Source organism: Geomonas silvestris (genome assembly GCF_014193515.1).
GTDB classification, from domain to species: domain Bacteria; phylum Desulfobacterota; class Desulfuromonadia; order Geobacterales; family Geobacteraceae; genus Geomonas; species Geomonas silvestris.
This window is the reverse complement of sequence record NZ_BLXX01000006.1, coordinates 1-115,343: the sequence shown is the minus strand read 5'-3', so window position 1 is coordinate 115,343 and position 115,343 is coordinate 1. Positions and strand designations below refer to the sequence as shown.

81 protein-coding genes and 2 pseudogenes (1 of these 83 running past the window's edge) are annotated in these 115,343 nt (G+C 63.3%); 43 read left to right on the top strand and 40 right to left on the bottom strand.

What is annotated here, in order from left to right; genetic code table 11:
* The 11 genes from GMST_RS11460 to GMST_RS11410 all read left to right on the top strand — a co-directional run.
* On the top strand, nt 1-285 hold the 3' end of the coding sequence (locus GMST_RS11460) for an ABC transporter ATP-binding protein (protein ID WP_183354795.1). It extends 396 nt beyond the left edge of the window; only the last 285 of its 681 coding nucleotides appear in the window; its start codon lies off the left edge, out of view; its stop codon occupies nt 283-285.
* A complete protein-coding gene (locus tag GMST_RS11455; protein WP_183354794.1) occupies nt 278-2,773 on the top strand; it encodes an ABC transporter permease in 2,496 nt (831 codons plus the stop codon). Before GMST_RS11460 ends, GMST_RS11455 begins: the two co-directional genes overlap by 8 nt.
* Nucleotides 2,774-3,031: 258 nt before the next feature.
* A complete protein-coding gene (locus GMST_RS11450; RefSeq protein WP_183354793.1) occupies nt 3,032-3,694 on the top strand; it encodes an arylesterase in 663 nt (220 codons plus the stop codon).
* A gap of 253 nt (nt 3,695-3,947) precedes the next feature.
* Nucleotides 3,948-5,612 carry a PfaD family polyunsaturated fatty acid/polyketide biosynthesis protein gene (locus tag GMST_RS11445; RefSeq protein ID WP_246399433.1) on the top strand — a complete coding sequence of 555 codons (1,665 nt, stop codon included), beginning with the start codon at nt 3,948-3,950 and terminating at the stop codon, nt 5,610-5,612.
* Entirely contained in the window at nt 5,609-12,928 is a 7,320-nt protein-coding gene (locus GMST_RS11440; protein WP_183354792.1) for a type I polyketide synthase, read from the top strand. Before GMST_RS11445 ends, GMST_RS11440 begins: the two co-directional genes overlap by 4 nt.
* A gap of 2 nt (nt 12,929-12,930) precedes the next feature.
* Nucleotides 12,931-20,193 (top strand): polyketide synthase, encoded by a 7,263-nt coding sequence (locus GMST_RS11435; RefSeq protein WP_246399431.1) that lies wholly within the window; start codon nt 12,931-12,933, stop codon nt 20,191-20,193.
* A gap of 65 nt (nt 20,194-20,258) precedes the next feature.
* Nucleotides 20,259-21,302, top strand: a complete 1,044-nt coding sequence (locus GMST_RS11430; protein WP_183354791.1) for a 3-oxoacyl-ACP synthase III — start codon at nt 20,259-20,261, stop codon at nt 21,300-21,302.
* The gene (locus GMST_RS11425; protein WP_183354790.1) at nt 21,302-22,216 is read left to right on the top strand and encodes an alpha/beta fold hydrolase; all 915 of its coding nucleotides are present in this window, start codon (nt 21,302-21,304) and stop codon (nt 22,214-22,216) included. The genes GMST_RS11430 and GMST_RS11425 overlap by 1 nt, the downstream gene beginning before the upstream one ends.
* Nucleotides 22,210-23,850 (top strand): fatty acid CoA ligase family protein, encoded by a 1,641-nt coding sequence (locus GMST_RS11420; RefSeq protein WP_183354789.1) that lies wholly within the window; start codon nt 22,210-22,212, stop codon nt 23,848-23,850. Before GMST_RS11425 ends, GMST_RS11420 begins: the two co-directional genes overlap by 7 nt.
* Nucleotides 23,847-24,842 (top strand): NAD-dependent epimerase/dehydratase family protein, encoded by a 996-nt coding sequence (locus GMST_RS11415; RefSeq protein WP_183354788.1) that lies wholly within the window; start codon nt 23,847-23,849, stop codon nt 24,840-24,842. Before GMST_RS11420 ends, GMST_RS11415 begins: the two co-directional genes overlap by 4 nt.
* Nucleotides 24,839-25,588: a 4'-phosphopantetheinyl transferase family protein gene (locus GMST_RS11410; protein ID WP_246399429.1), complete on the top strand. Its 750-nt coding sequence runs from the start codon at nt 24,839-24,841 to the stop codon at nt 25,586-25,588. Before GMST_RS11415 ends, GMST_RS11410 begins: the two co-directional genes overlap by 4 nt.
* A gap of 42 nt (nt 25,589-25,630) precedes the next feature.
* On the opposite strand, the gene GMST_RS22220 is transcribed toward GMST_RS11410, so the two are convergent.
* From GMST_RS22220 to GMST_RS11395, 3 genes are read right to left on the bottom strand one after another with little or no spacing between them, the layout of a single operon-like run.
* Nucleotides 25,631-26,962, bottom strand: a complete 1,332-nt coding sequence (locus GMST_RS22220; protein WP_246399420.1) for a type II toxin-antitoxin system YhaV family toxin — start codon at nt 26,960-26,962, stop codon at nt 25,631-25,633.
* 18 nt (nt 26,963-26,980) lie between these two features.
* Nucleotides 26,981-27,247, bottom strand: coding sequence for a hypothetical protein (locus GMST_RS11400; RefSeq protein ID WP_183354787.1), 267 nt, complete (start codon nt 27,245-27,247; stop codon nt 26,981-26,983).
* A gap of 34 nt (nt 27,248-27,281) precedes the next feature.
* Nucleotides 27,282-27,572 (bottom strand): hypothetical protein, encoded by a 291-nt coding sequence (locus tag GMST_RS11395; RefSeq protein ID WP_183354786.1) that lies wholly within the window; start codon nt 27,570-27,572, stop codon nt 27,282-27,284.
* Nucleotides 27,573-27,808: 236 nt separating this feature from the next.
* Between GMST_RS11395 and GMST_RS11390 the strand changes: the two genes are divergently transcribed.
* The 4 genes from GMST_RS11390 (at nt 27,809) to GMST_RS11375 (ending at nt 32,433) form a co-directional block, all read left to right on the top strand.
* A complete protein-coding gene (locus GMST_RS11390) occupies nt 27,809-28,483 on the top strand; it encodes an OmpH/Skp family outer membrane protein (RefSeq protein ID WP_183354785.1) in 675 nt (224 codons plus the stop codon).
* Nucleotides 28,484-28,805: 322 nt separating this feature from the next.
* Entirely contained in the window at nt 28,806-29,270 is a 465-nt protein-coding gene (locus GMST_RS11385; protein WP_183354784.1) for a DUF2844 domain-containing protein, read from the top strand.
* Entirely contained in the window at nt 29,257-30,723 is a 1,467-nt protein-coding gene (locus GMST_RS11380) for a DUF3443 family protein (protein ID WP_183354783.1), read from the top strand. The genes GMST_RS11385 and GMST_RS11380 overlap by 14 nt, the downstream gene beginning before the upstream one ends.
* A gap of 177 nt (nt 30,724-30,900) precedes the next feature.
* Entirely contained in the window at nt 30,901-32,433 is a 1,533-nt protein-coding gene (locus GMST_RS11375) for a S10 family peptidase (protein WP_183354782.1), read from the top strand.
* A gap of 90 nt (nt 32,434-32,523) precedes the next feature.
* Here GMST_RS11375 and GMST_RS11370 read toward each other — a convergent pair whose 3' ends face one another.
* From GMST_RS11370 to GMST_RS11345, 6 genes are all read right to left on the bottom strand, one after another.
* A complete protein-coding gene (locus tag GMST_RS11370; protein WP_183354781.1) occupies nt 32,524-33,321 on the bottom strand; it encodes a DNA/RNA non-specific endonuclease in 798 nt (265 codons plus the stop codon).
* Nucleotides 33,322-33,504: 183 nt separating this feature from the next.
* Nucleotides 33,505-35,469 (bottom strand): heterodisulfide reductase-related iron-sulfur binding cluster, encoded by a 1,965-nt coding sequence (locus GMST_RS11365; RefSeq protein WP_183354780.1) that lies wholly within the window; start codon nt 35,467-35,469, stop codon nt 33,505-33,507.
* Nucleotides 35,470-35,663: 194 nt separating this feature from the next.
* Nucleotides 35,664-36,974 carry an electron transfer flavoprotein subunit alpha gene (locus tag GMST_RS11360; RefSeq protein ID WP_183354779.1) on the bottom strand — a complete coding sequence of 437 codons (1,311 nt, stop codon included), beginning with the start codon at nt 36,972-36,974 and terminating at the stop codon, nt 35,664-35,666.
* 91 nt (nt 36,975-37,065) lie between these two features.
* Entirely contained in the window at nt 37,066-37,878 is an 813-nt protein-coding gene (locus GMST_RS11355) for an electron transfer flavoprotein subunit beta/FixA family protein (RefSeq protein ID WP_183354778.1), read from the bottom strand.
* A 112-nt stretch (nt 37,879-37,990) separates the two neighbouring features.
* Nucleotides 37,991-38,797, bottom strand: coding sequence for a GNAT family N-acetyltransferase (locus GMST_RS11350; RefSeq protein WP_183354777.1), 807 nt, complete (start codon nt 38,795-38,797; stop codon nt 37,991-37,993).
* Entirely contained in the window at nt 38,794-39,648 is an 855-nt protein-coding gene (locus tag GMST_RS11345) for a radical SAM protein (RefSeq protein WP_183354776.1), read from the bottom strand. Before GMST_RS11345 ends, GMST_RS11350 begins: the two co-directional genes overlap by 4 nt.
* A gap of 512 nt (nt 39,649-40,160) precedes the next feature.
* Between GMST_RS11345 and draG the strand changes: the two genes are divergently transcribed.
* Both draG and GMST_RS11335 read left to right on the top strand, forming a co-directional pair.
* Nucleotides 40,161-41,075: an ADP-ribosyl-[dinitrogen reductase] hydrolase gene (draG, locus tag GMST_RS11340; RefSeq protein WP_183354775.1), complete on the top strand. Its 915-nt coding sequence runs from the start codon at nt 40,161-40,163 to the stop codon at nt 41,073-41,075.
* A 687-nt stretch (nt 41,076-41,762) separates the two neighbouring features.
* Nucleotides 41,763-42,287, top strand: coding sequence for an SH3 domain-containing protein (locus GMST_RS11335; protein WP_183354774.1), 525 nt, complete (start codon nt 41,763-41,765; stop codon nt 42,285-42,287).
* A gap of 108 nt (nt 42,288-42,395) precedes the next feature.
* On the opposite strand, the gene GMST_RS11330 is transcribed toward GMST_RS11335, so the two are convergent.
* The 14 genes from GMST_RS11330 to GMST_RS11265 all read right to left on the bottom strand — a co-directional run bounded on the left by GMST_RS11330 (nt 42,396) and on the right by GMST_RS11265 (nt 58,040).
* Nucleotides 42,396-43,187 carry an NAD(+)--dinitrogen-reductase ADP-D-ribosyltransferase gene (locus GMST_RS11330; protein ID WP_183354773.1) on the bottom strand — a complete coding sequence of 264 codons (792 nt, stop codon included), beginning with the start codon at nt 43,185-43,187 and terminating at the stop codon, nt 42,396-42,398.
* A 67-nt stretch (nt 43,188-43,254) separates the two neighbouring features.
* Nucleotides 43,255-43,584: a NifB/NifX family molybdenum-iron cluster-binding protein gene (locus GMST_RS11325; protein ID WP_183354772.1), complete on the bottom strand. Its 330-nt coding sequence runs from the start codon at nt 43,582-43,584 to the stop codon at nt 43,255-43,257.
* Between the two features lie 164 nt (nt 43,585-43,748).
* On the bottom strand, nt 43,749-44,012 hold the full coding sequence (gene fdxB, locus GMST_RS11320) for a ferredoxin III, nif-specific (protein ID WP_183354771.1): 264 nt from the start codon (nt 44,010-44,012) through the stop codon (nt 43,749-43,751).
* Between the two features lie 264 nt (nt 44,013-44,276).
* Nucleotides 44,277-44,666 carry a nitrogen fixation protein NifX gene (nifX, locus tag GMST_RS11315; protein ID WP_183354770.1) on the bottom strand — a complete coding sequence of 130 codons (390 nt, stop codon included), beginning with the start codon at nt 44,664-44,666 and terminating at the stop codon, nt 44,277-44,279.
* A 259-nt stretch (nt 44,667-44,925) separates the two neighbouring features.
* Nucleotides 44,926-47,682 (bottom strand): bifunctional nitrogenase iron-molybdenum cofactor biosynthesis protein NifEN, encoded by a 2,757-nt coding sequence (locus GMST_RS11310; RefSeq protein WP_183354769.1) that lies wholly within the window; start codon nt 47,680-47,682, stop codon nt 44,926-44,928.
* Nucleotides 47,683-47,816: 134 nt separating this feature from the next.
* On the bottom strand, nt 47,817-49,280 hold the full coding sequence (nifK, locus tag GMST_RS11305) for a nitrogenase molybdenum-iron protein subunit beta (protein WP_183354768.1): 1,464 nt from the start codon (nt 49,278-49,280) through the stop codon (nt 47,817-47,819).
* A gap of 214 nt (nt 49,281-49,494) precedes the next feature.
* Nucleotides 49,495-50,934 (bottom strand): nitrogenase molybdenum-iron protein alpha chain, encoded by a 1,440-nt coding sequence (gene nifD, locus GMST_RS11300; protein WP_183354767.1) that lies wholly within the window; start codon nt 50,932-50,934, stop codon nt 49,495-49,497.
* A 70-nt stretch (nt 50,935-51,004) separates the two neighbouring features.
* Entirely contained in the window at nt 51,005-51,874 is an 870-nt protein-coding gene (gene nifH / locus GMST_RS11295; RefSeq protein WP_183354766.1) for a nitrogenase iron protein, read from the bottom strand.
* Nucleotides 51,875-52,257: 383 nt separating this feature from the next.
* Nucleotides 52,258-53,421, bottom strand: a complete 1,164-nt coding sequence (gene nifV, locus GMST_RS11290) for a homocitrate synthase (RefSeq protein WP_183354765.1) — start codon at nt 53,419-53,421, stop codon at nt 52,258-52,260.
* Between the two features lie 308 nt (nt 53,422-53,729).
* Nucleotides 53,730-53,999, bottom strand: a complete 270-nt coding sequence (locus GMST_RS11285) for a cytochrome C (protein ID WP_183354764.1) — start codon at nt 53,997-53,999, stop codon at nt 53,730-53,732.
* 30 nt (nt 54,000-54,029) lie between these two features.
* On the bottom strand, nt 54,030-54,785 hold the full coding sequence (locus GMST_RS11280; RefSeq protein WP_183354763.1) for a DUF1499 domain-containing protein: 756 nt from the start codon (nt 54,783-54,785) through the stop codon (nt 54,030-54,032).
* A 27-nt stretch (nt 54,786-54,812) separates the two neighbouring features.
* Nucleotides 54,813-55,820 carry a methyltransferase gene (locus GMST_RS11275; RefSeq protein WP_183354762.1) on the bottom strand — a complete coding sequence of 336 codons (1,008 nt, stop codon included), beginning with the start codon at nt 55,818-55,820 and terminating at the stop codon, nt 54,813-54,815.
* A 75-nt stretch (nt 55,821-55,895) separates the two neighbouring features.
* Nucleotides 55,896-56,372, bottom strand: coding sequence for a desulfoferrodoxin family protein (locus GMST_RS11270; protein WP_183354761.1), 477 nt, complete (start codon nt 56,370-56,372; stop codon nt 55,896-55,898).
* 216 nt (nt 56,373-56,588) lie between these two features.
* Nucleotides 56,589-58,040: an ammonia-forming cytochrome c nitrite reductase subunit c552 gene (locus GMST_RS11265; RefSeq protein ID WP_183354760.1), complete on the bottom strand. Its 1,452-nt coding sequence runs from the start codon at nt 58,038-58,040 to the stop codon at nt 56,589-56,591.
* A 581-nt stretch (nt 58,041-58,621) separates the two neighbouring features.
* Here GMST_RS11265 and GMST_RS11260 point away from each other — a divergent pair.
* Nucleotides 58,622-60,178: a bacteriohemerythrin gene (locus GMST_RS11260; protein WP_183354759.1), complete on the top strand. Its 1,557-nt coding sequence runs from the start codon at nt 58,622-58,624 to the stop codon at nt 60,176-60,178.
* Nucleotides 60,179-60,305: 127 nt separating this feature from the next.
* Here the strand turns inward: GMST_RS11260 and GMST_RS11255 are convergent, their stop codons facing one another.
* The 6 genes from GMST_RS11255 to GMST_RS11230 form a co-directional block, all read right to left on the bottom strand.
* On the bottom strand, nt 60,306-61,208 hold the full coding sequence (locus GMST_RS11255; protein WP_183354758.1) for a Ppx/GppA phosphatase family protein: 903 nt from the start codon (nt 61,206-61,208) through the stop codon (nt 60,306-60,308).
* Nucleotides 61,183-62,868 carry a Na/Pi cotransporter family protein gene (locus tag GMST_RS11250; RefSeq protein ID WP_183354757.1) on the bottom strand — a complete coding sequence of 562 codons (1,686 nt, stop codon included), beginning with the start codon at nt 62,866-62,868 and terminating at the stop codon, nt 61,183-61,185. Before GMST_RS11250 ends, GMST_RS11255 begins: the two co-directional genes overlap by 26 nt.
* Before the next feature lie 134 nt (nt 62,869-63,002).
* Nucleotides 63,003-63,278, bottom strand: a complete 276-nt coding sequence (locus GMST_RS11245) for an HU family DNA-binding protein (protein ID WP_183354756.1) — start codon at nt 63,276-63,278, stop codon at nt 63,003-63,005.
* Between the two features lie 25 nt (nt 63,279-63,303).
* Entirely contained in the window at nt 63,304-64,350 is a 1,047-nt protein-coding gene (locus GMST_RS11240; RefSeq protein WP_183354755.1) for a tetratricopeptide repeat protein, read from the bottom strand.
* 39 nt (nt 64,351-64,389) lie between these two features.
* Nucleotides 64,390-65,706: a 23S rRNA (uracil(1939)-C(5))-methyltransferase RlmD gene (rlmD, locus tag GMST_RS11235; protein WP_183354754.1), complete on the bottom strand. Its 1,317-nt coding sequence runs from the start codon at nt 65,704-65,706 to the stop codon at nt 64,390-64,392.
* A complete protein-coding gene (locus GMST_RS11230; RefSeq protein ID WP_183354753.1) occupies nt 65,699-66,094 on the bottom strand; it encodes a hypothetical protein in 396 nt (131 codons plus the stop codon). Before GMST_RS11230 ends, rlmD begins: the two co-directional genes overlap by 8 nt.
* Before the next feature lie 184 nt (nt 66,095-66,278).
* On the opposite strand from GMST_RS11230, the gene infA reads away from it, so the two are divergent.
* From infA to GMST_RS11185, 9 genes are all read left to right on the top strand, one after another.
* Complete coding sequence (gene infA, locus GMST_RS11225; RefSeq protein ID WP_012530490.1) at nt 66,279-66,497, top strand: translation initiation factor IF-1; 219 nt, start codon at nt 66,279-66,281, stop codon at nt 66,495-66,497.
* Between the two features lie 154 nt (nt 66,498-66,651).
* Nucleotides 66,652-67,215, top strand: coding sequence for an elongation factor P (gene efp / locus GMST_RS11220; RefSeq protein WP_183354752.1), 564 nt, complete (start codon nt 66,652-66,654; stop codon nt 67,213-67,215).
* A gap of 2 nt (nt 67,216-67,217) precedes the next feature.
* The gene (gene epmA, locus GMST_RS11215) at nt 67,218-68,129 is read left to right on the top strand and encodes an EF-P lysine aminoacylase EpmA (RefSeq protein ID WP_183354751.1); all 912 of its coding nucleotides are present in this window, start codon (nt 67,218-67,220) and stop codon (nt 68,127-68,129) included.
* A 145-nt stretch (nt 68,130-68,274) separates the two neighbouring features.
* Entirely contained in the window at nt 68,275-71,919 is a 3,645-nt protein-coding gene (locus GMST_RS11210) for a PAS domain S-box protein (RefSeq protein WP_183354750.1), read from the top strand.
* A 147-nt stretch (nt 71,920-72,066) separates the two neighbouring features.
* Nucleotides 72,067-73,053, top strand: coding sequence for a biotin synthase BioB (gene bioB / locus GMST_RS11205; protein ID WP_183354749.1), 987 nt, complete (start codon nt 72,067-72,069; stop codon nt 73,051-73,053).
* 48 nt (nt 73,054-73,101) lie between these two features.
* Nucleotides 73,102-73,818, top strand: a complete 717-nt coding sequence (gene bioD, locus GMST_RS11200; protein WP_183354748.1) for a dethiobiotin synthase — start codon at nt 73,102-73,104, stop codon at nt 73,816-73,818.
* Between the two features lie 119 nt (nt 73,819-73,937).
* Nucleotides 73,938-75,305 carry an adenosylmethionine--8-amino-7-oxononanoate transaminase gene (bioA, locus tag GMST_RS11195; RefSeq protein WP_183354747.1) on the top strand — a complete coding sequence of 456 codons (1,368 nt, stop codon included), beginning with the start codon at nt 73,938-73,940 and terminating at the stop codon, nt 75,303-75,305.
* 495 nt (nt 75,306-75,800) lie between these two features.
* On the top strand, nt 75,801-77,177 hold the full coding sequence (locus GMST_RS11190; RefSeq protein WP_183354746.1) for a TatD family hydrolase: 1,377 nt from the start codon (nt 75,801-75,803) through the stop codon (nt 77,175-77,177).
* Nucleotides 77,178-77,247: 70 nt separating this feature from the next.
* The gene (locus GMST_RS11185) at nt 77,248-80,916 is read left to right on the top strand and encodes a DUF748 domain-containing protein (protein WP_183354745.1); all 3,669 of its coding nucleotides are present in this window, start codon (nt 77,248-77,250) and stop codon (nt 80,914-80,916) included.
* Between the two features lie 6 nt (nt 80,917-80,922).
* Here the strand turns inward: GMST_RS11185 and GMST_RS11180 are convergent, their stop codons facing one another.
* Nucleotides 80,923-82,896: a sensor histidine kinase gene (locus tag GMST_RS11180; RefSeq protein ID WP_246399417.1), complete on the bottom strand. Its 1,974-nt coding sequence runs from the start codon at nt 82,894-82,896 to the stop codon at nt 80,923-80,925.
* A 489-nt stretch (nt 82,897-83,385) separates the two neighbouring features.
* Between GMST_RS11180 and GMST_RS11175 the strand changes: the two genes are divergently transcribed.
* The 3 genes from GMST_RS11175 (at nt 83,386) to GMST_RS11165 (ending at nt 89,980) form a co-directional block, all read left to right on the top strand.
* Nucleotides 83,386-85,563, top strand: a complete 2,178-nt coding sequence (locus GMST_RS11175; RefSeq protein ID WP_183354743.1) for a sensor domain-containing diguanylate cyclase — start codon at nt 83,386-83,388, stop codon at nt 85,561-85,563.
* 362 nt (nt 85,564-85,925) lie between these two features.
* Nucleotides 85,926-87,971: a PilZ domain-containing protein gene (locus GMST_RS11170; protein ID WP_183354742.1), complete on the top strand. Its 2,046-nt coding sequence runs from the start codon at nt 85,926-85,928 to the stop codon at nt 87,969-87,971.
* Between the two features lie 26 nt (nt 87,972-87,997).
* Complete coding sequence (locus GMST_RS11165) at nt 87,998-89,980, top strand: HD domain-containing phosphohydrolase (RefSeq protein ID WP_183354741.1); 1,983 nt, start codon at nt 87,998-88,000, stop codon at nt 89,978-89,980.
* Here GMST_RS11165 and GMST_RS11160 read toward each other — a convergent pair.
* Nucleotides 89,935-90,741, bottom strand: a complete 807-nt coding sequence (locus tag GMST_RS11160) for a class I SAM-dependent methyltransferase (protein ID WP_183354740.1) — start codon at nt 90,739-90,741, stop codon at nt 89,935-89,937. The genes GMST_RS11165 and GMST_RS11160 overlap by 46 nt on opposite strands.
* 337 nt (nt 90,742-91,078) lie before the next feature.
* Between GMST_RS11160 and GMST_RS11155 the strand changes: the two genes are divergently transcribed.
* Nucleotides 91,079-92,341 (top strand): OmpP1/FadL family transporter, encoded by a 1,263-nt coding sequence (locus GMST_RS11155; protein ID WP_183354739.1) that lies wholly within the window; start codon nt 91,079-91,081, stop codon nt 92,339-92,341.
* Nucleotides 92,342-92,430: 89 nt separating this feature from the next.
* Here the strand turns inward: GMST_RS11155 and GMST_RS11150 are convergent, their stop codons facing one another.
* The 3 genes from GMST_RS11150 to GMST_RS11140 all read right to left on the bottom strand — a co-directional run bounded on the left by GMST_RS11150 (nt 92,431) and on the right by GMST_RS11140 (nt 95,731).
* Nucleotides 92,431-93,318: an ATP-binding protein gene (locus GMST_RS11150; protein ID WP_183354738.1), complete on the bottom strand. Its 888-nt coding sequence runs from the start codon at nt 93,316-93,318 to the stop codon at nt 92,431-92,433.
* A gap of 223 nt (nt 93,319-93,541) precedes the next feature.
* Nucleotides 93,542-94,474 carry a hypothetical protein gene (locus tag GMST_RS11145; protein ID WP_246399414.1) on the bottom strand — a complete coding sequence of 311 codons (933 nt, stop codon included), beginning with the start codon at nt 94,472-94,474 and terminating at the stop codon, nt 93,542-93,544.
* A 249-nt stretch (nt 94,475-94,723) separates the two neighbouring features.
* Nucleotides 94,724-95,731 (bottom strand): transglutaminase-like domain-containing protein, encoded by a 1,008-nt coding sequence (locus GMST_RS11140; RefSeq protein ID WP_183354737.1) that lies wholly within the window; start codon nt 95,729-95,731, stop codon nt 94,724-94,726.
* A 302-nt stretch (nt 95,732-96,033) separates the two neighbouring features.
* Here GMST_RS11140 and GMST_RS11135 point away from each other — a divergent pair, with 302 nt between their 5' ends.
* Nucleotides 96,034-96,939, top strand: a complete 906-nt coding sequence (locus GMST_RS11135) for a selenium metabolism-associated LysR family transcriptional regulator (RefSeq protein WP_183354736.1) — start codon at nt 96,034-96,036, stop codon at nt 96,937-96,939.
* 9 nt (nt 96,940-96,948) lie between these two features.
* Here the strand turns inward: GMST_RS11135 and GMST_RS11130 are convergent.
* A pseudogene (locus GMST_RS11130) lies at nt 96,949-97,266 on the bottom strand (peptide chain release factor-like protein); the annotation flags it as partial.
* A 230-nt stretch (nt 97,267-97,496) separates the two neighbouring features.
* Between GMST_RS11130 and GMST_RS11125 the strand changes: the two are divergent.
* Nucleotides 97,497-97,733: a hypothetical protein gene (locus tag GMST_RS11125; RefSeq protein WP_183354734.1), complete on the top strand. Its 237-nt coding sequence runs from the start codon at nt 97,497-97,499 to the stop codon at nt 97,731-97,733.
* 517 nt (nt 97,734-98,250) lie between these two features.
* Here GMST_RS11125 and GMST_RS22495 read toward each other — a convergent pair.
* The 3 genes from GMST_RS22495 to GMST_RS11105 are packed head-to-tail and all read right to left on the bottom strand — an operon-like array spanning nt 98,251 to nt 100,519.
* On the bottom strand, nt 98,251-99,096 hold the full coding sequence (locus tag GMST_RS22495) for a glycine/sarcosine/betaine reductase selenoprotein B family protein (RefSeq protein ID WP_308936492.1): 846 nt from the start codon (nt 99,094-99,096) through the stop codon (nt 98,251-98,253).
* Nucleotides 99,097-99,117: 21 nt separating this feature from the next.
* Complete coding sequence (locus GMST_RS11110; protein ID WP_183354731.1) at nt 99,118-99,996, bottom strand: GerMN domain-containing protein; 879 nt, start codon at nt 99,994-99,996, stop codon at nt 99,118-99,120.
* A 58-nt stretch (nt 99,997-100,054) separates the two neighbouring features.
* A complete protein-coding gene (locus GMST_RS11105; protein ID WP_183354730.1) occupies nt 100,055-100,519 on the bottom strand; it encodes a hypothetical protein in 465 nt (154 codons plus the stop codon).
* A 425-nt stretch (nt 100,520-100,944) separates the two neighbouring features.
* On the opposite strand from GMST_RS11105, the gene GMST_RS11100 reads away from it, so the two are divergent.
* Genes GMST_RS11100 through GMST_RS11085 form a run of 4 tightly spaced genes read left to right on the top strand, consistent with a single transcriptional unit; the run spans nt 100,945 to nt 108,241 of the window.
* Nucleotides 100,945-103,110 carry a putative bifunctional diguanylate cyclase/phosphodiesterase gene (locus tag GMST_RS11100; RefSeq protein WP_183354729.1) on the top strand — a complete coding sequence of 722 codons (2,166 nt, stop codon included), beginning with the start codon at nt 100,945-100,947 and terminating at the stop codon, nt 103,108-103,110.
* On the top strand, nt 103,107-105,158 hold the full coding sequence (locus tag GMST_RS11095; protein WP_183354728.1) for a TonB-dependent receptor plug domain-containing protein: 2,052 nt from the start codon (nt 103,107-103,109) through the stop codon (nt 105,156-105,158). The genes GMST_RS11100 and GMST_RS11095 overlap by 4 nt, the downstream gene beginning before the upstream one ends.
* 29 nt (nt 105,159-105,187) lie before the next feature.
* The gene (locus GMST_RS11090) at nt 105,188-105,733 is read left to right on the top strand and encodes a TOL_0243 family YfiR-like periplasmic protein (RefSeq protein WP_183354727.1); all 546 of its coding nucleotides are present in this window, start codon (nt 105,188-105,190) and stop codon (nt 105,731-105,733) included.
* A 36-nt stretch (nt 105,734-105,769) separates the two neighbouring features.
* Entirely contained in the window at nt 105,770-108,241 is a 2,472-nt protein-coding gene (locus tag GMST_RS11085; protein ID WP_183354726.1) for an ATP-binding protein, read from the top strand.
* On the opposite strand, the gene GMST_RS11080 is transcribed toward GMST_RS11085, so the two are convergent.
* Nucleotides 108,238-108,501 (bottom strand): hypothetical protein, encoded by a 264-nt coding sequence (locus GMST_RS11080; RefSeq protein WP_183354725.1) that lies wholly within the window; start codon nt 108,499-108,501, stop codon nt 108,238-108,240. The genes GMST_RS11085 and GMST_RS11080 overlap by 4 nt on opposite strands.
* Before the next feature lie 556 nt (nt 108,502-109,057).
* Here GMST_RS11080 and GMST_RS11075 point away from each other — a divergent pair.
* The 6 genes and pseudogenes from GMST_RS11075 (at nt 109,058) to GMST_RS11050 (ending at nt 115,031) form a co-directional block, all read left to right on the top strand.
* Nucleotides 109,058-109,528, top strand: a complete 471-nt coding sequence (locus GMST_RS11075) for a (2Fe-2S)-binding protein (RefSeq protein ID WP_183354724.1) — start codon at nt 109,058-109,060, stop codon at nt 109,526-109,528.
* Nucleotides 109,521-111,689 carry a xanthine dehydrogenase family protein molybdopterin-binding subunit gene (locus GMST_RS11070; protein ID WP_183354723.1) on the top strand — a complete coding sequence of 723 codons (2,169 nt, stop codon included), beginning with the start codon at nt 109,521-109,523 and terminating at the stop codon, nt 111,687-111,689. The genes GMST_RS11075 and GMST_RS11070 overlap by 8 nt, the downstream gene beginning before the upstream one ends.
* Before the next feature lie 17 nt (nt 111,690-111,706).
* Nucleotides 111,707-112,477, top strand: coding sequence for an XdhC family protein (locus tag GMST_RS11065; RefSeq protein WP_183354722.1), 771 nt, complete (start codon nt 111,707-111,709; stop codon nt 112,475-112,477).
* On the top strand, nt 112,467-113,042 hold the full coding sequence (locus GMST_RS11060; protein ID WP_183354721.1) for a nucleotidyltransferase family protein: 576 nt from the start codon (nt 112,467-112,469) through the stop codon (nt 113,040-113,042). The genes GMST_RS11065 and GMST_RS11060 overlap by 11 nt, the downstream gene beginning before the upstream one ends.
* A gap of 360 nt (nt 113,043-113,402) precedes the next feature.
* A pseudogene (locus GMST_RS22215) lies at nt 113,403-113,936 on the top strand (MCP four helix bundle domain-containing protein); the annotation flags it as partial.
* Between the two features lie 108 nt (nt 113,937-114,044).
* On the top strand, nt 114,045-115,031 hold the full coding sequence (locus GMST_RS11050) for a methyl-accepting chemotaxis protein (protein ID WP_246399505.1): 987 nt from the start codon (nt 114,045-114,047) through the stop codon (nt 115,029-115,031).
* A gap of 123 nt (nt 115,032-115,154) precedes the next feature.
* Here GMST_RS11050 and GMST_RS22090 read toward each other — a convergent pair.
* Nucleotides 115,155-115,343: hypothetical protein (locus GMST_RS22090; RefSeq protein WP_209011238.1), on the bottom strand; the 189-nt coding region annotated here is incomplete at its 5' end.

Genomic DNA, 115,343 nt, shown 5'->3' with positions numbered 1-115,343 from the left:
GAGCGCCTCACCAGCTTCCCGAACCAGCTCTCCGGCGGGGAGAAGCAGCGCTGCGCCATCTGCCGCGCCCTCATCAACACCCCCCGCATCGTTTTTGCCGACGAACCTACCGGTAACCTCGACTCGGTGAACGGCACGGCGGTACTCGACCTCTTGCTCGAACTGCACCGCGAGCGCGGCACGACGCTGCTCATGGTGACCCACAGTCCGGAGATTGCCGGGCGCGCCGATCGAGTCATCACCCTTAAAGACGGCAGGATCGTTTCGGAACAAAACCGTGTCTAGCCTTTGGTTCGTCATCCGCCAGATCGCCGGCGCCCGTCGGCAGGCCGCCATCTTCGTCATGTGCGTGGCGCTCTCCATGGTCTCGCTGGTCTCGCTCGGGAGTTTCAGCCGCAGCGTCAAGGCCTCTTTGTTACGTGATGCCCGGGCGCTCCATGCCGGCGACCTCATCGTACACGCCCACGCCCCGCTCCCCGCCTCCCTGCAAAAGAGCCTGGACGAACTTACCCGGCAGGGACGCATCGCCACTGCCCGTTACTACGATTTCTACTCGGTGGTCCGCACCGTCACCGGCAACAGGTCGCTTCTGTGCGACCTGAAGGTCGTCGAGCCGGAATACCCCTTCTACGGCAAGGTAATTCTCGCTTCGGGACGCGACTTCCGGGAGGTGCTCACCCCGGGAAGTCTCGTCGTAGAGCAGGGGCTGTTGGACCGACTGCAGGTCCGGGTCGGTGACCGGCTCTCGGTCGGCAATGCTACCCTCACCATAAAAGATGTGGTGCTGCAGGAGCCCGACCGGCCGGTGAACCTCTTCGCGCTGGGCCCCAGGGTCTTCGTCCCCTCAGCCGACCTCGAATCACTGGGTCTTATCGGTTTTGCCAGCCGCGTCGAATACATAACCCTTGCGAAGGTGCTGCACCCCGGCGAGCTGAACACTCTACTCACCCAGTTGCGCGCCCAGACATCCGAGAGCCGCATCCGCATCGACAGCTACCAAAGCGCCGACTCGCGGGTGAAGCGCTTCTTCGACAACCTCCTATTCTTCCTCGATTTAAGCGGCATTTTCACGTTGCTGCTGGCCGGTTTCGGCATTCAAAGCACCCTCTTTGCGCTCTTGAAACAGCAGGAGAAGACCATCGCCGTCATGAAAGCGGTCGGTGCCCGCAGCCGCTACATCACCGGCCACTTCTGCGCGCTCACCCTGGTCCTGGGCCTCGTGGGAACCGTGGTCGGGCTGGCGGCAAGCCTGCTTCTTCAGGAATTTCTGCCGGCGCTTTTCCGGGGGCTGGTCCCGGCACGGGTGGAACTGACCTTGTCCCCCTGGGCCATCGGCGAAGGGATGCTGATCGGCCTGGTGGTGGTGCTGCTCTTCACCGCCCTTCCCCTGTACCGCTTGAAGGAAGTGAAGCCGCGCGCCATCTTCGGCAAGGAGGAATCCCCAGGCTTCTCGAACCGCTCCACCTGGGTGATCACCGCCCTCGGTACGGTGTTCTTCCTGTCGCTGGTCCTTTTGCGGATCAGGGAACTGAAGACCGGGCTCTACTTCATCCTCTCCCTGGCCGGACTCATCCTGGTCGCCTTCCTGCTCAGTTCCGGGGTGTTGCGGCTTTTGAAACGACAGGTACCGCGCACCCTGGCGCTGCGCCAGGCGATCAAGGGGCTTTTTCGCCCCCGTAGCGCCACCCGTTCCATCATGGTCACCCTCTCCGCGGCCCTCGCGGTCATCTTCACGATAAGCCTGGTGGAGCGCAACCTGGACGCTTCGTTCATCGACTCCTACCCGCCGGACGCCCCGAACCTCTTCCTGGTGGATATCCAGCCCGACCAGAAAGCCGCCATGGCGGGCCTGGTGGGAAGCGGAGCGCGCTTCTACCCGATAATCAGGGGCACGGTGACCGCTATTAACGACAGCCCCATCGACCCCGAGCAGGAGCGCCGCTCCCGGGGCGACAACCTGGGACGCGAGTTCAACCTCACGTACTACGAGCGGCTGCTCAGCGACGAGAAGATCAGCCAGGGAGGGAGCCTGTTTCGCGCGGACTGGACGGAACCGCAGGTATCGGTGCTCGACATCGTGGTGAAGATGCATGAGATGCGTGTGGGGGACCGGATCAGCTTCAAGATCCAGGGGATGCCCATTACCGCGCGTATCGCCAGCATCCGGACCCGGACCGGCAGCGGGCTTACCCCGTTTTTCTATTTCGTCTTCCCGCCAGCGCTCCTCTCGGATGCGCCACAGAGTCTGTTCTGTGCGGTGCGGGTTCCCAAGGGACGGATCCCGGATCTCCAGAACCGACTGGTGGCCCGCTACCCGAACGTCAGCGTGATCAACATGGAAGAGACGGTCTCGGTATTCGGCCACCTGATGGGGAGGCTCTCGATGATCGTGCGCTTTTTCACCTCGTTCAGCATCGTAGCCGGCATCCTCATCATCGTCAGCTCGATCTTCGCGACGAGGTACGCCCGCATCCAGGAGGCGGTCTACTTCACCATCCTCGGGGCCCGCAGACGCTTCGTGGCAACGGTTTTTGCGGCGGAAAGTCTTATCTTGGGGCTGGCCAGCGGCAGCATCGCGCTCCTGATCGCGCAGGTGGGTAGTTGGACAATTTGCAGCAAGGGGCTCGACCTCGATTATCACCCCTACCCCGGCACGAGCCTCGGCCTTCTCGCAGCCACGGCAGCACTGGTCCTGGTGGTCGGGCTTGGCGCCTCGCTGCCGGTTCTCAGGCACAAGCCGGCTGGATTTTTGCGCGAGCAGAGCGACGAGTGACCACGAAGCGGGGCATCCCCAGCCGAAGCCAACAGTCCTCTCTTCTGCAAGGTGATTCAGGAATCCGGGGAGGCACGACCTTTAGTCGGCAACATGGCTGGTGCGCTCCCCCCCTTTTGCAAAGTGGGGAACGTGATGCCAGCCGTAGCGCTTCTTGAAAAAGAATTTGAGCGTTCCGGTCTTTCCCGGATGAAACCTCTCGCAAAGGGAACAACTCGTCACACCAATGGGCGATAAACGCCTTTCAGGAGTCATCTCATGAAACTCAGCAACCTCGTTGCCGCACTGGTTTCCCTTGCCGTTGGCCATTTCTGCTTCTTCCTGGTCGAACCTGCCCAGGCAGCACCGTTCGAGGGGACCATCGTGGCGGCCGGTGACAGCCTCACCGCAGGTTACGGTCTGCCGGAGCGGGATGCCTACCCGGCGCAACTTGAGCGGAAGCTCAACCAAAACGGCTACCGCTGGAAGGTGGTCAACGCGGGGATCAGCGGCGAGACCAGCAGCGGGCTCTTGTCCCGGGTCGACTGGATCCTCAAGCTCAAGCCGGATATCGTCATCCTGGAGACCGGCGCCAATGACGGGTTGCGCGGGGTCGATCCGAAAGTCACCAGGGCCAACCTCGACAAGACGGTCACCCGGTTGCAGGAGAAAGGGGTGACGGTCGTGCTGGCCGGGATGCGCATGGTGACCAACATGGGCCCCACCTTCACCAGGGATTTCGCCGCCAATTACACTGCCATTGCCAAGAAGCACCACCTCATCCTCATTCCCTTCTTCCTGGAAGGAGTAGCCGGGGACCCCGCACTGAACCAGCAAGACGGCATCCATCCCGTTACCAGAGGCTACCAGATCATCACGAACCGGGTGTATCCCTATGTGACAAAGGCGATCGATCTTAAGAGAAAAACGCGAATACCCTAACCGCGAAGCATCATTCAGAGATCGAAAAAAAGAGCGCTTAAGCTGCGTCTTTGCTTGCCTTTTGGTGCGATTTAATATAAAAATGCTCTGTTTATAGTGGGCGGCACCTTCATGGTCAAAAGGTCAGGCAGTACTGCAAAGCGAAGCGCACCTTCCTGCTCCGAGCCACTTCACACCCCGAACTCTGTCCCTTAAGAGTCGCCGTAAAATCAAACGCGTCCGTTCAGATTCGCTGGCAACAGGAGAAGCATCTTTGAACCGTTTTTCGCCCTGGTGTGACACCTCCGAGCACGCTGACAGAAAAGAGCGTCTCGGATCCTGGTCTGCCCCTGCCGATTCCCCCGGCACCGGCCAGTTAAGCCTGAAGGAGGCACTGCGCCACGTGCGCCGCCCCCTGTACCTCGTCGAGCAGAAAGGGACCGTCACCGCCGAGTTGGGCGGCGTCGGCCACTTCGGAACCGGCCTGGAAAACGGTCACACGCTGGCCGGCTTCGCCCCGCCCTGCCTGCCGGAGCACCTGGGCGATCCCAGCTTCTGCCGCGAGATCGGCATCCGCTACCCCTACATCGCAGGCTCCATGGCGAAGGGGATCAGCTCCGCCGCCATCGCCGAGGAACTCGGTCGCGCCGGGATGCTCGGGTTCTTCGGTGCCGCAGGGCTGCCGCTCTCCCAGGTCGAGGCCGCAGCAGACCGCCTGCACGCCTCCCTGGGCGATATTCCCTACGGTTTCAACCTGATCCACTCGCCGCACGAGCCCGACCTCGAGCGCGAGCTTGCCGAACTCTTCATCCGCAAAGGTGTGCGCATCGTCGAGGCCTCGGCCTTCCTGGCGCTTACCCTCCCCCTGGTGCGCTACCGGCTGCACGGCATCAGGCGCGCCCCGGACGGCCGCATCATCACCCCGAACCGGATCATCGCCAAGGTCTCCCGAGAGGAGTTGGCGGCCAAGTTTTTCTCGCCGGCACCGGAAAAATTGCTGCGCCAGCTGGTAGCGAGCGGCTCGCTCACCGCCGAGCAGGCTGAGCTCGCCGCACAGGTGCCGCTGGCCCAGGACGTCACCGCCGAGGCAGACTCCGGCGGCCACACCGACAACCGCCCGGCCATCGCGCTCTTCCCGACCATCCTTTCGCTCGCCAACAAGCTGGAGCGCCAATACGGCTACGACTGCAAGCTGAGGGTCGGCCTGGCTGGCGGCATCTCCACTCCGGCCTCCGCCTCGGCCGCCTTTGCCATGGGCGCCGCATACATCATGACCGGATCGGTGAACCAAGCCTGCGTCGAATCCGGCACCTCCGACCTGGTGCGCACCATGCTCGCCGAAACCCGCCAGGCCGACGTCACCATGGCTCCCGCAGCGGACATGTTCGAGATGGGGGTCACGGTGCAGGTTTTAAAGCGCGGCACCATGTTCCCGATGCGCGCCCAGAAGCTCTACGAGGTCTACCGCGGCTACAGGAGCCTGGACGAGATCCCGGCCGCCGAGCGCGAGAAACTGGAGAAGACCTTCTTCCAGGCATCTTTTGACGACATCTGGCGCGACACCCGCGCCTACTTCCTGAAACGCGATCCCGCGCAGGTCGAGCGCAGCGAGCGGGATCCCAAACACCAGATGGCGCTGGTGTTCCGCTGGTACCTGGGGATGGCTGCACACTGGGCCAAGGACGGCAAGAGCGAGCGCCGCATGGACTACCAGGTCTGGTGCGGCCCTTCCATGGGCGCGTTCAACGAGTGGACCGCCGAGACCTTCCTGGCGGCACCGGAACAGCGCAAGGTGGTCACCGTGGCACTCAACATCCTGCACGGAGCCGCCGGGCTGAACCGCGCCAACTTCCTGCGCAGCCAGGGGATCGCCCTGCCGCAGGAGGCCCTCGACCAGCACCCCCTCGAAATCGCACAGATCAAGGAGTACCTTTGTTGAAAACTGACGAGACGAAAACCGGCACCAGCAACGGCACTCACCTGGCAATCATCGGCATCGGCTGCCTCTTCCCGCAGGCGGAGGACCGGCAGGCCTACTGGACCAACATCATGGAGGGAGTGGATGCCATCACCGAGATCCCGCCGACCCACTGGTCCGTCGACGCCTACTTTAATAAAGACCAGAAGACCCCCGACCACACCTACGGCCACCGTGGCGGCTTCCTCACCCCGGTCGACTTCAACCCGATGGAGTTCAACATCCCGCCCAACATCATGGAGGCGATCGACACCTCGCAGCTTTTGGGACTGGTAGCGGCCGGCCAGGCGCTCAAGGACGCGGGTTACGGGCCGGGGAGCACCTTCGACAAGGCCCGCGCCTCCGTCATTTTGGGCGTAACCGGCACCCTCGAGCTGGTCATCCCCCTGGGCGCGCGCCTTGGGCACCCGATCTGGCGCTCGGCGCTGAAAGACGCCGGCGTCGAGGACGCGGTCGCCGAGGACGTGGTTGAGCGCATCGCCGACTCCTATGTCCCCTGGCAGGAGAACTCCTTCCCCGGCCTTTTGGGGAACGTGGTAGCCGGCCGGATCAGCAAGCAGTACGACCTGGGAGGAACCAACTGCGTCGTGGACGCGGCCTGCGCCAGCTCCTTCAGCGCACTGCACCTGGCCTCCATGGAGCTCGCCTCGGGTAAGGCCGACATCGTGGTGACCGGCGGCATCGACACCTTCAACGACATCTTCATGTACATGTGCTTCAGCAAGACTCCGGCACTCTCCCCGACCGGCAACGCGAAGCCCTTCGACGTCTCCGCGGACGGCACCATCCTCGGTGAAGGTCTGGGGATCGTGGTCCTGAAGCGGCTGGCCGACGCCGAGCGCGACGGCGACAGGATCTACGCGGTAGTCCGCGGGGTCGGCTCCTCCAGCGATGGCAAAGGAGACGCCATCTACGCCCCGAGTGCCTCCGGGCAGAAAAACGCCCTCCTGAACGCCTACCGTAACGCCGAGGTTACCCCGCAGAGCATCGGGCTTCTGGAAGCTCACGGCACCGGCACCAAGGTGGGCGACGCGGTCGAGATAAGTGCGCTGCGCGAGGTGTACGGCGAGGCCGAGCATCCCTGGTGTTGCCTGGGCTCGGTAAAGTCGCAGATCGGCCACACCAAGGCTGCAGCCGGCTCCGCAGGGCTCATCAAGGCCGCCCTGGCGCTGTACCACAAAGTGATTCCGCCAACTATAAAGGTGCAGACCCCGCAAAAAGAGGTGGTTTCTGCCAGTTCCCCCTTCTATCTCGCGACCGAGAAACGTCCCTGGCTGAACCACGCCGAAACCCCGCGCCGCGCGGCGGTGAGCGCCTTCGGCTTCGGCGGATCGAACTTCCACGTGGTCCTCGAGGAATACGGCTCCCGTAGAAGCGCCACCGACTGGGACGGCAACACCCAGATCATCGCCCTCTCCGGTGCCGACGCGGCTGCCCTTGCCGGGAAGCTCGGCGAGATCCCAGCCGAGGCGAACTGGACCGCGTTGCGCACCCTGGCGGCAGCCTCGCGCGCCTCTTTCGACGCCAACGGTGCCTGCCGGCTCACCCTTGTGGTTGAGCGCAAGAAGACCAACCTCGCGTCCCTGGTGAAAAACGCCCAGGCAATGCTCGCGAAAAATCCCCAAGGTTCCTGGCAGACCCCCGACGGCGCCTTTTACGCCTGCGCAGCCGAGGCGGGCCAGCTTGGGGTGCTTTTCCCGGGCCAGGGTTCTCAGTACACCGGGATGCTCAACGATCTGGCCTGCCGGTTCCCGCAGCTGATCGACGCGCTCACCGAGGCCAACGAAGGTTTCCTCGCCGAGCGCGGCGAGCTCCTCTCCGACCTCATCTACCCCGCATCAGCCTTTGACGCAGAGACCAAGAGCGCCCAGGAAGCCGCGCTGCGTGCCACCCAGGCCGCACAGCCCGCGATCGGCGCCACCAGCCTCGGCGCCCTCGAGATCTTGCGCACCTTCGGGCTTGCCCCGGACGCCGTCGCCGGCCACAGCTACGGCGAGTTGACCGCGCTGTGCGCCGCCGGCGTACTCGCGCCGGCCGACCTGCACACCCTTTCCCGGCTGCGCGGACGCCTGATGGGCGACGGCAGCGGCGACAAGGGGAGCATGCTCGCGGTCTCCGCGCCGCTTGCCAAAGTGAGCGAGGTCCTCGAGCAGGAAAAGCTCGACCTGGTTATCGCCAATCGCAACGCCCCGACGCAGTGCGTCCTTTCGGGCAAGAGCACCGAAATCGCCCGCGCCGCTGCCGTCTTCAGCGCGCGCTCCATCACAAACAAGCAGCTTCCGGTAGCCGCCGCTTTCCACAGCAGCCTGGTCGCCGATGCGGCCCAGCCGTTCCTGGCAGCCCTGAAAGAACTTGACTGGCAGCCGGCACATACTGCGGTGTACGCCAACACCAGCGCCGATCTCTACCCCAGCGACGCCGCAAAGGCCAAAGAACTTCTGGCCCACCAACTGGCCAAGCCGGTCGAATTCGTAGCCGAGATCGAGGCGATGTACGCAGCCGGCATCCGCACCTTCGTCGAAGTGGGCCCCGGCAGCCGGTTGACCGGTCTGGTCCAGGCGATCCTGGGCGAGCGGCCGCACCAGGCCCTGGCTCTGGACGCCTCCTCCGGCAAACGCTCCGGCGTCCTCGACCTGGCCCGGACCTTGGCCCAGCTTGCCACCCTCGGCTACCCGGTGCGGTTGGGCGCCTGGGACGGCGACTACCGGCCGGTTCAGCCCTCCGGCAAAAAGCCCGCGCTCACCATCCCGCTAAGCGGCGCCAACTACGTCAAGCCGAAGCCGAAGAAGGCACCGGCTGCACCCAAGCCGATAATGGCAGCGCCAGCTGCAGATGTGGCTCCCCCGGCACCCGCTGTTCAGGCGGCCCAGGTTGCTTCGGTGGCCCCCCAGGCCACTCCTCGCCCGGCACCGGCAGCAAGCGCGCCCCAGTACGTCCAGGCGCCTGTTGCGGCACCGGCTGCCTCCACAACTGCGCTTTCCGAATCGCTGCGCGTCACCCGCGACAGCATGGCGCTCTTGCAGAAGATGCAGGAGGAAACCGCGCAGTTGCACCGCCGGTTCCTCGAGGGCCAGGAGCAAGCCGCGAAGACCTTCCAGACGCTTCTGGAACAGCAGCACCAGTTGCTGATGGGCACCGCTTCCGGTCTCCCCGTTGCAATCCAGCCGGCCGCCGCTATTCCTGCTCAGCCCGTCGCACCGATGGCAACTGCTACCGCTCCGACAGCTTTCACCGCACCGGTTTACGCCCCGGCTGCAAGCACCGTGATACCGACTGCTGCGCCTGTACCGGTTGCCGCCCCCGTTGCAGCTGCGGCGCCTGCACCGGCACGCCCGGTTGCCGCTCCGGCCGCTCCGGCGGCAACTTCCGGCCAGGTCACCGAGACACTGCTCGCTGTAATCAGTGAGAAGACCGGCTATCCGATTGAGATGCTGGAGCTCGACATGGGGATGGATTCCGACCTGGGCATCGACTCCATCAAGCGCGTCGAGATCCTCTCAACTTTGCAGGAACGCCTCCCCGCCTCCCCGGTCATCGGTCCCGAGCACCTGGGCACCCTGCGTACCTTGGGCGAGATTGCTGCGCACCTCTGCGCAGGTGCCGCCACGACCGCAACCGCGTCGGCTGCCGCACCCGTGGCGGCTGTGCAGCCTGCACCCGCGGCCGCAGCCGCGCCTGCGTTCCCCGTTACCGAGACCCTTTTAGCCGTCATCAGCGAAAAGACCGGCTATCCCATCGAGATGCTGGAACTCGACATGGGTATGGATTCCGACCTGGGCATCGACTCCATCAAGCGCGTCGAGATCCTCTCAACTTTGCAGGAGCGCCTCCCCGGCTCCCCGGTCATCGGCCCCGAGCACCTGGGTACCTTGCGCACCCTGGGCGAGATCGCCGCACACCTTTCGGCCGGCGCCGTCGCCGCTGCACCTGCCGCACCTGCTGCGGCGCAGGTGGCAACCGCCAGCGCTGCCGCGCCCACGCTCCCCATCACCGAGACCCTTTTGGCGGTCATCAGCGAGAAGACCGGCTATCCGGTCGAGATGCTGGAGCTCGACATGGGGATGGACTCGGACCTGGGGATCGACTCCATCAAGCGCGTCGAGATCCTTTCCACCCTGCAGGAGCGCCTGCCGGGCTCTCCGGTCATCGGCCCCGAGCACCTGGGGACCCTGCGCACCCTGGGCGACATCGCTGGCCATCTGGCCGCCGGTCTCCCCGTCGCTGCCGCCGTACCGGCCTCGGCTCCGGTTTCTGCTCCGGTTGCCGCTCAGACCGGCAGCGACCTTGATACTGTCACCGCGACGCTCCTCGAAGTGGTGAGTGAGAAGACCGGCTACCCGCAGGAGATGCTCGAGCTCGAGATGGGGATGGATTCCGATCTCGGCATCGATTCCATCAAGCGGGTCGAGATCCTCTCCACGCTCCAGGAGCGGCTCCCCGGTTCCCCGGCGATCGGCCCGGAGCACCTGGGAACCCTGCGCACCTTGGGCGAAATTGCTCGCCACCTGGCAACCGGGTCTGCGCCTCAGGCGGCTGTTGTCGCTCCTGCCGCTGCCACGACGAGTGGTGCAGAAGTGACCGGCGTGCTTCTCGAGGTGGTCAGCGAAAAAACCGGTTACCCAGTCGACATGTTGGAGCTGGAAATGGGGATGGATTCGGATCTCGGGATCGACTCCATCAAGCGGGTCGAGATCCTCTCCACCCTGCAGGAGCGCCTGCCTGGAGCACCGGTCATCGGACCTGAGCACCTGGGGACCTTGCGCACCTTGGGGGACATCGCAGCCTTTTTGACCGCCGCACCGGCAAGCACACCCGAAATCGCCGTAGCGCCGGCGGCAGCACCGGTTACCCCCCCTGTAGCTCCGGCGCCGGTCCAGGCCGAACTCCCGGATCTGGAGCGGAGCGCCGTGGTGCCGGTCCTGCTCGATGAGGAAGCGAACCAGGAGGCGGTGATCCTCGCCAACGACGGGGAGATCTGGGTCACCAACGACGACTCCGCCTTCACCGCCGAGCTCTGCAGCATCCTTTTGGACCACGGCTGCACGGTCCGCAAGATCGACGCGCACAACGTCACACAGATTGTCCCGACCGGGAAGCTCTCCGGCCTGGTGATCTGCGCGCCGGTCACCGGCACCGACGACGAATTCCTGAAAAACGCCTTCCAGCTCTTCAAGAACGCTGCCAAGGCCCTGAACCAGTCTGCCGAGTCCGACGGCGCCGTGTGCGTCACGGCATCCCGCTTGGACGGCACCTTCGGTTTCACCCAAGGAAGCAAGCTGAAGGATCCGCTTTCCGGTGGTCTGGCCGGCCTCGCCAAGACGGCGGCCCGCGAGTGGCCCGCGGTGTGCTGCAAGGCGATCGACCTGGGCGAGTTCCCCAACGCCCCACAAGCTGCCGGCGCGGTTGCCGTGGAGCTGTTCCGCCGCGGACCGGTTGAGGTCGGGCTCCTTCCTGCCGGCCGTTACGCGCTGAATCAGACCGTGCTGCCGGCTGCCCCTGTTGCCGCCACCGCGCCGGTCAAAGAGGGCGAGGTCGTCGTCATTACCGGCGGCGGTCGCGGGGTCACCGCGGAAGCCGCACTGGCACTTGCCGAGGCCTATCGCCCCTACCTGGTCCTTTTAGGCCGCAGCCCGGAACCGGCGGAGGAGCCGCAGTGGCTTTCCGGCCTCGCCGAGGAAGCCGAGATCAAGCGCGCCATCCTGCAAAACGCCCCCGGAAAGCTGCATCCGCGCGAGATAGAGGAGCGCTACCGCGCCATCCTGGCCGCCCGCGAACTGCGCTCCACCTTGTCCAGAATCGCCAAGGCAGGCGCCAAGGCGAGCTACCGGTCGGTCGACATCCGCGACGAAGGCGCCATGGAACTCCTGCTTAACGACGTGCGCCGCAGCCACGGACCGATCCGCGGCATCGTACACGGCGCCGGTGTCCTCGCCGACCGCCTCATCGTGGACAAGACTCCCGAGCAGTTCGAGCAGGTCTACAGCACCAAAGTGGACGGCCTGCGCACCCTGCTCAACGTGACCCACCACGACGACCTGCGCTTCATCGCCCTCTTCTCCTCCAGCACCGGCCGCTACGGTCGCGTGGGGCAGGTCGACTATGCGGTCGCCAACGAGGTCCTGAACAAGCTGGCCCAGGCCGAGGCGCGCCGCCGCGAGAACTGCCGCGCGGTCAGCATCAACTGGGGTCCCTGGGACGGCGGGATGGTCAATGCCGCCCTGAAGAAGGTGTTCGCCGAGGAAGGGATCGGCGTCATCGGCCTGCAGCAAGGGGGTGCCTTCCTGGCCCGCGAGATTGCCGCCGCCGACGCCCCGGTGGAGATCGTCTGCCTCGCTACCCTGGGCACTCCCGACCTGTCCGCTCCGGCACCGACCCCGGCCAAGCAGCAGACCCTCCAGGAGGCCTTCTCGCTCACCCTGAAGATCTCCGACTACCCGTTCCTGCGCTCGCACGTCCTGGACGGCAAGGCGGTGCTCCCCATGGCGGTCATCGTCGAGTGGCTGGCCCACGGCGCGCTGCACGGCAACCCCGGGTTCCGCTTCCACGGTTTCAACGACCTGCGCATCTGCAAAGGGGTCGTCTTCGAAGGAAACAGCAGCATCACCCTGAACGTGATGGCCGGCCGCGCGGTAAAACGCGAGTCGTCCTACCTGGTTCCGGTGGAGCTCTCCAGCCGCGGCGCCAACGACCGGTTCCTTTTGCACGCGAAGGCCGAGATCGTTTTGGCGACCCGCCTCCCGGAGGGGATCCGCTCCATCACCGAGCTCCCCAGCACGCCGTACCTCCCGGAAAACGGGGTGATCTACAACCGCGAGCGCCTGTTCCACGGCCCGGACCTGCACGGCATCGAGCAGGTAGACGGCTGCTCCGCCAAGGGGATCGCCGCGTTCGTCAAAGGGGCACCCGCCCCTGGTTCCTGGATCAAGCAGCCGCTGAGAAGCGCCTGGCTCACCGATCCCTTGGTCATCGACAGCGCCTTCCAGATGATGATCCTCTGGAGCTTCGAGCGCTTCGGCGCCGGTTCCCTCCCCTGCTTCGCCGGCCGTTACCGCCAGTTCCAGGAGGCGTTCCCGCGCGAAGGGGTGCAGGTCGTGATCCGGGTCACCTCGGAGAGCGCCCACGGCGCCGCTGCCGACATGGAGTTTTTGGACCGCAACACCGGCAAACTGGTGGCGCGCCTCGAAGGGTACGAGTGCGTCATCGATCCGTCGCTTAAGCAGGCCTTCCAGCGTAACCAGCTGCCGCGCCCCGTGTCCGTCAACTTGGGGGCAGCCTGATCATGCAGTCCCCATCCGTTGCGATCGTCGGCATCGGCGGGATCTTTCCCGACGCGCCCGAACTCAGTACGTTCTGGGATAACATCAGTAACGCCAGAAGCGCCACCCGGGTAGTTCCTCCGGGACGCTGGCAGCTCCCCGCAGAACAGGCCTTCCATCCGGAGCCGGGCAAGGCGGACCACGTCTACTCCCGGCACGGCTGTTTCATCGACAACCTCCCTTCGGCATCCGAACTTTCCGGGCTGCAGCTGGATCCGGCATTTCTTAAGGGGCTGGACCCGCTCTTCCACCTCCTTTTGCACGCGGGCTCCCGGGCCTTCGGCTCCGCGGTGACGAGCGGCCTGGACCGCTCCCGGGTCGGCGTCATCATCGGCAACCTCGCCCTTCCCAGCGAAAAATCGGCAGAGCTCTCCCGCCTGTTCCTGGGGCGCACCTTCGAGGAAAAACTCCTGGGGCGCGCCCTCCCTGCGGCTGCGGTCGACCCCTTAAACCGTTACGTAGCCGGGCTTCCCGCCGGGATCCTCTCCGCCGCGCTCGGGCTGGGGGGCGGTTGCTGCACCCTGGACGCCGCCTGCGCCTCCTCGCTTTACGCCATCAAGCTCGCCGCCGAGGAACTCCTCTCCGGCCGCGCCGACGCCATGCTGACCGGCGGCGTGTCGCGCCCCGACCCGCTCTACACCCAGATGGGCTTCTCCCAGCTGCGCGCCCTCTCCAAGCGCGGCATCTGCTCGCCGTTCGACGCGGCCGGCGACGGCCTGGTGGTCGGCGAAGGGGCCGGCATCTTCCTCTTGAAGCGGACCGAGGACGCCATCGCCCAAGGCGATCACATCTACGGAATCATCCGGGGGATCGGCCTCTCCAACGACGTGGGAGGAAGCCTTCTCGCTCCGATGTCGGAGGGGCAGCTGCGCGCGATGCGGGCGGCCTACGCGCAGGCAGGGTGGCGCCCCGAAGATGTCGACCTCATCGAGTGCCACGCGACGGGCACCCCGGTGGGCGACGCGACCGAGGTGGCAAGCCTGAAGGAACTCTGGAAAGAGGCCGAGGGTGGCGGAAGCTGCGTCATCGGCTCGGTGAAGTCCAACATCGGGCACCTCCTGACGGCTGCCGGCGGCGCCGCGCTTACCAAGGTGCTCCTCGCCATGGCTCAGGAAAGCCTGCCCCCAACCGCCGGATTCCAGGCGGCACCTGCCGGCTTCGGGCTGGAGCAGAGCCCCTTCCGGGTGTTGCAGAAGACTGAGCCCTGGAAACGCCGCTCCGCGACGGCCCCGCGCCGGGCCGGGGTGAGCGCCTTTGGTTTTGGTGGCATTAACGCCCACCTGTTGATCGAGGAGTGGCTGCCGCAGAGCGCGCCGCAGGAAAGCGCCGCTTCGGAGACCATCGAGATTCGCGAGGATTCTGAGCTCGAGCTGGTGGCCGTGGTCGGCATGGATGCGCGGTTTGGCTCCTGGCAGTCCTTGAGCGCCTTCCAGCGCCGGGTCCTCGGCGGCGACAGCTCCGTTGCGGCATCCAAACCGAAGGACTGGTGGGGCGCGGAAAAAAGCGACTGGTTCGCCGAGGAACAGCTGAAGGGGACGCCGTTTTCCGGTTACTACCTGGACGAGTTCGAACTCCCCCCCACCGCGTTTAGGATCCCGCCGCGCGAGATGGAGGAGATGCTGCCGCAGCAGCTCCTCATGCTGCAGTCGGCTGCTGCTGCCATGGCCGACGCCGGAATGGACCGCTCCGACAACCTGCGAGCCGGCGTTTTCATCGGCATCGCCCTGGACCTCAACTCGACCAACTTCGCCTTCCGCTGGTCGATCGCCGAAAAGGCAAAAGTTTGGGCCAAGGAGCTGGGGCTTACTCTCGACGAGCAGGGTTTTGCCCGGTGGGTGGACCAGTTGCGCGAGCAAAGCGGTCCGGCCCTTACCGCGAACCGCACCATGGGTGCCTTGGGGAGCGTGGTTGCGAGCCGGGTGGCCCGCGAATTCAAGGTGGGCGGCCCCAGTTTCACCGTTTCCAGCGAAGAAAGCTCGGGGCTTCGTGCCCTGGAGATCGCGGTGCGCCAGCTGCAGGCCGGAGAGATCGACCGCGCCCTGACCGGTGCCGTTGACCTTGCGGGTGACCTGCGCGCTGCACTCGGCCACCACCTCGGGCGCCCCTACTCGCCCAGCGGTGCCGCAACGCCGTTCGACGATCGCGCCGACGGCAGCACCGTCGGTGAAGGTGCGGCCTGCCTGGTATTGAAACGGCTCAGCGACGCCCAACGTGACGGCGACCGGATCTACGCGGTCATCAAGGGGATCGGCTCGACCAGCGGCAACGCGATGCTCCCGGGAGCGGAAGCCTACGGTGAAGCGCTGAAACGTGCTTACCGCGAGGCAGGCGTCCAGCCGGCCCAGGTCGGCTACCTCGAGGCGCACGGCAGCGGCAACGCAGCCGAGGACCGCATGGAAGCGGCAGCTCTGTCGGCATTCTTCGACCAGAGAGGCCAGACCCCGGCCTGCGACGCAGGCAGCGATGATCAGGCGGCTCAACCGGCGATGCAGCGCAGCATTGCAGTCGGGAGCGTGAAATCGGAGATCGGCCACACCGGTGCGGCCTCTGGCCTCGCGGCGTTCGTGCGCGGCTGCCTCGCGCTGTACCAGGAGATCATCCCGGCGCCTCACAAGGCGGTCGCCAGGCCGCTTCCCAAGGTCTCGGGAGACGGCGCGCTTTTCCTCCCCTCCGGGTCGCGTTACTGGCTCAGAAACCGCGCCGAGGGAACCCGCCACGCCGGGGTCTCCGTCTTCGGCGTGGACGGCAGCTGCAGCCATGTGGTGCTGGAAGGATGCGATGCGGCACCCCTCCCCGCGGCTCCGGACCGGGTCGCCCCGCTGGGCCCGCTGAAGGAATGCCTCTTCTGCATCACCGGCTCGGACCAGAAAGAGCTGGAGAAAGGGCTCGCCGAACTGCGCCGCCAGGCAGCAGCCTCTACCGGCGCCGACCTTTACAACCTGGCCGCCAGCTGGCAACAGAGCCGACAGGATGCCCAGCATCCCCTGGCGGTCTCGTTGGTGGCACGCAACCACGAGGAACTCTCCGCCCTCATCTCGCAGGGCGAGCGCCTCTTGAACGCAACCGCAGCCCAGGCCGAAGCGTTGATCCCTCCGGCGCTGCGCGACCGGGTCTTCTTCAGCGCGAACCCGATAGGGGCGTCCGGCAAAATAGGCTTTATTTTCCCGGGATCCGGCAACCACTTCGCCGGCATGGGGATGGAGCTCTCGGCGCGCTGGCCGGAGATTTTCCGCCGCCAGGACGCCGAGAACCTCTACCTGAGGGAACAGTTCCAGCCGGAGCAGTTCTGGAACGGCACTCCGATCGAGTCGGTGCACGAGAACCACCTGGCGGTGATCTTCGGGCAGGTAGCCACCGGTTGCGCCGTCAGCGACCTGGTGCGCAGCTTCGGCATCGCCCCCGGCTCCATCATCGGCTACAGCCTTGGGGAATCGGCAGGCCTCTTCGCCTCGCGGACCTGGCAGGAGCGCGACCTGATGCTGGCCCGCATGCGCGCTTCCTCGCTCTTCACCCACGACCTGGCCGGCGAATGCCGTGCGGCACGCAGGGCCTGGGGCGAGGCGGCCGGCAAGGAGATCAGCTGGAGCATCGGCGTGGTCGACGCTTCGGCACGCGAAGTGCGCCGTGCCCTGAAGAAGACCTCGCGGGTCTATCTCCTCATCGTGAACACCCCGGAGGAGTGCGTGATCGGCGGCGACACCAAGTGGGTGAAGCACCTGGTCGCCATGCTCGACTGCCGGTTCTTCCCGCTGCAGGGTGTAACCACCGTGCACTGCGAGGTGGCGCGCGAGGTGGCGCAGGCCTACCACGACCTGCACCTGTTCACCACGCAGCCTGCCCCCGCCCTCACCTTCTACAGCGGTGCCGCTGGGAGCGCCTACCAGGTGAACCGCCGCAGTGCCGCCGAGTCGATCCTGAACCAGGCGATAGACGGTATCGACTACCCGAAGGTGATCGAGGCGGCATACCAGGAAGGGGTCCGCTATTTCCTCGAGATGGGCCCCGGCGGATCCTGCAGCAGGATGATCGGCCGGATCCTGGCCGGTCGGCCCCATGTGGCGCGTTCTGCGTGCCTCCCCGGCGTGGAACCGGTCTCGGCCATCATGCGCCTGTTGGCCCACCTGGTGACCGAGCGGGTCCCGGTAAACCTCGAGCCGCTCTTTGCAACGGCTCCCCTGACACTCGGGATGAGCAGCACTGCCGGCCAGGGGAACAGCCTCAGGTTCGGCACCGGCGGCGCACCGTTCTCCCCGACGCTTCCTGCCGGCCAAACATCCGGAATGGGCGACATGGTGTCGGCCGAGCCGTCGGACAGAATTGTCACCACCGTAACCGCAACAAGGATGGAAATACCGGTGAATCAAGCACCGACACGACACCCTACGCCGGTACCCGTCACAGCCGGGAAGGCTCCTGCTGCTCCTGCGGCTGTTGCGACCCAAGCAGGTCCTTCCATTGCACCTGCCGCGGTCCAGCTTCAGACAGCAGCTCGGCCAGAGGCAGCTATCGCTCCTACTCAACCCTTACAGCTTCATCCGGCCGCTGGCCTAACCGGTGGCGAAACCACCTCGGCGCCCGGTTCTGCTTCGGCAGGTTCCCTGGCTCCGCTTCTGGCCGAGTTTGCCGCAGCGCAGGAAGCGCGCCTCAAGGCGCACGAGGCCTACCTGAAGGTTGCCGAAAACCTAGCAGATTCGATGGCTCACGCACTAAAGCTGCAGGTTCTGCTTCAGGAGCAGCTTCTGGCGACCGGTGGCCCTGCAGTCCTGGCCGCAGCCGCGAGCGAGCCTGCCGCCGCGGTTGCGAATACTGCTGCCAGCGCGGCCGCCGCAGCGCAGCTTTTCGCCGCACCGACTCCGCCCCAGCCAGCCAAACCGGCGCCGGCGTTTGATCGCGACATGTGCTTCGAGTTCGCCCGCGGTTCGGTCGGCAAGATGCTCGGGCCGGCCTTCGCCGAGGCGGACAGCTTCCCGACCAGGGTGCGCCTCCCCGACGAGCCGCTCATGCTGGTGGACCGGATCATGACCGTGGAGGGCGAGCCGAAGTCGATGACCAGCGGCCGCGTGGTCACCGAGCACGACGTGCTCCCCGGCGCCTGGTACCTGGACGGCGGCCGCATCCCGACCTGCATCGCGGTCGAGGCAGGACAGGCCGACCTCTTCCTCTCCGGGTACCTCGGCATCGACTTCATCACCCGCGGTCTCGCCGTCTATCGGCTTCTTGACGCAGTGGTAACCTTCCACCGGGACCTCCCCGGACCGGGAGAGACCATCCACTACGACATCCGTATCGAGCGCTTCTTCCGCCAGGGCGAGACCTACCTGTTCCGTTTCCACTTCGAGGCGACGGTGAACGGCGAGCCGCTCATGTCGATGCGCAACGGTTGCGCAGGCTTCTTCAGCGCGGAAGAGCTCGCTGCGGGGAAAGGGATCGTGCGCGGGGCGCTCGACCTGAGGCCCCGTAACGGCAAGCGCCCGACGGACTGGACCGACCTGGTGCCGATGTCCCGGGAGCGCTACAGCGCGGCCCAGCTCGACCAGCTGCGCCGGGGAGACCTGGCCGGCTGCTTCGGCGCTGCCTTTGCCGGCATCTCGATCAGTAGGCCTCTCACCATCCCCGGCGGCGCCATGAAGCTGGTGCACCGCGTGGTAGAGCTCGACCCGCAAGGTGGGCGCTACCAGATGGGCTTCATCCAGGCCGAGGCGGATATCCATCCCCAGGACTGGTTCATCACCTGCCACTTCGTCGACGACAAGGTCATGCCGGGCACCCTCATGTACGAGTGCTGCATGCACACCCTGCGCATCCTGCTGTTGCGGATGGGATGGGTGGCGGAGGCACAGGGTGCCACCTGGCAGCCGGTCCCCGGTGTCGCCAGCCAGCTCTGCTGCCGCGGGCAGGTGCTGGAAAGCACCAAGGTGGTGCGCTACGAAGTGACCGTGCGGGAGTTGGGCTACCGCCCCGAGCCCTACGCCATCGTGGACGCGCTGATGTACGCCGACGGCAAGCCGATCGTCGAGATCACCAACATGTCGGCGCGACTCTCGGGCACCAATAAAGAGATGCTGCTTAACCTCTGGAAGAAACAGGGAGCTGTAGCGGCACAGCCCGTTGCCAGCGACCCGGCCAGCCTTTACCAGCACAAACCGGCGCTCTACACCAAGGAGCAGATCCTCGCCTACAGTAACGGCAAACCGTCGGAAGGCTTCGGTGAGCGTTACCGGATTTTCGATAACGAGCGCAAGATCGCCCGCCTCCCCGGCCCGCCGTTCCAGTTCATGGACCGGGTCACGGCGCTCAAGGGTGAGCCGTGGCAGATGGTGGCGGGCGCCATGGCCGAGGCGCAGTACGACATCCCGGTCGACGAGTGGTACTTCGCCGTCGAGCGCCAGCCGCGCATGCCCTTCTCGGTCCTTTTGGAGGCCGCCCTGCAGCCCTGCGGCTGGTTGGCCGCCTATGTCGGCTCGGCGCTGAACAGCCCGACGGACATCTCCTTTAGAAACCTGGGAGGGAACGCGGTCCAGCACCGCCCGGTCACCCCGCAAAGCGGCACCCTGACCGCGACGGCAACCCTCACCAAGGTCGCCACCAGCGGCGGGATGATCATCCAGGAGTTCGATTTCAGCGTGGCCGACCGCCAGGGGATCCTCTACGAGGGCGAGACCATGTTCGGCTTCTTCGCCAAGGAAGCGCTGGCGAACCAAGTAGGCATCCGCGAGGCGGCACCGTACCAGCCCACGGCGGAGGAAGTCGCGAGGAGCGTGAGCCTCCCCTACCCGGTCGAGACTCCCTTCCCGGAGCAGATGCTGCGCATGATCGACCGGATCGACCAGTACGTGCCGGACGGCGGTCCTGCCGGGCTTGGCTATGTGAAGGGGATCAAGGTGGTGAACCCGGAGGAGTGGTTCTTCAAGGCCCATTTCTACGAGGATCCGGTTACCCCGGGATCGCTGGGGCTCGAGTCGTTCCAGCAGCTCATGAAGTTTGCGGCGGTTCAGCGCTGGGGCTGGCAGGAGGGGGACCAGTTCGCCTCCGTGGCGCTTGAGAAGCGTCATCGCTGGCTCTACCGCGGCCAGGTGGTGCCGACCAACAAGGAGGTGACCGTGGTCTGCTGGATCACCGGGGCCGACGACGGGAAGCGTCTTTTGACCGCTGCCGGGTTCCTTTTGGTGGACGGCCGGGCGATTTACCAGATGAACGATTTCACCGTGCAGGTGGTGCGGGGGTAAGGTGGAACCTCTGGCAGCAGCTAGGTGAATTACTGAAATAACCAACACAGCAGTTAAGGTGCTCAATGAAGTATTCCAAGGTATATATCGAGTCTTTCGGCTATGAGCTTGCCCCGGTGGTGGTCACCTCGGCGGAGCTCGAGTCGCGGCTGGAGCCGCTTTACAAGGCGCTCCACTTCGCACCGGGGCAGCTGCAGGCGCTCACCGGCATCCGCGAACGGCGCTGGTGGGAGCCGGGCTTCCCGCTCTCCAAAGGCGCCGCAGCTGCCGGCAAGAAGGCGCTCGCCGCAGCCGGCATCGCCGCTTCGGAACTGGGCGCCCTAGTCTACACCGGGGTCTGCCGGGAACAGTTCGAACCGGCAACGGCCTGCCGGGTCGCCGCCAAGCTCGGGGTTTCGGGCGCCGCCGCGGTCTTCGACCTCTCCAACGCCTGCCTTGGCGTCCTGAACGGGATCCTCGAGGTGGCAAACCGCATCGAACTGGGCCAGATCCGCGCAGGGCTCGTGGTCTCCTGCGAAAGCGCCCGCGACATCAACGACATCATGATCGCCCGCATGCTGGCCGACCAGCGCATGGAAAACTTCGCCTCCTCGCTTGCCACCTTGACCGGCGGCTCCGGCGCGGTGGCGGTCCTGCTCACCGACGGCTCCTTCTCCGGATCGCAGCGTCGCAAGTTGCGCGGCGGCATGACGCTGGCGGCTCCGGAACACCACGCCCTGTGCCTCTGGGGGGTCGCTCCCGACGGCAAGGGGGGCTTCGTGCAGTCGATGAGCACCGACGCGGTGAACGTGATGAACTACGGCGTGGAACTCGGCATGCGCACCTGGGAGCGCTTCCTCCCGGAGATGGGGTGGCAGAGTTCGGAGGTGGACCGCGTGGTCTGCCACCAGGTCGGGAGCGCGCACCAAAGCGCCATCCTGAAGACGCTGGGGATCCCGCTGGACAAGGATTTCACCACCTACGAGTTCCTGGGGAACATGGGAACGGTATCCCTGCCTTTGACCGCGGCCTTGGCCGACGAGCGCGAGATCCTGGAAAAGGGCGACCGGGTCGCCATGCTGGGGATCGGCAGCGGGCTTAACTGCATGATGTTAGGGGTGGATTGGTGATGACTGCGGAGCTTAAAAACTACTACACCTTCACCGGCAAACGGCTCGACCTCGACGGACTCTCCTACCACTACTTGGACGAGGGGGCCGGCGACCCGATAGTCATGGTGCACGGCAATCCGTCCTGGTCTTTCTACTACCGCAACCTGGTCCTGGCCCTGCGCGACCGATACCGGTGCATCGTGCCGGACCACATCGGCTGCGGCTTCTCGGACAAGCCCGGCGACGAGCGCTACGACTACACCCTCCCCCGCCGGGTCGACGACCTGGAACGCCTGATCGACCACCTGGGGATCACCGAGAAGATTACCCTGGTCCTGCACGACTGGGGCGGCATGATCGGCATGGCCTACGCGGCCCGGCACCCGGAGCGGATCGGGCGCCTGGTGCTCCTTAACACCGCAGCCTTCCACCTCCCCAAGGAGAAGAAGTTCCCCCTGGGGCTCAAGATCTGCCGCGACACCGCGCTGGGGGCGCTCCTGGTGCGCGGTTTCAACGCCTTCAGCGTTGGCGCCTCCATCGTCGGCTGCAAGAAGAACCCGATGCCCCGCGACCTGCAGCAGGCCTACCGCTCGCCCTACGATTCCTGGAAAAACCGGATCGCAACCCTGCGTTTTGTGCAGGATATCCCGCTTTTCCCGGGGGACCGCAACTTCGACCTGGTGAGCCAGGTGGCAGATAGTCTGGTAAAATTCCGCGGTCTCCCCATCTCCATCTACTGGGGGGAGCTGGACTTCGTTTTCGACCCCACCTTCCTGAAAGAGTGGATCCAACGCTTCCCGGAGGCCCAGGTGCACCGCTACCCGGACGCCGGACACTACGTTTTGGAAGACATGAAGGACGACGTGGTCCCGCTTATCGAAAACTTCCTGGACACCACCTCCCCGGTGCCCGCCAGCGAGAGCCGATGCTGAACGAAACCCTGGTCAATATCGCCGCCCACCTCCCCGAGATGGCGCGCCGCCAGCCGGATACCACCGCGATCATCTTTCCCAAGCAGGGACGCCGGCTGAGCTTTGCCGAGCTGAACCAGATGAGCGACCGGATCGCCCGCAACCTCCTGAGCGTCGGCATCTGCCGCGGCATCCGCACGGTGCTCATGGTGACCCCGAGCCCGGAGTTCTTCGCCCTCACCTTCGCCCTCTTCAAGGCCGGCGCGGTGCCGGTGCTCATCGATCCGGGGCTGGGGATCAAGAACCTGAAGATGTGCTTCGCCGAGGCCGAGCCGCACGCCTTCATCGGCATCCCCAAGGCGCACCTGGCCCGGCTCATCTTCGGCTGGGGCAAGGGGTCGATCCGGACCCTGGTGACGGTGGGGCCGCGGCTTTTCTGGGGCGGCTGCACGCTGAACGACCTAATCAACCGCGACGCCTCGCACGAGCCGTTCATCCCGGCACCGACCCGCCACGACGACGTGGCAGCCATCCTCTTCACCAGCGGCTCGACGGGGGCGCCGAAGGGGGCGGTGTACAGCCACGGCAACTTCGCGGCCCAGGTCGAGGCGCTGCGCCAGGTCTACGGGATCCAGCCCGGCGAGGTCGACCTCCCCACCTTCCCGCTCTTCGCCCTCTTCGCGCCGGCGCTGGGGATGACGGCGGTGATCCCCGAGATGGATTTCACCCGCCCCGGTTCGGTCAACCCGCGCAGCATCATCGACGCCATCACCGGTTACGGCGTCACCACCATGTTCGGCTCCCCCGCGCTCATCAACCGGGTGAGCCGCTACGGCGTGAAGCACGGCGTGAAGCTCCCGACCTTGAAGCGCGCCATCTCCGCCGGCGCCCCGGTCCCCGCCGCGGTCCTCGAGCGATTCACCTCGCTGCTCGCCCCGGGAACCGAGGTCTTCACCCCCTACGGCGCCACCGAGGCGTTGCCGGTCTGCTCCATAGGAAGTGGCGAGATCCTCGGGAGCACCCGCGGCATCACCGACGCCGGCGGCGGGGTGTGCATCGGGAGGCCGGTCGAGGGGGTCCGCCTCGAGGTGATCGAGATAACGGACGATCCCATCTTCTACTGGGACGAATCGCTGCGCGTCCCCACCGGAAAGATCGGCGAGATCGTCGTCCAGGGACCGCAGGTGACCCGCGGCTACTACAACCGCCCGGACGCCGACCACCTCTCGAAGATCGCCGACCCGGAAACCGGATCGTTCTTCCACCGCATGGGAGACCTGGGCGGGCGCGACGAGGATGGGCGGGTATGGTTCTGCGGCCGCAAGTCGCACCGTCTGGAAACCGCCTCCGGCACCCTGTTCACCATCCCCTGCGAGGCGGTCTTCAACACGCACCCGGCGGTGTTCCGCACCGCGCTGGTCGGCGTGGGCCCGCGCGGCGAGCAGCGCCCGGTGCTCTGCGTCGAGCTGGAAAAAGGGATCAAGGTGGACCAGGAAGCGGTACGCTCGGAACTTCTGGCCATCGCCCGCGACCACATCCATACCCACAGCATAGAAACCATACTGTTTCACCCGGCATTTCCGGTCGACATCCGGCACAACGCCAAGATCTTCCGCGAGAAGCTGGCGGTCTGGGCGGCGAGGAGGCTCCAATGAGGGCTTTGGTCACCGGTGGCGGCGGTTTTCTGGGAAGCGCCATCGTGCGCCAGCTGCGCGAGCGCGGCGACGAGGTGCGCAGCTTCGCCCGGGGGAAGTACCCCCACCTCTCCTTCCTGGGTGTCGAGCAGTTCCCTGGAGACCTGGCGAACCCGGCTGCCGTGCACGAGGCGGCCGAGGGGTGCGACGTCGTGTTCCACGTTGCGGCAAAGGCCGGGATCTGGGGAGACTACAAGGAGTTCTACCGGGCGAACGTGCTGGGGACGCAGAACGTGGTGGAGGCCTGCCGCTCACTTAAGATCAAGCGGCTCATCTACACCAGTTCGCCAAGCGTCGTCTTTGACGGCTCCGACATCGAAGGGGGCACGGAAAAGCTGCGCTACCCGGCCAGCTACGAGGCGCACTACCCGCACACCAAGGCGATCGCCGAACAGCTCGTGCTCGAGGCAAACTCTTCGTTCCTGGCCACGGTTGCGCTACGGCCGCACCTCATCTGGGGCCCCGGCGACAACCACCTGGTGCCGCGCATCGTGGCCAAGGGGAAGGCCGGCAAGCTGCGCCGCATCGGCAAGCGCCCCTGCCTCGTCGACACGGTGTACGTGGACAACGCGGCCCAGGCGCACCTGAACGCCGCCGATCGGCTGGAACCCGGCTCTCCCATCGCCGGGAAGGCCTACTTCATCTCCAACGGCGAGCCGGTGCCCCTGTGGGAGATGGTGAACCGGATCCTCGATGCCGCCGGCGTTGCGCCGGTCACCGGCAGCATCCCGCCGGCCCTGGCCCACGCCATCGGCACGTTTTGCGAGGTGGCCTGGAAGACCCTGCGCCTCTCCGGCGAGCCCCCGATGACCCGCTTCGTCGCCAGCGAACTCTCGACCGCCCACTGGTTCGATATCAGCGCCGCCCGCGAAGAACTCGGTTACCAGCCGCGCATCTCCATCGAGGAAGGGCTCAAGCTTCTCAAGGCGAGCTTCCGTTCGGAGGGGCCTTGATCCGGCCGGCCACGCCCTTGGCCCAACACCTCCCCGCACTCCCCCGCGCGAATCAGGTTCACCTGCACCTGCTGCCGCTCGACTGCACCGACCAGGAACTCGAGAGCTTAAAAGACGTTATCACCCCGGCTGAGCTGGCCCGCAGTGAGCGTTTGCTCGACCCGCCCAAGCGACGCCAGGCGATCGTCAGTCGGGGTCTTTTGCGTCAACTGTTGGGAAGCTATCTGGGGGAAGCGCCAGGGAGGGTACTGCTTTCGGAGGGGGAGTTCGGCAAGTTGCACCTGTCGGAGCACCTGGAGCCGGATGCACTCTGCTTCAACCTGTCACACGCCGGCAGCTACCTGCTCATCGCCACCGCGGCAGGTTGCGAAGTGGGGGTAGATCTTGAGGAAATCCGCGAGGACCTCGAGTACCGTCCCATGGCGGAGCGCTACTTCGCGCCGGCGGAGCAGCAGCAACTCTTCGCCCTGGATCCGGCTGGCCAACGAAGCGCCTTCTACCGCTGCTGGACCCGCAAGGAAGCCTACCTGAAAGGGACCGGCGCCGGGTTCTCCCAGCCCGCCAACCTTTTCCAGGTCTCCCTCGCCCCCGATGCCCCGGCCGCCCTTATCGCCCACCAGGGCTATCCCGAGGCACCCCGGCACTGGAGCCTGCGCGACGTGCCGGCCCCGGCAGGGTACTGCGCCGCTGTTGCGGTGCAGGTCGAGCGCCCCGAGCTGAAGCTCTTCGGCTTCCAGCCGGTTTAGCAGCACCTTCAACCGTTTACCTTTCAACATCTCGACGACTACCTACAAAAACAGGTCCACTTTTTGGGGCTCCAGCGCAGGGACGCTTTCCGGCGCGGGGCGCGGCTCTAGGGTGATCCCCTGCCTGACGGCGCGGTGGGTGTTCATTTGGCTGCGGTACTTGGCGGCCGAAATTTCGCTGGTGATCCAGGTGAAGACCACCAGGTCCTCTTCCTTCAAGTGCTTGAAGAAGAGCCGGTACTTGTCGCAAGGCTTGGCGCGCTTCCAGTACTGGTAGCTGTGCCCCTCGCTGCGCCCCTGGTAGTAGCTCGCGTGTTGCGGGTCGCCGGGGATCTCCTGCCGTAGGGCGCGGTAGATCCGGGCCAGCAGCCTGGTCTGGGGCGACTTCCGGTAGTTTCCCGGGTCGCGCTGCTTTTCCTTGGCGACAACGGCCACCAGCTCGTCGAGCACCATCTCGAAAACGGCGTGGAAGCGCAACCGGCTCAGTTTCGGTTCGGCACCGGTCACAGCGCCGCCCCCCGCCACCAACTCCTCGATGAGCTGAAGTTTTTCCGGGTCCGGAACGCGCAACTCCTCGCCGACCAGGGCAAGTTCCTGCTCCATGCTGGCGTACAGTTCGTAGACGGCCGCATTCTCGAAACTGAAGGAGAAGGCATCGGTCAGACGCGGGTGGTAGAAGGTCCGCGCGAGGTGAGCGTCGACCGCGTCCTCGTAAGAAGCGACAGCCAGGTCATCGGGAACGATGAAGCGGAAGTGCAAAAACGGAGCCTGACGCGGGCGGGTGACGATCTCGTAGCGGAAGTTATCCAGAACGAGGTTGCTCTCGGAAAGGGCGGCGCCGAGAGCGTCGAGCATCTCCTTCAGGTCGCGCTCCTTCAGTTCGTGGCGGGTCAGGAGTTCGAGCATGATCACCGCGTCGAGGTGACAGGTGTGGGGAACGCCGCAGTTGGCGGTTTGCCACTGGGCTAAAAGGCGCTGGTAGAGTGTGATCCGGCCGCTTAACGGCACCAGCTTCAGGATGGCTTCGAAGATCTTCCCATTGTGCGGGTCGTAGTCGAGGGCGATGAGGCCGTAGCGGATCGCCTCGCTCCAAAGGCAGGATTTTTCCAGGGAAACCGCGTAGTAGATGAGGGAGAAGCAGGACTCTTCCAGCTCGAGCGCCCTTTTGTGGTGCTCGTGCATGGCCGGGATGTCGCGCTCCAGGCAGGCCAGCAGCCCCAGCAGGGTGTAACCGCACATCTCGTCCCGGCGCAAAAGACTCTGCGCCAGGTTCCGGTACTTGGAGAGCTTCATCCGCTGGCTCGGTTCGCGGCGGGAGAACCGGTTCAACTCAGCGAACGCTTGCAGGAACTCGATCTGGGTCTGGGAGATCATCGGGGCGACTCGAAGCGGTTAGAGGGGTAGCTCGCTTTGGCAGTACTTGCAGACGCTCTCCCGCCACTTACTGTAACCGTGACAGGACGGGCACTGCCGATAATGTCCCGGGACGGCGCGTGTCGGTCCCTGGAAGATGGTGACCATCAGGGTGGGCGCGAACAGGCCGTTCAGCACCAGCCACAAAAGCGGGTTGCGTCCCTTGGTCCAGGCGATGCGCGCGCCGACCACACCTGGAATCGCGAAAAAGACAAGGTAAAAGGCGATCTCTTGCACTAGCTGCATTATCGGGGCCTCCATTGCCCAGCCCGGCACCTGCTCAGGTCTTGGGTTCGGTGCGGGTGAGGGTGCTGCGGACATCGAGTCCCAAAAGGTCGGCGGCTTCGTGCATCAGGCGCTGGTACCGCTCCTGGAATGCGGGGAAATTCTCGGTCGGAGTGCCATCCGCATCCCAGGGGATGCTGGTGCGCACCAGCATGATGAGGATCTCCTCGAGAGCGTCGCTGCGCTCCTTGAGCTCCCGGATCTCGCGCGCCGCCTCGTCGAGCAGTCCCGGTTCACAGGTCCCGGTGGGAAGGCACCCCTGCAGTTTTTTTAGAATGTCAGTCATGCTGGCTCCTTTCGTGGCGGGCATGGTAACAGCGGCGCAGGGGGGAGTCAATACGGATGTTCTTCGGCAGCAGCGCTGAAAGGTTGAGGCATAAAAGCGCCGGCAGCGCCACGGCCTTGGATAAACCGGAACTATCCCAGTATTTCCTTTATTCTTTAATTGCCAAAATACCGCAAAGGATTTATCCTCATTCGGTTCATCTAATCCGCACATCAAACGACCAGAGAGGATACATCATGAAGAAGTTCGCTGCTCTTGTTTTGGGTTCCGCCGTCACTGCCCTGGTGGCAGGCACCGCGCTGGCTGCCCCTGCCGAGACCACCGCCGCTCCCAACGCGCCGGCGGCTGTTGCAGCACCGGCAGTTACTCCGGCTCCGGCTCCGGCTCCGGCTCCGGCAACGCCGGCAGTCAGCACCGCACCGGCCACCCAGGCTCCGGAGGTCAAGGAGCACGGCTTGAAGCTGGGATACGTCGACATGTCCCAGATCGCCTCGGAAAGTGACCGTGGCAAAGCCGCCACCAAGTCCCTGAAAAGCAGGTCCGAGAAGCTCTCCGCCAAGATCCAGGCGAAGCAGAAACAGCTGGAGAAGCAGAAAAACGCCATAGAGGCGAAACTGGAAACCCTCTCGCCGAAAGAGCGGGTCGCCAAGCAGAAAGAATTCCAGAAAAAGGTGGAAGAGTACCAGAAGCTGCTGCGCTCCAGCGATCAGGAGATGCAGGAGATGCAGGAGAAAGAAACCGAGGCGATCCTCAAGCAGATCAAGAAGGTTGCCGCGGAGTACGCCAAGGCTAACGGCTACGCAGCTATCCTCACCAAAAAAGAGCTGCTCTACAGCGCCGACATCCCTGCGCCTAAAGATGTGACGGACGAGATCATCTCGCTGCTTAACAAGGAAACCGGCAGCAAATAAGAGATAACAGCCGCACCGGCGCCACCCCGAAATCCCCCTTCAACGCAGGGGGATTTTTTTTTGCCCGCCCCCTCCCCTTTTCCCTCCGGTCCCGTCCCCCCCATTGGCGCGGAAACCATCGAAACTGTCCCGCAATAAAACCTCTACCGATTTCAACCCAAAACCGGCGCCCCGCGCTCCCTGCAGCGCCTCAAAATTTAATTTTTTATTGGTTAGTTTTTTCTAAGGTTTTAAATGCGGCTGCCGAAACTACCTGTAATGCAGCAACAACCAGGTCAGCCCAAAGCGCCGGATGCGAGAGGCCGGCAAAGGAACGTGCGCCATGAAAAGAACCTCGTCAGTACTTTTGTTGGCCTGCATCACCGCATTTCTTGCAGGCACAGGACCAGCCCTGGCCACCCTTGGCCAGAAGTACGATTCGGTGGCCAGGGACCGCCGAGCGCTGGCTGCCACCCAGAAAAGCGTTTCGAAGACCGCAGCCTACACCATCCAGGAACTCTCTCTCGAATCGACCACGGTGCGGGAGTACATCAACGCCTCGGGGATCGTGTTTGCCATCGCCTGGAACGGAATGATCCACCCGGATTTCGACACGATTCTGGGTGCCTACGCCAATGAATACTGGACCGCAAAACGAGCGGCCGAACGCAGGCACGGCCGCAAGAGCCTGCGCATCGTGACCCAGCGCATGGTCGTGGAGACCTGGGGCCACATGCGCGACCTGCAGGGACGGGCCTATCTGCCCGCAATGTTGCCGGAGGGGGTGAATATCGATGAGATACGTTAGTCTGATAGCCAAGCTGGTACTTCTTGTAACGCTCCCCTTGCTCCCTGTGGCCTGTGGCGGCGGTGGCGGCGGCAGGCCGGCAGGCCCGACGCTCTCCTCTATCACGGTATCCCCGGCGAATACCACGGTGACCGCAGGAGGAACCCAGCAGTTCACCGCAACAGGAACCTTCTCGGACAGCAGCACCCAGGACCTTACCAGCCAGGTGACCTGGTCAGCCTCCTCCGGAGTGGTGATCATCGCCTCGGGTACCGGGCTGGCGACAGCCGGCAACACCTCCGGGGTCTCCACCGTTACCGCCACCCTCGGCGCGGTTGCCGGCTCCACGCTCATCACGGTAACCGGCGGCACCGGCGCCGGCGCAAACGTCATGCGCGTCGCGGTGAACGGGTCACTCTGTTCCGACGCCACCTCTGGCGGCTATTTCAACAAGCCGTGCGTCGCCGTCACCATCTGCAACCCCGACAACTCCGTGTGCCGCACGGTAAGCGACATCCTGTTGGACACGGGGAGCTACGGTCTGCGTATCTTCCGCCAGGCCATCCCCGGACTGAGCCTCCCCCAGGTCGCCGCAGGCTCAGGAGCCCTCGCCGAATGCATCCAGTTTGCCGACCAGTCCACCATCTGGGGGCCGGTACAGCTCGCCAACGTACAGCTGGGAGCCGAGCAACCGGTGACGGTTCCGGTCCAGGTGATCGATGCCGGGTTCGCAACACCCACCTCCTGCGGGACGCCGGACTCCACCCCCGCCATCGCCGGCTACACCGGGATCCTCGGGGTAGGCCCGCTGGCCGAGGACTGCGGACCGAGTTGCGCCAACAGCGCCCGGAGCGGGGTCTATTTCAGCTGCGTCGGCTCGAGTTGCTCGGGTACCGCGGTTGGTCTCACGAACCAGGTGCGCAACCCGGTGGTCAGCCTCCCCCAGGATAGAAACGGCGTCGTGGTGCAGCTTCCCGGCGTTTCCTTAGGCGGGCTCGCCTCACTGGACGGATCACTGCTCTTGGGGATCGGTACCGGGACCAACAACGCCCCGTCCGGTGTGACGACCTTTCCGACTGACCAGGCAGGCGAGTTCACGACGATCTTCAACGGTGTCCAGAACCTGGCCTTCGTGGATACCGGTTCCAACGCGCTCTACTTCCCGAGCAGCCTGCCGCTTTGCTCCAACGACCCCAACGATGTCTTCTCAAACTGGTACTGCCCGCCGAGCACCCTTACCCTCTCGGCGACCGACGTCGGCATCAACGGCACGCCTACCCTGCCGGTCACCTTCAACATAGGCAACTTCAGGGGACTTTTCACCTCGACCAACAACAGCGTCTACGTCGAGGTAGGCGGTCCCTCCAACTTCGGCTTTGACTGGGGTCTGCCGTTTTTCATGGGGCGCAACGTGTACATCGGCATAAGCGGACAGAGTTCCTCGCTGGGAACCGGTCCTTACGTGGCCTTCTAGAACTGCGGCTACGCAGCCTCGGGGGTACCCAAAGCTCTCTCATCCGGATTCCGGATCAGGGAGCTATTTTTTTACTGCGATAGCGCTGGATATTTCCACGGTTAGTTGTTATTACTGCCGGGATAGAAATACCCTTGACTGAACCTGGAGGTGACGGCCTTGTCGAGATTACGGTTAGTGACAGTTTTTCTGCTCATCTTTGTCTCAGCGGCTGTTCCCCAGCTTCAGGCGGCCCAGGCACATCCGTTATCCGAGACCAAGGCCGCGGATAAAGAGGGGGAGCCGGGCAAGACCCTACCCATCACCGCCAAGACCGCGGTTACCCGGCATAAGGTGAGCATTGGGGGGAAAGAGTACAGCTACACGGCGACGGCGAGCTTCCTGCCGCTGACCAGCGAGGCCGGCGAGCCCGAGGCTGAAATCTTTTCCACCAGTTACACCATCGATACCCCTCAAGGTGCCCCAAAGCGCCCGATTATGTTCGTGTTCAACGGCGGCCCCGGCGCGGCATCGGCCTGGCTCCACCTGGGCGCGCTCGGTCCGCGCCGGGTCGAGATGCTCCCCGACGGCAACCTGCCGGCGCCCCCGTTCCGCCTGGTGGACAACGGCTCCTCCTGGCTCGACCTGGGCGACCTGGTGTTCGTGGACCCGGTCGGAACCGGCTACTCGCGCGCCGGCAAGCCCGACCTCGCCAAGGGGTACGCGTCGGTGCGCGGGGATATCGAGTCGCTGCTCAAGTTCGTGAGGCTCTACCTGACCCGCAACGAGCGCTGGAGTTCTCCGGTCTACCTGGTCGGAGAAAGCTACGGTACCTTCCGCTGCGCCGGGATGGCGGATCAACTTGCCGAACACGGCGTGGCGCTGAACGGCATCATCCTGATCTCCTCGGTGCTCAACTTCCAGACCATCTCCTTCGATAACGGCAACGACCTTCCCTACCAGCTCTTTCTGCCGAGCTATACGGCGACCGCGTGGTACCACAAGAAACTGGCACCGGAGCTGATGCAGGACCTGGAGCGGACAGTGACCGAGGCGGAAAATTGGGCGGGGTCCGAGTACCAGTTGGCGCTCAACAAGGGGGATCGGCTCACCCCCGGCGAGCGCCGCGAGGTGGTCGCCAAGCTCTCCCGCTACACCGGGCTCTCGCCCGCCATGGTAGACAACCTCAACCTCAGGATCGACGGCCGCACCTTCGTGCGCGAACTGCTGCGCGACCAGCGCCGCACCGTCGGGTACATGGACAGCCGCTTCAACGCAGCCAACGTAGATCCCGCTGCGTCCTCCGGTTTCGACCCCACCGTGACCACCATCCGCCCACCCTACACCTCACTCGTTAACAACTACCTGCGCGAAGAGTTGGGATTCAAATCCGACCTCGAGTACTACACCCTGGGCGGCGGCATCGGGCACTGGGATTGGGAGACCAAGAACGGCTATGCGGACACCAGCGACAACCTGCGCAACACCATGGCGAAGAACCCGTACATGAAGGTCTTCGTCGCCTCAGGTTTGTTCGACCTGGCGACGCCGCACTTCGCCACGGACTATACCCTTGCCCACCTGGGGCTTACCCCACCCCTGCGCCAGAACATCACCACGCACCGCTACCGCTCGGGACACATGATGTACCTGGAAAAGGAGTCGCTGGCACAACTCAAGAGGGACGTGGCTGATTTCATCGCAGCGTCGTCTAAGGCAGCAAACCAGTAAAATTTCAGGTTCTGTTGGACCAGTAGTCAGGGCGGCGCTTCTGGTGCACCACCGCCAGAATGACGACAACCTCGGGATCTATTCGATTTTCTACTGCCATCCTTCACCAAGGCTCTGGTTGATCCTCCAGAGTCTTGCAGCCGGTGTTGCTTCCAGGCGCTCCTGGTCCTGCGCAGGAAGAACTGAGAAGAAGTCGAGACCGGTCTCTCGCTCAACCTCGCGGACGCTCACCAGGTATTTCGGCAAGTCCTCGGTTCGCAGTTTCCGGTTGGGGAGAATGACGGCGAGCGCTTCTTTCTTCCCGGGATCCAGCACGACCTTGTAGAGGCGACCGGGTACGGCTACGCGGTTGTTACCGATAGTCTCCAGGTCCTCGGCACGATAGATAGGGCCGCTGAACACGAATAACTCACCCCGCTCCACTCCCCAGCTGCGCACCTTCTTCTCCAACTCCATCCAGATGCCGCGATTGTTGCCGGCGCCGACCTGCGGCACCATGTTGGAAAGATAAAAGCTCTCCGACATCGCCTGCTCATCCCAGGACAGATCGCCCGCAGGTGCCATGTGCCCGCGGTCGTAGCCCGAGCCGCGGTAATCGGAGAGTTCGGCACGTCTCCCCTCGGCGAGATCGTCGTCAGGCCGAAAGTCGTCGGAACGCCCGGTGATCTTGCGCTTCAGCTTTTCCCGGGTCAGGTGCTCGACCACCCAAATCGGGGTCTTCTTGTCGGGGTCGTGGGCCAGCAGGTACCCTTTCCGGCACAAGAGGTCTCCGGAGTGGCCGGGAACCCCGAATGAGGTGAACTCTCGGCAATCTTCGAGGGGACCCGCTAAAACAACCTGAACCGAAAAGATGAAAACGGCAAACGAACTCAAGAGATAACGACGCATCGCCCTACCCGTCTTGCGAGGGATTTCCGCATGAGACACTTTCAGGAATCGCGTTCATGAGGATTTTTCCGCCGGATGGTACGACGGCTACCGCCGAAGCACAAGGGCAAAAAAAAGGGCGAACCATATTTGGCCCACCCCTTTTTCCCTTCAGGTCGTCGCCGCGCTAACCGGTGTCCGGCGTCAGGCTTTTGCACCCTCGAGACCAAGGGCCACGATCTCCGCAATATCCTTTACCTGCGCCGTAGCGTCGGCGTGGTCCTTCAATCCGTCTTCGAACATGGTCATGCAGAACGGACAGGCCACGCAGATGGTGTCGGGATCTTTTGCCAGTGCCTCCTGGACGCGGTTCTTGTTGATCGGGGTCCCTTCGTGCTCCTCGAGCCACATACGGCCGCCGCCGGCGCCACAGCAGAAAGCGTTTTCACGGTTGCGCTCCAACTCGCGGACGGGCGCTCCGGTTAGCTGCAAAACGGTAGCGCGCGGGGCTTCGTACACGCCGTTGTGGCGCCCGAGGTAGCAGGAATCGTGCAGCACCACGTCGCCCAATTCCTGCACCCCACGCACCTGCAGCGCCTTTCGGTCCAGCAATTCCTTGATGAGCTCGCTGTGGTGGACGACCTCGACAGACAGCCCATAGTCCCGGAAGTCGTTTTTGAGCGTGTTGTAGCAGTGCGGGCACTGGGTGATCACCTTGGTCACCCCCTTGGAGCGGAACTGCTCGACGCTCTGCAGGGCCATCATCTCAAAGAGGTACTCGTTTCCCAGGCGCCGCACGCTCTCCCCGCAGCACTTCTCTTCCTTCCCGAGAATTCCGTAGGATACGCCTGCCGCGTCGAGAACTTTGGTGAGCGCAACAGTCACCTGCTTGTTGCGGGCATCAAAGGCACCCGAGCAGCCGACAAACAACAGGTATTCGGTGCTACCCGCCACAAAGGCGGGAATTTCCAGCTGGGAGGCCCACTTCACCCGCTCGGAGGGGGCCATCCCCCACGGGTTGGAGCGCTGCTCGATGTTTTCGAAGAAGTTGAGCAGTTCCTCCGGAAATTCCGCCTCCATCTGCACCAGGTGGCGGCGCATCTTTACCACCTTGGGCAGGTGCTCGATGAAGACCGGGCAGGCCTCCATGCAGGCGCCGCAGGAAGTGCAGCTCCAAAGGGAAGCCGCGGCACTCTGTCCCCTCCCCTCGCCGATCAAGGCCGCGGGTTGTCCGGCGCTCCCCGGCCAACGACGCTCCAGCAGGTTCTCTTTAAGAGCATGCACCACCAGTCGCGGGTTGAGACTTTTGCCGGTGCTGGCGGCAGGACAGACCTTCTGGCAGCGGCCGCACTCGGTGCAGGAGAAGGAGTCCAAAAGGTCCTTCCAGCTCATCTGGTCGGCGCTGTTGGCGCCGTAGCTGTTTCCGTCGGCGAACACTTCACGCTGTTGGGAATTTGGGCGATCGAGGTTACGCAGGAAGACGTTGGGGATGGCGGTCAGGATATGCAGATGTTTGCTGAACGGCAAGAAGTTGAGAAACCCCAGCAGCACGAGGGCGTGGATCCACCAGAAGGTCTCCGGCAAGGCGGGGAGGGCTCCGGCAAGCGGAGTCGAGACTAAGACCCGGGCAAGAAGCCCGGAAATGGGGAATGCCGAACCTGCCGGCAGCTGCCCGAGTGCGATCTCGGCGGCGTGCATCCCGAAGTAGGCGAGCATGAGGAGCGCGATCATGGCGAGGATAAAGAACGCCTCGAAGGTCCGGGCCTCGGCGTACGGCGGGTTCACGATGCGGCGCACCGCGGCCAGGACCACGGCGATGAGCGTGGCCAGCGAGCAGATATCGAAGGCGAAGTACAGGGTGTTTCGCAACGGCTCCGGCAGATGGGCGAAGGAGAGTCCCGGGAATACCCCCGACACCAGGAACTCCGCGTTTGCCAGTGCCAGCACCAAAAATCCCCAGAAGATTACGCCATGGTTAACGCCGAACGCCGTGCGCACCACGCGCCGCTGCCCAATGGCGTAGACCAGCATCTCTTTCAGGCGGCTCAGCGGCTGATCAAAGCGGTCGATTTCGCTCCCGACGCTGACCAGGGAGAGTCGCCGGTAACAGCTGAAACAGAAAAGAGTAAAAGAAGCGATGAGAAGAGCGGTAAAGAGTGGCTGTTGCATGGTTTCCCCGCCTTTGAATAGTGTCGCTGCGTGTAACATGAATAGGAAGAGTTCATGGCGCCCTGTGGCACCGCCCTCACCCTGGCCATCTCCCAAAGGGCAAGGGATATCGGACTCGATTTGGGTTCAATGGCTTGCCTTCGTTCAAGGTTTTTGACCCTAGGTTCGAGGTTTTTGCCTTTGCCTTCGAGGTCCTATGCCCTCGCCTGCTTCAACTCCCTGATGCGCATCGTCAGTGCGGGAACCACATCGAACAGATCCCCCACGATCCCGAAGGTGGCTACCTCAAAAATTGGGGCTTCCGGATCGCGGTTGATGGCTATGATGACGTCCGAGTCCTGCATCCCGACCAGGTGCTGGATCGCACCAGAAATGCCGCAGGCGATGTAGATCTTCGGGCGCACGGTCTTCCCGGTCTGCCCTACCTGGCGGTCCGGCGGCAGCCAGCCGGCATCGACCGCACTGCGCGAGCCGCCGACCACCGCACCGAGCTCACCGGCCAGCTCCTCGAGGATGGCGAAGTTCTCCTTTGCCATGAGCCCGCGGCCGCCTGAGACGATGAATTCAGCGCCCGCCACATCGACACGGTCCTTGCCGCTTTTGTCGGTGATCACCTCGAGCACCCGGCTGAAGATGGCGGCCTCGGAGATGTCGAAACCTTCCGGAAGCACCAGGCCGGTTGCGGCGGGATTGCGCTCGGGAAGCGGCATAACGTGCGGGCGCACGGTGGCCATCTGGGGGCGGAACTTGTCGCACATGATGGTGGCCATGATGTTGCCGCCGAAGGCCGGCCGGGTCTGCATCAGATTGCGCTTGTCATCGATGCCCAGCCCGGTGCAGTCCGCGGTGAGCCCGGTTTTCACCCGGGTGGCTACCGCTCCGGCCAGGTCGCGCCCCATGCCGGTCGCGCCCATCAGCACCACCTCAGGCTTGTACTTGTCGACCAGGTAGCACATGGCCTCCAGGTAGGGCTCGGTGCGGTAGCGGGCGAAGACCGGCTGATCCAGAACGTAGGCGCAGTCGGCACCGTAACAGAAGGCCTCCTGTGCCAGGTGCCCCACGTTCGAGCCGATGATGACCGCGAAGAGCTCCACGTCCAGGCTGTCGGCCAGTTGGCGGCCGGAACCCATCAACTCCCAGGAAACGCGCGCGGGTTCCCCGTCGTTCTGCTCCACGAAAACCCAGACCCCGCGATAGGGATCGATCCTCCTGCGCCGCTCCAGCTCCTCCTCGTCCACCTCGGGGAGCGCAGTCCCCGCCAGCTGGGCCAGGATCTTTTCCTCCTCGGGGGTGAAAAACATCTCCAATGCCCCGGCGGGACAGACCTTGACGCACTTAAGACAGCCGATGCACTTGTCCGCAGTTACCAGCGGTTCGCCCGCGTCGGTCATCTCGATGCAGTCGACCGGACAGGCGCTCTGGCAGCGGGCACCGCAGGCGGCGCACTTGCCGGCTACCACCCGGGCGCGGCCGCGGGGTCTCTTCGGTTTAACGGGTTCACTCATGATTGGACAGCTCCTCGCCCTGACCGCCAGAGGCGGGCAAAGCACGGTTGGTAGGATGTTCGGGTCGAGGCAAGGACAGCACCCGGCTTTGTCAGACCGCCAGCAGGTCCTCTTCCAGCAGGCGGTCCACCAAGAGGAGGGCCGCCCCTACGGGATCGCGCATGCCATCGCCCAGGATCTCCCCTTCGGTGCGCTGCGGGGAGAAGATCCGGCTCACCCAGGTTGGCGAGCCCTTGAGGCCCACACTGTTCACGTCCAGCTTCAGCACCTCGTTGTTCCAGACCTCCACCTGGGCCTTGGCCGAGGCCAGCCGCATGGGGACGGTCGGGTAACGGGGACGGTTCAGCTCGCGGACCACGGTGATCATGGCGGGCAGTCGCGCCTCGACGATCTCGTAGCGCCCCTCCAGCTTGCGACGCACGGTGACGGTTTTCTTGGCGAGGTCGAGTTTCTCGATACGGTCCACCAGGGTCAACTGGGTGAAGCCGAGCCGCACCGCGATGCCGGGACCGACCTGGGCGGTGTCGCCATCGATGGTCTGCTTGCCGCAGAAAACAATGCCGATCTCGTCCTGCTCGGCAAGACGCTGGATCGCGGCGGCAAGCACGTTGGAGGTGGAAAGTGTGTCGGCCCCGCCGAAGACCCGGTCGGAAAGCAGGATGCTGCGATCGACGCCCAGGGCCAGGGCCTTACGCAAGGTGGCCTCCGCGTTGGGCGGCCCCATGGAAAGCGCAACCGCGGTGAAGCCGTTGCTGTCCTTAAGCCTAAGCGACTCCTCAAGCGCGTGGCTGTCATAGGGGTTGACGATGAAAGGGATCCCGTCCCTGATCAGCGTATTGGTCACCGGGTCTATCTGAACCTGTGTCGTATCTGGAACCTGCTTGATACAGGCGACTACAAGCATTGCGCACCTCCTGACAGTATCTGCACCGATACATACCGGCTGTTTTGCTTATCCGCGTATCCGTCGGGCAATATGATTGATCGATGACATAAAAAAGCCGCCGGAGTGTTCACTAGCCCATGCTCCCCATACTGGCAAGGGCGAAGATATTCCCGGGCTGGTAGAGCGGATGATGACCGAGATACATAAGCTGTGCGGAGCCTTTGACTGAAAAGCCCCTGCTGGAGAGGATCTCCCGTGCCGCAAAGTTTCCCGCCGGCACATCGAGGAAGATCTTCCGGTCTCCTGGAACCAGCATCCGGTCCCAGAGTTGCAGCGCCTGGGAGGCGATCACACAGTTCCAGGGACCGACCTGCAGGGCGTCGCCCCAATCCTGGCAGCAGATGAATCCGCCGGAACTGGCGTGCAGCCTGCCGCGGCAGCAGGTAAGCTGCAGCAGCGTTTCCCGGCGGTCGCCCCACCCTACCCGGTCCACCGCCCGCAGGTGTTCGAGGTCCACAGGTTCGGACCGGTCGCCAGGTTGCGGGGCGCCCTGGCCGGTCCAGCGATAGATGTGGTCAATGGGAGCAAAGCCGAGCCTGCAGTAGATGCCGGCCCCCTCTTCCGATGCGGTAAGCCAGATGGTTTCCACGCCGTTTTTCAAAAGTACGGCAACCGCCCGTTCCATGAGAGCGCGGCCGATGCCGTGCCGGCGCGCCTGCGGCTGCACCAGGAGGTTTCCTATCCAGCCGCTTTTGCCGTACTTCACCGAGGTCAGGTAGCCGACCGTCTCACCCGCCTCGCGCCAGACCAGACACCCCTGCGGAAAGGTACCAAGCAGGAATTCGAACTCCCAGCGACCGCTGATCCACCCTTCGCCTGTGGCTAGGGCGAGAAAGGGATCGATGTCGTCGTGCAGGAACGCCCCGCACCCGCTCATAGCTTCGGATTTTCCAGCTGCAGGTTTTCGCCGATCAGGCCGATGGCGTCCGAGCGGCACTGCTTGCAGTGTGCGAACTGGCCGATGACCTTCTCGTTGGCCTTGCGCAGCACGTCGATCTGTTCCGGGCTGGGCGGCACCACGTGGGCGAAATCCGCGTTGGGGATAAGCGGCATGATGTTCATCACGAAAGCCCCGAGTTCCTTCACCTTCTGCGAGATGAGCGGGATCTGGTCGTCGTTCACGCCGGGGATCAGAACGGTGTTGATCTTGATGGTGAGCCCGAGCTCCGCCGCCTGGGCGATGCCCTCCAGCTGGTTCATGAGCAAGAGAGCCGCTGCCTCCTCGCCGGAGTAGCGCTTGCCTTCGTAGTAGACGTGGGAGTAGATCTTGGCGCCCACCTTGGGGTCCAGGGCGTTGAGGGTCACCGTCAGGCTGTGCAGCCCGATCTCCTTGAGCTGGGCCATCCGGTCCGGCAGCAAAAGCCCGTTGGTGCTCAGGCACTTGATCAGGTGGGGAAACTCCTCGCCCACCATGCGGAAGGTTTCGAAGGTCTCCTCGTTGAAGAGCGGGTCGCCGGGGCCGGCAATGCCGACCACCTTGATCATGGGGCCGGTGATGGGGCTCGCCATGACCTCGCGCACCTTGACCATGGCCTCGGCGGGGGTAAGCAGCCGGCTGGTCACGCCGGGGCGCGACTCGTTGGCGCAGTCGTGTTTGCGGGTACAGTAGCCGCACTTGATATTGCACTTGGGTGCCACGGCGAGGTGCATCCTGCCGTTTTTGTGGTGATTGCCGCCGAAGCAAGGATGCCCCTGGATCTTCTCCATTTTCTTGCACGATGTCGCCATTGATATCCTCCTCTGTCGCACTGTCCTTAAAGCATCGCTTGACACTTCAAGCCACAGGTCCGTTGAGAGCCTATAAAAAAAGCCCGGCGGTTGAATTTCCGCCGGGCTTCGTTGCCTGGAAGTGATACCTCGTTGTATCAAGTAACCGGACTTCAGCATGGAGCATGCCACTTTGGGAAACCATCGGTCGAAAGAGCCTGAGACGTGCCTGAACGACACGCCTGTCTTGGTTCGTGCGCCAGGAGCCACCAGCCAGGTTTCAGTTTCATTTCGGCAACTTGCAAAGTTCTGCAAAGGCGCGGCGCAACGCAGTCGCCATGAGCTAAATTTCCGTGCGGCCTGCCCCACGCCAGGCGTCGGCACGACATGCAACATTCCCCTGGCGCCGAGCGAGACTGCCCTGTAAACAGACCGGCGACTATTTTTTGTGCAAATGGGGAGATCGGTTTTGCTGCCGAGCGTGCAGCGGTGCGGGCCTGCGGGAGGGAGTGGTTATTGCAGGCCAAGTGGACATGGTTACTCCACCTCATCCAGACGAGTTGCTGTCGCGGGCCCGGGCCGCATTTCTCGGCCTCGCCATCGGGGACGCCTTGGGGGCGCCGGTCGAGTTCATGACCCGCGGCGAGATCAAGGCGAAGCACCAGGTCTTGCGAGACATGGTCGGTGGCGGTTGGCTGCGGCTCAAACCTGGCCAGGTTACCGACGACACCGAGATGTCCCTGTGCATCGCCCGCAGCATCGCGGAGCGGCGCGACTGGTCGCTGGAGGGCATTGCCGACAACTTTGCGACCTGGCTCAAATCAAAGCCGATCGATGTTGGGGACACCTGCCGCCGCGGCATCCGGAACTATATGTTGAAGGGGATGCTGGAGACCCCGCCCAACCAATGGGACGGCGGCAACGGCGCCGCCATGCGCATGCTGCCGGTGGCGCTCTACACGGTGGGCGATGCCGCCTGCCTCGAGCGCTGCGCCATAGAGCAGGCCCACCTCACCCACAACCATCCCCTCTCCGACGCCGCCTGCCTCAACTTCGGTACCCTGATCCACCTTGCCCTGTGGGGGCGTTCCCTTAGCCGCATGCGCCGAGAGGTGGACGAGATGCTGGTACGCTTCCCGGTGTTCGGCTTCGAGCCGTACAAGGGGCTGGCGACCGGTTACGTAGTCGATACCATGCAGACCGTCTATCACTGCTTCTTCAGAAACCGCAGCTTCGAGTCCTGCGTCATCGACACCGTGAACCAGGGCGGCGACGCCGACACCACCGGTGCCATCGTGGGCGCCCTGGCCGGGGCGTACTACGGCGAAGGCGGCATCCCGGCGCGCTGGCGCAAGAAACTGGACCGGCGGCAGGCCGAGGAGATCGCCAGGCTTGCCGAAGCACTCGTCCGGCTATCACCACTCTACCGAGCCCTGCACCCTTTCTGAACCCGGCAAACCGCATTCACAAGCCCGCTACTCCCCCCTCTACTGCCTGCGTTGGGAAGGACCCGCCGTTCCGCGGCACACCATACTATCGATATGCCGTGGTGTGCCCAGGAGAAAGTGAAGCTTTTTTGTAAAAAGTGAAGCTTTTTTGTAAAAAGTGAAGCTTTTTTGTAAAAAGTGAAGCTTTTCGAGTAAAAAACATCGCTTTCAGCCCCGATAATGCTTTGTTTTTAGGCAACCGCGCGATTTCAGCACCAAAAAACGTAGCTTTTTTTCAAAAAGTGAAGCTTTTTTTGATAAAAATGAAGTTTTTTTCATACCGCCTGACGCTTCGCGGGTCCAACATGCAACCTGGCAGGTCGAAAATGAAGTTTCGTGACGCGAAGTGAAGTTTCGTGACGCCGAAGTGAAGCTTCGAGTTGCGAAGGCAACGAGCCGCGACGGGCCTTCCCCCAACGGGCATTTACCTATTGCTAATTAGGATGCTTTATGCAATAAATGCGACTCGGTTTGTCGTCCATCTTCACCCTGCTTATCGATCAAGGACTGGCATTTCTTCAAGCATATGCTAATCTTTGAGGCCGAGCCTCAGGATCCTGCCAGTCCCCCACAATCAGTGACAGAAACAACACCGACTTAACTCACTACGGCACACATATCGATAGCACTATTCCCAAAGGAGCTGTAATGAACCAAACCGTACGCACCCTGATACTTGCAGCAGCAGTGACCGCAATTGCAGCGCCTGCCCTGGCGGAGTCCATCTGTACCGTGAATGCTCTGGAACTGCGGCTGAGGAAATCCCCTAGCAAGAAGGCCCCCGTCGTTGCCGTACTCAAAAAGGACCAGCAGGTCACCACCTCGGGCGGGTGCTCGGGCGGTTGGGTGCGAGTGACTTCCAGTGACGGCCGGGTATCCGGTTATGTCGGCGGTTGGGCCCTCACCGCCAACGCACCGCAGGTGACCGGCGCAGCCTCCCCCCCCCCTGCTGCCGTCCAGCCGGAACCGCCCAAGAGCGAGCCGATCCTCCAGGTAACCGCTCCGGCTGCCAAGGAAGTCCCTTCCAACGAGAAACTGGCCGTGCAGATCACCGAGTTGCGGCTCAACGTTCTGGGCATCGAGCGCGACATGGACAAGATGGGCAAAGAAATCCAGAAGATCAAAATGAGTCTCGGCAAGAAGAAGGGCCACAAAAAACAGGTCAAGAAATAACCCTTCACCTGGTCCAGATACGGCAAAGGCCGTCAGGTTCGGGGATGCCCGGTCTTGACGGCCTTTCTCGTTACAGACGAAACTATCTCACGTCTCCCTATCCGTCGGTCACACCGTACAGAGCAGACGCTTCACCCGGTATTCCCCTCCGATCACCAGACACTCACCCTCCCCTTTCAAAATCGAGTTGGGCAAAAGCTCGCTGTAGAAGAAGATCTTGGGCAGCGGCACCTTGACCTCCCAGACGATGTAGCCGAATTCCCAGGCCCGTTCCTCGTCGGTGGTGAAGGAGTTCAGGTTGTTGAGCCGGACGATCTCCTCCCGCTTCGAGACGGTCTCCAGTACGTCGTGCTCGCAGCGTTCATACGTGCCGCGGTAGAGCGTCAGGCAGTCCCGGTCCGGGTAACGCTTGGCCAGTTCGTACTGACAGTATTCGTAGAGCAGGTCCAACTGCGAATTGATGGCGGAGGTTCGGGCACTCCCCTTGGTGCGGTCCACGGCGAACTGCTGGTAGCCGGGATCGTGTATGTCGGAGATGCGCACGTTGTGGAAGGTGGGATGCAGCCCCATGCGGCTTTCCACCCATCCCTTCAAGACGGCCCCCTCGACGGAGTTGGAGTCCATCATCCAACCGCGCAGGAAGCGCAGGTAGCTGTTCTTGAGACTTTTCCGGGCGGTGGCAGTCTCCTGCTGCCACTGGTGCAACTGGAACTTGACCGACATGTAGTCGTTGAAAACCAAGGCGCGCTCTTCGGCGCAGTCGATGGAGTCGAGCTTTTTGAAGAAAAAACGGTTGGCCAGGCGAACGCCCTGGATCTCCAGGGACTGGGGATTGTCGTTGAAGTGACGGGAAGCGATGACCCACGGGGGCAGATTGCAGTGATTGAACGTTTGCTGCATGGGCCATCACCTCGCTGTGACAGGACTCGGCTAATACTCTGCGCCGCCTTTCTTTGCGGCTGGCAGGTTACAGCACTTTGGCGAGGTCGCGCAAGGCAGTCGCGATATCGCCTTCGACCACGAACGGTTCCACGCCGATCCTTTCCAGCTCGATCTTGGGCGCCTCGCCGATCATCGAGCAGACCACGGCTCGGCAGCCGGCGAGCACGTCTGCGGTCCCTTTGAGGGTATGGCTGCGCAAGGGGTGGTCGGGATCGAAACGGCAGTATTTCTCGACAGCGCGTTCTTCGACAAAGCTCACCTCGTCCCCGTCTACCTCGTAGATCAGGAAACGCTCGACATGGCCGAAATGCTGGTTGATCTCTTTGCCATCTTTGGATGCTACGGCGAATCGCATACTATGTCCCCCCAGGTAGAGCAGATCGAGGTTAGGTTGAGAAAGCCCTGTTTTCAGATTGTGAGGTCAAGGTTGAGTAACCGCAGGTGCTTCAGAACCGATTGGGAGGAGCTCCAAATGCTTTGCCGATCACTCAACCTTGACCTCAACCTTAACCTGAGCCTTTAAGCCTCAACGGGTGCGAAGGTGAAGCACTTCTTCGAGCAGGTCCTGCCGCAGGCCTGGCACCCGATACAGTTCCCCGGGTTCTCCACCTTCATGAACATCTTCGCCGAATCGTCCTCGTCAAGCTCCTCGAAATTGAGCACGTCGTGGGCGCAAACCTTGAAGCAGCGGCCGCAGCCGATGCAGGCCTCCTCGTCGATGGAGGTGATGAACTGCGGGGTCCACTCCTTCTTGCTCTTGGTCAAACCGGTGATGTAAGCCATGGGGTCGTCTCCTTTATCCTAGGGTTTTGGCAGGTAGACTGCCTGTTTTTTTTAACAGCCGTTCTGCGTTCTAGGTTCTATGTTCTACGTTGACCTTTTGATTCTCGTTCCCATGCTCCAGCGTGGGAATGCAGACACCAGCATCCCAGCGTCGAGCAGCATCTTAAACCGGTAGGTACGTCAAGGTAATCACCTGGCAACATGCGTCACGCGCAGGTTCATGCAATCAACGTAGAACCTAGAACCTAGAACTTTTTTTCTGGTCTAGTCCTCGTCCATGAACGATCCGGCTTCAGCCTTGTTCATCGCTTTGCGCAGCCAAGGCGGCGGGTTGCCGCGCAGCACCTCCTGCATGCGCTCGATGGACTCTTTCAGGCCCACCTCGACGTTGGTCTTCATAGGATGGATCTTGCGGGCGATCAGCTTCGCCGCAGCGGGTCCGCCGATCTGCATGGTGTAGACCACGGCGCAGTCCGAGAGGATGTTGGCGCGGGCCGAGATACGGTCCTCCTCGTCGCTGCCGTGCTCGCCCACGCTCACCGTCTCCAGGAAGTAGGCCTCCTCGGGGCCGACTTCCCAGACGTGGAAGGAGTCGGCCTGGCCGAAGTGCATGTCGATCATCTCGCCGGTCTTGGTGGTAAAGGCTATTTTCATGTTGGCTCCTTTGGCTTGGTGGCGGTTCTGGCTACCGATCGCCAGCTGCCGCCCCCTCACCCCTGCCCCTCTCCCGGCGGGCGAGGGGTTATTTGGATTTCTGACTATCAAAGGCAGGCAAGACATCGTTCTTGTAGTTTTCACAGCAGCCCTCAGGCCACCACAATCTCTGACAAACTCCCGAAGACTCCCTCTCGCCCGCCGGGAGAGGGTCGGGGTGAGGGGGCAGCCATCTCTGGCCAAGCCAGCCCCAGCTTCTCTAGTTGTGGGCCAGCTTCTGCGCCTCTTTGGCGTTGGCCTGGAAGATGTTGGCGACCTCGAATACCAGGTTCAGGGTACCCTGGTAGCCGATCCACATTTTGTGGTGCGAGCCCAGCCTGTCGAAGACGGGCATGCCGGTTCTCAGGTGCGCATTGATGCCGAGCCGCTTGCCCGCCTGACGGGCGTTGGAGTTGGCTACCAGCAGGTCGGCGCCCGCCGCGGTATGCTCCAGATCCTCCAGGTCGCCGACGAAGAGGTTTTCCACCGGCAAGGCGTCCAGGCCACGGGTCCGGGTGGCAGCGATGGCCACCTGGATGTCGCACCCCAGTCCCGAGAGGAAGCTGGTCATCCCCTTCAGGTGATCGGACTCAAGCGCAATGGCCACCTTCTTGAGGCCGAACTGGTAGTGGCTGTCCACCATGGCGTCCATCAGCCGGCTTCTCCAGCGCCGGAACTTCTCCGGGATGGGGCGGCCGGAGATGTGGGAGAGTGCCGCCATGAGAAGGTCGCTCTCGGCGATTCCCGTAAGGGAGGTGAACCCGTAGCTGGGAATGCCGAACTTCTTCTCCAGGATGCCGGCGGCGTCGGCCAGTGAGTCGCCGATAAAGAGTGTCGCCTCGCTGCGTCCGGCCTGGCGGATCCGCTCCACGCTCACCCCGCCCACCGACAGGGCGGAGACGGTGGCGTCGATGTGGCCGTCCAGGGCGTTCGAGATGTCCGGAACCACCACAGGGTCAAGGCCAAAGGCCTCGCAGATCTCCGCCACCTGCTCCACCTCGGCGGGGGTCAGCTGGCAGCCCGGCAGGATGTTCACCTGCCCCTTGATCGTGGCGCCCCCCTCGGGAATCCCTTCCACGATCGCCTCGACGGCCGCGGCATATCCCTCCTGCATGGAGCCGCAGTAGTCGGGGGTCGAGGCGTGAATCACCGGCACCAGGTCGTGCTCGGGGTGCTCCTGGCGGAACTTGACGATGGCGCTGCGCACGTCGTCGCCCATGGTCTCGGTAAGGCCCGAGGTCATCACGCCCACCACCTTCGGGGAGAACTTCTCGATGACGCGCTTGATGCCAATCCTCAGGTTGTCCCAGCCGCCGAAGATTGCGGTCTCCTCGCTCATGCTCGTAGAGTTGAGCGCGATGGATTCCTTGAAATGCCGGGAAAGCTGCAGCCTGATGAAGGTGGAGCACCCCTGGGCGCCGTGCAACAGGCCCAGCATGCCGTCGATCCCCAGGTAGGCAAGCGTGGCGCCCAGCGCGGGGGAGTTCTTCTGCGGGTTCACCGTGGCGCTCTTCACCGGCACCTTTACCCGCGAGAGCTTCATCTCCTCGGCGGCCAGACGCCCGGCCAGGCCGGTCGCTTCGATAAGGGCGGCCTCGAGCTCAGCGACATCCTTCTCCCAGGGTGCTTTGCCGTTTAATACCGGCCAGATGGGATTATTGACCGTGAGATCCAGCTGCTTGGCGAAGGTGACCATGCCGTCGTACCCGGCGTACGGGTGGGAGCGGCCGTGGTTGATGTCCAGAAACGGGGTCTTGGTCTTGAGCGCCAGGAACTTGGTCTTGCCACCGGCCACGATCAGGTCGGGGAGCTTGTCGTACATCACCGACAAAAGCCCGGCAGTCGAGGTGTCCTTGATGATGGAGGCGTCCTCGTGCATGAGGGCCTTCATCCGGTAGAAGTCCTCCAGCGTCGAATTCTGGGTGCCCGCGGCGAGAATTTCCACGCCCAGTTCGGCAAGCGCGTTCACCATGGACCAGGTCTTGACGCCGCCGGTAAAGAGCACGGCTCGTTTTCCCTGCAGACGGGCCCGGTAGGGAGCCAACTGGACGCGGCAGGCCTCTTCGCTCTCGGCGATAAGGCGCTCCACCCGGTCCTGCATGATCCGCTTCTCCAGGCCGTTGACCCGGTCGTCCAGCTCGCGGGCGATGTTCCGGAGCGCCTTGGCAACGTCGGTCATGCCGTAGAAGGATTCCTCCAGGTACGGGATGCCGTAATTTTTCTGCATCTTCTTGGCGAGGTTGGTGAGGCTTTTGGAGCAGATGATGACGTTCAGCTTGGCCCGGTGCGCGTAGCGCAGGTCCTCGAACTTGGCGTCGCCGCTGATGCAGGACAAGACCCTGATGCCGAGCTTGTCGAAGAGCGGCAGCATGCCCCACAGATCGCCCGCGATGTTGTACTCGCCGATCAGGTTGATGTCGTAGTCGGTGACGACTTCGGGCTCGGCGGTTCCGATGACGTACTTGAAGAGCATCTCTCCGGCCAACCGGTTGCCGATGTTCTTGTCGCCGATGAAACCGGGGGTGTTCACGGGAATCACCGGCATGGGGACCTTCTCGCTGGCCGCCAGGCAGACCGCCTCGATATCGTCGCCGGTCATGGAGGTGACGCAGGTGGCGTAGACGAAGATAGCCTTGGCCTCGGGGTAACGTACCGCCAGTTCCTTGATGGCTTTATAGAGTTTTTTCTCGCCGCCGAAGATGACGTCGTTTTGCAGCATTTCGGTTGTGAAACCGCGGCGGTAGAGTTGGGATTCGCTGGAGCGGGCACCCCGGTTGTCCCAGGAGTTGCCGGCGCAGGCGATGGGGCCGTGCACCAGGTGGATCACGTCGGTGATGGGCATGAGGACCACGCGGGCGCCGTCGTAGGCGCAGCTTCTTTCGGTCCCCTCGCCAGGTTCTGATTTCTTGCAGAATTTTGGAGCGCCCGCATCATTTGTCGCGCATTCTTCAACGTCGTACCAATCCGGTTTTGCCATGGGGCCACTCCTTTGTGGTTAGAGCGTGCGGCTAGAACAACAGGTTGCCACGAGGCACGGAGTACACAGAGGAAATCAACACCAAACCAAAGGTTTTCTCCGTGTGCTCCGCGCCTCCGTGGCGGAAACGCCTTTTACCTCATCATTTCGAAGTACTTGTCCTCGCAGGTCTCGTCTCTAACCTCGATGAACTTGTTGCAGATGGTGGTCAGCATGTTGATGGCACCCTGGTAGCCGATAAGCGGCGAGCGGTGCAGGTTCACCCGGTCGAAGATCGGGAAGCCGAAGCGGAACAGCGGGATGTTGGCGTCGCGCGCGGCGAACTTGCCGTGGGTGTCGCCGATCATGGCGTCGACCGGATCGGTCACCAAAAGGCTGCGCATGTGCCAGAGGTCCTTGCTGAGGTAGATGGTGCACCCCTTGCCGTCCGGGGAGGCGTCGAGCAGCGCCTGGGCCTCCTTCTGGAACTTCTTGCTCCCCTTGGAGCAGAGGATGTGCCAGGGCTTGGCGCCCATCTCCAAGAGGAAGGAGATGTAGCCCAAGAGGTAATCCGGGTCGCCGTAGAGGGCGAACTTCTTGCCGTGGATGTACTGGTGGGCGTCGGTCATGGCGTCCACCGCGTGCCCGCGCTCTTCCTTCAGCGACTCGGGAACCGGCTTGTTGAACAGCCTGGAGAGCTGCAGGATGAACTCGTCGGTCTTCGCGACGCCGAAGGGGGTCGGCAGGGCGACGTGCTTGCCGGAGTAGTTCTCCTTCACCCAGGTGAAGGTCTTGGCGCTGGCGTAGGGAGCCACGGTCATGGTCACCTTGCCGTTGATCGAGTCGGCCGCATCGTCGAGCTTGGTGCCGCCGGGGTACGGACGATAGGTGCCGTCCAGCGGGGAGTCGAAGACGTCGGAGATGTCGGCCAAAAGGGTGTAGGGGATGCCGAATTCCTTCAGGATCCTCTTGTACTCGCGATAGTTGCCGGTGTTGCAGTCGAACCCGGGGATCAGGTTCAGCTTGCCGGTGCAGCGCCCTTCGATCTTCTTCCCCTCGGTCAGGGTCTGCAGGATGGAGACCAGCATCGAATCGTAGCCGTGGACGTGGGAGCCGTTAAAGCTCGGGGTGTTGGCGTAAGGGAGCGGATACTCCTGCGGCACGATGTTCTTGTTCTTGGCGTTCTTGATGAACGCGGTCAGGTCGTCGCCGATCACCTCCGGCATGCAGGAGGTGAAGACCGCCATCATCTTGGGCTTGTAGATGGTGTAGGCGTTCTCCAGCGCCTCGTGCAGGTTGTTCTGGCCGCCGAACACGGCGCCGTCCTCGGTCATGGAGTCGGAAACCGCCGGTGCCGGCTCACGGAAGTGACGGTTGAAGGTGGAGCGGTAGTAGGAGGCGCAGCCCTGCGAGCCGTGCACGAAGGGAAGGCACCCTTCGAAACCGTGGGCTGCCAGCTCGGCGCCCAGCGGTTGGCAGGCGTGCGGCGGGTTGATCACCAGCGCCTGGCGGGCGAAGTTCTTCTCCTTGTACTCCTCGGTATTGATCCAGGCAGAGACACGATCGATGTCTTCCTGCGGGGTTTCGGTTACGTATTTGACGGCGGTTTCTGCACTCATGGGTGTACTCCTTTCGGCCGCCGACCAATCTGTCGAGCGGCTGGGAAATGTTTGGCCTTTACCCCCCTTTGGAACAGGGGGCATGGGGGGATTCGCCATTTGTCAGTTGGCCAACTACCTTCGAGGCGAATCCTCCCTGTCCCTCCTTTTACAAAGGAGGGGACCTGTGGACCGGCCGCGGTGGTTACGCCAACATCTCTTGGATCGGATCCCTCTAGAACGGCGACTTCACCAGCTTCCAGGTCGGGCTGTTGATCGCCATGTCGACGTCGCGGGCGAAGATCGGGAAGCCGTTGTAGGCGTGGTACGGACCTGAGTAGTCCCAGCTGTGCATCTGGCGGAACGGGATGCCCATCTTCTGGAACAGGTACTTCTCCTTGATGCCGGAGCCGACCAGGTCGGGGCGCAGTTCGTTGACGAATTCCTCGAGCTCGTGTTCAGAGGCGTCGTCATAAATAACCGTGGCTTCGGGCATTTCGACCGAGGTTCTCTCGTAGTCGTCGCCGTGGGCGAACTCGTAGCCGGAACCGACAACCGTCATGCCGAGGTCGGCGTAGGCGTTCACGGTGTGGCGCGGCCTGAGACCGCCGACGTAGAGCATCACCTTCTTGCCTTCCAGGCGCGGACGGTACTCGTCGATGACCGCCTGCATGATCGGGTCGTACTTGGCGATGGCCGCCTCGACCTTCTCCCGGATGGATTCGTCGAAAAAATCGCCGATCTTCCTCAGGCTCTCGCGGATCTTGGTCGGGCCGAAGAAGTTGAACTCCATCCAGGGGATGCCGTACTTCTCTTCCATCACGCGGCACATGTAGTTCATGGAGCGGTAGCAGTGGATCAGGTTGAGCTTCACCTTGTGGGTGGCCGCGATCTTCTCCAGTTCGCCGTCGCCGGTCCAGACAGCCTTCACGTTCAGGCCGATCTCTTCCAAAAGGGGCTTCACGCTCCAGACGTCGCCGCCGATGTTGTAGTCGCCGATCAGCGCGATATCGTACGGGCTCTCGGGCTCGGCAAACTCACGGGTCCCGATGATGTGGTCGCGGATGGTGTCGTTGGAGATGTGGTGACCAAGCGACTGGGAAACCCCTCGGAAACCTTCGCAGTTGCACGGGATGATCGGGATGTCCAGTTCCTTGGAGGCAACCTTGGCAACCGAGTTGATGTCGTCACCGATAAGGCCTACCGGGCACTCGGAAAGTACCGAGATACCCTTGGCCAGCGGAAACAGCTCGTGGGCCTCCTCGAGCAGGGTGCGCAGCTTCTTGTCGCCGCCGTAGACGATGTCCTTCTCCTGGAAGTCGGAGGTGAACTGCATGCCGAACTGGGTGACCCCGTTGATGCCGGTCATCATGTTGCGCCGGGTGCCCCAGGAGTACCAGCCGCAGCCGACCGGGCCGTGCGAGACGTGCACCATGTCGCGGATCGGGCCCCAGACCACCCCTTTGGCGCCTGCATAGGCGCAGCCACGGGCGCTCATGATGCCGGGAACCGTCTTGCGGTTACTCTTGACGCAGGCGCCTTCGCCCTCGTTGGGAGCCAGGTGCGGCGCGCGCTTTTTCTTGGCCTTCTCCGGATAGATTTCCATGGCCTTGTCGATCATGGCCTGGGTCGATTCTTTGGTGATCCCCTCTACTTTCTTTCTCGCTTCAGACATAGCTTGCTCCTTATCTTCTGGAAGGCGGGGCTCATCCGCCACCGCCTCCAGGCTCGCTCGGGGAAATGATCTAGACTGCGGCTTTCTCGGCAACACCCACGATGGTCTCGTCTTCGACTTCCATGATGCCGAACTCCATCAGCAGCTCTTCCAGCTCTTCCATTTCCAGCGGGGTCGGAACCACCAGCATCTTGTTGTCGGCGATCTTCTGGGCCAGGGTGCGGTATTCCTGGGCCTGCGGATGATCCGGGGAATACTCGATGACGGTCATCCTGCGCAGTTCGGCGCGCTGTACCTGGTTATCGCGGGGCACGAAGTGGATCATCTGGGTGCCGAGCTTGGCGGCCAGGGCGGAGATCAGTTCGAACTCCTTGTCGGTCTTCCTCGCGTTGCAGATCAGGCCGGCCAGGCGGACCTTGCCGGAGGAGGCATACTTCAGGATGCCCTTGGCGATGTTGTTGGCGGCGTACATGGCCATCATCTCGCCGGAGGTGACGATGTAGATCTCTTCGGCCTTGCCTTCACGGATCGGCATGGCGAACCCGCCGCAGACGACGTCGCCCAGAACGTCGTAGAAGACGAAGTCGAGGTCCGGGGTGTAGGCGCCGTTTTCTTCCAGGAAGTTGATGGCGGTGATGACGCCGCGGCCTGCGCAGCCGACACCCGGCTCCGGTCCGCCGGACTCGACGCACTTGACGTCGCCGTAGCCGATCTTCATGACATCCTCAAGCTCCAGGTCCTCTACGGTGCCGAGTTCGCGCACCAGGTCCATAACGGTGGACTGTGCCTTGGCGTGCAGGATGAGGCGGGTGGAGTCGGCTTTCGGGTCGCAGCCGACGATCATGACCTTTTTGCCCATGTAGGCGAGGCCTGCTACCGTGTTCTGGGTGGTGGTGGATTTGCCGATGCCGCCTTTGCCGTAGATCGCGATCTGTCTCATGTGTTCGTCTCCTTTTGTTCGCCCCGCTGACCGTCTCCGCCAATCAGGCCAGATCCGCTCGGTCACCTTCGTCAGCCACTCTGACGAACCTGCCACTTCGCTTAGATCGCCATCTCGATACTTCGCGGTGCAGGGCTCGTTTTGATTGTGCGAGGCCTTTAAAAGAAAAAAGGCGCTCCGTTTCGAATACGGTGGGCGCCTTTGCCTTGATCCTGGAGGTGAAATACGTCGCTGTATTTCTTATTCGGTTTTGCCTTACTCTTAGCAGCTACCGTGCCAACCCTGAAACTACTGTTTTTACGTGTCTTACCGCCCTACTTTACGTTCCTGGCGCAATCTGTCGAGGCAGTTGCCTATCTTTTAGTCATTCACCGGGCAATTCATTAAGCGGCCGAGAGCCGGCAGATCTCGGAGCCGATCAGGCGCTGGTAGAGGTTCTCCAGTTCCGCGGCGCCCAGGGGGCGTTTCAGGCGCTGCGCGGTGCTGCGCACGGTGGCCATGAGCGACTGGGCCTCCGCACGGCTTACCCGTATGCCGATCTGCCGGTAGCTCTCCACGATGCCGTTGGTGCCGGAGTGCTTGCCGGCCACGATGTAGCGGGTAAGCCCCACCTCCTCGGGCGGAAAGCCCTCGTAGTTGGCGGGGTTCTTGAGGACGCCGTCGGTGTGCAGCCCCGATTCGTGGGAAAAGACCCGCTCCCCCACCACCGCCTTCCAGGCCGGCACGTCGCGGTTTGATGCCTTGCCCACCAGGCGGGATACCGCGGAGAGCTTGCGGGTGTCGATGCCGACGTCGATGCCGCAGGCCACCTTGAGCGCCATCACCACCTCCTCCAGCGCGGCGTTCCCTGCCCGCTCCCCCAACCCGTTCACCGTGGTGCTGATGTAGGTCGCGCCCCCCTTGACGCCGGCAAGCGCATTGGCCGTTGCCATGCCGAGGTCGTTATGGGTGTGCACCTCTATCTCCAGACCGGGGGCCGCGGCAGTCAGGGACGCCACTTTTTCATACATCGCGAAGGGATCCATGACCCCCAGGGTATCGCAGAAGCGGAAGCGCTCCGCACCCATCGCCTGGGCAATCCCCATGAGTTCACAGAGAAAGCCGAGATCGGCTCTGCTGGCATCCTCGCCCCCCACGCAGACGTAGAGGCCGTGGTCCTTGGCAAAGCCCAGGGCGCGCTTCAGCTGTTCTTTCACCCACTCCCGGCTTTTGCCGATCTTGCTCTCGATCATGAGGTCTGACACCGAAAGGGAGAGGTCCACGGCACCGACGCCGCAGGAGATGCTCGCCTCGATGTCGGGTATGAGGGCGCGGTTCCAGGTGATAAGCCGGACGCTGAGCCCGAGGTTTACCAGGGCGCGGATCGAGGCGCGCTCCTCCGCACCCATGGCCGGGATGCCGCACTCCAGTTCGTGCACCCCCATGGCGTCGAGGGCGCGTGCTATCGCCAGTTTCTCCTTGGCGCTGAAGACGACGCCGGCCGTCTGTTCGCCGTCGCGAAGCGTGGTATCGCCGATGCGTATCGTCTTTTTGGATGAGCCGACCATGGTGACCTCCTTAGGTAACGTTTCAGCCGAGACACGCGGGCGCCGTTGCCCAATGCACTCTTTCATCGAGCTTGAGCACAAGCTGTGCCAGAGGCGCGAAACGCCGCATTCGCGCTCTATATGACTGTTATTACACCAGTTATCGCTATGGTTCGGCGTTTAAACGGCAACACGGGGAAGAGACGCTAAACCGTCGACTGCACGTCAATGAATCGGTGAGCCCAAAATTGCGGCAGGCATGGCGGGAGGAAACGGCAGGGTTGACATCGGAGTAGTCGATTTACTTTTCAACGTGTTTAGATGCGGGGTTACAACCTGACCAGGTCATGACAGACCAGGCACTGTTCCTTGGGCGGATGCTTTTCGGGGAGCGGCAGCGAGGTGTTATTGTGGCAGGTAACGCAGATGAGTTCGACCTGCGCCCGGCTGCGGCCGTCCTTCAAGGCCAGGTAGCTCGAGCGGTGGCGGTCGTCCAGCGGTATGGCCTTCCCCTTCCCTTTGCCGGTTCCCAGCCCCAACAACCCCACCAGCACGAGCACACCTACGATGCTGATCCAGTCCCTGCCAGATAACTTCATTCACTATCTCCAGAACAACGGAAGTACCAGCTAACGCGGCGCAGGGTGCTGCGTCAGCTTGGCAAGAAAGGTGCGGATCCTTTGAGCGTTGGTGCCGACATCGCTGATGCCGACGCGGGACGCCGAGCGCACGTCGATAAGCGAGCGATCCCCGGCGGGCGAGACCCGGATCACGATGTCGTCCTTGAACCCGTACCAGAAGGTGGTGTCGGTTGCCTCGATGCGTCCTGCGTCGGGAACCGCCGCGGCGATCTGCCATCCCATCTCGCGGGCAGCCTCCAGGGCAGCCTGGTAGGCACGTGCCATGGGGACGCCGAGCACCACGGTTTTCAGCTCCGGATAGGCCCTGAGCTGCTGGGCCGCCACCGAGGCGCCGGGATAGGCGACCTCGCCGTTGCGCTCTGGGGCCAGTGCGACAAACGGGGGGGGATGATCGACGTCGGTGGTTATGTCGTGAATGCGCGGCAGCTGCCCCGCTTTGAGTTTCCAGGAGTACGGGACGGCAAACGCGGCGACACCCAGTCCGAAGGAGAGCAGCGCAGCCAAGAGGGCGCCGTAACGCCGGGTCTTGCCGGCGCAGAACGCGGCCAGGGCTGCCAGCAGGGCTGCAACGAGCCCCAAAACGGCGGACCATTTCAGGATGGCGAACCCGGTCCTGAAGTGCCAGAACCCGAACCGGGTGCCGAATCCGGAGAACGCCATGAGCAGGAGGGCACCAAGAGACGCTGCCACGGCGGCAAGCGCCAGCGGTCGGACCCACGCGGTTACTTTATCCGGAACTGCCATAGCTGCTCCTTTCCGGCTCGCGGCGGCTCAAGGGCCGGGAGCCACCCCGGCGATGATCCCGGAGCCGTTGGGTAGTTGCAGCGGAATGCGCCGCACCTCGCGGGCTCCGGCCGCCTCGAGCATGGCGACCAGCTCGCTTTCGCTGTAAGACTGCCCCTGGGCCGTCCCCACCAGCATGTTGAGCGAGAAGAGCGCAGGAAAAAGGGGCGCGTTTTTCGTATCGTCCAGGACGAACTCCTGCACCAGGATCAGCCCACCGGGCTCCAGGGACCGCATGGCTTTCCCTAAGAGAGCCGCGCACCCCTCGGGACCCATGCTGTGCAGGATGTGGGACAACCAGGCCGCGTCGAAACCGGTAGGGAGCTCCTCGGTCTCGAAGTCCCTGCTGACGAAACTGATCCGCCCCGCCAGGCCGAAGCGTTCCACGGTCTGTTCGGCGAACTCGCGCGTAGTGGGGAGATCGCAGACCACGGCGCTGAGCCCGGGGTTCTCCTGGCAGAAATGGATGGCGTAGGTGCCCGGCCCGCCGCCCAGGTCGAGCAAGCGGCGCCGGCCGGCCAGGTCGAGGTTCGGCACGATTTTGGGCGCCATCAGCATGGCCAGGTTGAACATCCCCATCAGAAAGCTCTCGCGCTGCCCGGCGACATCCTGGTGCGCTACGCGCTCCCGGACCGGGCCTCCGCCGCGTACCGCCTGGTCCAGTTCGCTCCAGCTGCTTACCAGGTGGTGGTGATGCATGATGATGTGGCCTAGGTAGTCGGCGGAGTCACGGCTTAGAAACTGGGCCGCGAAAGGGGTGGCCACATACCGGTCGCCGTTTTTATCCAAAAGCCCCAGGGCGCTCAGCGCGTCAAGCAGCATGGCCAGACCGCGCGGGTTCGCCTGGAGCTTGGCGGCCAACTCCCCGGCACTCAGCGGCTGGGTCGCCAGGGGGGTGAAGAGCTGCAGTTTGACGCCTGCGTGCAAGGCACAGGTACTCCAGTAACCACCGGAGAGTTCCAGTAACCGGGGCACCGACCACAATCTGGTTTCCACGTGACCTCCCAATAGTCCTTCAAAAACCCAACACGGACCCGGCGCAGGGCCGGTCCGTCCTCAGCCGACAGCTTGTCAGGCCAGCTGGATGTCGCGGCGCGACTCCCAGTAACCGTGCAGATTGCAGTGCTGCGTTGCTACCAACGTCACCTTGCCCGCCACGAAGGCGTCAGCCGGCAAGGTCACGTTGAACTGGACCTTCGGTTCGAGAAGTCCCTTGGGCTGCAACTCGACGCGACCGGCCGGCTCGTTGGCTACGTAGAGCGCGATGTCCGCGATCCAGTGCGCGGGGCTCATCACGTGTACCCGCTCGCCGACGCTTACCTCTACCGTGAAGGGAACACCCGCTTTCACGCTGGCAGGCGCCACGATGTGCGGTGCATGCGACATTTCCAGCGGGGTCTTTTTGGCCGGATCCTTGACCCTGTTGATGTTCTCAAAGAGCGCCTGGTCGACATTGTTCGGGTAGTAACTGGCTGCACCTGAAGGCTTCGCAATACCAACCGCCAGTGAACTGACAACAGCCCCCTTGATGAAGGTCCTTCTGTTCATACACACCTCCTTTGCTATAGCACAGCGTTGACGGAGTTGACGACCCGGTGAATTCTAACTCCAAGGTACGGCAAGTCAAGCGAGGCTCATAACAACCTAAAAGCCTCTTTATTATCCACCGACCGATCCACGTCATCAGGAAAAACGAGGCTCAAACAGAAAACCCCGAAGGGGTAAGTTCCCTTCGGGGTTTTGTTTCAATAGCAAGGCTTGTATCTACTGAACTGCGGGTGCCTTGATCTCGTGCTCGGGTTTGAACATCAGTTTCTTGCTGCCGCGCTGGTTGGTGTACTTGGCGAGCTCCAGGTCAACCTTCTCGGGAGCCGGGTGCCCGGCCTGGGCCAGGACCTGGCGCAGTTGGACCTCGGCGGCCGCGGCAAAGCGGGTGGCGTCGTTGAGGACGCGGAAGGTCTCTTTCGGGTTGTGAAACCCGGTAGAGTTCTCGGCGCCGATGAACACCACCCTGTAGAAGGCCTGCTCGTAGTTCTCGCGGGCTTGGGCGTAGAGCGAGCGGTCGATCGTGGTCCCGGCGGCCTCGACCTTGTTGGCCATCTCGAACAGCTTCGCGTCGGTGGCAGTCGCGTAACCGGCCTTCAGGTAGATGGTCATGGTGTTGTCCTGGATGGTGTACACCTTGGCGCGCAGCGCCTCCGGGCTCTCGGTGTGGCAGGTGGCGCAGGCCTTCAGATCGCTTTTAAGCGGGCTCATGATCCTGTGGTCGGAGACCTTCTTGCCGTTCTCGGTCACGGTCGGCATGTGGCAGTCGGCGCAGCTCACGCCGGCCAGCCAGTGCGGGCTCTCGTTGGAGAAGAGCTCGTACTCGGGGTGACGGATGAAGCCGAGCTTGAAGCCGGTGACGCTCTGTTTCCACTCTCCGTTGGCCGGGGAACTCTTGATCTGTTTGATGATGTTCTCGATGGTGATATGCCCGACCTGGCTCCCCTGCCAGGGGAAGTAGACGTCGGTGGAGTGCATCTCGGCGTCCTTGGGGATCACGTAGGTGACGTGACACTGGGCGCAGACCAGGTTGCGCCCCTGCTGGCGGTCCATGGTCTTCACATCGAACCCCAGCTCCTTCATGGCGCGTCCCAGGGTGAACTCGCGGGAGATCTTGAGCGCCATGGTGCGGTTGTCGTGGCAGTCGACGCAGGCAACGCCGAGGGTCTGCTGGTCCTTGGGCAGACGGGCCAGCACCTCTTTGTACGGCGTCGGGAAGTAGGCCGCGCCCATCTGCTTGTGCAGCATAGGTGCGTAGGGGGTTTTGCAGGTCAGGCAGGAGCCGCCAGCCTTGATGCGACCGGGATCGACCTCGAGCTGGTCCTGAACCATGAAGTAGTGGCCGCGCGGTTCCCGGTACTCGGAGCCGAAGCCCCAGCCGTTGTACAGAAGGGCCAGGAACGGATACTCGTCGAGCTTGTCGCGCCGCTCCTCGCCTACGTCGTAGCCGTGCTTGTACTTGCTCTTTCCGGCGGGAGTCGGCTCCCCGGTCTGCCTCCAGAGCTTGTACTGCTCCGGATACACCTTGCCCCACTCGGCCGGATCGACGGCTCCGTCGGCTATCTCCGAGGACTTCATCGGCTCGACCTTGTGCTGGGTACAGCCGGACCAGATCGCCGCGGCAGCTACCAGGAACACAGCAGCACAACGCTTCAGGTTCTTCCTCTGCATGTTGATACCCCCTTTAAGTTAATGTGCATCGTACATCTCATAAAATGCCACTTCGTCTGGTACAGCAACCCGCACGACAGCCTCGGCGAGACTGCCGCACCTTAACAGCCGCTTAACATCGATACCTTGACCAAAGTCAAAAAATCCGGATGTCACCGGTCGAAAAACCAAGTTGTTGCAGTGAGTTTTACGCAGACAGTGTCGGGCTCGCAGGAGAGGAAGCAACCTGTCGAAGTGTACCATCTAACCTCACGAATGCCAGAGCCCCCCCCTGGCACCACTGTGTTCTGCAGACCAGTTCACCCCCAATGTCATGATTTGGCGGCCCTCACCAAAGGCGGCAGCCATGAAAAAGCACTAAACCTCGGGTATTTGGCGCCACACCCCGCCACGAACCCATAACCTCTAAAAATGATGGGAATTTTCTCTAAAGTTTACGACTTCATTTCCGAGAAGAGCTGAAACGCCGGCAGTTTTGGAAGTTGTCGAAATAAAAAAAGAAAAACTTACCAAACATTTCAAACCATCCAAAACTATTTCCCGCACCTCGACCGATCACCAGGGCGAAAATGGAGTAAACCATGTCTTTTACCGCACGCATCGTTCTCGGCAACATCGTCAGCACCTTCCTGGCAGTCACCGCTATTGCCCTCACCGCCCCCGGAGGCGGATTCTGGGCCCACCTCATCATCGGTGTCCTGGTCATCTCGTTCACCTCGGCGGTGCTCGGAGTGCTCGCCTACCGGGCCTTCATCCCGCTGGCCGGCATGGTCGGGGTCCTCGAGGAAGCGGCCAGCGGCGACCTCTCGGTGCGCGCCAAGGTGATTGGGCACGGTGAGTTCGGCAGGTTGGCGCAGGCCTTCAACTCGATGATGGAGGACATGAACAAGGCGATGCGCCAGTTCTTCTCGGTAGCGGACCTGGTGCGCGAGTCGGTGATCCTGGTGCAGTCGACCACGGACACCATGGCCTGCGCCGCCGAAGAGGTCGCCATGCAGGCCGGCAGCATCGCAACGGCCAGCGAGGAGATGTCGGCAACCTCGAGCGACATCGCCCGCAACTGCCTCTACGCCGCGGAGAACGCCCAGAAGGTCACCACCCAGGCCCAGGCCGGAGAGGACCTGGTGCAAAACAGCAGCGTGCTCATGGGGCACATCGCGCACCGGGTCAACGAGTCGTCGCAAACGGTGCTCGGACTGGGCGAGCGCTCGGACCAGATCGGGGTCATCGTCAACACCATCGAGGACATCGCCGACCAGACGAACCTCCTCGCCCTCAACGCCGCCATCGAGGCAGCTCGAGCCGGGGAACAGGGGCGCGGTTTTGCCGTCGTAGCCGACGAGGTGCGCGCCCTTGCCGAGCGCACCACCAAGGCGACCAAAGAGATCGCCACCATGATCCGCAGCATCCAGTCCGAGACCCAGACGGCGGTAGGTTCCATGGCCGAGGGGGTTACCGAGGTCGAGCGCGGCACCACCGAGGCGGCGCGCTCGGGCGAGGCTCTCGCCGTGATCCACCAGCAGATCAACGAACTCACCATGCAGATAAGCCAGGTGGCAACCGCCGCTGAAGAGCAGACCGCAACCACCCATGAAATCACCGGCAACATCCAGATGATCACCGACGTGGTGGAGCGCAACGTGGCGAGCGCCCACGACACCACCATCGCGACCCAGAAGCTTGCCGAGCAGGTGGACAGCCTCCACGCCCTGGTGGGGCACTTCCGGCTGGCACGCGCCATGGAGTGGGACGAAAGCTTCTCCACCGGGGTACGCTCGATGGACGAGGAACACAAGATCCTGTTCCGCATGGTCAACGACCTGCACGATGCCATGCAGCAAAAGCGCAGCAAGGAGGCGATCGGCAAGATCCTGAACGGGCTTGCGGACTACACGGTGAACCACTTCGCGGCCGAGGAGGCCGTCTTCGCCAAGACGGGGTATCCCGAGGAGGCGCAGCACAAGAAGATACATCAGGACCTGGTGAACCAGGTGGTCGATCTGATCGGCAAGTTCAGCTCAGGGGAAACCGTGCTCACCCAGGACGTGATCACCTTCCTGCAGGACTGGCTGGTGAACCACATCAAGGGGACCGACAAGCGCTACGGCCCGCACCTCAACAAGTACGGCATCAGGTAACAAAAAAGGGGGCTGCCGATAATCCGGCAGCCCCCTTTTTACTTTTAATTTTCGTCAACCGCGTCTCACCCTCCCCGCTTTATCCCCACCAATCGGCACCGCGAGGCTTACACATGGGAGAACGGCTTCAGCCTTCCAGCAGCAGACCTTCCAAAAGCCCTGAATCGCTCACCGTCAGCGAGTCGAACCCGAAAATCCGCATGGTCTCCAGGACCACCAGGGTCCCCGCTATGATGAGATCCTCCCGTCCGGGCTCGAGCCCGACCACCTCCAGGCGCTGGGCCGGAGTCATGGGGAGCAGCAGCTCGAAGATCTCCTGCACCTGGGCCTGGCTCACCACGCAGTTGTTCACCTTGCGGTAGTCGTAATCGGTCATCTTAAGCTGGATCGCGGCAAGCGTCGTCGCGGTCCCGGCGGTTCCCACCAGCGTTGATTGCGCGAAGTCATCCTCCAGGCCGGCACCCTCGAGGTCGCGCTTGAGCCGGAACAACTCCCGCGCGATCTTGTCCTGCATCTGGTCCACATCCCCCTTCCCCTCGGTGAGGCGCACCACGCCGAGGGGGAGGCTGCGGCTGAAGAGCGGCTCGCTGCGGCGGGAAAGCGTGTACTCGGTACTGCCGCCGCCGATGTCGAAGACCGCGAGGTCGCGCTCCTTGTGGTCGAGGACGCTGGAAACGCCGGCCAGGGTGAAGAGCGCCTCCAGGTGGCCGTCGATCACCTCCAGCTCTATGCCGGTTAGCTCCTTGACCCGGGCACAGAACTCGGCTCCGTTTACCGCGTCGCGCACGGCGCTGGTGGCGACCGCACGCAGCCGCACGACCTGGTGGCGCTGTATCTCCTCGGCAAAGCCGGCAAGTGCCGCGAGCGAGCGCTGCATCGCCTCGCTGGAGAGCCCGCGTTCCCGGCTGAAGCCTCCGCCCAACCGGGTGATGGTCCGCTGCAACAGGATCTGTTGGAAAGGTTCAAGGGTGGCGATCAAAAGGCGGGCGGTGTTGGTCCCAAGGTCAATGGCCGCGACCGGTTGGTTCATGGGTGATTCCCCTTTTGTGGGCGATGATGGTGAAACTGAGCTGGGCGATCTTGGCGAAGGAGGCGATCATGTCGCCGAAAAGGAGGCCGGCGACGATGCTGCACTTGCCGCTTTTCAGCCGCACCAGGTGGCTCTGGTTGAGTTCGTCCTCCAACTGCGCCAGTTCCGCCTCGAAGCGCTCCAGGTTCTCGTCGGTGTCACCTTTGAAGACCCGGCTGGCAAGCTCGAGAGCGGCGCCCACCCTGACGGCCACCAGTTTCAGCTCGTCCATGGCGGCCGCGGAGTAGGTGAGGCGCTCCTCCTTCTTGCGGATCAGGTAGTTAAGGAGCAGGTCGCACTGGTCCCCGATCAGCTCCAGGTCGTTCACCAGCTGCAGCATGCTCGGTATCTCCACCGCCCGCTCCACCGAAAGCGTCTCCCGGGAGAGCGCGATCAGGAACTGGGACATGTCGCGGTGCAAAACGTCGAGCACGACCTCCTTCTCCCGAACGGCGGCGGCGAGCTTGGGATCGAAATCGTCAAAAAGTGAGACCAGCTCCCGGTACATGGTACAGGCGGTCTCCAGCATGCGCTCCAGTTCGTTCCAGGCCTGGGCGAGCGCGATGGTGGGGGTCTTCAGGACCCGGTTGTCGATGAAACGCGGCCGCGCCTCGCTCTCGGAGCGCCGGGTCGGCAGGAGCGTCTCGGCAGACCGGGCGAAAAAGCCGATCAAGGGGAGAAAGACCAGGGCGCAGGCCAGGGTGAAGATGGTGTGGGCGTTGGCGAGGTGCCGGGCGATGAACGGGCGCAGTTCCGGGGTGAGCGGCAGCACGGCGCCCTGGTGCAGTGCAGTGAGGTTCCCGGGGGAGCAGAAATCAACGGCTCGGAGGAAGAACGGGAAAAAGGCGAGCGCGAGGCTTATGGCGACCGCGTTGATGGCGCAGTAGATGATGACGGTCCGCTTGGCGGTAGGCGTTCCCCCCACCGAGGCGATGAGCGGTATGAGCGAGGCGCCGGCCACCTCGCCGACCACCATGGCGATGGCGGCGTCGTAGTGCAGCGCCCCTCCGGCAGCCAGGGCGATGACGATGCCGATGGTGGCACCACCGGACTGCACCACGAAGGTGATGAGCGCCCCCAGAAAGACCGCGGTAAGCCGCGCCGAGAACACCTGCTGGTGCAGGATGCCGAAGATGGCGCTCTCGCCCAGCGGCAGGCAGGCCTCTTCGATGAGCGACAGGCCGAAAAACACCAGCCCCGCTCCGAGCAAAAGCCCCCCGAGCTTGGCCAGCCTGCGGCTGCGCGAGAAGAAGCTGAGCAGCACGCCGAGCGTAATGGCTGGAAGCGCAAAGGCGGCGACCCGGAAGGCGATGAACTGGATGGCGAGGGTGGTACCGATGCCGGTCCCCAGGAGAACCCCCAGGGCCTGGTAGAGCGAGAGGAGCCCGGCGTTGACGAAGCCGACCACGAGCACCGAGGCGGCAGAGCCGGACTGCAACAGCGAGGAGAGGCAACTTCCGATGAGGGGCGCGGTGAGGCGGTTACCGGTCCCCTTTTCCAGGATACGCCGGAGGCGCTCGCCGCTGACCTTCTGCAGCCCCTCGGACATGGTGCGCATGCCGAGGATGAACAGGGCCAGACCGCCGAGCGCCTGTGAGATGTAGGACCATGAGGTAGGCATGGGGAAAAACAGGTCGAGGTTAAGGTTGAGGTTGAGAAAAAGCACCCACTAGGGCATGACAACGTCGGCGACAAGGTCGAAGTATCCCACCGAAACGGGTGTTACTCAACCTCGACCTCAACCTTAACCTGATTTTATCCTGAGACCTTCTCCTTTAGTTCCTTGCCAACCTTGAAGAAGGGGAGTTTCTTCGCCTTCACCGCAATGGATTCCCCGGTCTTCGGGTTTCTCCCGGTGTAGGCGTCGTACTCCTTGACGACAAAACTCCCGAACCCCCTGATTTCTATCCTGTCGCCGGATAGCAGGGCATCGGTCATCGAGGAAAATACTGCGTTAACCACCTCTTCTGCTTTCTTGAAAGAGAGGGCCTTCTTGGCGGCAAGCGACTCAATGAGTTCCGATTTGTTCATGGTCCTTTCCTCCGGATATTTTGCGTCAGCAACACCCCTTTAAGTACTGCTTGGCGAGGAATTTTGCCTCGGCGTCACGTCCCTGGCTCGCCAGCAGCGGTACCAGACGCTCTGCCGCGGGCTTGGCCATCGACTTGAATTGCAATGCCTTGGACCAGGCTTCCAGGGCGGCCGCATTGTCACCGGACGCCTGGTGCAGCTCGCCCAGAAGAAACTGGGCCTGGTCCGGGAGGAGGTCGCGTTGTTGCATCCGGGTCACGATGTCGATTGCCTCTGCGAATCTGCCGGCATCGCTTTTGAGATGCACCAGTGCAAGGTACAGGGTGGCGTTGTCCGGGTTAATCTTAAGCCCCCGATTTAGCAGTTCCTCGCACTCATGAGCGCGACCGCCCCTGTACATTATAAGTGCCAGTTCGTAGATTACAATGTCATTTTCGGAAGATAACAACATTTCTTTGAGAATGGGGAACGCGGCCGCGTCATCGCCTTCATGAATTAAAAGGTAGGCGTGGGCGAATTTCGGCCCGAGCGCGCAGTAGCGTTCCGGCAGGTCGCCGGGCAGGGGCTGCACGAGCAAGTAGAAGCGGTCTTCCTCGTGCACGTCGTCGGAGTTCATCTCGACCGGGGTGTCGGCGTGCTTGCCGTGGTCACCGCAGGAGCCGCAGGAGCTTTTGTGGGCATGCGCCGCAGGAGCCTTCTTGACCGCAGCGGCCGGGGCGTTTTTGGCCTGGTTCAACTCGCGCAGGGCGCTGGTGGCGCGGGAGCGCAGCGCCGGGTCGGCGGCGAGTTCCAGCACCAGCGAGAAGTGGTCGGAAGCCTTCTGCAAGTCGCCGGCGTTGGCGGCATGGGTCCCCTCCTCGAAGTTCAATTCGCCGAGGCTGTTCCCGGCCCGGCCCAACCCGTCGGCGATGCGCTTCAGGTCCTCCGCCGCATCGGCCGGGCAGCACGCCTGGGCCTCCTGGTATTCCACGCGGGCATCGGCGTAGCGCTCGCCGGCCAGGTACTTGTCGCCCTGGGCCAGGTAGTAGGTATAGTCGCGGTCCTTCTTGAACAGTTTGCTGAAAAACGACATGGCGGTTCTCCTCTGGTGGTTGATATCTTCAAATAAAGGCTAGAGCCGTTCGAGCAGGGTGACGCTCTCCAGGTGGTAGGTCTGGGGGAACATGTCGACCGGTTGCGAGGCGGCCACCCTGTAGCCGTTCTCGGCCAGGAGAGCAAGGTCGCGGGCGAGGGTCGGCGGGTCGCAGGAAACATAGACGATACGCCATGGGGCGAGCCGGGCGATCTCGCCGGCGGCCTCGGCGCCGCTGCGAGGCGGGTCCAGGACGACCAGGTCGAAGCGCTCCCCCTCCGTGGCCAGCCGACCGACCACCCGGGCGACGTCGCCCACCTCGAAGCGCGCGTTGGCGATCCCGTTCGCAGCAGCATTGGCACGGGCGTCCTCGATGGAGGGGGCGTACCCCTCGACCCCCAGGACGGACGCCGCATAGGTGGCAAGCGGAAGCGAGATGTTGCCGTTGCCACAGTAAAGGTCGAGGACGCGCTCCGTGCCGCTTAATCGTGCGAAGCGGTGCACCGCGGCGATAAGCTCCAGGTTCTGGGGGTAGTTCACCTGGGAGAAACCGCCCCTGCCAAAGCGCAGCACGAGTTCCGGCGACCCGGGCAGAAACCCGGCCGGGACCCGGTAGGCCAGGGACTCGATCCCGAACACTTTTTCGACCCGGGCCTTCGCGCCGCTGCGCAGGAAAAGGCCGCTTACCGAGGGGAGCTCGGCGCGGCGAGCGGAGAAAGCTTCCTTGAGCGCACCCGCAGCACCCGGTTCCAGGTGCACGACGGCGATCCCCTGATCGTCGGCGCCGATGGAGAGATCGATCTGGGACAGGGCGCGCACCTTGGGAAGCCGCAAAAGAAGCGCCCGGAACTGGTCGGCCATCCGGTTCAGCAGCGGATCGGCGATCTGGCAGCCGCAGGAGGCATCCACCACCCGGTGCGAACCGGCCTGGAAAAACCCCAGAATGCTGCGCTCCTTGAGGTGGGCGAGTTTGAGCTGGATGCGGGAGCGGTAGCCGTACTCATTGGGTGAAGGGAGCACGGGAAGCACCGCCTCAGACGGCACCCGGCCGATGCGCTGCAGGGTCTCGGAGAAGATGGCACCCTTTTGGGCCAACTGCTCGGCGTAGGGGAGAAACTGCCAGTCGCAGCCGCCGCAGCGCCCGAAGACGGGGCAGGGAGCGGCTACCCGCAGGGGCGAGGGGTCGCAAAGCTCGAGGAGCTCCCCCTCGACAAAAGAGCGCTTCTCCTTGACCAGCCCGATGCGCACCCGGTCTCCCGGTGCGGTAAAGGGGACGAAACAGGCCTTCCCCTCCAGCCGCCCGAAACCGGCGCCGCCGTAGCTCAACTTTTCGATAGTGATTTCGGCTTCAGCCATTGAGGTGCATGGGGACCACGAAAGACCGGGACCGGCTGCGCAGCCGGTTCAGCTCGGAGTCAACCAGCCGGCGGGGGAACTGCTCCGACGAAAAGTAGTTGAGGGAGTGATCAATGAAATGCTGAATGACCTTTTCTACCTGCTCGGCCACGGAGAGGCTCGGCACCCCCTGGTGCTCCACGAGCTTGCGGTAGCAGACCGCACTCCCCAAGAGCTTCCGTGCAGCTTCGAAGGCGGCGCTGTCGTCGAACAGCTCGGCGCTGAGGGGCACCTCGCAGGTCACCTCCACCCGTACCTGGTGGTAGTCTCCAAAATAACGACGGCTGGCATCGCTGAAGCGGACGGTGAGTCCGTTGCCCAGGGCCAGCTCCCTTACGGTTTCGTTCATGATGCGTGGTAACTCCTTGGAAAAATCGACGCTATTTTTAGCATGTTGCGCTTATCCTGTAAATAGAATAGCTTTGAGCTGGCAAAACAGGGCAACCGGTGAAAACCAGCTTGCTTTTTTCTGGAAATATTTGTAAAGTCACAGATTGTTAAAAATAGCTGCTACCAACCAGCCAGGAGTCCAAATGAGCAAGGAAGAAGCAATTGAAGTTGAAGGCACGGTAATCGAGCCGTTGCCCAACGCGATGTTCAAAGTAAAGCTGGAAAACGATCACATGGTGCTGGCTCACATCTCCGGCAAAATGCGCAAGTTTTTCATCAAGATATTGCCCGGCGACAAGGTTACCGTGGAGCTCTCCCCGTACGACCTCAGCCGCGGCCGCATCACCTATCGCGCGAAGTAACCCGCCCAGGCAGTCCCGGCGCAAACCAGCCACTCCCCCATCTGCACCTGCCTATCTTCGGATGTCACGGGAACTACGGTATTTTTGCGCGCGGAGACAAGGCGAGCTAAATATTTGTAAAATCTAAACTAAAACCGCAACAGAAGGAACGTCCATGTACACTGCAGCAGACCTCAGGAAAGGGCTCAAGATCACCATCGACAACGAGCCGTACATCATCACCCACTTCGACTTCGCCAAGCCGGGCAAGGGCCAGGCCCTGTACCGCACCAAGATGAAGAACATGATGACCGGCACGACCCTGGAGCGCACCTACCGCTCGGGGGAAACCTTCGAACCGGCCCACCTCGAGGACCGCAAGATGCAGTACCTCTACAAGGAAGACGATCACTACTGCTTCATGGACAACACCACCTTCGAGCAGGTGCACGTCTCCGAGGACGCCATGGGCGACGCCAAGAACTACCTGATCGACAACCTGCCGGTCGACGTGCTGCTGTTCCGGGAAAAGGCGATCGGCGTCGAGGTCCCCAACTTCGTCAACCTGCGCGTCACCGAGACCCTCCCGTGGGTCAAGGGCGACACCTCGGGGAGCGATTCCAAACCGGCCACCGTGGAAACCGGCTACGTGCTGCGCGTCCCCCCCTTCATCGAGGAGGGCGAACTGATCGTCATCGACACCCGCACCGGCGAGTACTCCACCAGGGTCAAGGGGTAAGCATGGCAGGGAACTGGGCCCTCTCCGGCCGGCGCCAGGCGCTGGAGCGGAGGGGGGCCATCTTCGACAACATACGGGCTTTTTTCAGGGAAAGGGGGTATCTCGAGGTCGAGACCCCTTTTCGCATTCCTGCGCCCGCACCCGAGGCGAACATCGACGCCATCCCCGCCTCCGGCTGGTTCCTGCATACCTCCCCCGAGCTCTGCATGAAGAGGATGCTGGCGGCCGGTTACCAGCGCATCTTCCAGATCTGCCGCTGCTGGCGCGCCGGGGAGCGCGGGGTGCGCCACCTCTCCGAGTTCACCATGCTGGAGTGGTACCGGGCCGGCACTGACTACCTGGGGCTCATGGACGAGACCGAAGAGCTGCTGAGGGCTGTCGCCGGCGCTGCGTGCCTACGCTACCGCGGCTGCAGCATCGACCTCAGCCAGCCAAGCGAGCGGTTGAGCGTCGCCGAGGCCTTCGCGCGCTTCAGCACGACCACCCCCGAGGCGGCGCTGGCCGACGGCAGCTTCGACGAGGTGATGGTCGAGCGCATCGAACCTAACCTGGGGATTGGCCGCCCTACCTTTCTCTACGACTACCCGGCCTGCTGCGGGGCGCTGGCCCGACTGAAACCCGGGAACCCAAACCTCGCCGAGCGCTTCGAGCTCTACCTGGGCGGCCTGGAGATAGCCAACGCCTTCTCGGAACTCACCGACCCGGAGGAGCAGCGGGCCCGGTTCCTCGCCGAGGCGGCGCAGCGCGCGCAAAATGCCAAGCTCCCCTACCCCGCGGTGGACAAGTTCCTCGATGCCCTAAAGGACCTCCCGGACTCCGCGGGGATCGCCCTCGGGCTGGACCGCCTGGTCATGGTCCTCCTGGACGCCCAAAGTATCGACGAGGTGGTCGCCTTCACGACGGAAGAGCTCTGAGCCATCAGGCGGGCAGTTAACCGGCTATGGTTAAACGAACTTACTGTAACCACTGCTTTTTTCGACAGACAACCTCAAATTTATCCGGTATGATGATCGGTCAGAGTCCGAAGTGTGAGTTCTCCGATTGCTGTCGAGGTTGTACATGTTCCAGTCCCGGCCGGGAGCACGGCGCATCGCCTTACTTTTGAGCGTTGCAGTTACCTGCTGTTTCTTCGGCAAGCTCTTCTACGACATCCGCACCGACCGGCAGCAGTCGCTCGAGCACGCCGAACAGCACTCGCGTGGCCTGGCAAGCGCACTCCACGAGCACGCCCTGCGCACCTTCAACAGCGCGGAAGCCACCATCGACTCCCTGACCCGCGGGATCACCGCGGGCTCTGCGGCGGGACTCCCCGACGAGGGCCGCCTGCAACAGCTTTTCGCGGCACACCGAAGCGCACAATCGGTTTTGGCCACCCTCTTCATCGCAGGGCCGGAGGGGACCCTCCACGCGGTTTCCACGGAATACCCGGTGCGCCGGGTAACCATAAGCGACCGTGAGTACTTCCGGCATCACACCGCCTCAAAGGACCCTTCCCTCTTCATCTCCAAGCCGTTTCGCAGCAGGCTGGACAACCAGTGGCTGATTACGGCAACCAAGCGCCTCTCCAATCCCGACGGCAGCCTGCGCCTCATCGTCGGCGTGTCGCTCGAGGCCCAGTACTTCAGCAGCTTCTACGGCTCCCTGGAGCTTTTGCCCAACGACCGGATCCTGCTGCTCCGCAGGGACGGCACCATCCTCTCCCTGGGCCCGTTTTCCGAGGAGCTGATGGCCAAGGCGCCCTCTGTCGGTAAACTGTTCCCCTCCGAGGTCCGGCTCTCGCCGGGAGCCGGTACGCTCGCCAAGGTCCGCGCCCCCTTGGACGGCTCGGAACGGATCATCAGTTACCGCTCCTCCGCCACCTACCCGATCATCGCCGTCATCGCCCTGGACCGCCAGGCCCGCCTCAGGCAGTGGGCCGCCCGCACCAGGCGCGAGCTGGCCAGTTCCGCCCTCCTCCTCACCCTGGTCGGCGCGCTCGCCCTGCTTATCAACCGGCAGGTGGCCCGCCTCAAGGAGGCCAACCGCCAGCTCTCCGAGCAGCAGCAGGAACTCACCCACGCCAAAAAGCGCTCCCAGGAGATCGTCAACAGCATCGACGGCATCGTCTGGGAGTTCGACCTCCCCGCCCGGCGCTTCACCTTCGTCAGCGAGCAGAGCGAGGCCATCACCGGGCTTGCCGCGGGGCTCTGGCTGAGCGATCCCTCCTGCTGGCACGACCGGGTCTTCCCGGGAGACCAGACCTGGCTTGATTGGCTCGACCGCGACTTCGACGGTCTCCCGGACGCCGCCAGCTTCGAGTACCGCCTGCAGACGGCGCGGGGGACCTGGATCTGGTTGCGGGACCTGGTGAGCGTGGTTAAGGAAAACGGGAAACCTGCGCGCCTGCGCGGGGTGATGCTGGACGTCTCGCAGGAGAAACAGGCCGAGGCCCAACTGCAGGAGTACCGCCAGGCGGTTGAAGGGTCGCAGGATATGGTGAGCGTGGTGGACCGGGAGTACCGGTTCTTGATGGTTAACCGCGCCTTCCTCGACTACTTCGGCCTGAAGCGCCACCGTCTGCTGGGGAAAACGGTGGCCGAGGTGACCGGTGCGGCGCGTTTTGCCGAACTGAAACCGTATTTAGACGCCTGCCTTGCCGGCGAGACGGCCACCTTCGAGCAGCAAACCCAGGCACCTTCGGGGGAGCGGCGCGAGCTCGCCATCAGCTATGCGCCGGTGGTCCAGCGCGGCGTTGTGACCCGGGTCGCCTGCGTGGCGCGCGACACCACCGAAAGCAAGCGTGCCGAACAGGCGCTGCGCGAGAGCGAGGAGCGCTACCGGCGCATCAGCAACGCGGTCACCGACTACATCTACACGGTCGCCGTCGCCCCCGACGGAAGGCTCTCGACCACCCACGGCGCGGGGTGCCTGGCGGTCACCGGCTACACCGAGGCCGAGTTCCACGCCGACGGGACCCTGTGGCTCGTCATGGTCCCCGAGGAGGACCGCGCCCTGGTGCGCCGGCACGCCTCGGACCTTTTGCGGCACTGCAAGACCGAGTCGATCGAGCACCGCATCGTCCGCAAGGACGGCCAACTGCGCTGGGTCCGCAACACCCCGGTCCTGCGCTTCGATCCGACGGGCCGGCTGGCAGGTTACGAGGGGCTTATCCAGGACATCACCGAGCGGCGCAACGCCGAGATCGCGCTCAGCCTCTCCGAGCAGCGCTTCCGGCAGCTTCTGGAAAACGTCCAGTTATTGAGCCTCATCCTGGACCGCAAGGGTCGGGTGACCTTCTGCAACGACTTCTTGTTGCGCCTTACCGGCTGGGAGCCCGGGGAGGCCCTCGGTGCCGACTGGTTCGAAAACTTCCTCCCCCCGGAGTTGCGCCTGAAGCTGCGCGCCGCCTTCGAACAGGGGATGCAGCAAGGCGAAGTCGTCTCGCACCAGGAGAACGAGATCCTCACGGCACAGGGGGAGTTGCGCACCATAAGCTGGGACAACACCGTCCTGCACAACCCCGACGGTTCCGCCGCGGGGATCGCCTGCATCGGTACCGACACCACCCAGCAGCGCGCCCTGGAAGAGCAGTTGCGCCAGGCGCAAAAGATGGAGGCAACCGGGCTTTTGGCCGGCGGCATCGCCCACGACTTCAACAACATCCTCACCGTCATCATCGGCTACTGCAGCGTCATGCAGATGCGGCTTCCGGCAAGCGACCCCAACCGCACCAGCGTCGACCAGGTGCTCGCCGCCGCGGAGCGGGCCGCAGGACTCACCCGGAGCCTGCTCGCCTTCAGCAGAAAGCAGGTGATGAACCCGCGCCAGGTCGACCTAAACGGCATCGTGCGACACGTCGAGCACTTCCTGGGGCGGGTGATCGGCGAGGACATCGCGCTGAAGACCAGCCTCGCCCCCGAGCCGCTGCACGTCTTTGCCGACAGCGGGCAGATCGAGCAGATCCTGATGAACCTGGCCACCAACGCCCGGGACGCCATGCCCGAGGGGGGGACGCTCCTGGTGCAAACCCAGGCGATCGACCTGGAGCCGGGGCGGCTCGGGTTCAGCTGGTGCTCCCAGGGGCGCTACGCCCTTTTGAGCATCGCCGATATCGGGATGGGGATGGACGAGGCGACCCGCGCCAAGATCTTCGAGCCGTTTTTCACCACCAAGGAGGTCGGCAAGGGGACCGGCCTGGGGCTTGCCATGGCCTACGGCATCGTGATGCAGCACAACGGGCAGATCCTGGTGGAAAGCGAGCCCGGGGCCGGGACGACCTTCAAGGTGTACCTTCCCATGACCAGCTGCCAAGAACCTCTGCTCCCCTCGCAACAACCGGTGGTGGAACCGCAAGCGGGGAGCGAGCTGATCCTGGTGGCCGAGGACGAGACCGCGGTGCGGGAGATGGTGCGCGGCGTCCTGGTCAGCTTCGGCTACCGGGTGATCCTGGCAGCCGACGGCGCCGAGGCCGTGGAGCAGTTCCGGGAAAACAGGGACGCGATCGACCTGGTCCTTATGGATCTCATCATGCCCAAGATGAGCGGCAAGGCCGCCTACGACGAAATCCAGCGTCTCAAGCCCGGCACCCCCACCATTTTCACCAGCGGCTACACGGCGGACGTGATCCGGAACAAGGGGGAACTCGCCCCGGAGACCGAACTGGTCAAGAAGCCGGTACATCCGCTGCACCTGATCAGCAAGGTCCGCGAGCTCCTGGACCGCTGACCACACCCCGCGCCGGATCCCTCCAGTGCCCTCCCCTGGCACACCGCCGCACCGCGCCATTTCCTCATCCAAAATCCCGTCAACCAGAAGGCGAGATTAGGTTGACAACCCGACTTTGGGCGTGGTACATGAGGCGCGGAGGTATTCATGGAAAAGCTGATCAACGAGATTGTCGGGCGCACCCTTTCCGGAGGGAGCATCACCCCCGAGGAAGCAGTGCAGTTGAGCCAGGCCGAAGGGTCCCAGGTTTTCGACCTGTACCGCGGCGCCACCCGGATCAAGGAGCAGTTCGTCGGGAACAAGGTCCACCTCTGCTCCATCATCAACGCGAAATCCGGCCGCTGCGCCGAGAACTGCGCCTTCTGCGCCCAGTCGGCTCACCACCGGACCGACGCACCGGTCTACCCGCTGGTCGAAGAGGAGCAGATGGTCGAGTGCGCCCGGCAGGCCGAGGCGAGCGGTTCCGCCTGTTTCGGGATCATCACCAGCGGCACCACGGTAAACGGGCTCGAACTGGAGCGCATCCTCGCGGCACTGCGCCGCATCCGCCAGGAAACCGGCATCTTCCCTTCCTGCTCGCTCGGGATCATCGACTACGACACCGCCGTGAAACTGCGCGATGCCGGGATGGACACCTACCACCACAACCTGGAAACCGCCGAGAGCTTCTTCCCCAACATCTGCACCACGCACCCCTACAACGACGACGTCGAAACGGTCCGCGCAGTCAAGAAGGCCGGGGTCAAGGTCTGCTCCGGCGGCATCTTCGGATTGGGAGAGAGCGCGGCCCAGCGCGTCGAGATGGCCTTCACCCTGAAGGAGTTGGACGTCGACTCGGTACCGCTCAACTTCCTGAACCCGATCGAGGGGACCCGCCTGGAAGGGGCCAACAACATAACCGCGCAGGAGTGCCTGAAGACCATCGCGCTGTACCGTTTCATCCTTCCGGACAAGCGGATCACGGTCTGCGGCGGGCGCGAGAAGAACCTGCGCGACCTGCAGTCCTGGATCTTCTTCGCCGGCGCGAACGGCACCATGATCGGCAACTACCTGACCACCTTGGGGCGCAACGTAGCCGTCGACCTGAAGATGTTCGAGGACCTGGGGCTGGAGACGGAACTGTGCGCCCACTGACGGCATAAGGGGAAGAGGGAACGCCCCTCTCCCCTGTTGGAGACAGCAATGGCAAAGGGAATTTTCATCACCGGCACCGACACCGGGGTCGGCAAAAGCATCGCTTCCGCAACGATCGCCCTGTTGCTCAGGCGCCAGGGGCACAAGGTCGGGGTCATGAAACCGGTGACCAGCGGCTGCCTCGAGAGGGATGGGAAGCGGATCTCCGAGGACGCCGAGCTGATGGCGTTCGGCGCCGGCATCGAGCTCACCCCCGACTGCACCCCCTACCTCCTCATGGCCCCCCTGGCCCCCTCCATCTCCGCTGAAAAGGAAGGGGTACGCATCGACTTCGGGGTGATCAAGGAGGCCTACCAGCGGCTGGCGGCCGAGTTCGACTACCTCATCGTCGAGGGTGCCGGAGGCCTCATGGTCCCCCTGGCTGGCGGGCTTTTGATGTCCGATCTGGCCCAGCACCTCGGGCTGCCGATCGCCGTGGTGGCGCGGCCCAACCTGGGGACAGTCAACCATACCCTGCTGACCACCTTCTCGGCGCGCAACCTCGGGCTCGTGGTGAAGGGGGTCATCGTGAACCGCTACCCCGAGGAGCCCGACGAGGTAAGCGCCTACGCGCCGCACCTGATCTCCTCGCTGAGCGGTGCGCTGCTGCTGGGCACCTTCCCCGAGGTCGCCGGAGAGGACGACCGGGCCCGGGTGAGCGCCGTGGCCGACCGCCTCGAGCGCGAGCCGGAAACCGCCATCATGCTGCGGGAGATGTTCGGGTAAGGCGCCGAAAGCGTCTCTGCCACCTCGTTTCCACGCCCCGGCGCGGGAAGGGATACATTAACTGGACCTGCCAGGGGCGAACCTCGTGTTCGCCCCGGTTTTGTTTCAACGGAGGCACCATGGAAGAGCTGGACACCGCGACGCTGAGAAAGTACGACTCGGACTACCTCTGGCACCCCTTCACTCAGATGAGCGAATGGGAAGGAGCCGACAACCTGGTGATCACCAGGGGCGAAGGTTGCTACCTCGTCGACTCGGACGGAAACCGCTACCTGGACGGCGTCGCCGCCATCTGGACCAACGTGCACGGCCACTGCCGGGCCGAGATCAACGAGGCGATCAAGGAGCAGGTGGACCGCCTGGAGCATTCGACGCTCCTCGGCCTCACCAACGACCGCGCGGCGCACCTCGCCAAGCGGCTGATAGACATCGCGCCTGCGGGCCTTGCCAAGGTTTTCTACTCGGACAACGGCTCCACTGCGGTGGAGATCGGTGTGAAGATGGCCTTCCAGTACCAGAACCAGACCGGGCACCCCGGGCGTACCAAGTTCATCGCCTTCGACAACGCCTACCACGGCGACACCGTGGGCGCCATGAGCGTGGGGGGGATCGACATCTACCACGAGGTCTACTCGCCGCTCTTGTTCCCGACCATCAAGGCGCCCTGCCCCTACTGCTACCGCTGCCCGCTTACCGAGGACCGTAACCCCGAGCGCTGCGGGATGCTCTGCCTGAAAGAGCTCGAGCGCCTGATGGAGGCGCACCAGCACGAGCTCGCCGGCCTGGTGATCGAACCGGCGGTGCAGGGTGCCGGGGGGATGATCGTACAACCGCCGGGCTTTCTGAAAGCGGTGCGTGAATTGTGCGACCGCTACGACATCCTGATGATCGCGGACGAGGTTGCCGTCGGTTTCGGGCGTACCGGCGCCATGTTCGCCTGCGAGAAGGCGGGGGTGACGCCGGACATCATGGCGCTTTCCAAGGGGATCTCGGCAGGCTACCTGCCGCTTGCCGCCACCCTTACCACCCGCAAGGTCTACGACGCCTTCTGGGGGGCCTATGCCGACCTGAAGACCTTCTTCCACGGACACACCTTCACCGGGAACCCGATCGCCTGTGCCGCCGCGCTGGCGAGCCTGGAACTCTTCGAGAAGGACCGCCTGCTCGAGGCGCTGGTCCCCAAGATCGCCTACCTGGGCGAGCGGCTCAAGGCTCTCCTGGATCTGCCGCATGTGGGCGACGTGCGTCACGAGGGGATGATCGGTGGGATCGAACTGGTGCTGGACAAAGAGGGGCGCACCCCCTACCCCTGGAAGGAGAGGGTCGGTGTCCGTGTCTGCCTGGAGGCCAGGAAGCACGGCCTGTTCCTGCGCCCGCTCGGCAACATCATCGTGGTTTTCCCGCCGCTCGCCATTTCGATGGATGAGCTCAAGATCCTGATGGACGGGATCGAGGCGTCGATAAAGACGATCACAATGGACAATTGACAAGGAGTGATGCCCAGTCGCTTCTGGCACTGCGACGATCGTTTCCCTGAAGCATGACAGCTGACCTCACGTCCTCCCCTTTGCGAAGGGGAGACAGAGGGGATTTAGCCCTGCTATCACCGTCACGTTTGCTACAGCTCTAAAACGCCCTCGTTCCCCCTTTGCGTTCTGGGGAACGAGGGCTCACCCGCAACACCTCAGGAAGCTACTCTGAGTTTCGCCACCTCTACCAAAAATCGGTCCCAAGGCGAAAACCATCAGCCCCACCTCCCTTTTCCGAAAGAATCACTTCAGACCGCGCCGAATAACTAAACGTTGCCCCGAACCGGGCCTCTCACTGTCCATTGTCCATTGTCCATTGTCAATTGCCGTTCAATTGTCTTTCACCTCCCTTTTTTCCTGGCATCCAGAACTGTGGTACATTAAGATACGTATTTCCATTTTGCCGGCCGCAGCCAGCACGGCACGAGTTTGAAACACCGAAGGAGCAGATCGATGGACCTGATTGACAGCCATTCACATATTTATGGCAACGAATACAGCGCCGACTTTCCCGAAATGCTGGAGCGTGCCAGTGCGGCCGGCGTCGGCACCATCTTGGCCGTTGGCGCAGACCTCGAATCGAGCCGCGAGGCCTGCCAACTCGCCGCCGCCTACGACCGGATCTACTGCTCGGTCGGCATCCACCCCCACGACGCGGAAGGTGTCACCGAACAGTGCTACGAGACGGTCCGCGAGCTCGCGACCGGGAACCCCAAGGTGGTGGCAATCGGTGAGATCGGCCTCGACTTCTACCGCGACCGCTCGCCCCGCGACCTCCAGGAGGAGGTCTTCCGCCGCTTCATCAGGCTCGCCCGCGAGCTGAAACTCCCCATCATCATCCACGACCGCGACGCGCACGACCGCATCCTCACCATCATGAAGGAAGAAAAGGCGCACGAGGTGGGCGGCGTACTGCACTGCTTCTCCGGCGACCTCGCCATGGCGCAGGAGGTGATCGCCATGGGGTTCAAGATCTCCATCCCCGGCACCGTCACCTACCCCTCGAACGAGGCGTTGCGCGAGGTGGTACGCGGGGTGAAGATCGAGGAGATGCTCGTGGAGACCGACGCCCCCTACCTCACCCCGGTCCCGCACCGCGGCAAACGCAACGAGCCCTCGTTCGTCCGCCTCACCGCAGAAAAGGTCGCCGAACTAAAGGGGCTCTCGCTCGAAGATGTCGCCCGGATCACCTCGTTCAACACCCGTCGCCTGTTCGGGATCCCGGACCCCGAGGAGCAGGCGACGCTCGCCTACAAGATCCGCAACTCGCTGTACCTGAACATCACCAACCGCTGTTCGAACCGCTGCACCTTCTGCCCGAAGTTCGAGGAACTGGTCGTGAAGGGGCACGAACTGAAGCTCTCCCACGAGCCGAACGCCGCCGAGCTATTGGCGGCCGTTGACGCCGCGGAGGATTTCAACGAGGTGGTATTCTGCGGCTACGGTGAGCCCCTGATCCGTCTCGACGTGGTACGCGAGGTGTCGGCCGAGCTCAAGAAACGGGGATACCAGGTGCGTATCAACACCGACGGCCAGGCCAACCTGGTGCACGGCCGCAACATCCTCCCCGAGTTGGCGGGCCTCGTCGACGTGGTTTCGGTAAGCCTCAACGCGGCGGACGCGGCAACCTACGCCCGGCTCTGCAACACTCCCTTCGGCGACGCCGGCTTCATCGGGGTGTGCGATTTCATACGGGAAGCGGCCAAGTACCTCCCGAACGTGGTGGCGAGCGCCGTGGCCCTGCCGGGACTGGACCTGGAGCCGATCCGGGCCCTGGCCCGGGAACTGGGGGCGGAATTCCGCGAGCGCGAGTACGCGGAGGTCGGTTAACAGAGAGTTCGTCCGGGGTAACCCCGGACATCACCGGTGCGGCACGAAGGCGACCCGCAAGGAGACCTGCATGCGTCTGAACAGAAAACACCTCGTCATCACCTCCCTCTGTCTGGTGGTCCTCTGTACTGCCCTGGTTCTCGGCTTTCCTCCGCTTGCCCGGCACCTGGCCGTGCAAAAAATCAGCGAGGCCACCGGGCGCCGCACCGAGATCGCCTGGGTCTCGTTCAACCCCTTCACCATGACGGCCGCGGTCGACGGCTTTCGCCTCAGCGAAAAGGGGAGCAGCGCCACCTTCGTCTCCTTTAGTTCGGCACGGCTCTCGCTGAGCCCACTCTCCCTCCCCAAACGCGCCTTCATCGTGCGGGAGATCACCCTCGACTCCCCCTACGTCCACCTGGTGCGCAGCGCTCCGAACCAGTTCAACTTCTCGGACCTGGTGACCGAGAAAAAGGAGCCGAAAAAGAAGGAGAGCTACCTCTTCTCTCTCAACAACATCACCCTGAAGCGCGGCCAGGTGGTGTTCCAGGACCAGGCCCTGAAAAGCGAGCGCATCCACCGGATTCGCGAGCTGACCCTCAACCTCCCCTTCATAAGCAACATCCCGTACCTGGCCGACCGTTACGTGACACCGCACTTCAGCGCCTTCGTGAACGAGACGCCGGTGGTCCTGGAGGGCCGCCTCAAACCGCTCACCCGCGCCATGGAGACGACCATCGACGTCACGGTACGGGCGCTCGATCTCCCCTACTACCTGGGCTACGTCCCGTTCCCGCTCCCGGTCCGTTTCGAGTCCGGCCAGTTGACCAGTGACTTGGAGGCCTCCTACCGCATCGACGCGAAGACCGGCCCCGAGGTGCTCCTCTCGGGCTCCCTCTCACTGGACGGCATCGCCCTCAAAGAGCCCGGCGGCGCCCCGCTGAGCGGGCTGAAACACGCGGGGCTCGCCATCAAGCGGGCGGCTCTTTTGACCAAACAGTTCGAGATCTCCCGCCTGGACTTGAAGCGTCCCGAAATCTTCGCCGCCCGCGATGCAGCCGGAACCTGGAATTTCCAGAAGCTCTCCGGCGCAAAGAAAGAGGCCCCGGCCGAACCGCCCGCCCCTAAAAAAGGCCAGAAGAAGGAATCGCCGCTTCTGCTCCGGCTTGCCCAGTTGAACCTCAAGGAGGGGAGCGTGCACTTCAACGATGCACTCCCCAAGGGTGGCTTCCACAGCGAACTAAGCGGCATCGAACTCGCCGTGACCGGCTTCACCACGGAGCGTGAGCACCGGGCCCCCTTCGATCTGAAAATCGCCACCGCCCGGGGAGAGCAGCTCGCCCTCAAGGGGGAGTTCTCGGCCGAGCCGCTCGACTTCAAGGCGCACCTGGCCCTAAACGGCATCCCGCTCAAGGACTACTACCCCTACCTCGCCGACAAGCTCACCACGCCGGTCAGCGGGAAGCTCGGAGTGGAGGCGGACCTGGCCTACAACGCCGTCAAAGGGTTCACCCTCGAGAAGAGTGCGCTTAAAGGTGAAAACCTGGCGGCCAGTTTCGGTAACGGCGAGGGGATCCTGCTGAAAGAAGCGCTGGTCAACGGCATCGCCCTGGACCTGAACGGCAGGAAGGCCGGCGTGGAGGGCGTCGAGTTCAAGGGGGGTAACCTGAGCCTGGGACGTGAGGCCGACGGGAGCGTCTCGGCCGAGCGGCTCCTGAAGAAGGAGGCCGGGAAAAAGCCCGTACCGGCAGCTGCGCCGCGCGGTGCCAAGAAGGAGAGCGCCCGTTCAGCCGCCCCGCCCGCACCCTTCAGCTACCGGATCGGGAAGATCTCGGGGAGCGAACTCGGCATCAGGTTCACGGACCGCAGCAAGGAAGATGCCCCGAGTTTCGCCCTCTCAAGGACCCGGTTTTCGGTAGCCTCGATCAGCGGTCCCCGGCAGGGGGCGATCCCCTTCACCCTCAGCGCAGGGTACGGCAAGGGGGGGCGGCTCGCGGCCGCCGGCGACCTGACGCCGGCGCCGTTCAGGATGAAAGGGAACCTCGAGTTGCACGGCATCCCGCTGCGCGACTTCGACGCCTACATCCCCGAGGGGACCCAGATCTTCCTCGCCGACGGGGCCCTCGACACCCGGCTCAGCTACAACCTGGCCCAGGACAAGGGTGCCGGGATGACCGGGAACTTCGCCGGATCCTTGGGGGTGCAGTCGTTTTACTGCCTCGACACCATCCTCGACGAGGATCTCCTGAAGTGGGACAGCCTGCAGCTCGAGCAGGTACGCGGGACCCTCTCCCCCTTCTCACTCGCCATCCAGGACGTCTCCCTCTCTAACTTCTACGCCCGGGTGACGGTGGAGCGGGACGGGACCCTGAACCTGCAGCACCTGAGCGCCGAAGAGCCCAAAGCGGCGGCACCGGGGACCAAGGCTCCCCCCGCCCCCCCCGCGAAAGCTCCCGCCCCCGCCCCGGGGCAGGCGCCCCCGGCGCGCACTGCCGCGGCGCCTGCCCCGGGGCAGGCGCCGGTCGCCGGCGCTCCCGCGCAGGAAGGGGCGCCGCGCGCCATCCGCATCGACACCGTGTCCCTGCAGGGGGGAACCCTCGACTTCAGCGACCGCCACCTGAAGACCCCCTTCACCGCCACCTTCTACAACCTGGGGGGGCGCGTAAGCGGCCTCTCCTCGGAGACCAACCGCGCAGCCGACGTCGACTTGAGGGGGAACCTGGAGAACCACTCGCCGCTCTCCATCACCGGGCAGATCAACCCGCTGCGCGGCGACCTGTTCCTCGACCTGAAGATCGCCTTCACCGACATCGAACTCTCCCCCTTCACCCCCTACTCCAACACCTTCCTGGGGTACATGATCGACAAGGGGAAGCTGAACCTGGACCTCGCCTACAAGATCGACAAGAAGGCGCTCACCTCGTCCAACAAGCTCTTCATCGACCAGTTCACCTTCGGCAAGGCGGTGGAGAGCGACAAGGCGACCAAGCTCCCGGTACGCCTCGCCGTGGCGCTCTTAAAGGACCGCAAGGGCGAGATCCATCTGGACCTGCCGGTCGTGGGGCAGACCGACGACCCGAAGTTCAGCGTCTGGGGGGTGGTCCTGCAGATGCTTAAAAACCTCCTGGTGAAGGCAGCCACCTCTCCCTTTGCCCTTTTGGGGTCGCTCTTTGGCGGCGGCGAGGACTTCAGCGCGGTCCCCTTCTCCCCCGGTTCGGCGCAGGTCAGCAAGGGGGACGAGGCGAAGCTCATGAAGCTTGCCAAGCTCCTCGAGGAGCGCCCGGCGCTCAACCTGGAGATCTCGGGGTTCGTGGACCGCGAGCGCGACGCGGAAGGGTACCGCAACGAGCTCCTTTTGAAGAAGATGAAGGGTGAGAAGTTCCGCGCCCAGGTAAAAGAAGGGAAGACCCGTACGGGACAGACCCAGGATGAGATCGAGATCCTGCCGCAGGAGAACTCGACCTACCTCAAGGCGGTCTACGCCAAGGAGAAATTCCCCAAGCCGCGTAACGTTTTGGGGATCGCCAAGGATCTCCCGGACGCCGAGATGCGCAAGCTGATCCTCACCCACACGGTAGTCGGCGACAACGAACTGCAGCTTTTGGCACGGGAGCGGGCCGAGGCGGTGCGGAACTACCTTTTGAAGGCGGGGAAACTGCCGCCGCAGCGGCTTTTCGAGAAGAACGCGGACATCTTCCGACCGAGCGCCAAGGAGGGGACCACGGCAAGCCGGGTGGAGTTCGGGGCGATGGTGAAGTAACGCTGTTCAGCGCAGGGTCGGCGGCTGGATGGTGAAGTAGAAGGTGGCGCCCTCTCCGGGGGCGCCCTGCCCCCAGACCTTCCCCCCCAGGCGCTCCACCATGCAGCGCACCATGGAGAGCCCCAGGCCGTGGCCGGCGAAGGTCTTGCCGTCGTGCAGCCGCTGGAAGGGGGCGAAGAGGCGGCTGGCGAGGGCCATGTCGAAACCGGCACCGTTGTCGGCCACGTAGAAGATGCTGTCCTTCACGCCAAAGCCGATCGAGCTCACCTCTTTGCCGGCACTGTACTTCCAGGCGTTACCCAAAAGGTTCTCCATGATGCTGGTCAGGAGCTCTTCGTCGCCGGTGACCACGACCCCGTCCTCGATCGCGCTTTGAAGCTGGCGCTTCGGGTCGGTGACGCTCAGGTCGCTCAGGATGCGACGCGCCATGCGGCTTAGGTCCACCGGTTGCCAGTTGAGCTCCATGAGGCGCACCTGGGAGAAGTCGAGCATCCGGTTCAGGGTCGCCTCCATCCGCTCGCCACCCGCGATCATCGACGCCAGGTACTCCCTCCCCGCGTCGTCCAGCCGCTCGCCGTAGAGCTCCTGCAACAACTCGCCGTAGCCGTAGATCACCCGCAGCGGGGTGCGCAGGTCGTGCGACACCGAGTCGTAGAGGAACTCGAGCACCTCGTTGGCGCGCGAGAGCTCGATGGTGCGCTCCTCGACCCGCCGCTCGAGCGAATCGGAGGCCTTGCGCAGCTGCTCGTACAGGTCGCGCTCGTTGGCCAGGCGCCGGGCGTTGCGGATCGCTATGCCGATGATCGGCGCCACCCCCTCCAAGACCCTGACGTCGTTCGGCCCCAACTCTCCTTCCCGCTTCGCGTCGCTTACCAGGAACACCCCGAGCGACTCCCCCTCGCAGACCAGGGGGGTGCAGATGAAGGAGCCGGCCCCCAGCGAGGCCAGGACCTCGCGCGACTCCTCGGTCAGGGGGAGCGCCGGGTCGCCGAGGTCGTTCACCAAGAGCGATTGCTGCTGGGTGTAACAGTGGGACAGCACCCCGTCGGGGATGGGGGGATCGATCGAGTAGCAGATCTGCTTGAGCATCTCGACGTGCTCGTCGCGCAGCCCAAAGGAGCTCCGCAAGGTGAGCGAATTGCCGTCAGCCCCCCCCAGGAGCAGGACCCCGGAGGTGTAGTCCAGACGCTTCTTCAGCACCTGGTTCAGGCTGTCCAGGATCTCGTCCAGGTCGGTGCGGCTCGCGATCACCTCGCCGATCTCGTTCACCATGAGGGCGGCGTCGTAGTTACCCTTGAGCTCCTCGAGCAGTTGCTGGCCGGAGCTGCGCATGGCGGCCATGCTGGTGCGCAGCGAGGCCCGCTCCAGGCGCTGGATCCACCCGACAAGCACCAGGTAGCTGACGAGAACGGTCAGGAAGAGGAGGCCGGTGTTGCCGTCGGGGGCGAGCCAGAGGCCGCAGCCGAGCACCACGGGGAGCAAAAGCAGGCTCAGGCGGCGCAGCCTGACCAGCCGGACCGAGGGGGAGTCGCTCCAGGTGACCCGGTAGCGGCAGATGCTGGCCCCCTCGAACATGCACTCGGGGTGGGAGATCTTTGGGGGGACACGGTAGCCAAAAAGCTGGAAACCGGCCTCCATGAACCCCATACGGTTTTCGCACTGGTAGGGTTTCTCGTCGACCCCCTCCTCGAACCGCACGATGACCTCGATCTCGCGGGGCCCTATGCGCCGGGAGCTGATCCGGGAGGAGCGGGTGTAGTTGGGGGCGAACCGAGAGACGATCGCGTAGAGGTACTCGGGGCCGGCCAGGGCCAGGAGGTACTCGCGCAGCCCCCCCAGGGCATCGGTGGAAAAGGCGTAGCGGCCGGCCTCGCGGGCGATGTCCCGGTTGCCGCACAACTGGACCATCTTCTCGTAAAAGAGGTCAGACTGTCTCTGGGTAAACCAGTGCCCGCGATCTGCGATTTCCGACTCTTTCATCCCCGCATGCTTAAGTATCTGCGGAATACTGACGAAGTCATACTTCTTTTTGAGCAGTTTCAAGCACGAATCGAAGATTCTGCTATTGTATAGTGGGGTATCAGGTGAAACGATTGCCATGTCCGCTCCAGTCTATCGACAGCGAGCAGATTCTACTGGCAATACTGTGGAAAAATCAACGACTTTTTCTATGTCATTGTTCAAAATGCTGGAGAGTGAAGCGCCAGGCGATTTTGTCAGGACGGCTCCGCAGTCGCCCGTTTGGACCAGGACGCCAAACCCGCGCTTTGACGGAATTCGGCCGGGGTGAGGGCCCCGGCGCTGGGGCGGCGTTGATCCCCCGGCACACCCGTCGGAAACCGGCACAAAAATTGCTGCAACAACGGGTACAACCGCGGCGTTCCCCGAAGGCTTCATGAGGGATACCGCGCAGTTCGCCTTACCTGACCGCTGCTACTAACGCCACCCGCTTCCAGGAGCGCCTAACCCGTGCAACCCGAACTCGACACCGCACAGTTTGAGGAAATCCTGGCGACTCTTCGAGAGGCGGTTGCTACACTCTCCCCCTACAACCTGACCCTCTACCGCAGGGGGGCAGGCGAACCCGCCGTTTCTGCGAAGTTTACCTACTGCGCCAGCCGGGTCCATGACCCGGTCAGCAACGAACTCGCCCGCCACTTCTTCGGCAGGGATCTCACCGGCTACTTCGAGGAAGCCACCCCGACGGTCTGCCGTTACGGCGGCGCCTTCATCGGGTTCGTGGTCCCCTTCACCCATCGGGGGGACCATTTTTGCCTGGTCGGCGACGGGGTCCGGGACACCTCGATCGACCTTTGGCAGCTCGCAGCACTCTCCCGGCAGGGGGGCACCGACGTCTTTTCGCTGTTTCCCCATGTGGAAACGCTTTGCACCTCCACGGCACGCGAGGTGGAAAACGTGGCAAGAGCCGTATCGAGGGAGCTCTCCCGCCTGAGCGCCGCGGCTCAGCAGCACCGCGAAATAACGGAATCGCCCGAACCGGCCTCCCCGGACTTGCGGGATGAGGCCGAAGCGGCGCTGGTAAACGAGCGCCTGGCCGAGATCGCCCTCTTCCTGGAGCGGGTGGAGCGCGCCCGGAGCCTGGCAGCCACCCTCGCCCTGTGCGCCGACAGCATCACCACCCTGCACCCGGGGGCCAAGCTCTTTGCGGCCCTGCGCGAGGACGACGGCGCCAACTACGAGCTCACCGGGCTGTGGGGCGTCCCCGAGGATCTGGGCAAGCTCCCGGCCGCCTCGCTGGGGGTCTTCCTGGACCGGGAGAAGCTGAAAACTACGGTTCCCTTCGATACCCCGATGCGCGCGGCGCTTCCCGGGATACGCGCGAACCTCGCCACCACGTTCCCCCTGGAGTCCGCCGGGGAGCGCCTGGGCTTTCTTTCCCTTTTGGACTGCGACCTTTCCCAAAACGACGCCCTGGTGGTCTCCATGCTGGCGCACGGCACCGGCTCGCGGATGGGGCAAGTGCTCAAGGAGGCCGAACAGGCCCGGGCCAGCTCGCTCTCCGGGCGCCTGCTCTCGCTCACCAACACCCTCCTGCACGTGGGGAGCAAGGACGAACTCTACAAGACCATCCTGGAGATCGCGGCGGACCTTTTGAACGCGGCCCAGGGGTCGATCATGCTCATCGACAAAAACGGCGAGACCATGCACATCGTCTTCACCAAGGGGATCACGCTGCACATCGCCCAGTGCCTCCCGATGAAGGTCGGCAAGGGGATCGCCGGCAAGGTTGCCCAGACCGGCCAGCCTCTCGTGGTGAACGACGTGGAAAAGGACAGCCGGGTGGCGATGATCAACCGCCCGCGCTTCAAGTCCAAGGCGCTCATCTGCATCCCCCTCAAGCTCAAGGACAAGATCATCGGGGTCTTGAACCTCTCGGACAAGGCGGACCTCGCCCCCTTCACCGACGCCGACCTGCAGCTTTTGACCTCCTTTGCGAACCTCGCCTCGCTCATGATCGAGCGCACCCTGGTGCTGGAGGAGTCGGTGCGCTTCGAGCAGCTCTCGGTGACCGATTCCCTGACCGGGCTGTACAACCGCCGTTTCCTGAAGAGCAGGATCGAGGAGGAGTTAAACCGCAGCAACCACCAGGGGCTGAACCTCACCATCCTGTTTTTGGACCTCGACTTCTTCAAGAACTACAACGACATCTGCGGACACCTGGCGGGGGACGAGGCGCTCAAGCGGACCGCGGACATCATCCAGGGGACCCTGCGCGAGATGGACACCGTGGCGCGCTACGGCGGCGAGGAGTTCTGCGCCCTGCTCCCCGGCACCAGCAAGGGCGAGGCCCTCATCGTCGCCGAGAGGATCAGGGCCGAGATCGAGAACGAGCGCTTTCCCGGCGAGCACAACCTCCCCCTGGGGAGGCTCACCGCAAGCTGCGGGGTCGCCTCCTTCCCCGAGGACGGCCGGACCTACACCGCGCTCATCCACGCCTCGGATATCGCCCTGTACCAGGCCAAGGCCAACGGCCGCAACCAGGTGGTGGCGGCGAACGCGCCCAAAGGCGAGCAAGCACCCCAACCGGCCGCCCCGCCCGAACCGCCGCCACAGCCCGCCGTGGCGCGCACCTTCGACTTCAACTCCTACCTCGAAGCCACCGAATCCCTGCGCCAGAAAGGGTGAGGCACCTCAAAGGACTGTCTCTATCCGGCCCTTACTCTCAGACCATTGGGCAGGGATAATTCCAGGCCGGGACACCTCTGTCACAGGGGCGCGCCCACCATTAAACCCGCCAAACCAAGAGCTCATCCCCACCCCCAAACGCGCCTAAGCGTGGCCTCCCAGCTGCAAAAAGAATCAAAACCCATCCTGTCAGGGGTTTACATGGTATTTTGCACATAATTCTGATGAAAAAACTGCCGAGTTGTGCTATTAGTGGTGCGAATTTCTGCCATGCGGAGCACGCGGTACGACGTGATTCATGCAATGATCGGTTCCTTACTCCAGTTTTTTTCTTGTTCTTGAGAATCAGTCGAGGTCCAAAGATGGAGAGCGCGCGCAAGATCCTGCAATTTGTCCGGCCGGGGACGACCATCGAGTTCCCCCACGACAACGAAAAGCAGATCCCCCGTTCCAAACTGATCAACAGGCTCAACTACCTGAACTTTCAGGACGGTTCCCTCTTGGTCAACTTCAAGCACAACAAGTACTCCCGGACCATCACCCTGGAGGCCAAGCCCCTCCCCTGCCACGACGAGGACCTGGAGTGCCTCTGGGTCGACCCCAGCGAGGTGCTGCAGAAGATCCGCTCCTCGAGCTTCGAAAACATCTTCATCATCGACGGCCAGAAACTGGTGGTGGCCACCCCTGCCATGGTGGAACTGAACGAGCGCGGCATTTCGCTGCGCCTTCCCGAGACCGCCCAGGAGGTGAGCTACCGCAAGGTGCGCCGCCACCTGTGCGAGGGGATCAGCGCCCAGATCATGCAGAACAGCGCCATCTTCGAGGGGACCCTGCTCGATTTCAACGCGCTCTCCTTCCGGGTCGAGGTGGAGGCGGTCCCCCCGCAGACCTTCCAGTGGGTCGACCCCGACCTGCCGGTCAACGTGGTCTTCTACGGAGCCGCCGGCGCCTATTACTCCGGCGAGTGCCGCATCACCAAACAAAACCCCGGCCAGCGGGTGCGCACCTACGTATTGGAGCCGATCCGCCTGCAGCGCCCCCGGTTCAAGCCCAAGACCTACCGCAGCGGGCGCCACAAGCTGGCCCCCTCCCCGAACATCTTCTTCAACCACCCCTTCACCGGGAAGCAGATCGACCTCAAGGTGCTGGACCTCTCCGGCAGCGGTTTCTCCGTCGAGGAGGACGCCAACAACTCGGTGCTCTTGCCCGGCATGATCATCGACTGCGTCGAAATAAACTTCGCCAACAGCTTCACCTCGCGCTGCCAGGCCCAGGTGGTGTACCGCTACGCCCTCGAGGAGGACCCGCGCAGCGTGCGCTGCGGGCTCACCATCCTCGACATGGACGTCCAGGACCACGTGCGGCTCTTGGCCCTGGTCTACCAGGTGGACGAGCAGCACTCCTACCTGAACAACAAGGTGGACATGGACCAGCTCTGGCAGTTCTTCTTCGAGACCGGGTTCATCTACCCGAAGAAGTACAGCCACATCAAGGAGAACAAGGAGAAGTACCGGGAGCTCTACGAGAAGCTCTACACCCAGCACCCGCGCATCGCGCGCCACTTCATCTACCAGGAGAGAAACGCGATCCTCGGGCACATGTCGACCCTGCGCTTCTTCGAGAACTCCTGGATGATCCACCACCACGCGGCCACCAAGGCGGAGTCGAACCACGCTGGGCTCGCGGTCTTGAACCTGATCAGCCGCTTCATCAACGACTCGCACCGGCTCTACTCGATGCACATGAACCACGTGTTCTGCTACTTCCGCCCGGACAACAAGTTCCCCAACAAGGTGTTCGGTGGCGCGGCGCGGGTCATGAGGAAGGCCAAGGCCTGCTCGCTGGACGACATGGCCTACCTGCACGTGCAGCGCGAGTTTTCCGGCCTGCAGCGCATGTCCGACGCCTGGAGCCTCACCGCCACCGTGAGAAACGACCTGCAGGAGCTGGAGAGCTTCTACGAGGAGCACTCCGGAGGTCTCATGATCGAGGCGCTGGACCTCGAATCGAGCATGCTCGACAGCGGCGACCTGGCGCGCGAGTACGCCGCCATCGGGTTTAGGCGCGAGCGGCACCTCTTCTCCCTCAAGATGCACGGCAACCTGGTGGCGATCTTCATGATCAACTTCTCGGACCTGGGACTCAACATGTCCGACCTGACCCACTGCGTCAACGTCTTCGTATTGGACGGCGAGGAGCTCACCAAGGAGATCCTGAGCATGACGCTCTCGATCCTCTTCATCCGCTTCAACCAGGAGCAGATGCCGGTCCTCATCTACCCGAAGAGCTACGCCGAGGCGCAGCAGATCCCCTTCGAGAGAACCTACGCCCTCTGGGTGCTCAGCATGCTCTACACCGACGAGTGGTGGGAATTCTCCGAGCGCCTCTTGCGGCGCATGAAGGCGTGACCGTCGTGAACGTACAAGGCCAGGAAATGGAAGTCATCGACGACGACAAGCCGCTTTACAACAGCAGGATCATCGACACCTACGTCAAGTTCATCAAGAGCACCTACCCTTTTGTGAACGTGGGGGAACTGCTGGAAAGCGCCGGCATGCACCCCTACCAGGTCGACGACCACGGCCACTGGTTTACCCAGGCCCAGGTCAACGCCTTCCACGAACGCGCCAGCCGGATGACCGGCAACCCCAACCTCTCCCGCGAAGCCGGCCGCTATGCAGCCTCTCCCGAAGACAACGGCGGGATGCGCCAGTACATCATGGGGATGGTCGGCCCGGCGATGGTCTACGAGCTGATCAACAAGGCGAGTTCCGTCTTCACCCGCTCCGCCGTCTACGCCTCCCGGCGCATCTCGACCAACATGGTGGAAATCACCGTAACGCCCAGGCCCGGGGTCCAGGAGCGCCAGTTCCAGTGCGACAACCGCACCGGGATCTTCGAGGCGATCGGCATGGTGTTCCAGAAGAGGATGCCGCGCATCGACCACCCGGAGTGCATCTTCAAGGGGGGCGAGGTCTGCCGCTACCTGGTTTCCTGGGAGAACGCGACGCTCCCCACCTGGGAGAAGGGGCGCACGCTCCTCTTGGGACTCACCGCCCTCACCGCAGGGCTCGCGCTCTTCTTCGACCCGATGGCGGCCCTCAGGTCCTTTCCGGGGATCTCGGCCGCGACCGCGCTTCTCTACGTGGTGTTCAAGCTCAAACGCGAGAAGCAGGGGCTCATCGACCGGCTGGACACCTTCCAGGACTCAAGCGACAAGCTTTTGGACCAGATCAACCTGAACTACAACATCGCCCGGGTCACCAACGAGATCGGCCAGGCCATCAGCCGCCAGAACAACGTGGACGACATCCTGGCGAGCGTGGTGCAGGTCCTCGAGGAGCGCCTGGACTACGACCGCGGCCTGATCCTGCTCGCCAACCAGAGCCGCTCCAAGCTGGTCTTCAGGGCGGGCTTCGGCTATCCCGAGGCGACGGTGCAGGCGCTCACCAAGACCACCTTCCACCTAAACCGCCCGGAATCCCAGGGGGTCTTCGTCATCTCGATGCGCGAGCAGAAGCCCTTCTTGGTGAACAACATCAACGAACTGGACGGCAGCCTCTCGCTGAGGAGCCTCGAGTTCGCCCGCAAGCTCGGTTCGCAGTCCTTCATCTGCTGCCCGATCATCTGCGAGGGGGAGTCGGTGGGGATCCTCGCCGTCGACAACCTGAAGTCCAAGCGCCCGCTTCTACAAAGCGACATGAGCCTTTTGATGGGGATCGCGCCGGTCATCGGCATCAGCATCCACAACGCGAACCTCCTCGACGCCAAGTTCGCCCAGTTCAGCTCGTTTCTCAAGGTCCTGGCCGCCTCCATCGACGCCCGGGACCCGCTCACCGCCGGGCACTCCGAGAAGGTCACCGAGTACTCGGTGGAGATCTGCCACGAACTGGGGCTCCCGCCAGCCGAAGTGGAGATGATCCGGGTCGCGGCACTGTTGCACGACTACGGCAAGATCGGGGTCCCCGACGCCATCCTCAAGAAAAACGGCAAGCTCACCGACCTCGAGTACGAGATCGTCAAGACGCACAGCTACAAGACGCGCGACATCCTGGACCAGGTTAATTTCGAGGGGATCTACAAGCAGGTGCCGGAGATCGCCGGTGCGCACCACGAGAAGGTGGACGGGACCGGCTATCCGCGCGGGCTCAAGGGGAAGGACATCCCGCTGGGGGCAAAGATCATCGCCGTCGCCGACTTCTACGAGGCGGTCACTTCGCTTAGGCACTACCGCGAACCGATGCTCGTCGAGGACGCCTTCCGCCTGTTGCGGGAAGGGATCGGCAGCCATTTCGAGAAGAAGGTGGTCGAGGCGCTGATCAGCTGCCGCCTGCGGGCGCGGGCGGCAGCCAACGATGAAATTCAGGAACTTCAGGAGAGCGGTTTGCGTCCCCGGCAGGAGATGATTGGGGTGTAGGTGAAGCGCCTGGGGTCGGCGAAGAAGGCCTGGAACTCGTCGCGGAACTCCTCGAAGCCGCCGGGGAACTCGGAGAAGTCGTAGAACGCCCGCGCCGCTACCTCGACCTTCTTGGTCCAGTTGAAGTCGTCGCTGTCCTTGAGCGCACCGAAGATGGTATGGTGCGCCCCCACCTTCACGTCGATGTCCTCGTACCCCAGATCGTACAGGTAGGCGTAGAGCTTGCGGCCGACATAGGCGTCGAAGTTGGCGCGCCGCTCGATGTTATTCATGATCTGCACCAGGGCCCGCTCCATGCGCGGGGTGTGCCCGAAGTGGGTCAGGCAGTTGTAATCGAGGTCGATGAGGCAGAGCGTGCCGCCGGGCTTCACGATCTTGTCGACGTTCTTCACTATCTCGAAGCTGTTCTGGTAGTGGTACTCGAGGACGAAGCGGATCCAGGCGAAATCGAACTGTCCGAAATCCTCGATCGGGGTGAGCGCGTCGCGCTGCTCGAAGCGCAGGGTCTCGCAGGCGTAGTGTTCGTTGCCGTAGGCGGCCCGCTTCGGCGAAAGATCGAAACCAAGCGAGCTGCCGCCCGGCTGCACCAACTGGTTCAGCACGTGGGTGGTGATCCCCGGGCCGCACCCCACGTCCACCAGCCGCATCCCGGGCTTGATTCCCGCCCACAACGCCTGCTGTTTGACCTGCTCAACGTCCGTCTTGACAATCAGACGCCTTGTTTCCTCGTCATTTTCCATCATGTAGTTGGTGCACTGCATCAGGTAATGATCTCCGGTAGTTTGATTTGTTTCGACCTCAGGAAAATACCACAGATACGGCAAGCTAACAATCATTAAAGGTTGCGCAAGACCATGCCGACAAGACAGTACTATGTTTACAGAAACAACCCGATGTGGTATGAAACGGAAAAAGTCTTACAGGGCGAGCTTCCTTTTGCCAGGACAGCGTCAGAATATATTCAGATACGCTTCTGGCTCGCGCAGTACCGTGCCACACCCCGAAAGGTTACCTCAGACCAATCTTACTTATCGCAACAAAACTGTTTATTTCCAGTATTCAATGCACCGAACTGTTTTCAATTAGGGGGAGCGCACGATGAACTTCAGAAAGAACTTGGGCTGGGTGGCCCCGACCTTACTCTTCACCCTGACACTGGCGACTGCCAACGATGCCAAGGCCTCCGGGTTTGCGGTATTCACCCACGGCGCCTCGGCACTGGGCCAGGGCAACGCGGTCACCGCCCACACCCAGAGCCCGAGCACGATATTTTACAATCCGGCGCTGATGAACCGCCTGGACGGCACCCGCCTGGAACTCGGCACCACCGCGCTTTTGGTCTCGCGGGAATACGAGCCTGCCGGCACCGGCACCCCGACCTCCAACGATTCGAGCTTCTTCCCGAGCAGCTTTTACGTCACCCACAAGTTCAGCGACGCGGTCAGCGCAGGCGTGGGCGTTTTCAACCCCTTCGGCCTGGGGACCGAGTGGAGCGATAGCTGGGACGGCAAGTACATCGCCACCAAGTCGAAACTTACCACCTACAACCTCAACCCGGCTGTTTCCTGGCAGGTGACCAAGGAGTTCGCGGTCGCCGCCGGCCTCGACGTCATGTTCCTCGACGCCAGCCTGCAGCGCAAGCTCCCGCCGACGGTAGTGGGGCTGCCGCAGCAGGCAGGTGACGTGAACAGCAAGTTCAAGGGAGACGGCATCGGCGTCGGGTTCAACGTCGGCGCCGCCTACGATCCGATCAAGGATGTGACCGTCGGCGTTTCCTACCGCAGCCCGGTAACCGTCAGTATCAACGGCGACGGCACCTTCTCGAACCCCAACCTCCCGGGGGGGAAGATCGGCGTCCCGGGCAAGTCCAAAGTCACCCTGCCGCAGCAGCTGACCGCAGCCGTAGCCTACAAGGGGATCGAGCGGCTCACCGTAGAAGCCGGCCTGCGCTGGGAGGGGTGGTCCTCCTTCGACAAGCTGCAGATCGACCTCGATAACGGCAACAGCACGACCACGCCGCGCGACTGGCACGACACCTGGGGCTTCAACGTCGGCGGCCGCTACCAGTACAGCGACACCGTGGCGCTTTTAGCCGGCTACGTCTACGGGGACGCCGCGGCTCCCGGGAGCACCTTCGACCCCTCCATTCCCGATGCCAACACGCACGTCTTCTGCCTGGGCACCGACCTCAACTTCGACCGGTTCAACGTGGCCTTCTCGTACGCCTACCAGCTCTACGAGGACCGCACCAAGAGCAACACGATCAGCGGCGGCCTCCCCTCGCCTCCCTTCAGCACCGCGAACGGGACCTACCGGACCGACGCTCACCTGCTCGCGGTGAGCCTCGGCTACAAGTTTTAGGAGCATCAGCTTTCTGCAAATCGAAAGGCCTCTTCCCTATGGGAGAGGCCTTTTTTCTTTTTCCCGGCACCGATCCGCCTGGTGATCCCCTAGCTCACGCCCGGCAGCAGGTAGTGCCCTACCCAGTCGTTGGCGAACTGGTTGGCGATACGTCCGCTGCGGTCCCCTTTTTTCTGGGACCAGAGGATGGCGGCGTCCTGGCATTCCTTATCCCAGGGAACCTGGGCACCGCATTTGGCGGCGAGCTTGCCGACCCACTGGCGTACCACCTCGAGATACTGATCCTGCGTGAAGGAATGAAAGGAGACCCAGATCCCGAAACGCCCGGAGAGCGAGATCTTCTCCTCCACCGCCTCGCCGTGGTGGATCTCCCCCTCGACCATCATGGCCCCCTTGTTGTCGCTTTCGTACTCGGGAATCAGGTGGCGCCGGTTCGAGGTGACGTAGATGAGCACGTTTTCCGGAGGCGCGTACACCGCCCCGTCCAGCGCACTCTTGAGCATCTTGTAGCTCGACTCCCCGATCTCGAAGGAGACGTCGTCCGAGAAGATGAGGAACCGGTAGGGTGCACTTTTGAGCCGGTCCACGATATCCGGCAGGTGGATCAGGTCGTCCTTGTCGACCTGGACCACCCTCAGGCCTTGATCGGAGTACCTTCTGAGCAGCGCCCGCACCAGCGAGGACTTTCCGGTCCCCCGGGTCCCCCAGAGCAGCGCGTTGTTGGCGGGAAGGCCGGCCAGGAACATCCGGGTGTTTTCCTCGATCACCCTCTTCTGTCTTTCGATCCCCAAGAGGTCCTCGAGGCGGATCCCCTCGATGCTGTCCACCGGGTCCAGGTACCCGGAAAACGAGCGGCGCTTCCAGTTGGCCGCGTGATGCACACTCCAGTCGATGGGCGCCACCGGCTGGGGAAGCAGGAATTCCGCCGCCGCCAGCACCCGTTTCAGTTGACCAATCAGTTCGGCATCAAGTTCCACATCAACCTCCCCTTGCGAGATCGAGCCAGCAACACAGCAACAGATCGAGCCGGATAACCGGGGAAGCACCCGCCCGCGGTGGTGGTCAGTATCCCAGTGTCCCGCAGTTCCAGTCATGCCCCCTGCCCTGCAAAGTTCCTCAACAAAAGCAGGAAACCTGAAAAACGAGGCCTTTGCCTGTACATGCACCCCGGCTCCCGCCCTGCCCGCCGGCACCTCCGGACTACTTAGCCTTGGCGAACTTCGGATCGAGCTCGTGGATCAGCTCATCATAGGCGACCAGCGACTTTATGAGCGGTGCGTCCTTCTTCACCGTCTCATCGAACAGCCTGAACTTCGCGTTGAAGCCAGCAGCACGGTTTCTCAAGGCGGTGGTACTCTCGGCGAGGAAACTCTTTTCCTTCTTGTCGTCATTCTTTAACAGCGACTTGGTCTTCGCCCAGTACTCGTCGGTGGAGCCGATGTAGTGGTTCAGGCTCTCCAGAAACGACAGCGAGGAAGCGGAGAGCTCCGAGGTGCTGGCGAGCTTTTCCTGCACCTCGACCATCCCTTTCAGGAGATCATGGTCGGCGAAGCGCACCAACTCGGAGACCTCGCGGGAACTCGACTCCTTGGCAAGGTCCAGGGCATCGACCCGGGCCACGAACTGCTGCGAGATCGCCAGGTACTTGTTGATCGAGACCGAAGCGGCACTCAGCGAGAGCGCGGCGTTTGAGACGAACTTGGTGAACACCGAGGCCTGACCTGCGTAGGGGATCGGGAGCACCTTGGCGAACCCTGCAGCCACCGAACCTGCCGAGATGTACTTCGAATAGGCGGCGATGTTCGCCGACATCCACTTGACGTATCCCTCGAAGTCGGTGAGCCCCTGGCGCTGAGCCCGGATGTCCGCTGCGACCTCCTTGAGGCGCTTGCCGTTTTTGGCTGCCAGGGCACCGGAGCTGATGCTGCAGCTCTCCAGCGCCTTCAGCTTTTCCTGAAGCAGGGCGTTTTCCCTGGTAAGGGCAGCCAGGGCAGCGTCGGCAGGCGCCTCGACGGCAGGGAGTGCGGAGAGACTTGGCGGCAGCGAGGCGACAGCCCCTTCCTGGGCGCCGGCCAGGGATCCTACTAAGCTCGTTGCAAGTGCGATTGCGACAAAAAGAGTGCGATGGTTCAAAAAGCACCTCCTCAGGGATAACTCGGGACAAACAGCGACACCATACCGCAAAGCGTTGCAGCACACAAGGCGAAATCAGGCGCAAAAAAGCCGCGCCAAGTGGGTCTTGGCGCGGCGGGAAAGGGAGTTGGAAACTGCTACAGACTGTCGAGCTGCACCGTGTGGAGTGTGCAGACAAGGGCCGTTGTTGAGCCAATTATGATTCGCCCAGCAGCGAGAGACACAACAAGATCCGTACGTACTTTTCGACTACTCCTGGTAGTTGATCTTGTAGCTGAAGCTCTTCGGCTCGTAGAAGTCGAGCGGGGTGCCACCCACCTCTGCGTAGGGATAACCGAAGGTGTTGAGCGGAGCGCCGGCCTGCGGCGGGTTGAGCACCAGGTCGCGCCCCTGGGCCAGCTTGAAGCGGTAGGCATCGATGCCGCCCCAGAAGTAGTCGCGATACTCGCGGGTCTTCGCGTCTTTAAGCTCGAGTTTCTCGACCAGCATCGCCTTGCGCACGTCGGCCGGATCGACCGGAACCCAGCCGAAACCGGGGAGGAAGAACTCGACCCAGCAGTGCTGGTAGCCGGTGATGTCTTCCTGGGCCTTCTTGCCCAGGCGCAGGCCGAATACCTCGCGGCTGGGAACACCGGCAGCGCGGGCCAGCGCAATGTAGACCGAGGAGATGTCGGTGCATTTGCCGCCGGGCTTCTTCAGGAGTTCGCAGACATCGCCCTTGCCGCAGCCGCGGGTGGCCGGGTCGCGGTACATGTTCTCGCAGGTCCAGTCGTAGATGGCCCGGGCCTTCTCGAGGACGGTCTTCTTTCCCTTGGTGATCTGATCCGAGAGCTGCTTGATCTCGCCGCTAACGGGCCCCATGGAGGACGGCTGCAGGTATTCTGCGTAGTCGGCGCGGTTCCAAGCCGGCTCTTTGGTCGGCAGATTCTTGAGCTGGATCTCCTGACGCTCAACCTTGAACGAGTAGCTGAGCTTGCGGCTGGTGGCACTTTTGTCCCAGCGGGCAAAGAGGATCGGGGTGCCGTTGACCGGATCGGTGTAGACAGCCGAAGCGGCATAGTCTCCGGTAACCTTCACATCGGTCACGTTCTGGTTCTTATCGGATACGGCGTAGGGAATCCAGAGTTTGGTCTCTTTCCCGGCCTCCTGCTTGGAGAGGTCTACCTCGTAGGTAACCACGCCGCTGCGGCTTTTGGCCCAGGCGGCCGGAGCCAGTACCAGGGAAAGGGCGATCAACGACAACAACATTTTCTTCATCTAGTTTCCTCGCTGCTTTAAGATGCAAGGCATGAGCGCCTTGGGGAGTTGAAACCGCGGTTCTAAGTTCCACGTTCTACGTTGTGTGGCGCCCCTACAGAAACCTCGGTTCACGAATGTAGAACTAAGAAAGAACGGTGGCACCTAGAACCAGTATGCAGCCCGCACCAGGAAAGCACAGCTTGGAACGCCGCTTTCCTGTCAGGGGGACCTAAGTAATATGACAATTGACACTGTTCAGTCAAATTGATAAATTCGATAAATACATAATCAGTTATCGCAAAATACTATGGGATCTCTCTATGAACCTGAAGCAGCTTGAAGTGTTTATCAACGTCGCCGAAAGTGGCAGTTTTTCCAAAGGGGCAGAAGCGACCTTTATCACCCAGTCGACGGTGAGCCAGCACATCTCTGCACTGGAAAGTGAATTCGGCCTGAAACTCCTGGATAGGACCGGCAAGGGAGCGCTGCTTACCGAAGGCGGCAAGCTGCTCTTGGAGCGGGCGCGCCGCCTGGTCGAATATGCACGGGAGATTACAGTCGCGGTCGATCGTTTCAAGGGGGTCGAGGAAGCCGTTTTGCGCATCGCCGGCAGCAGCATCCCGGGCGAGTACATCATCCCTGCCGCCCTCCCCTTGCTGCTGGGCAAGTTTCCCGGGCTTACCCTGATCCAGGCCCAAGGCGACAGCCAGGATGTGCTCGACAAACTCAAAGCGGAGCAGGTGGAATTCGGCGTGGTCGGCGCAGCCCTCGAAGACGATGCCATCGAGTACACACCTTTTGCCAAGGACCACCTGGTGCTGATCGCACCGGCGGGGCACCGCTGGGCCGGAAGCGGGCCGGTCGCATTGCAGGAGCTGGTCAACGAACCGTTCGTGCTGAGAGAGCCGGGGTCAGGGACCGGGCGCGCCTACCTGAACGCGCTCTGGCAGGCAGGGATCAAACCCGCGAACCTGAAGGTCGCCGCACAACTGGGCAGCAACGAGGCGATCAAGCGGGCGGTCATGGCGGGAGTGGGAGTTTCCTTCGTCTCGGAGATCTCGGTACAGCGGGAGGTGACCCAGGGGGCGCTGGTGCAGGTGCCGGTGGCGGGAATCGACATCAAGCGGGAATTTTTCCTGGCCCGGAGGAAGGGGCGCGAGCTCTCGCCGGCGGCCCTGGCCTTTGCCCGCGTACTCCAGGAGCTGTATGCAGGGGGAAACGCTTAGGCGCGTTGCTCAGTCAAACGTCGAGCGGAGTTTTTTGCGCAGAGAGGCGGCCTTCTTGTCGGAGAGCCGCCTCTCTTTTGCCGCTTTGGGAACCTTGGTCGCTACCCGCTTTTTAACCTTCTGTTCCCGCTTGCGCAGCGCCGCTGCCAGCCGTTCCAGGGCCTTCTCCCGGTTCTGAAACTGCGAGCGGCTTTCGCTGGCCTGGGCCACCACGCCGGTGGGGAGGTGGCGGATACGCACCGCCGAATCGGTGGTGTTGCGATGCTGCCCCCCAGGACCGCTGGCCCGGTAGTATTCGATTTTCAGATCTGCTTCTCGTATCTCCACGCTTCTCTTCCCCCGCCCTTACCTTGGCTGCGTTCTCGTTCCGGACAGCTTTAGCACAGCACGAGCCTCAGGTCCAGTACGGTCCGTCAAACGGCACTGTCCGCAGGTGGCCCCGAGTTGAGACAGCGGGATTCTCTGTTACAGTAGGCACTGCCGTCCGGGCTGCTACGACGGTTGCGCCGATGGAAGGTCTCAGGAGGGACTGCCGACACCACACGAGGAGTCGAATCATGGACGACGAGACGTTCAAGAGCGAGTTGTTGACCAGGTTGGACCGGATCCAGTCCCTGCTCAGTTACCTGTGCGGAGCGGCCAAGGCGTCGGAGGAGCGGGCCCAGGCCGGACTTGGAGTTCAGAAAAAGGCGGAACCATCCCTCCCCCTCGGGGAGCGTTCGCTGCTACAGGAAGAGATGCAGGACGACTACCACCAAGCCCTCAAGAAGTGGCAGTCCGCCAGGCAGGGGTGATTTGGCCGCCCCCCTGGTATCTCGATTTGAACGTTCTCCCCTACCCGTTCGAGCCCCCTATCCCACCATAATTCCGAGCAGTTGTGACATGCCCGTCCTGTGAAGGATTCGCGAAACCAAGAATAGAGAAAGTGTCTCCCTGAAGGCCCTCATCTGCCCTCGCGTCCCCGCGTGGAAAGGTTCTTGTCTGAGTTGGGAAGCGTAAAAAGGTAGCTCAACAGCAGTGCTGTGGCCATACGTCCTCCCCTTTGCGAAGGGGAGACAGAGGGAATTTTGGGCTTTTCCGAGTTAGATGGTTAAGGCGTAAAGAAGGCGAATCCCCCCTGTCCCCCCTTTTTCAAAAGGGGGAACCTGAGGTCACCTGTGGTGCTTGGGGTAAATGGGGCAGCGGCCTTCCGGAATATCCAGAAGACTCAAAATACGGGGAATGTGGAATTTGGCGGCGGCGCCGCACCTGCCGAGCGCCTCACTGCTAAACCGGAGGAGAGCCGCAAGGTGCGCACCGTAGCGTTTAGGATCAATCCGCGTGCGCTTTCCGCGCGACCGGCCCAAGGCGCCGGAAGCGCTCAAAGTCCGGATCGGGATAGCTCTCGCGCTTCCAGCGCAGACCCGAGTCCCTGATGGTGCCGGGTTCCTCGGCCTCGAAGAGAAGCTCGAAGGCGCGCAGCAGGATGTCAAACTGCTGGTTGCGCGCTCCTACTTCGCCGAGTGCGTGGCCGAAGGGGAAACGCATGTAGAGCGCGCGCGGCGGCGGTGTCTTCTCCGTCACCTCGCGAACGATGGAAAGCGATGTGGTCGGAATCCCGGCGGCCTCGATGGCCCTCGCTACCAGTCCCACGGACCGGTTGCAGGAGCCTCAGGCAGGCACCAGGAGTGCGTAGTTGACCCCCGCGGCGACCATCTTCCTGGCAATGAGCGGAGCAGTCTGTTCCTGCAGGGTCGCCAGGTGCGGGCCGTCGATGTGCCCCATGATCGAAAAGCCCACCTGGTGGAGACTCCCGATGGCACCGGCCTGTAGCAATTCCTTGAGCCGCTCCACCGGAAAGACCAGGTTCAGGTCGTTTTCGGCGTCGCGATGATCGTAGTAGTCATGGGTGATGCGCAGCTCCTCGCGCGGGGTGTCGATCGCGACCTCCCTAAGGCTCGCGTCCCCCTCTGAGTCGCTCATGTCGAACGGTATCTGGCTTGCCAGGTGCACCCCTCCGGTCGTCACCAGGGCGATGCGCGCCTTGGTAAGCGGCAGCAGCGGCTCGACCCAGGGAATTTCACCGGTGTGCTGGACGAGGCTCTTCCCCCAGCGCGCGGCGAGGGAGGGAAAGGCGGTGAAGACACGGGCCAACAGCTGGTTTTTCAGTCGTCCCACGGAAAACTCCTTTCGTTACTATCAGTCTTGGTGCAGACGTACCTTGAGCGCCACGCTGCCGTCGCCCGTTGCGGCGCGCCCCAGCTTGTCGACCACGAGGTAGCGCACCCTTAGCGTGCTCAGGTTCTTCAACACGGCGGGATCTTTGGGTTTTAACACCGCGGCCATGTCGAACATCGAGTGAAAGACATCGCCGGCGATCACCTTACCACTATCGGTGCGAAACTGGAACTCTTTGATCTCAACCGGGCGGTCGAAAAGCGCGTCGACCTCCTTTACCGGTTCCTCAGCCGACTCTTTCATTGCGATAACCGTCAAAAGGCGCGGCTCGCCCGGCTCCGCGACCGACGCGGCGGGCTGTTCCTTAAGTGCCAGCTCCGGAATGAGTTCTTTCCCCTCGCTCAAGACCCGCACCTTGTTCACCCCCGGGAACTGCGCCAGGGTAAGCGCCACGCTCGACTTGAGCAGTGCGTTCTTCTCCGGGTCGAGCGCCAGTTGCCCCACCTCCCTGCTGTAGTCCACGCTGACCGTCCCCCTATCCTCGCTCAAGGACAAAAGCCGGCTCCCTGGCGGGAAGAGGCGCAGGAACTCGCCGCGGTAGCTCGACTCGTCCATGCCGCCGACCATCCGCTCCAGGGCCACCTTCTTGAGACTCCTCTCGTCGAAGCTGAAAAACGGAAACGGCATGAACTTGCCGGGGTTCTTCACACTGGGGAAGTAGATGACGAAGGCGAAACAGGTACCCTTGTCGGTGGTGGGTGCCGGACCGAAGGCCCGCTCGAAGGCGCCGGTGGCCGAGACGCGGGCGGGTTTGGCGGCGGGGGGAGGCTCGGAACGCTGGCAACCCGCCAAGACGGGCAGTGCCAGCAGGGCGGCCAGAACGATTCCCGGAAAACGCATCGGGCGCTCCTTATGCGACCAGGGGAGCTTGCAACTCCCCCGGCGCGTTTGCGGTGGGTTACTTCACGGTGTGCCAGAACTTCGCGTTGCGCACTTTGCCGTCGGCGAGTTTGAACCTGCACATCACCCCGTACTTCCCGGGCTTGGAGAGGTCGAAGTCGGCGCCGAAGTGCCCCTGCATCCCCATGAGGTCCTTGGTCTGCTCGGACTTGTCCGGACCCTGCAGTTTCAGCTTCACCTCGCCCTCGGTCAGGGCCTTGCCGGTCTTGGCATCCTTGAAATCGACGGCGATGTGGTGGGTCTCCTTCACCCCGGCGGGCATCTCCATTTTCATGGCCTTCATGTGCTCTTTCATGTTCATGACGCGGAAGGTCGCCTTCACCCCCTCCACAACTTCCTCATGGGCCGCGGCGCCCTTGTGGTCGCCATGCTCCATCTTCATGGAACCGTGGTCCATGGCATAGGATACCTGAACTGCGCTGAGGGCGAAAGCTGCTGCGACGAGTGCGATGGTCTTTTTCATACGATTGCTGCTCCTTTGCGTGGGTATGTGCGTAAGCGATAAACCTGAATCCGAATTAGCAGCTAGCGTGCCAAGTCGACCGGCACGACAAAACGGGGGGTTGAACGAACGACCCAGAAATCGCCTGCGGAATATTCCACAAAGGGCGTAGCATATTCCTCTTTTATCTATCGTACCGCCCTGCACACTGGATGAGCCGCGGTGCAGAAAGCTCTCCAGGTACAAAAGGGGAAAACGGCATTCAAAATTAAAGGATGATCCCTTTCGTCCGAAAAGATATGACAACCGTTACCAAGCATCGGATCACAAGCAGAGTGCCATCAAGGTTGTACTGGATAGCAAAAATCACTGGACGGACATTCTTATAAATATTACATTGGGCCTGCATCACCAACGGCTGCGGGAGTCCGAGGGCAGTTGATACTATGAACCGCGCTAGTGAAGGGGATGTCTTAGGGACCGTCCTCATTGTCGATGACGACTACACCGTCCGCCTCTTGGCCAGGGAAGCCCTGGAACAGGCCGGTTGCATCGTGTTCGACAACTGCGACGGCGTCGGGGTCCTCCTGCAATGCGAGGAGCTCGAGCCGGACCTGGTCATACTCGACGTCTTTTTGCCCCACCTGGACGGTTTCGCCATCTGCCAGGAGATCCGCGCGCTCCCCGGCGGGCACAACATCCCGATCCTGATGACCACCGGGCTCGACGACGTCGCCTCGATCCAGCGTGCCTATAAGGCCGGCGCCACCGACTTCATCACGAAGCCCTTCAACTGGCTGATCCTCGCCTACCGGGTACGTTACCTGCTGCGCAACAGCCAGATGTTCCAGTCCCTGGACCGCAGCCAGCGCAGCCTGAACTACGCCCAGAAGATCGCCGGACTGGGGAGCTGGGAATGGGACATAACGACCGACAAGCTGGAGTGGTCCGAGGCGGTGTACCGCATCTTCCACATCGACCCGGTCGGTTTTGACGGCACCTACCACGCCTTTCTCAACTCCGTGCACCCGCTCGACAAGGAGATGGTGAACGCGGCGCTGGAAACCGCCATCACCTACCGCAAACCCTACAGCATCGACCACCAGATCATCCTCCCCAACGGCGAGGAGCGCTACGTCCATACCGAGGCAGAGGTGAGCTACGACAAGACCGGGCGCCCCTGCAAGCTCTCCGGGACGGTGCAGGACATAACGGAGCGCCGCAACGACGAGGAGCGCATCCGCCGCCTGGCCTTCTACGACAGCCTGACCGGGCTCCCCAACCGGGTGTTCTTCAAGGAGAACCTGGAGCGGGCCTTGGTCCGGGCCGAGCGGCGCCGGCGCCGGGTGGCCACCTTGTTCCTGGACTTGGACCGCTTCAAGTGGATCAACGACACGCTGGGGCACGCGGTGGGCGACCAGTTGCTGCAGGATTTCGCGGCCAGGCTCAGCGCCACCCTGCGCAGCGGCGACCTGGTGGCCCGCGCCAACCTCTCGGATGCCGGCCAAGCCCTGGCCCGCCTGGGCGGCGACGAGTTCACCGTGATCCTCGACGACCTCGACCTGGCCCAGGACGCGGCCCTGGTGGCGCGCCGCATACTGGAGGCGGTCCGGGAGCCGTTCGTCCTCGAGGGGCAGGAGGTCTCCATCACGGTGAGTATCGGCATCAGCATCTACCCCGACGACGGCAGCGACATCGTCACCCTGATCAAAAACGCCGACACCGCCATGTACTTCGCAAAGGAGCGGGGCAAAAACACCTTCCAGTTCTACACCCACGCCATGACCCAGAGCGCCTGCCAGCACCTTATGCTGGAAACCCAGCTGCGCCGGGCCCTGGAGCGCGACGAGTTCGAGCTTGCCTACCAGCCCGTCGTGGAGCCAGCCACGGGGAGGGTCGAGCGGGTCGAGGCGCTTTTGCGCTGGCACAACCAGGAACTCGGGGACGTCCCCCCCGCCACCTTCATCCCGCTGGCCGAGGAGACCGGGGTCATCAAGGCGATCGACGCCTGGGTGCTGCGCCAGGCCTGCCGCCAGTTGAAGCGCTGGCACGATCAGGGGTTCACCGGGCTGCGGGTGGCGGTCAACCTCTCCGGGCAGGCGCTGGTGCACCAGAACCTGGCTGACCGGGTGGCGGCCCTTTTGGAGGAGACCGGGGTGGAGGCGCGCTTTGTGGAGCTGGAACTCACCGAGGGGGTCCTGATGCGGAACGGTTCGCCCCCCCTGGAGAGCCTGAAAAGACTCAAGGAACTCGGGCTTACCCTGGCCATCGACGACTTCGGCACCAGCCACTCTTCGCTGAGCGACCTGCGCCGCTTCCACCTGGACACCCTGAAGATCGACCGCTCCTTCATCGCCGACCTCCCCGGCGACTCGGATTCCGCGGCGATCGTGCGCGCCCTCGTCGGACTTGCCGGGAACATGCGGATGGCGGTGGTTGCCGTGGGGGTCGAGACCGCGGAACAGTTCGCCTTTTTGCGCGAGTTCGACTGCGGCCTGCTGCAGGGGTATCTCCTCTCCACCCCCCTGCACCCCGACGAGGTGGCGGCACTGCTTAAGCGGGGACCGCTTGCGCTCCCCGGACTGCGCCCTGAACACGAGGAACCACGATGAACGTCAGCTCTCCACGCCTCGCCCCGCCCCGCCGGCTTGCGGCAGCCTCGCTGCTGCTCCTCGCCTGCGGGCTCTGCGAACCGGCAGCGCTTCGAGCCGAGTCCGGCGACCCGACTGCCAGCGGGCAGGAATACCTGGACCTGGGACTCGAAGACCTGATGAACCTCACCGTGACCTCGGTGGCGCGCAAGTCGCAGCGCGTCTCGGACGCGGCGGCGGCGGTCTTCGTGATCACCCAGGAGGAGATCCGCCGCTCGGGGGTCACCAACATAGCCGACGCGCTCAGGCTGGTTCCCGGCCTCGACGTGGCGCGCATCGACGCCAACAAGTGGGCGGTATCGAGCCGCGGCGCCAACGGCCGGTTCGCCAGCAAGATGCTGGTGCTCTTCGACGGGCGCACGGTCTACACCCCGCTCTTTTCCGGCGTCTTCTGGGACCGCCAGGACACCGTCCTCGAGGACATCGAACGGATCGAGGTGATCCGGGGGCCGGGGGCGGCCCTTTGGGGGGCCAACGCGGTAAACGGGGTGATCAACATCATCACCCGCCCCGCCTGGGACAGCACCGGGAAGCTGGTGAGCGCGGGAGGGGGGACCAGCGAACGCGGCTTCGCCGAATTCCGCTACGGCAGCCAGCTCTCCGCGCAGAGCGCCCTGCGCCTCTATGCCAAGTACCTAAGCCGCGCCCCCCAGGACGCGGTAACCGGGCAGGAGGCGAACAACGGCTGGAGCGCCCTGCGCGGCGGTTTCCGCTTCGATAGCGAGCCGACCCAACAAAACAGCTTCACGCTCCAGGGGGACATCTACCACGAGCGGTTGCACGACACCTACGTGCGCATGGTTCCCGCACCGGACACGCTTTTGCACACCACCCCGGTTTTGGGGCTCAACGTCCTGTCGCGCTTCAAGCACAGCTTCTCGGACCAGGCCGACTTCGAGCTGCAGTTCTACTACGACCGCACCGACACGGACCTTGGGGTCATCAAGGAGGAGCGCGACACCTACGACCTCGACGTTCAAAACCGCATCGCCGGTTTCGGCCCTCAGGAGTTCATCTTTGGCGGCGGCTTCCGTTTCTCGCACGACCAGTTGGCCAACCAGATCCCCGCCCTCACCCTCACCCCCACCGGCGAGGACACGCACCTGGCCAGCTTCTTCGTGCAGGACGACATCACCGTGTACCCGGACCGGCTCCACCTGATCCTGGGAACCAAACTGGAGCACAACAGCTACACCGGGTGGGAGGTGCAGCCAAACGCACGGCTGATCTACACCCCAAACCGCCAGCACACCGTCTGGGGGGCCGTCTCCCGGGCGATACGCACCCCTTCGCGCGGCGAAGAGTCGCTCTCCTTGTACCAGCCGGGCCCCGTTCCGGGGGTGCTCATCCACCTGCAAGGGAACGACCGGCTGGAGGCCGAGGAGCTATTGGCCTACGAAGCGGGCTACCGGGTAGAGCCGACGCCGGTCCTGAGTGCCGACCTCGCCCTTTTTTACAACCGCTACCGCAAGCTGAGCGTCTTCCAGCCGAGCCTCGCCCCGCAGCCCACGCCGTTTGGCCCGCTGGTTGCCCTCCCCTTCACCCTGGGGAACTTCGGGCGCGTGGAGACCGCGGGGGCGGAACTCGCCGTCGACTACCGGATGCTCCCCTGGTGGCGCCTGCGCGGCGCCTACAGCTACCTGTCGTTTCTCAGCGCCGAGGCCCAGGCGGGCGCCCAGTTGGGCAACCTGCGCGGCTCCTCGCCGCGCCACCAGTTCTCCCTGCGATCCTCCCAGGACCTGAGCCGCGAGGTGGAACTCGACCTGTGGCTGCGCTACGTGAGTGCCTTGAGTTTCACCGACACTTCGAACGGCTCGGCCGTAGGTGTGCCGGAGTACTTCACCCTGGACTGCCGCCTGGCCTGGAAGCCGGTAAGCGACTTCGAGGTCGCCCTGGTAGGCCAGAATCTCCTCGAGCGGCAGCACCAGGAGTTCGACTCCCAGGAACTCGCCACCCAGGCGACCCGGGTCCCCCGCGGGGTTTACGGCAAGCTCACCTGGCAGTTTTAGACCGGCGCACAGCGTTTACTAGGGTACGGATGTTGAAAATCCTCTCCACATACCTGGCCTTGGCCGCTTTGCTCGTCGTGTGGCCGGTGCAGCGACTGGGGGGCGAGCCCGGCCCGGTGACCGAACCGCAGGTGAAGGCGGCCTACCTCTACAACTTCGTCAAGTTCGTGGAGTGGCCCTCCGGCGCGCTCCCCGGCGGCGCAGCCGCACTCACCATTGCCCTGCTCGGCAAGGGGGCGCGCAACGCACCGTTCGAGGCGCTCTCCGGGAGGCAGGTCAAGGGGCGCCGGGTCCAGGTGCGCCAGATCGGCCGGGTCGAGGAGTGCGCCGGCTGCCAGGTGCTCTTCATCATGCCCAGCGAGAGGACCCGCTTGAAGGAGATCCTGCGCGCGGTCCCCTCAAGCGGCGTACTGACGGTGAGCGACATCAAGAATTTCTGCAGCCTGGGTGGGATGATCGGGCTGGTTACCCGCAACGACAAGGTTCAGTTCGAGGTCAATCTGGGTGCCGCCGAGCGGGCCGGGCTCCGGCTCAGCTCGCAGATGCTCAAGCTTTCCCTTTCCATCGTGGAGTAGCGAGCTCCACCTGAGGCACCCCAACGGAGTGGTTTAATGATCGAACGCATCCGGGACTATTCCATAAAAAGCCAGCTCATCTGCCTCATGGTGCTTACCAGCGGGCTGGTACTGGCGGTAACCGCTGTCTCCTTCCTGATCAGCGACGCCATCTCGTTTCGAAATGGACTCAAGCAGAACCAGACCATCCTGGCGAACATCATCGGCTCCAACACGGCGGCGGCGGTGGTCTTCAACGACCCGAAGGCGGCCAGGGACACCCTGGACGGTCTGGCCACCAACCCCCACATCATCTCCGCCTACCTCATCGTCGGAAAGGATAGGCTCTTTGCCGTGTATCACCGCAAAGGGCTCGACCTCTCCCAGCAAAAACTCCAGGAGATCGAGGGGGAGAAGGGGCTGCGGGTGAACCCCCAGCAGCTCGCCGACCTTGCTTCCGAGGCGGAATCCTTCTGGGATTGGGACTTCGACCTGGAGACGGTGACCAGGTACCGGGTGGACGAGCAGACCGAAATCACCATCGTCCTGCAATCTGACCTGGCCCAGATCGGCTCGCGGCTGTTCTGGTTCTGCGGCGCCATCGCCGTCATCCTCTCCTCTGCCCTGGCGATCGCCTACGTGATCGCCAGCAAGCTACAGCGCATCATCTCGGACCCGATCCTGCACCTGTCGGGCAAGATGAGCCAGGTCTCCCAAGAAAAGGACTACTCGATCCGCGCGGTGGCCCCGGGGCGCAACGAATTGGGGAAACTCATCGACGGCTTCAACCAGATGCTCGGGGAGATCGAAAGCAGGGACCAGGTGCTGCAGCAGTACCACGAGGAACTCGAGGAAAAGGTGGCGCAGCGCACCCAGGAGCTGACCAGCGCCAAAGAGGCGGCCGAGGCCGCCAGCCGGGCCAAGAGCCAGTTTCTGGCCAACATGAGCCACGAGATCCGCACGCCGATGAACGGTGTGCTGGGGATGATCGACCTGCTTTTGAGAAGCGACCTGAGCGATAAGCAGCAGCGCTACGCCGAGACGGTGAGGAGCTCCGCCGATGCCCTGCTCGGCATCATCAACGACATCCTCGACTTTTCCAAGATCGAGTCCGGGAAGATGGTCCTGGAGGACACCTGCTTCAACCCGCGCTCTGTCCTGGACGACGTCTTGAGCCTCGTTGCCGAAACCGCCCAGCGCAAGGGGCTCGGGCTCTCCTCCCACGTGGCGCCTCAGGTTCCCGAGGCGGCCGGAGGCGACCCCTGGCGGCTGCGCCAGGTACTGCTCAACCTGGTGAGCAACGCCATGAAGTTCACCGAGACCGGAGAGGTGGCGGTCAGCGTCGACCTCGAGGAGGAGCAGCAGGAAAGCCTCCTGTTGCGCTTCAGCGTCAGCGACACCGGCATCGGCATCCCGCAGGGGGTGCAGGCGCGCATCTTCGAACAGTTCTCGCAGGCGGACCAGTCGATGTCGCGCCGCTACGGCGGCACCGGGCTGGGGCTCACCATCGTGAAGCAGCTCGTGGAAATGATGGGCGGCAGGGTTGGCGTGGTGAGCGAGGTCGGCAAGGGATCCACCTTCTGGTTTACCGTGCGGCTGCGCAAGTCCCGGGACGCCGAACTCCCCACCCTGACCGGCACCCTCGCCACGCAGTCGACCTTCTCCCCCCAAGCTACCCAGGTCGCCGAGGATGCCCCCCACATCCTCCTCGTCGAGGACAACCCGGTCAACCAGGAGGTGGGCTTGGCCATGCTGGAGGGGTTGGGCTACCAGGCGACCCTGGCCCACAACGGGGCCCAGGCGCTCGAGCTGCTCTCCAGGGGGAGCTACGACCTGGTCCTCATGGACTGCCAGATGCCGGAGCTGGACGGTTACGAGGCCACCCGGCGCATCAGGTCCGGCGAGCAGGCCGCCGCGGCACTCAGCGGTGCCCCGGCCCAGCGCCTCCCCGTGGTGGCCATCACGGCGCATGCCCTGGTCGGCGACCGGGAGCGCTGTTTCGAGGCGGGGATGGACGACTACCTCGCCAAACCGTTCACCCAGGACGACCTGCGGCACCTATTGGGGCGCTGGGTCCGGGTGCCGGAAATTTTCGGGCGCACCGAGGTGGTGGTCGCTGCGGCCCCGCGCAAACCCGCCGGGGAGAAACCGGCACGCCCGAATCAGGGCACGGACCAGGTGATCGACGACAGCGTCCTGGAGGGGATCAGGCTCCTGCAGCGCACCGGGCGCCCCAACCTTCTGGAAACCATGGTGCGCCACTTCTGCGACGACGATTCCCAACTCCTGGAGCGGCTCCGAAACGGGGTGCGTTCGGGGCGCAACGACGAGATCCGCTCGGCGGCGCATTCCTTCAAGTCGAGCGCGGCCTTTCTCGGCGCGGTGCGCCTGGCGGAGCTCTGCAAGCAGATGGAACTCGCGGCCCAGGGCCAGGGGGAGGGATCGCCGGGAGAGCTGATGCGGCGGATGGATCGGGAATTTGCCGAAGCGGCACGGGTGCTTAAAGAAAAGGTGGGATCCGGGGCCTAGTGGGTAGGCTGGCGGTAGTCCGCCAGGCGGATGACGGCAGCGCTGCGCGCCGAGGCCTTGGGCGCCCGGTCACGTTCCGGGCCGAGCCCCTTGCGCTCAGCGGCAGCAAGGACGCAGGAATTCATCAGTTGGTAGGTGAGGGTGAGGAAACTTAACCAGGCGCGGCAAACGGCCTCCGAGACGATCTGGTTCCGGGTTGCGGGGTCCAGGTGCGGGAAGCGTTCGCGAACCAGGTGCTGAGCCAGCCAGTGGTATCTCATTTCACCCCCCTTGAAGGTGTGACCGTACCAGAGCAGGAACAACCGGACCGGGGTCTTGCGAGCCCCGGCACGTTAACGCGGTCTACTATAGCACGCCCCCTCCCCCGCTGGCAACCATCCCCCTCGGCGACTGATCTCCAGGCGGAGAGACTTGGCCGTGCAGCAGGTCCAGCACGCGGCCTCGCCCCCGGCAACGAAGCACTGGCATCAGGATAAACCTCCCGCAGCAGTTGCCCGCCCCCTGCATATCTTCTGAGATTTTCCTCTCCTTTCGCCGTATCTCATGCTGCACCCACCAAAGCTCACTCTCATTCGTCATCGACTGACGGCCCTTTGCAGAGATACCTCGCCACTTAGCTGCACAGTTTATTCATTTCGAGCAATACCTATCGGGTCTGTTGACTTTTCAAGGGTTCCCCCTACTATTAACCTGTTTGTTTTGTCACAATTCCCTATGCCAGTCGACGCCGATCTTCCCCAGCCCCAATGACACACACCGACATTCCCCACCGGCACTGACTCAGGACAGGCAGCATCCCGCTGAAAGGAGAACTTCATGACGAGCCTGAAGGTAAACGGAGAGACCTACCAGGTTGCCGCAACTCCCGACATGCCGCTTTTATGGGTTTTGCGCGACCACCTCAAGCTGACCGGCACCAAATTCGGGTGCGGCGAAGGACTCTGCGGAGCCTGCACGGTGCTCATCGACGGTGCCGCGGAGCGCTCCTGCAGCATCACCCTTGCAGAGGTAGGGGAGCGGCAGGTCACCACCATCGAGGGGATCCCGGCGAACCACCCGGTGAAGCAGGCCTGGCTCGCCGAGGAGGTCTCACAGTGCGGCTACTGCCAGCCCGGACAGGTGGTGGCCGCCGTGGCGCTTTTGAAACAAAACCGCCTCCCGAGCGACGAGCAGATCAACCAGGCGATGAGCGGCAATCTCTGCCGCTGCGGCACCTACCAGCGCATCCGGAAGGCGATCCACGCCGCTTCGAGCAAGATGGCCAAAGGGGGGATCATTCATGAGTGACCAGCAGGTGAGCCGCCGCGATTTTTTGAAAAGTTCCGCCACCCTGACCGGTGCCTTGGTCCTGGCCTGCTACGTCCCGGGACTCGCGCCCTGCTGCTCCGCCGCTGAAGCCGGGTTCGCCCCCAACGCCTTTGTGCGCCTCTCCGCTGACGGCAGCGTCACGGTCATCGTGGGCAAGTCCGAGATGGGCCAGGGGACCTTTACCGCACTCGCCATGCTGGTTGCCGAAGAACTCGACTGCGACTGGGACCGGGTCCGGGTCGAGGCCGCCCCGGTGGCGCCCGCCTACAACCACACCACCTTCGGTCTGCAGGTGACCGGCGGCAGCTCCAGCGTCTGGAGCGAGTGGCAGCGACTCTCGGAGGCGGGTGCAGCCGCCCGCCAGATGCTGGTTCTGGCCGCGGCGCAGGCCTGGCAGGTGCAGCCGGAGCAGTGCCGTACCGAGCGCGGCAGCGTCCTGGGCCCCGCGGGAAGGAGGTCGAGCTATCAGGATCTCGTCGAGCGGGCGGCCCGGCTCCCGGTGCCGACCAAGGTGCGGCTCAAGGATCCCCGGGACTACCGCCTGGTCGGCAGGCCGACGCATCGCCTGGACAGCCCGGCCAAGGTTGCCGGCAGTGCCGTCTTCGGCATCGACGTCCATACCCCCGGCATGCTGGTCGCCGTGCTCATGAGGCCGCCGGTGTTCGGTGCGACCCTGAAGGATTTTCAGGATAGTAAAGCCCTGCAGGTGCCCGGGGTACGGCGCGTGGTAGCGGTACCCGCCGGGATCGCCGTGCTTGCGGACGGTTTCTGGCCGGCGAAACTCGGGCGGGAGCGGTTGCAGGCCACCTGGGACCTGGGCCCCGGGGGCGCTTTGTCGACACCCCGGATGCGTGAAGAGTACGCCGGGCGCGCCGCCACGCCCGGAACGGTTGCGGCGAAACGCGGCACTGCCGGCGCGGCGCTGGCCCGAGCCGAGAAGGTGCTCAGGGCGGAGTACGAGGTCCCCTACCTGGCGCACGCCCCCATGGAGCCGCTCAACTGTTTCGTCGACCTGAAAGCCGACCACTGCCACATCAGGACCGGATCGCAGTTCCAGACGGTGGACCGGGACGCCGCGGCCAAAGCGGCAGGTTTGCGCCCGGAACAGGTGACACTGGAGACCACCTTTTTAGGCGGCGGTTTCGGGCGCCGGGCCAATCCCGCTTCCGACTTCGTCGTCGAGGCGGTGCAGGTCGCCAAGGCCGCCGGGCAACCGGTGAAGGTGATCTGGACCCGCGAAGACGACCTCAAGGGTGGGTATTACCGCCCCATGTGGTACGACCGGATCTCCGCGGGAATTTCCGGCGGCAGGCTCACCAGTTGGCAGCACACCATCGTGGGGCAGTCGATCATCGCCGGGACCTCTTTCGAGGCGGCGCTCGTGAAAGACGGCATCGACGATACCTCCGTCGAAGGGGCCGCCGACCTCCCCTATGCGGTCGACCATCTCCTGGTTGACCTGCACACCATGAAGAACCCGGTGCCCACCTTGTGGTGGCGCTCGGTCGGGCACTCGCATACCGCCTTCGTCGTGGAGAGTTTTCTGGACGAGGTGGCTGCTGCCTTGGGGAAGGATCCGCTCATCTGCCGTCGCGAGCTTTTGAAGAACAAGCCGCGCCACCTCGGGGTTCTCAATGCCGCGGCACGCCTGGCAGATTGGGGCTCCCCCCTGCCGGCCGGTCACGGGCGTGGCATCGCGGTACACGCCTCCTTCAAGAGTTACGTGGCGCAGGTTGCCGAGGTCTCCCTGGACCCGGCGGGCGCGCTGCGGGTACACCGGGTCTTTTGTGCCGTCGACTGCGGCAGCGTCGTGAACCCTGACACCATCAGGGCTCAGATGGAGTCAGGCATCGTTTTCGGCCTCTCGGCCGCCCTTTACGGCGCCATCACCCTGAAGGACGGCAGGGTCGAACAGACCAACTTCGACAGCTACCCCGTCGTGCGTCTCGATGCGATGCCCAAGGTCGAGGTGGAGATCGTCAAGAGCACCGAGAAACCGGGCGGCATCGGGGAGACCGCGGTCCCCCCCATCGCCCCGGCGGTCGCGAACGCACTCTGTGCGCTGACCGGCGCTCGGGTACGGGCGCTCCCCCTGACTCCCGAGCGCATCGCCGCCGCCCGCCCCGGGCGCACAACCTGATAAGGAGAGCTTTCCGCGTGAACCAACCCATCTATGAGGAGATCGTGCGCCTGCAGCGTGCCGGCGCCCCCTTTGCCCTGGCCACCGTCATCGACCACAGCGGTTCCTCTCCCCGAAAACCGGGCGCCAAGCTGATCCTCAGGCACGACGGCAGCACCCTGGGAACCGTGGGAGGCGGACGGGTAGAATCGGATACCATCGAGGCCGCCCGGGCGGCCCTGACCAAGGGGACGCCGTGCACGCTCTCCTTTGTGCTCAGCGAGGAGCACGGCTTCGCCTGCGGCGGCGCTATGACCATCTTCATCGAACCGCACCCCGGCGCCCGGCGCCTGGTGCTCTTCGGTGCCGGACACGTCGGCAAGGCTGTCGCGGCCCTCGCCGGTGGCTTAGGTTTCCAGGTCACCGTGGTGGACGAGCGCGCGGAGTGCCTGGCGCCCGGCCAGTTCCCCGAGGGGACCCGTCTCGTACAGGCGAGCGTGCAGCAGGCCCTGGAGCGCCTGCAACTGGACGGGCTGAGCTACGTGGTGATTGCCACTCCCGCGCACTTGAGCGACTTCGACGCCGTGCGCGGTTCCCTGGGTACCCCCGCCCGCTTCATCGGACTCCTGGGGAGCCGCCGCAAACGCGAGGCGCTGATGAAAACCCTTGCCGGCGAGGGGTTCGACGAACTGCAGCGTGCCCGGATCGTCACGCCCGTCGGAATCGACATCGGTGCCGAGACTCCCGAAGAGATCGCGGTGAGTATCGTGGGCCAGTTGATACAGGAGCGCCGCAACCATGCAGGCTAGCGTTGCGGCACTGCTTCTTGCCGCAGGTGCCTCGCGCCGCATGGGCACCTGCAAGCAGCTCCTCCCGTTACGGGGGAAGACGCTCCTGGCAACCTGTCTGGAGACCCTGCTGACAGCCGGGATACCCGAGGTCATCGTCATCGTGGCACCCGGCGCCGACGCGGTGGCCGAGGCCGCCGGAAGGTACCCGGTTACCGTGGTGCGCAACGAGGATCCGGATGGAGATATGGCCGCCTCGATCCGCACCGGTTTCGGCGCGCTGACCGCCCAGGCGACCGGCGTGCTGATCGCCCTCTGCGACACCCCCTTGGTGCTCCCTTCGAGTATCGCCTGCCTGACCCGAGACCACCTGCAGCATCCGGCAGAGATACTCATCCCCTGCCACCAGGGCCGCCGCGGCCACCCTCCCCTGGTCCCCCGCGACCTTCTGGCCCAGTTGCGCCACCCCTTAACTCTGCGAGACCTGTTGCGCGAGCACCGGCACCTGGAGCGCCACCTCGAATTCGACGACCCGGGTCTGCTCCTCGACCTCGACACCCCCGAGGACTACCTGCGGATCGCCTAGGAACAAAGGGAGTGCCTCGGGGCAGCCGCCCCCAAAATCTCCACAGCCAGCCTTTCCTCCCCTCCTCTCTCGACTTCCCCCCATTCACCCCGACCAGCGCCCAAAGCCTGCGCCCGCCAAGGCACGTGCTTCGCTGGGTGCCCCCCTGCCACGCTTTTGCTGCGCCTGCCGCCAAATTCTTTTCCGATAGTAATTTTTTCCGCTTTTGAACTAAAGCCACGCGGGATTTGTTCCGATAGATTCCACAAACTCCTACATCCTTTCAAAATCATCCATGTGCCCACTAAAAGGTTTGTAGCGTTTAACGGCACGAGCAAATGCCCGATCTAAAACTATGCTAAATGGAGAACGGAGTTATTCATGCAATGGTTCAAGGATCTGAGGATCGGAACAAAGCTCGTTATTGCCTTCATGCTTTTGATGTCATTGAATATAATGCTTGGAGCATTCATGGTGATCGAACTTAACAAGATCACCAAACAGTCGGACGATGTCGCTTCGACCCAGATTCCGGGCATCGTGGCGATCTCTTCGCTCAGCGAAGCCTTCGGCAGCTACCGCCGTGGCGAGCTCCTTGCGGTCCTCTCCGATTAAAAGGAAGACATCGAGAAGTTCATCAAGCGAAACGAAGAGGCCCTGGAGAAGATCAATAAAAACCGGGCAGTGTATGAGAAGATGATCGATACTGAAACGGAAAAAAAGGCCTTTGCGGAGTTCAACACCGCGCTGGAGCCTTTCCTGGCAGAGAGCAAAAAGATCACCGCACTTGCCTTGGAAAACAAGGATGCCGAAGCAAGCGAACTGGTGCGCGGCATTTCCAGCAAGCAGTTCAACGCCGCCCTGAACGCCTTGCAGGTAGCCAGGGACGCCCAGGTAAAAGAGGCGACCAAAGAGGCCAAAGCTGCGGTTGCCATCGGTTCCAGCTCCAGGACCTTCATCATCATCGCACTGTTGGCGAGTATCCTCATCGGCCTGGTCGAAGCCTTCACCATCGCGCGACTCATGGGCTCGCCGATTCGCGACCTGGCCGAAAAGGCCAAGGAGATAGCGGCCGGCAACCTCGACATCGATATCGAACAAACCTCCCGCGATGAGGTTGGTCAGCTGGGTGGCGCCTTCTCGGTGATGACCCGGAACCTGCGCGACCTGATCGGCAGGCTGGCCGATACTTCCCTCCGGTTGGCTGCGGCGTCCCAGCAGCTGAAGGCCACCTCAGAGCAGATTTCCGTGGCAACCGAGCAGGTCGCCGCTCAGGCCGGCACCGTTGCCGTCGCCAGCGAGGAGATGGCTGCCACCTCCTCGGACATCGCCAACAACTGCCACCTGGCAGCGGACAGCGCGCAGCAGGCCGCGAGCACCACCGAACACGGCTTTACGGTGGTCGCCAAAACGGTGGAGGGGATGCGCAAGCGCGGCGAGGAAGCCAAGGCGAACGCCGAGAACATCGCCTCGCTCGGCGAGCGTTCCGACCAGATCGGCATGATTGTCGCCACCATCGAAGACATCGCCGACCAGACCAACCTCCTGGCGCTCAATGCAGCAATCGAAGCCGCACGTGCCGGCGAGCAGGGCCGCGGATTCGCGGTCGTTGCCGACGAGGTGCGCGCCCTCGCCGAACGCACCACCCGGGCCACCAGGGAAATCGGCGAGATGATCCGCGCCATCCAGAGCGAGACCGGTTCGGCGATAGTTTCCATGGAGGCGAGTGTCAAGGGATCCGAGCAAGGAGTGGCCGACGCCTCCCAACTCGAAGACGCACTCCAGGCAATCCTGGAGCAGGTCAACAACGTGAGCACCCAGGTAAGCCAGATCGCCACCGCGGCGGAAGAACAGACCGCGACCACCAGCGAGATCACCAACAACATCACCCAGATCACGGAAGTGGTTCAGGACACCTCACGCGGCGCCCAGGAGTCCTCGGCGGCCGCGAGCAGCCTCTCCGAGAAAGCGGACGAACTGCAGCAGTTGATCCGGCAGTTCAAACTCTAGAGCCACCAGACCGGTCCCGGAAGTACCGTAAAAAAAGGGGCTCGCTCAGCACTTCTGCTGGCGAGCCCCTTTTTATTGCTGGACCAGGAAAATAGAAAGATGACGTGGTCAGACGAACCGTATTTAGTCTCTTTCGAAATAAAGGGAGAACAGCGGGGATTTCCCGGAGATCCGCGCAATAACGGGCCTGTAAAATCCTTTGTGTAAATGGCCATTTTCGGTTAGAACCCACTCGATAGGAGGGAGCCGATGGCCAGTGTAGATGAATTGCTTGATGCTTTGATTAAGGACTGCAAGAAACCAGAAGACATA

What these genes read in the sequence shown, in the direction of transcription:
- GMST_RS11420 (WP_183354789.1), top strand. Translation starts at nt 22,210, where the DNA reads ATGCTGAACGAAACCCTGGTCAATATCGCCGCCCACCTCCCCGAGATG.
- GMST_RS11350 (WP_183354777.1), bottom strand. Translation starts at nt 38,797, where the DNA reads ATGAGCGGGTGCGGGGCGTTCCTGCACGACGACATCGATCCCTTTCTC.
- fdxB (WP_183354771.1), bottom strand. Translation starts at nt 44,012, where the DNA reads ATGGCTTACATCACCGGTTTGACCAAGAGCAAGAAGGAGTGGACCCCG.
- GMST_RS11370 (WP_183354781.1), bottom strand. Translation starts at nt 33,321, where the DNA reads ATGCGTCGTTATCTCTTGAGTTCGTTTGCCGTTTTCATCTTTTCGGTT.
- GMST_RS11060 (WP_183354721.1), top strand. Translation starts at nt 112,467, where the DNA reads ATGCAGGCTAGCGTTGCGGCACTGCTTCTTGCCGCAGGTGCCTCGCGC.
- GMST_RS11090 (WP_183354727.1), top strand. Translation starts at nt 105,188, where the DNA reads ATGTTGAAAATCCTCTCCACATACCTGGCCTTGGCCGCTTTGCTCGTC.
- GMST_RS22220 (WP_246399420.1), bottom strand. Translation starts at nt 26,962, where the DNA reads ATGATCTCCCAGACCCAGATCGAGTTCCTGCAAGCGTTCGCTGAGTTG.
- bioA (WP_183354747.1), top strand. Translation starts at nt 73,938, where the DNA reads ATGGAAGAGCTGGACACCGCGACGCTGAGAAAGTACGACTCGGACTAC.
- GMST_RS11355 (WP_183354778.1), bottom strand. Translation starts at nt 37,878, where the DNA reads ATGCTTGTAGTCGCCTGTATCAAGCAGGTTCCAGATACGACACAGGTT.
- GMST_RS11050 (WP_246399505.1), top strand. Translation starts at nt 114,045, where the DNA reads ATGGGCTCGCCGATTCGCGACCTGGCCGAAAAGGCCAAGGAGATAGCG.
- nifV (WP_183354765.1), bottom strand. Translation starts at nt 53,421, where the DNA reads ATGGTCGGCTCATCCAAAAAGACGATACGCATCGGCGATACCACGCTT.
- GMST_RS11330 (WP_183354773.1), bottom strand. Translation starts at nt 43,187, where the DNA reads ATGCAGCAAACGTTCAATCACTGCAATCTGCCCCCGTGGGTCATCGCT.
- GMST_RS11100 (WP_183354729.1), top strand. Translation starts at nt 100,945, where the DNA reads ATGAACCGCGCTAGTGAAGGGGATGTCTTAGGGACCGTCCTCATTGTC.
- GMST_RS11345 (WP_183354776.1), bottom strand. Translation starts at nt 39,648, where the DNA reads ATGGCGACATCGTGCAAGAAAATGGAGAAGATCCAGGGGCATCCTTGC.
- GMST_RS11180 (WP_246399417.1), bottom strand. Translation starts at nt 82,896, where the DNA reads ATGAAAGAGTCGGAAATCGCAGATCGCGGGCACTGGTTTACCCAGAGA.
- GMST_RS11135 (WP_183354736.1), top strand. Translation starts at nt 96,034, where the DNA reads ATGAACCTGAAGCAGCTTGAAGTGTTTATCAACGTCGCCGAAAGTGGC.
- GMST_RS11095 (WP_183354728.1), top strand. Translation starts at nt 103,107, where the DNA reads ATGAACGTCAGCTCTCCACGCCTCGCCCCGCCCCGCCGGCTTGCGGCA.
- GMST_RS11185 (WP_183354745.1), top strand. Translation starts at nt 77,248, where the DNA reads ATGCGTCTGAACAGAAAACACCTCGTCATCACCTCCCTCTGTCTGGTG.
- GMST_RS11385 (WP_183354784.1), top strand. Translation starts at nt 28,806, where the DNA reads ATGAAAAGAACCTCGTCAGTACTTTTGTTGGCCTGCATCACCGCATTT.
- GMST_RS11140 (WP_183354737.1), bottom strand. Translation starts at nt 95,731, where the DNA reads ATGAAGAAAATGTTGTTGTCGTTGATCGCCCTTTCCCTGGTACTGGCT.
- GMST_RS11160 (WP_183354740.1), bottom strand. Translation starts at nt 90,741, where the DNA reads ATGCAGTGCACCAACTACATGATGGAAAATGACGAGGAAACAAGGCGT.
- GMST_RS11070 (WP_183354723.1), top strand. Translation starts at nt 109,521, where the DNA reads ATGAGTGACCAGCAGGTGAGCCGCCGCGATTTTTTGAAAAGTTCCGCC.
- nifH (WP_183354766.1), bottom strand. Translation starts at nt 51,874, where the DNA reads ATGAGACAGATCGCGATCTACGGCAAAGGCGGCATCGGCAAATCCACC.
- GMST_RS11105 (WP_183354730.1), bottom strand. Translation starts at nt 100,519, where the DNA reads ATGAAAAAGACCATCGCACTCGTCGCAGCAGCTTTCGCCCTCAGCGCA.
- GMST_RS11325 (WP_183354772.1), bottom strand. Translation starts at nt 43,584, where the DNA reads ATGCGATTCGCCGTAGCATCCAAAGATGGCAAAGAGATCAACCAGCAT.
- GMST_RS11395 (WP_183354786.1), bottom strand. Translation starts at nt 27,572, where the DNA reads ATGACTGACATTCTAAAAAAACTGCAGGGGTGCCTTCCCACCGGGACC.
- nifK (WP_183354768.1), bottom strand. Translation starts at nt 49,280, where the DNA reads ATGAGTGCAGAAACCGCCGTCAAATACGTAACCGAAACCCCGCAGGAA.
- GMST_RS11240 (WP_183354755.1), bottom strand. Translation starts at nt 64,350, where the DNA reads ATGTCGTTTTTCAGCAAACTGTTCAAGAAGGACCGCGACTATACCTAC.
- GMST_RS11365 (WP_183354780.1), bottom strand. Translation starts at nt 35,469, where the DNA reads ATGCAACAGCCACTCTTTACCGCTCTTCTCATCGCTTCTTTTACTCTT.
- nifD (WP_183354767.1), bottom strand. Translation starts at nt 50,934, where the DNA reads ATGTCTGAAGCGAGAAAGAAAGTAGAGGGGATCACCAAAGAATCGACC.
- epmA (WP_183354751.1), top strand. Translation starts at nt 67,218, where the DNA reads ATGGCAGGGAACTGGGCCCTCTCCGGCCGGCGCCAGGCGCTGGAGCGG.
- GMST_RS11450 (WP_183354793.1), top strand. Translation starts at nt 3,032, where the DNA reads ATGAAACTCAGCAACCTCGTTGCCGCACTGGTTTCCCTTGCCGTTGGC.
- GMST_RS11260 (WP_183354759.1), top strand. Translation starts at nt 58,622, where the DNA reads ATGTCTTTTACCGCACGCATCGTTCTCGGCAACATCGTCAGCACCTTC.
- GMST_RS11210 (WP_183354750.1), top strand. Translation starts at nt 68,275, where the DNA reads ATGTTCCAGTCCCGGCCGGGAGCACGGCGCATCGCCTTACTTTTGAGC.
- rlmD (WP_183354754.1), bottom strand. Translation starts at nt 65,706, where the DNA reads ATGGCTGAAGCCGAAATCACTATCGAAAAGTTGAGCTACGGCGGCGCC.
- GMST_RS11190 (WP_183354746.1), top strand. Translation starts at nt 75,801, where the DNA reads ATGGACCTGATTGACAGCCATTCACATATTTATGGCAACGAATACAGC.
- GMST_RS11075 (WP_183354724.1), top strand. Translation starts at nt 109,058, where the DNA reads ATGACGAGCCTGAAGGTAAACGGAGAGACCTACCAGGTTGCCGCAACT.
- GMST_RS11400 (WP_183354787.1), bottom strand. Translation starts at nt 27,247, where the DNA reads ATGCAGCTAGTGCAAGAGATCGCCTTTTACCTTGTCTTTTTCGCGATT.
- GMST_RS11250 (WP_183354757.1), bottom strand. Translation starts at nt 62,868, where the DNA reads ATGCCTACCTCATGGTCCTACATCTCACAGGCGCTCGGCGGTCTGGCC.
- GMST_RS11390 (WP_183354785.1), top strand. Translation starts at nt 27,809, where the DNA reads ATGAAGAAGTTCGCTGCTCTTGTTTTGGGTTCCGCCGTCACTGCCCTG.
- GMST_RS11285 (WP_183354764.1), bottom strand. Translation starts at nt 53,999, where the DNA reads ATGAAGTTATCTGGCAGGGACTGGATCAGCATCGTAGGTGTGCTCGTG.
- GMST_RS11080 (WP_183354725.1), bottom strand. Translation starts at nt 108,501, where the DNA reads ATGAGATACCACTGGCTGGCTCAGCACCTGGTTCGCGAACGCTTCCCG.
- bioB (WP_183354749.1), top strand. Translation starts at nt 72,067, where the DNA reads ATGGAAAAGCTGATCAACGAGATTGTCGGGCGCACCCTTTCCGGAGGG.
- GMST_RS11245 (WP_183354756.1), bottom strand. Translation starts at nt 63,278, where the DNA reads ATGAACAAATCGGAACTCATTGAGTCGCTTGCCGCCAAGAAGGCCCTC.
- GMST_RS11255 (WP_183354758.1), bottom strand. Translation starts at nt 61,208, where the DNA reads ATGAACCAACCGGTCGCGGCCATTGACCTTGGGACCAACACCGCCCGC.
- GMST_RS11335 (WP_183354774.1), top strand. Translation starts at nt 41,763, where the DNA reads ATGAACCAAACCGTACGCACCCTGATACTTGCAGCAGCAGTGACCGCA.
- GMST_RS11230 (WP_183354753.1), bottom strand. Translation starts at nt 66,094, where the DNA reads ATGAACGAAACCGTAAGGGAGCTGGCCCTGGGCAACGGACTCACCGTC.
- GMST_RS11435 (WP_246399431.1), top strand. Translation starts at nt 12,931, where the DNA reads ATGCAGTCCCCATCCGTTGCGATCGTCGGCATCGGCGGGATCTTTCCC.
- GMST_RS11155 (WP_183354739.1), top strand. Translation starts at nt 91,079, where the DNA reads ATGAACTTCAGAAAGAACTTGGGCTGGGTGGCCCCGACCTTACTCTTC.
- GMST_RS11280 (WP_183354763.1), bottom strand. Translation starts at nt 54,785, where the DNA reads ATGGCAGTTCCGGATAAAGTAACCGCGTGGGTCCGACCGCTGGCGCTT.
- GMST_RS11125 (WP_183354734.1), top strand. Translation starts at nt 97,497, where the DNA reads ATGGACGACGAGACGTTCAAGAGCGAGTTGTTGACCAGGTTGGACCGG.
- bioD (WP_183354748.1), top strand. Translation starts at nt 73,102, where the DNA reads ATGGCAAAGGGAATTTTCATCACCGGCACCGACACCGGGGTCGGCAAA.
- efp (WP_183354752.1), top strand. Translation starts at nt 66,652, where the DNA reads ATGTACACTGCAGCAGACCTCAGGAAAGGGCTCAAGATCACCATCGAC.
- GMST_RS11415 (WP_183354788.1), top strand. Translation starts at nt 23,847, where the DNA reads ATGAGGGCTTTGGTCACCGGTGGCGGCGGTTTTCTGGGAAGCGCCATC.
- GMST_RS11110 (WP_183354731.1), bottom strand. Translation starts at nt 99,996, where the DNA reads ATGCGTTTTCCGGGAATCGTTCTGGCCGCCCTGCTGGCACTGCCCGTC.
- draG (WP_183354775.1), top strand. Translation starts at nt 40,161, where the DNA reads ATGGTTACTCCACCTCATCCAGACGAGTTGCTGTCGCGGGCCCGGGCC.
- GMST_RS11380 (WP_183354783.1), top strand. Translation starts at nt 29,257, where the DNA reads ATGAGATACGTTAGTCTGATAGCCAAGCTGGTACTTCTTGTAACGCTC.
- GMST_RS11360 (WP_183354779.1), bottom strand. Translation starts at nt 36,974, where the DNA reads ATGAGTGAACCCGTTAAACCGAAGAGACCCCGCGGCCGCGCCCGGGTG.
- GMST_RS11170 (WP_183354742.1), top strand. Translation starts at nt 85,926, where the DNA reads ATGGAGAGCGCGCGCAAGATCCTGCAATTTGTCCGGCCGGGGACGACC.
- GMST_RS11425 (WP_183354790.1), top strand. Translation starts at nt 21,302, where the DNA reads ATGACTGCGGAGCTTAAAAACTACTACACCTTCACCGGCAAACGGCTC.
- GMST_RS11430 (WP_183354791.1), top strand. Translation starts at nt 20,259, where the DNA reads ATGAAGTATTCCAAGGTATATATCGAGTCTTTCGGCTATGAGCTTGCC.
- GMST_RS11165 (WP_183354741.1), top strand. Translation starts at nt 87,998, where the DNA reads ATGGAAGTCATCGACGACGACAAGCCGCTTTACAACAGCAGGATCATC.
- GMST_RS11310 (WP_183354769.1), bottom strand. Translation starts at nt 47,682, where the DNA reads ATGGCAAAACCGGATTGGTACGACGTTGAAGAATGCGCGACAAATGAT.
- GMST_RS11085 (WP_183354726.1), top strand. Translation starts at nt 105,770, where the DNA reads ATGATCGAACGCATCCGGGACTATTCCATAAAAAGCCAGCTCATCTGC.
- nifX (WP_183354770.1), bottom strand. Translation starts at nt 44,666, where the DNA reads ATGAAAATAGCCTTTACCACCAAGACCGGCGAGATGATCGACATGCAC.
- infA (WP_012530490.1), top strand. Translation starts at nt 66,279, where the DNA reads ATGAGCAAGGAAGAAGCAATTGAAGTTGAAGGCACGGTAATCGAGCCG.
- GMST_RS11270 (WP_183354761.1), bottom strand. Translation starts at nt 56,372, where the DNA reads ATGAACAGAAGGACCTTCATCAAGGGGGCTGTTGTCAGTTCACTGGCG.
- GMST_RS11265 (WP_183354760.1), bottom strand. Translation starts at nt 58,040, where the DNA reads ATGCAGAGGAAGAACCTGAAGCGTTGTGCTGCTGTGTTCCTGGTAGCT.